The organism is Salininema proteolyticum, from assembly GCF_042685645.1.
GTDB lineage: Bacteria > Actinomycetota > Actinomycetes > Mycobacteriales > Micromonosporaceae > Salininema > Salininema proteolyticum.
This window is the reverse complement of the sequence record NZ_JBHUNX010000001.1, coordinates 3,678,832-3,794,174: the sequence shown is the minus strand read 5'-3', so window position 1 is coordinate 3,794,174 and position 115,343 is coordinate 3,678,832. Positions and strand designations below refer to the sequence as shown.

The following is a 115,343-nucleotide window of genomic DNA, read 5'->3' as shown; positions in this document are numbered from 1 at the left end:
CCGACGCCCAGTGCTGGACGTTCATCTTGAGGATGCCGTCGACGCCGATGTAGGTGCTCTGGATCGCGCTGTAGGTGTCGCCCCAGGGCGAGTTGGCGATGATGATGGCGAGGACGGCGCCGATGAGGAGCAGTAGGCCCCCTGTCGTCTCCACTCGCAGGAATCGCAGTGTCTCTTTGTGCTCTCCGCGGACGAGGCGCAGGATTCGTTTGGGCATCGGGCTCCTTTTCTCGGGCTTTCGGGGCCTTGTGAGTCCGTGACTGAGGGGTACCTCGCTGCCACTCTACCGGAGGAGGATGACGCGGGCCAAAGTATCTCTTTTCACAGTTCTTTGAAAATCCGCCGGTTGTACTCGGTAGACACCGTCCGTACGGGGAGGACACGGAGAAGCCCCCGGACGTGCCGGGGGCTTCTGCGCGCGGTTCTCTAGTCGTCGGAAGAGGACAGTCCGTCCTTGATGCGGGACATGACGCTGGAGTCCTGCAGGGTGGTCACGTCGCCGACCTCGCGGTCCTCGGCGATGTCGCGCAGCAGGCGGCGCATGATCTTGCCCGAGCGGGTCTTGGGCAGTTCGGAGACCACCATGACCTGGCGCGGCTTGGCGATCGGGCCGAGGGTGTCGGCCACGTGGGTGCGCAGCTGCTTGAGGTGCTCGGGGCTGGACTCGACGTCGCCGCGCAGGATCACGAAGGCGACGATGCCCTGGCCGGTGACGGGGTCGGAGGCGCCCACGACGGCGGCCTCGGCGACCGAATCGTGGCCGACCAGCGCCGACTCGACCTCGGTGGTCGAGATGTTGTGGCCGGAGACGAGCATGACGTCGTCGACGCGGCCCAGCAGCCACAGGTCGCCGTCCTCGTCGCGTTTGGCGCCGTCGCCGGCGAAGTACTGGTTCTCGAAGCGGGACCAGTAGGTCTCGCGGTAGCGCTCCTCGTCGCCCCAGATGCCGCGGAGCATCGAGGGCCACGGCTCGCGGATGGTGAGGAAGCCGCCTCCGCCGTCCGGGACGGACTGGGCGTCGTCGTCGACCACGTCGATCTCGATGCCGGGGAGCGGGACCTGCGCGGACCCGGGTTTGGCGGTGGTGACGCCCGGCAGCGGGGAGATCATGATCGCGCCGGTCTCGGTCTGCCACCAGGTGTCGACGATCGGGGCGGTGCCGCCGCCGATGTGCTCGCGGTACCAGATCCAGGCCTCGGGGTTGATCGGCTCGCCGACGCTGCCCAGCAGGCGCAGGCTGGAGAGGTCGTGCTGTGCGGGGATGTCGTCGCCCCACTTCATGAACATGCGGATGGCCGTCGGGGCGGTGTAGAGCAGCGACACCTTGTACTTCTCGACGATCTCCCAGAGGCGCCCCTTGTGCGGGGTGTCGGGCGTTCCCTCGTACATCACCTGGGTCGCGCCGTTGGACAGCGGGCCGTAGACGATGTAGGAGTGGCCGGTGACCCAGCCGATGTCGGCGGTGCACCAGAAGACGTCGGTCTCCGGCTTGAGGTCGAACACCGCGTGGTGGGTGTAGGAGGCCTGCGTGAGGTAGCCGCCGGAGGTGTGCAGGATGCCCTTGGGCTTGCCGGTGGTCCCGGAGGTGTAGAGGATGAACAGCGGGTGCTCGGAGTCGAAGGCGCGGGCCTCGTGCTCGTCGGAGGCGCCGGCGACCGTCTCGTGCCACCACAGGTCGCGGTCGTTCCAGGCGACCTCCTGCTCGGTGCGCTTGACGACGAGGACCTTCTCCACCGACTCGCAGCGGTCGGCCGCGGCGTCGACGGTGTCCTTCAAGCCGGAGGCCTTGCCCTTGCGGTAGCCGCCGTCGGCGGTGACGACCAGCTTGGCGCCGGCGTCGTCGATGCGGCCGGCGAGGGCGTCGACGGAGAATCCGCCGAAGACCACGGAGTGGATCGCGCCGATGCGGGCGCAGGCGAGCATGGCGACGGCGGCCTCGGGGATCATCGGCATGTAGATGACGACGCGGTCGCCGGACTCGACGCCCAGGTCGGTCAGCGTGTTGGCCGCGCGGCGCACCTCGGCCGAGAGCTCCGCGTAGGTGATCGACCGGCTGTCGCCCGGCTCGCCCTCCCAGTGGATGGCGACGCGGTCGCCCAGGCCGGCCTCGACGTGCCGGTCGAGGCAGTTGTAGGCGACGTTGAGCTCGCCGCCGACGAACCACTTGGCGAACGGGGCGTTGCTCCAGTCCAGGGCCTCGTCCCAGTCCTTGTTCCAGGACAGTCGGCGGGCCTGCGTCTCCCAGAAGGCGAGGCGGTCGGACCGCGCCGACTCATAGGCCGAGGCGTCGACGTTGGCCGCCTTGGCGAAGTCGGGGTGCGGAGGGAAGCGGCGTTCCTCATTAAGCAGGTTTGCGAGGGCTTCTTTGCCGGTCTCAGCCACCAGATACTCCTTAATGTGTCCACACGGTCACGCGTTTGTGAATCAGGTCTATGTTCTGTAACACTACAACGTGAGGTGCCGGCGGTTACATGCGCCCCCTTGCGTGACCAAGCGGTGAAATGAACTCAAACGCGCACAGCGGAGTCGTCGCCGAGCATCGTTCTGCTCGGGCGGAGAGCGGGAAGATGCCGGGAACACCGGCGTCGAGCGGCATTCCGTCATCTCCGATGCTCGCGCCTTACACTCCAAGGGCCGGATACCTTTCGAACACACCATTAATATTTCTCACAGATGTGCGGACAACAGTCGGACCGCGGCGAAGTCGCTGGGCAAACCCATTACCGGGCAACAGGTCACGGCCTCGCTATACCAAAACGAGATGTAAGGGGGGTAGTCTCGCGACCGTGGACCCACTGGCACCTCTGATGGAACTCTCCGAAGTCGCCGACGCGCTCGAGAACGCGCGGGCGACCGTCGAGCGCATGCTGTGGCACAAGAGCCTCGAAGACGACGCCGACGACATCGCCGCCGAGGTCGCCCTCGCCGACACCGCAGCGACCCTGCGGCTGGAGGGCTACGACCTCGACACCGACTCTCTCCGCGCCTGGGACGGCGAGGACGCCGTCGTGCGCGGCGCCATCAGGGTGACCGAGGCCCTGCCCGGCCTCGTGGACGTCTGGAAGTCCTCTCCCCGCTACGTACTCGCTCGGCTGCACATGTTCGCCACCAGCGACTTCGAAGTCTCCCAGGGCTCTCCGCAGCCGGGCCGGCCCGACCTGGACGCGGCCGGATCGGCGCGCATGGACGCGCTCTGCGCGCTCGTCTCCAACCCGACCAGCGACCTGCCCCCGGCGCTGCGCGCGGCCGTCATCCACGGGGAACTGCTCTCCCTGCACCCCTTCCCGCTGTCCAACGACATCGTCGCCCGCGCCGCGGCGAAGCTGACCCTGGCCGCCCAGGGCATGGACCCCCGCTTCCTCATCGCGCTCAACGCCGGGCACCTGGAGCGGGAGCCGGAGTACGTCGGCAGCGCCAAGTCCTTCAACACCGGTACGCCCGACGGCGTCCGCTCCTGGCTCAAGCACTTCGGCATGGCGCTGGAGACCGGGGCCGGGCAGACCCTGAAGATCTGCAACGAGACCGAGTAGGCCCCACGGCGGAGGCGGCCGTTTCGGCAGTGCTCCGCAGGGGCCCGCTCCGTCCCCGCCTCGTCCGCTGATGTGCTCTCGGCGCTGACGGCCTCTACACCTTGCAAGGCGCGTCGGCTGTCCGCCGAAGCGTGCCGCGCGGGAGAAGGCCCGCCCCTTGAACGGGCGGGCTCCGCCGTACTCCACTGTGGCCGCACCGATCCTCGCCGAAAAGGCCTGCCGAGGCGCTCGGCCGTCTAGAATCCCGTTATGGAGACGATCTCGGCACTCGGCCTCGGCCCCGCCACCGACGCGAGCCGCCTCGGGCAGTGGCCCCGGGGCGACGTGAATCCGCTCGTTCCGTGGGACTCGGCCCTCGAATGGGCGCACGGACTCGTGTCCGCCGGCCGGGGGACTCCGCTCGGGGCGTCCGCAGTCGCGGAATCCGCCGCGGCCCCCGTGCTGCCCGCCACGGGCGCACCGCTCCTCAGCGCCTTCGTGTTCGCCTTCGTCCTCCTGCTCACCGGCGGTTTCGCCGTTCTCGTGGCCCGGTCGCGCCGCCGTTGAGCGGTTCCCCACGCGGGGCCGGGAGGTGCGGCCTCCGCCCGTGGATCCAATGCTCAAGAGCTCCAAAAGATCAGGTCGGATGACCGGAGTCAGGGGCCGGAATGGAATCGCGATCGAAAAGGCTCATAGTAGTCGCGATTCTGAGTGTTCTGCGCTTATTTGCGCACACTTCTCCTATAAAGCAGAGACTTGCTCCACAATAAGGCCCCGGCATCTGTTTGAACGATGCGCGATTCTCCCGCTGGGAGTACCGTCGACCTACCGCGCCGGCCACCGCCGGCGGGCCGTAGCGGATTCCCCCGCCCGAGTCCGCTGCGCCTCATGCGATACCCAGCCGAACCCGCACCTGCACAAAGGAGTGACAGTGAGCGAAACCGCTACCGCAACCATCGTGACCGGGCTGAAGAATCCGCCCACCGACCATGCTGGACTCTTGGCGTGGGTGGCCGAGGTCGCCGAGCTGACCACTCCCGACCAGATCGTCTGGTGCGACGGCTCCGACGCCGAGTGGAAGCGCCTCACGAGCGAACTGGTGGCCTTCGGGACCCTGGAGCCGGTGCCCGCGAAGCCGGACTCCTTCCTGGCCCGCACCAACCCGAACGACGTCGCCCGGGTCGAGGAGCGGACCTTCATCTGCTCCACCAACCCCGAGGACGCCGGGCCCACCAACAACTGGACCTCCCCCGAGTACATGCGCGAGACCATGACCGACCTCTACCGGGGTTCGATGCGCGGGCGCACCATGTACGTCATTCCCTTCTGCATGGGCTCCCTCGAGGCGGAGAAGCCCATGTTCGGCGTCGAGATCACCGACTCGGCCTACGTCGTGATCTCCATGCACATCATGGCCCGCATGGGAACCCACGTCCTCGAAGCCATGGGCGGCGACGCCGAGTACGTCCCCGCCCTGCACTCCGTCGGCGCCCCCCTGGAGCCGGGACAGTCCGACGTCTCCTGGCCCTGCAACGACACCAAGTACATCTCCCACTTCCCGGAGACCCGCGAGATCTGGTCCTACGGCTCCGGTTACGGCGGCAACTCCCTGCTGGGCAAGAAGTGCTACGCCCTGCGCATCGGCTCCGCCATGGGCCGCGACGAGGGCTGGCTGGCCGAGCACATGCTCATCCTGCGCCTGACCAGCCCGGAGGGCAAGGTCTACCACATCACCGGCGCCTTCCCCTCGGCCTGCGGCAAGACCAACCTGGCCATGCTCGAGCCGACCATCCCCGGATGGAAGGTCGAGACCCTCGGCGACGACATCGCCTGGCTGCGCTGGGGCGAGGACGGCCGCCTGTGGGCCTCCAACCCCGAGTACGGGCTCTTCGGCGTCGCCCCCGGCACCGACTACCGGACCAACCCGAACGCCATGCGCACCATCGAGAAGGGCCACACGCTGTTCACCAACGTGGCGCTCACCGAAGAGGGCGACGTCTGGTGGGAGGGCATGGGCGAGCCCCCGGCCAACGCCACCGACTGGAAGGGCAATGAGTGGACCCCGGACTCCGAGGGCCTCTCGTCGCACCCCAACAGCCGGTTCTGCACGCCGATCAAGCAGTGCCCGATCCTGTCCGACGCCTACGAGGACCCGCGCGGCGTCCCGATCGACGCGATCCTCTTCGGCGGCCGCCGCGCCACCACGATCCCGCTGGTGACGCAGGCCCGCGACTGGACCCACGGCGTGTACATGGGCGCCACGCTCTCCTCCGAGACCACGGCCGCCGCCGTCGGCCAGGTCGGCGTCGTCCGCCGCGACCCGATGGCGATGCTGCCGTTCATCGGTTACAATGCCGGCGACTACTTCGACCACTGGATCGGCATGGGCAAGTCCGCCGACGACGAGTCCAAGCTCCCGTCGGTCTTCTACGTCAACTGGTTCCGCCGCGACGAGGACGGCGGATTCCTGTGGCCGGGATTCGGCGAGAACAGCCGCGTCCTCAAGTGGGTCGTCGAGCGCCTCGAAGGCAAGGCCGAGGCCGTCGAGACGCCCATCGGCTTCAACCCGCGCCCCGAGGACATCGACGTCGAGGGCCTCGACATGGACCCGAACGACCTCGCGGCCTCCCTGAAGGTCGACCCCGAGGAGTGGAAGGCCGAGCTCCCGCTGGTCGAGGAGTGGTTCACCAAGATCGGCAACCGCCTGCCCACCCAGCTGTGGGCCGAGCTGGACGCGCTGAAGAGCCGTCTGGGCGTGGACGAAGAGTAGAGCACGCGGAGGACGGCCGGCCTCGCCCGAGGACGGCCGCCCCTCCCGGGCCGAAGGGGCGGCCGCGGCCTTTGGAACGGCGGCCGGCCCGCGACCCCGGCGCCGGACGGTCCGACCGGCCGGCGGGGGACCACAAATGAACAGCGACGTCGGCCGAGGGGACCGCGAACCGGTTCCCCGGCCGCGGCGGAGCGCCTTCAAGGCGGGCGCGCCGCCACCAAGCCCCGACACGGGTGACCGGTCACCGTCCCTTGCCGGTCCCCGGGGCTGAAGACGCGGTGCCCGAGCGACGGCCGAGTCCGGATTCACGCACGTATGCACACGCGGCTCCCGCTCGGAGCGACCCGACCGGAGCCAGGCACCTCCCGGCACCTTCCCGCCAGGATGGCTCCACGGCCCCGCCCGGGCACCGCGTCTCTATCTCCCACCCCGGCCACTCCCAGCACCGACACGTCACCGGGCGTTCATAATCCCTGCTGTCGCCGCCGGAGAGCCCGAAACCCCGGATCGCATACAATTGATCCGTGGTGTTCTCGAATCTGCTGTACAAGATCTATGAAGGTCGGCTCAACCGCCAGCTGGACGGCCTCCCCCGCCCCCAGCACATCGGCGTCATGATCGACGGCAACCGGCGCTGGGCGCGCGAGATGGGCCTCGCCGACCCCTCCGACGGCCACCGCGCGGGCGCCAAGCACGTCAAGAACCTCCTGGCCTGGTCCGAGGAGGTCGGGATCGACCACGTCACCATCTACCTGCTCTCGACCGAGAACCTCAGCCGCCCCGAGTCCGAGGTCCAGCCGCTGCTGGACATCATCGTCCGCCTGGCCTCCGAGCTGGCCGAACCGGACCAGCCGTGGAAGCTCAAGATGGTGGGCGCGCTGGACCAGCTCGACAACCGCCACGCCAGGCAGTTGAAGAACGTCGAGGAGTCGACGGCCCACAAGTCGGGCGTCAAGGTCAACCTCGCCATCTGCTACGGAGGCAAGCAGGAGATCGCCGACGCGGTTCGCTCCTACCTCTGCGAGCAGGCCGACCGGGGCCGCGACCTGGCCGACGTCGCCTCGGACATCGACGTGGAGGCCATCGCCGACCACCTGTACACGACGGGGCAGCCGGACCCGGACCTGATCATCCGCACCTCGGGCGAACAGCGGATCTCGGGCTTCCTGCTGTGGCAGTCGGCCTACTCCGAGTTCTACTTCTGCGACACCAACTGGCCGGGATTCCGCCGCGTCGACTTCCTCCGCGCGATGCGCTCCTTCGCCACCCGCAACCGCCGCTACGGCAAGTGATCCGCGGGCCGGAGGCGAACCGCCGGGAGTCCGCTTCCTGACACGGCTCCGCCCCGGCCATCTCCTGCTCTATGCGTCCCGAACCGTCCACATATTGGGACCGGTCTTGAATCGCACAGTAAGCAATATTGAAGATGATGCATGGTTGCGCGGGCGAACCGCGCTCGCGGCCGACGCACAGGAGAGATCGCACATGAAACGAAGGACGATATTCGCGGCGGGCACGGCGGCCATCGGAGGGGCGGTCCTCGCCTCTCCGGCCGGGGCGACACAGGCCGGGTTCCGCCGACTCCGCAGCTGGGCCTCCGGCTATACGGCCGAGTTCACCGTGGTCAACGACGGGAGCTCCGCCCTGGAGTCCTGGGCCGTCGACTTCGACATGCCCACCGGCACCACGGTGAAGTCCCTGTGGAACGCCGAGATGACGGTGGACGGACGGTCCTACGCGGTGGTGAACGCCGACCACAACGGCCGCGTCGAACCCGGCCAGAGCACCACCTTCGGATTCACCGCCGAGGGCAATGGCGACCCGGTCGACTGCACCGTCAACGGATCGAGCTGCTCGGGCACGGCCGAACCGGGCGACCCGACCGACGGCTGGACGGAGACGCCGTTCACCTACTACATCCAGAAGCCCTGGGACCTCGCCGAGTCCGACCGGTACTCCCACTCCGGCGGCGTCCACACCCTGTGGGTCTACGACACCGACGAGCCCCACAAGGAGGGCAGCCCGACCGACCCCCGCACCGAGATGCGCTGGTACGAGGAGTACGACTCGGGCGAGCACATGTGGGACGGCGACATCTACATCCCGGCGGGCACCAGCGGCGCCAGCATCGTGCAGACCCTCAGGGTCGAGAGGCCCGCCAACACCCCGGCCACGGACATCATGTTCCGCGTCTACCCGGAGGACGGCGGGACGTTGCGGCGGTACAACGCGACGGGCGCGATCGTGAACACCGGCGTCTACGACCGGTGGTTCAACCTGAAGCTGGCCCACGACGCCGACTCGGGGTCGATGAAGGTCTACATAGACGGCGTCCCGACCGCCGAGTTCGAGGACAGGGGGCCGGCGACCCGGCACTTCAAGTGCGGCGTCTACCACCACGGGACGGGCCGGGCCGAGGCGCGCTTCCGCAACCTCCGGTACTGGACCAGGTAACACGGACGGCCGCGACTAGGCCAGGTTGATCCCGGCCGCCTGCATCTCCTGGAGGGCGGCGGACCGGGTCTCCTCGGCGACGGCCGCCGTGTAGTCGAGCAGCACCGTCGTCTCGAAACCGTTGCTCCGCGAGTCGAGCGCCGTGGCGCGGACGCAGTGGTCGGTGGCGAGGCCGACGATGTCGACCTCCGAGACGTCGCGCGAGGACAGCCAGTCGCTGAGGGCGGTGTCCCCGCAGGACCCCTCGAAACCGGAGTAGGCGGCCTCGTAGGCCCCCTTGTCGAAGACCGCCTCGGCGAGCGTGTCGTCGAACTCGGGGTGGAACTCCGAACCGGCGGTGCCGACGACGCAGTGCGGCGGCCACGAGTCGCGGAAGTCCGGCTCGGGGGAGAAGTGCGACCCGGGGTCGATGTGCCAGTCGCGGGTGGCGACGACACGGTCCCAGCGGTCGGGGGAGTTGCGGATCAGCTCGGTGACGGCGGACGCCACGGCCGAGCCTCCGGCGACGGCGAGGGATCCTCCCTCGCAGAAGTCGTTCTGGACGTCGACGACGATAAGTGCCCTGCTCATATTGACAGAATATCCTAGTCCGGTCAGGTGTGGGCGCACGGCGGGACGCCGATTTCCCACCCTCCCGAAACGCCGAGACGGCCCGGGGGATCCCCCCGGGCCGTCTCTCTCGATCGCTTACAGTTCCGGCATCATCGGCGTGTGGATGAGCTGCTCGCCCTCACGGCGCGTCACCCAGGTGCCGCGTCCCGGAGGCTGCGGGCTCGGGCGCAGCTTGCCGACCACGGCGCCCTCCTCCTTCTTGCCGCTCATGACGAGGACCGGGCTCTCGCCGTCCTTCATCTTGCCGAGGATCGGGTCGGACCCCGAGCGTCCCGCGCCGGCCATGCGGCGGGCGACGACGAAGTGGAATCCGATGTCCGCGCCCTGCGGAATGAAGTCCGCGAACTTGGACAGCGGGTTCGTCCGCCCCGCCCCGGTCGTCTCGAAGTCGTTGATGATGACGAACAGTTCCGGACCGGTCCACCAGGACTTGTCGCGCAGCTGCTGCGGCGTGACGTCGTCGCCGGGAAGGCGCTTCTCGATCAGCGGCGTGATGCCCTCGATGGCCTTCTTCAGCTTGTCCTGGCTCATGACGTAGTCGAGCAGGGTCGGCTTGGTGATCTGCTCGAGCATGCCGCGCCTCAGGTCGATGTTCAGGACCTTGGCCTCCTTGGGCCCGTAGTTGTCCTGAATGTACTTTCCGACCCAGCGCAGCAGGTTCGTCTTGCCGCACTCGGCGTCGCCGAAGATCATCATGTGCGGGTCCGCGCTCGGGTCCCAGTAGACCGGCTTGAGGCCGGCCTCGTTGATGCCGATCGGGATGCCGGGGCGCTTGCGGTCCACCACCTCGTACATCTCTTCCGGCGGCATACGGCGCGGCAGGAGGCGCAGCTGCGGGCACGGCTTGCCCGGCCAGGCCTGCTTGACCCGCTTGACGAGGTCGTCGATGCCGGGAGCGAGGTCGTCGGCGTCCTGGATCCCGTCGATGCGCGGGGCCGCGACCATCGAGTGGAGCTTGTTCAGCGTCAGACCGCGGCCCGGGCGGTTCTTCGGGACGTTCAGCTGCAGCTTCCTGTCGACCTCGGACTCCATGTTGTCCGAGAGCTTCAGCTCCAGCTTGGTGCCGAACATGTCGCGCATGTTCATACGGATGTCGCCCCAGCGGCTGGCCGTGACCAGCACGTGGATACCGTAGGCCAGACCCCGGTTGCCGATGGACCGGACGTCGTCGACGAACTCGTCGAAGTCGTCGCGGACGGTCAGCCAGTTGTCGATGACCAGGAAGATGTCGCCGCGCTTGTCCTCCTGGAACTTGCCCTGCTGCTTGCCGCGGCGGAACGTTCCGATGCCGTCGATCCCGGCGTTGGAGAAGTACTCCTCGCGCTCGTTGAGGATCATGCCGACCTCCTGGAAGGTACGGCGGATGCCCTCGACGTCGCGGCGCCCGAAGACGCCGGCCACGTGCGGGAGGTCCTTGACGCCCCGCAGCGTTCCACCACCGAAGTCGAGGCAGTAGAACTGCACCTCTTCGGGCGTGTGCAGGAGCGACATCGAAGTGATGAGCGTACGCAGCATCGTCGACTTGCCGGACTGCGCCCCGCCGATGATGGCGGCCGAACCGCCCGCACCGGAGAAGTCCACCGTGAACGGCACGCGCTTCTGCTCGCGGGGACGGTCCTCCTCGCCGAGGACGGCCGTCACCTTGGAGTTCAGCGGGAAGTTCGGCGCGGACAGGCCGCGCTTCGGGTCGGCCTCCAGCGGAGGCAGGAGCTCGTTGAGCGCCGGCGGCTTGTCGAACGGGGGCAGCCACACCTTGTGGGCCGGGCGGCCCTGGCCCTGCACGTGCTTGACGACCACTTCGAGCTGGGAGAGCGGCTGGCCCTCCTCGTCGAGGATCTTCTGGCCCGCGTTCGGGTCCTCCTTCTCCTCGACCTCTTCGACCTCCGGCTCCGGCGGGAGCTCGACGTGGCCGGGCAGGAACCGCTGCACCTTGTGCTTGACGGCCTCCTGGCGCTGGGCCTTGGAGGTCGTCATGGTGACCTGGCGCTTGTAGTCCCCGCCGACGTAGGCGGCGCGGAACCGCACCAGGCCCTCGGTGGCGACCTGCAGGTAGCCGTGGCCCGGAGCCTGCGGCAGCTCGTAGGCGTCCCCGGACCCGATCACCGTGCGGGACTCCGCGGCGGAGAACGTGCGCAGGGCGATGCGGTAGGACAGGAACGTGTCCAGGCCCTTCAGCTTGCCCTCTTCGAGGCGCTGCGAGGCCAGCAGCATGTGCACGCCGATCGAACGGCCGATACGGCCGATCTGGAGGAACACGTTGATGAACTCGGGCTTGGCCACGAGCATCTCGGAGAACTCGTCGGCCACGATCATGAGCGCCGGCATGGGGTCGATGTCGGCGCCGTTCCTGCGGGCCTTCTCGTACTCCCAGCGGTTGGTGAAGTTGCCCGCCGCGCGGAGGACCTCCATGCGGCGCAGCAGCTCGCCCTCGATGGCGTCGGCCATACGGTCGACCAGGCTGACCTCGTCGGCCAGGTTGGTGATGACCGCGGAGGTGTGCGGCATGACGTCCAGGGAGGCGAACGTCGCGCCGCCCTTGAAGTCGACGAGGATGAAGTTGAGCTCGTCGGAGGAGTGCGACGCCGCCAGGGCGCCGACGAAGGTGCGCAGCACCTCGGACTTACCCGAACCGGTCGCACCGATGAGCAGTCCGTGCGGGCCCATACCGTTCTGGGCCGCCTCCTTGAAGTCGATCTCGACCGGAGCGCCGTCGGCGCCCGGCCCGATCGGGATCTTCATGAACTCGGGTATGGGCTTGTCCTTCCAGTGGATCCGCGGATCCATCTCGTCCGGATCGAAGCCCATCAGGTGGACGAAGTCGGTCGGCTTGGCCAGCGGCGACTCCTCCATCTCGGCGGGGTCGACGTCTCCGCCGCCCGCGGCGACGGAACCGCCGGAGCTGGCGCGCCACTTGGACATGGTGCGCGCGATGCCCTCGGCCTCGCCGACGGAGAGCTGGTCGGGCACGCCGAGCTTGCGGGTCTTGTTGTTCTGCCTCGTGGTGACCTCCGTGTCGTACTCCACGAGCTTGAAGCGGGGGCCGGCCTTGCGCGGCAGCTCGCCGCGGAAGTTGAACAGCGTGGTGCCCGCGAGCGAGCCCGACCCGATGGCCCCGCCGAGGTCCAGGTCGCCATCGTCGACGACGAAGACGACGTGGGGCATGTCGTCGGGCGCCGAGGCCCCCGGCGACCAGCTGGGGCGCCCCTGGAGCATGTCCCTCATGGCCTTCTCGGCCTCGTCGGAGCCGTGGAACAGCAGGCGGGTCTCGCCCGCGCCGTCCTTCTCCGAGGGGTGCTGGTTGTGCGGCAGCCACTTCAGCCAGTGCCAGTCGGGCAGGCGCTCCGGCGAGGCGATCACCGCGATGGCGAGGTCGTCGGGCGAGTGCATGGTGGCGAGGTGGCACAGCTGCGCGCGGAGGTTCGCGCCGATCACGTCGCGGTTGCCCCGCATGACGTGGATGGCGGCGTGGGTGATGTTCAGGGCGCGCGGCATGTCGTGCACCGACGAGTGGGCGGCCACGAAGCGCCGCAGGGCGATCGACGACATCGGCTCTAGGTCCTCGACCGGCTTGGTCTCCGGCGGGACGATCTTCATGGACAGGCGGTGCTTGCCCACGCCGACGCGCGAGAGCCACGCGTCGTCGTCGTTGCGACGCCGCTCCCACATGCGGCGGGTGCCCACCAGCGACCAGAGCGCCTTCGGGTCCGGCATGATCCAGCGGGTCGAGCGCCACTGCTTCTCGGCGCCGTTGCGGGCACGGCGCCTCACCTGGCTGAGGTAACGCATGAAGTCGCGGCGCTCGGCGTCGAACTCCGCCTTCTTGTTGTTGCGTCCGCCGGCGATGTTGGTGATCATCATGCCCATCATCGAGACGCCCATGAGGCCGCCCGCGATCATCATGAGCTCGTTGTTCTCGCCGCCGCGCATACCGCGCCGGGACATCATGAGCATCATCGACAGACCGCCGGCGACCATGGGGATCACCATGAGGTACTGGGCGAGGTTCTTCGGTTGCGCCTCGGGCATGTCCGGGGGCGACTCGAGAATGATCTCCCCTCGGGGCATCTGCGGGCCGTACTTGCGTTTCTGGCGCCGGAATATCTTGGTCGTCACGCTTGGGTTCCTCGAAGCAGCCGGGAGTCAAGGGTCTGTAAGTGCTCTATGGCGGGGGCGCGCTCGCTTCCGGGGATCGACAGGGGCGACCTCCGGTAACGGGCCCGCATATCCAAGGATAGAGCAGGCCGTCAAGTCGCGGCACCGCCAGGCCCGGCGGGTGGCGGTCCCGTGTCGGGCCCGTCCCGGTGTCGCCGACGGCACCGCGCCGCGGCGAGGGTTCCCACGGCGGGCGTGGGGGTTGGCGCGTGTCACTCCGTACTCGGTCCCAATACGGGCTCCCCACGGCGCGCGCGTGCGGGTTCTCGCACCGGCGGGCTATCGGTATGATGTCCACTAGGATGGCCGCGGACTCCGAACTTCCCCCGACAACCCCCGGTTGCAACGGGTCCCTATCCTGGTAATGCCCCGGCGTCGTCGACACCCAATGGAGGTCAGTAACGGTGAGCAGCCAAGCGGCGACTCTCACCCGAGTCACCATCATCAGCCCGCGCAGTCGTATCGACCTGGCCCTGCCATCGGACGTGCCCATGGCCGACATGCTGCCGACTGTCCTGCAACAGGCGGGCGAGTACTACATGGACGAAGCTCTGGAGAACGGCGGCTGGATCGTCAGCCGGCTGGGCGACGAGCCGATCGACATGGGTCAGTCCTGCAGCCAGCTGTCCGTCCAGGACGGCGACATCCTCTACCTCAACCCGGCCAACTCGGCCAAGCCCGAAGTGGTCTTCGACGACGTCATCGACGCCATCGCGACCGCCACCGAGGGCCGCACCGACCGCTGGACGCACAAGGCCACGCAGCGCTTCGCGACCGCACTGGGCACCATCGCCCTGGTCACGGGTGCCGTGGCCGTGCTCCTGGCCGGTCCTCCCCACTTCCCCGGCGCGGTCACCGCGCTGGGCGCCGGCCTCGTCCTCATCGCCGTGGCCGCGATCCTGTCCCGGGCCGTCGGCGACTCGCGCGCCGCGGTGTACTTCGGCGTCACCGGCGTCGTCTACGGGGCGGTCGGCGGGCTCCTCATCCTCGCCGAGGACAGCAAGCTCACCGAGCTGGGCGAGCCGCACCTGTTCATGACCGCCAGCGCGGTCGTGCTGTACTCCTTCCTGGGGATGGTCGGCATCGGCACCATGCGCGCCGCGCCGGTGTTCGTGACCACCATCTTCTCGGCGCTGATCCTCGCGATCGGCGTGGGAGTGAAGACCCTGTTCGCCGACGGGGACGCCGGCTTGGCCGCGTCGATCTCGGCGACCATCGCGCTGACCATGCTGCCGTTCGCGCCGAAGATCGGCCTGTCGATGGCGAAGGTCCCGGTGCCGACGCTCCCGAACACGACCGAGGAGCTCAAGAGCGCCGGCGACGAGAACATCGACGGCAAGAAGATCCTCATGCTCAGCGAGCACGCCGGGAACTTCCTGTCGGCCCTGTACTCGTTCATCGCGCTGGTGGCGTTCGTCTCCGCGCTGACGCTCGCGTTCGACGGCTCGACGCCCGGACTCCTGCTGGCCGTGGTGATCTCGCTCATCGTCCTGAGCCGCGCCCGCACCGTCGACACCTACGCCGCGCGCCTGACGGTGCTCAGCGCGGGGCTCGGCGGACTCGGAGCGACCCTGGCCGCGATCTTCATCCAGGGAAACCTGGTCATCAAGCTCGTCGCCGTCCTCGGAGGACTCGTCCTGCTCACAGTCATCACCATGGGCTACGGCCTGGCGGTCGCGGGCAAGAAGCTCCCGCCGACCTACGGCCGCATGCTGGACATCGCCGAGGCCCTTCTCATCGTCTCCCTGCTGCCCCTCACCGGCTGGATGGCCGGCTGGTTCATGTGGGGCCTGGGCATCAAGGGTTAGGTGAGATTCCATGGCACAACTGCGATCCCGCCGCGAACAGGTCGAGGCGCACAAGTTCACCACGACCCGCATGAACCTCGCCCTCCTCATGGGCAACCCGGACACCCTGGAGCGGCCCATGCGCCGCATCGGGGTGTCGGTCCTCGCCTCCGTGGCGATCATGGCCGTCATCCTGGGCATCTTCGTGATCGTCGCGATGCTGGACAAGGGCCGCCAGGACCCCCAGCTCAACTCGATAATCGTGGACAAGGACTCCGGTTCGGTCTACGTGTACATGAAGCCGCCCAAGGACGTCGACGTCGGTATGGACGGCAACGGCGAGGAGGCCGAGGGCCTGCTCTTCCCCGTCCAGAACTACACCTCGGCGCTGCTGATGGTCGACGCCAAGGACGAGGGCAGCGTCCGCGTCCAGCACCTCAAGTCCTCGTCGTTCTCGCACGTGCCGCGCGGCTGGTCCGTGGGCATCGTCGGAGCGCCGAGCCAGCCGCCGACCCAGGACCAGATCCTTCAGGACGAGCCCTGGAACCTCTGCAACCTGCCGGTGCGCCCCAATAACTTCCACCCGCTGCTGCAGCTGGCGATCGGGGGGCAGGGGACGCCCGACACCATCGTGGACGACGACAACTGGCTGGTGGTCAAGAACAAGGCGGACGAGTTCTTCCTCGTCGCCGGCAGCCGTATATACAAGGTCGTCGACCCCGACGGCATCCTCCCCACCCTCGGGACCAACAAGGACGCCGCGGTGGAGGTCAAGGACCCGTGGATCGACGCGCTCTCCAAGGGCGGCGACCTGGAGGAGCCGGACTATCCCGGTTCCGGGGGCAGCGGGGTGACCGTCGGAGGCCGCGAGCTGGAGTACGGCCAGGTCGTCTCCACCGGCGACGAGCAGTACGTCCTCATCGAGGAGGGCGGGAGCCCGGCGTACGCCCCGATCAGCGAGCTGCAGCGTATGGTCTGGGCGTCGTACGACAGGCTGGGGGAGCCGCTCGCGGTGACCTCCTCGGACATCACGGTGGTCGGTGCCGAGGGAGACGTGAAGGCCGGACTGTTCCCGGAGGGCGACGGAAACGTCGCCACGGTCGACGGCGAGCAGCCGGCGGTCTGCGGCATCTACACGCCCGACGAGGAGAAGGAGGACATGGAGATCCAGGTCGGCATCTTCGACCGGGCCCCCAAGACCCTCCGCGACGCGGCCTCCCGCGTCACCCTGGCGTTCGACAACGAGCTGCCCAACGGGCAGAAGGTCCAGGTCGTCATCCCCGGCTCGAAGGGGGTGATCGCCTCCGCCGCGCAGATGCCCGGGCAGACACTGGAGACCAGCGCCTTCCTCGTCGACGAGATCGGCGTGAAGTACGGCCTGGTCGACTCCGAGTCCGAGGCCGGCAAAACGCTGCGCCGACTGGGGTACAGCACCGACATGGTCACCCCGGTGCCGGGCGTGTTCCTGACGCTGATCCGCAACGGCGCCGACCTCGACCCGGTCGAGGCGCGCAAGCAGATCAACCCGAGCCTGACGGCCGACGACTTCGACGACAGTCTCGAAGAAGAGCAGAAAGAGGCAAAGGAGAAGAACAACGACGGAGCCGGCTAGCGGCCGCGACCGTCTGAGAACGTGAAAGGGGGCCCGCCGTACGGCGGGCCCCCTTTCATCGTCCAACGGCCCTGAGCGCTCCTGTGCGCGGCCAACATCGCCGAGGTCGGGTTGGGAGTCCCAGAACGGCGTCGCGGCCGGGAGGAGCGCCTCCCGGCCGCGACTCTCAACGGTTCAGCAGGAGACCGGTTCGGTCCAGGTGCACTCGATGTCGAGTTCGTACTCCGGGGCCTCCTCGGTCGCCATGGAGCGCAGCTCCGGGGCCGAGGCCGTGTCGCCCGCCCCGATGTCGGACAGGGCGATGACGATGGCGTCCTCGATGTCCTTGGGGGCGTAGCCGAGGTAGTCGTTCAGCATGATGGAGAAGGAGATCGTGTCGCCGTTGGCGGCCGTGGTGTAGCCGGTCAGGGCGGTGGCGCCGCTCATCGTGCCGGTCTTGGCCGTGGCGTTCTCCTCGGCGCGCGTGCCGCACATGCGCCAGCGCAGGGTGCCGCCCTCCATGAGGTCGTAGTCGCAGGCGATGGGCAGAGCGAACTGCCACTGGTCGAACCACGGCTCGTCCTGGACGCCCTTGAGCAGCTTCATGAACTCGGCCGAGGGGATCAGGTCGAGCCTGGAGAGCCCGGAGCCGTCGACCTGGAGGTAGGAGTCGGTGTCGAGGCCCTGCTCCTTGAGGAAGGCGGCCACGGCGTCGGTGCCGGAGGCGAAGGTGCCCTGGCCCGAGGCGTCCTTTCCGAGGGCCTTGACCAGGTGTTCGGCGTAGCTGTTCTTGGACAGCTTGAGGAAGGTCACCAGGACGTCGCTGAGCGGGGCGGACTCGTGCGCGGCAGCCGCGGTGGCGTCGCCGGGCGTCTTCTCGTGCAGTCGCGTGTCGCCCTTCACCGTGATGCCCTCGGCTTCGAGCGCCTTGGCGAACACGTCGGCGGTGTAGGCGGTCGGGTCGTCGACCGACCGGGAGGCGGAGTAGGCGTCGCCGCCGGCCGGGATGCTGCCGGAGACGGTGATCGTGTCGGAGCCGAGCTCGCGGTTCACGCTGATCGCGGTGTCGTCGCCGGACGGGCCGGTGGTGACACCGCCCTCGATCCGCAGGGCGTCCGTGGCGGGCTTCAGAGCGACCTCGGCGGCCTCTCCCTCGGCGCCGGGCTTCACGGTGACCTGGACGGTGCCGGCGTCGTTGTTCTCGTAGGCGGCGAGGTTCAGCGCCGAGACCGGCGCTCCGTAGGAGTACTGGAGGTCGCCCCAGGCCCATTCGGCGCCCAGCTCTTCGCGGTCGAAGGCGGTGTCGTCGGCTACGAGGTCGCCGTCGACCTCGGTGACGCCTGCGGCGGCCAGGTCGGCGGCCAGGGCGCGGTAGTCGGCGGCGGTCGCCGTCGGGTCGCCTTCGCCGCGGAGGTACAGGTCGCCGTCGACGGTGCCGCCCTCGATCGCCCCGGTGTGGAGGAGGTCGGTGGTGAAGCGGTGGTCCGGGCCGAGGCGGTCCATGGCGGCGGCGGAGGTGAACAGTTTCAGGTTGGAGGCCGGCAGGAGACGGTCGCCTCCGTTGCGGTCGTAGAGGAGTTCGCCGGTGGAGAGGTTCTCGGCCATGACGGAGGTCTGGGATCCGTCGAGGCGTGGGTCGGCGAGGATCTCGTCGAGAGTGGATTGGAGGGCATTGGCGTCGGTGTCTTGAGCCGTGGCGGCCGTGACGGTTCCGAGGGCGAGGGCCCCGACCGTCCCGAGCGACAGGGCGCTGAAAAGGGACTTTTTCACCGAGTAAGCATAGGAAGTAGGTGCGACAGTGTCAACTGGCCGGTTTCGGTGCGGGGAACGAGAAAACGCCGCCCGGCGAACCGGACGGCGTTTTCATATCCGCGGAGGATAGGGGATTCGAACCCCTGAGGGCTTTAACACCCAACCCGCTTTCCAAGCGAGCGCACTAGGCCACTATGCGAATCCTCCGCGAAGAATTCTACACGACTGCCGCAGGACGACTCGGAAGGGGGGTCGGCCGTGAGCCCGGTCTCTTTGCGGGGCTTTCGCGCCGACCGGTTTCCGATGGGGACGGGGTGCGCAATTCCCGGTCGGGGCACTTGCCGCTTCCTGTCCGGCGAGGCGTCGGCTTCTCGGGGCCTCCCGATCGGGCCGAGCGGCGCGCTCCGTCCGACGGTTCAAGACGCCGGGTCGTGCGACGGCGTGCGACCCGGCAGCCGAGATCGGGTTGTTGGAAGGGCGCCGTATGCCCCCAGCCTCTCTGGCCTAGAACGCCGAATACTCCGGGGTTCCCGGACGGGCGCCGAATGCCCCTGCGGCCTGCGGGGTGTAGTGCGCCTAACAACTCGGGGCCCGTTGGCGGTTCGCCTCGTGGCTGAGGTAGGCTGTTGATGTCTCTCGCGTGGCGTTATCTTGTGAACCTCCCCAGGGCCGGAAGGCAGCAAGGATAAGCGAGCTCTGGCGGGTGCGTGAGAGACCTCGCCGCGTTAGCTCAGTCGGCAGAGCGATTCACTCGTAATGAATAGGTCGACGGTTCGATTCCGTCACGCGGCTCCATGTGAGCAGGTCAAGCCCGGGATTCTTTCAGAATCCCGGGCTTTCCTTTTTGCTCGGTGGAGATCCGTTAGAGACGGCCCACTCGGCGGGGCCCGGCCTCTCCCGTCCTCGCGGCAGTTCCATTGGGGGCGGTCTCTTTGAAGGCAGTGCCGCGAGCGCCCTTCCCCTATCCGTCCGGTCTCCGAGGTGCCCGGAATCCCGATCGGTGACGGTCGTCTCCTTGCGAAGTCGCGGCGGATCGATAGACTCAAGACTTGACACCGACAAGATAGGAGCGTCCATGACACTCGCACTCTTCTTCCTGGGCACCCTCCTGAGCCGCCTCGCGGGGCTTCTGGGCGTCGATGCGTTCGACGACTGGCGGGGCGCGCTCTCCGCCGGGCTCGCCCTCATGTTCGTCTTCGCCGCCGTCGCGCGGCTGCACCCCGGCATCCGCGCGTCGATGGCCCGCATGGTCCCTCCCGCCCTGCCTCGCCCCGAACTCCTGGTCGTGATCGCCGGGATCCTGGAGTTCGCCGGCGCCGCCGGGCTATGGATCCCCGGACTCCGCACCGCGGCGGCGGTCTGCCTCGCCCTCCTTCTCGCCGCGCTCTTCCCGGCGAACGTATACTCCGCCCGCCGGCGCTTGGAGTTCAACGGAAAGCCTGCCACACCCTTGGGGCGCCGTGCGGTGGAGCAGATCGTCTACGTGGCGGCCTGCGTCTTCGTGGCGCTTTGAGGGCGAGCGAGGACCGCCCCCGTCACCCGTCCAGGGTCCGGTAGTGGTCGATCTTGTGCGTGATGTGGGACCTCTTACCCGCCAAGTCGGCGAGGAGCCGGTCCACCGACGCCAGATGCCTTTCCAAGAGCCGCACCCGCTCCGGCCCAGTCTGGTCCCCGGCCCGCACCAGGTCGGCGAACTCCCTCATCTCGGCAACGGGCATCCCCGTGTCCCGCAGGCACTTCAACATCTCCAGCAGCCACAAGTCGTGTTCTGAGAACCGCCGCTGGCCCGTCGAAGTCCGCCCGATGCCTTGCAGCAGACCGATTTTCTCGTAGTACCGGAGCGTGTCGGCGGTGAATCCGGTGCGGTCGGCGGTCTCCCGGATGGAGAGGCCGCGCGCGGGGAGGGACGTGGTCATGGGTGCAGTCTATCGTCCGCGCCTCTCGCGGTCCGGGCTTGCGCTGGAGTGCGCTCCAACTCCTACGCTGGCCACACACCGACTGAAAGGAACCTTTCATGGACAGGATCACACTGGGGGCCAAGGGAATTTCCGCGTCCCGCCTCTGCCTCGGCGCGCTCGGCTTCGGCAGCCTCATCGACCGGGACGCCTCCTTCGCCGTCTTGGACCGCTTCGCCGAGGCCGGCGGCACCTTCCTCGACTCGTCCAACAACTACGCCTTCTGGCTGGAGGGCGCCGACGGCGGGGAGAGCGAGCGGACGGTGGGAGAGTGGATGGCCGACAGGGGAGTCCGCGACCGCATGGTGGTGGGCACCAAGGTCGGCTACCTCCCGCGCACACCCGGGGACCGCACGATCGACGACCCGGAGCCGCTCAGTGCCGAGCGGATCGCCGAATCGGTCGGGGAGAGCCTGGAGCGGCTGCGGACCGACCGCATAGACGTGCTCTGGTCCCACCGCGACGACCGTGAGACCCCGCTGGAGGAGACCGTCCGGGGCTTCGGCGCCGTCATGGCCGAGGGCCGAGTCGGCGTCGTAGGCGCCGCCAACCACGAGTCGTGGCGGGTGGAGCGCGCCCGGAGCCTGGCGGCGAACGCGGGCGTGGAGGGCTATTCCCTCCTGCAGAAGCGCTACTCGTACCTCCAGCCGAGGCCCGGAGCCGCCCTGGAGAGCGCCGCGCACCGCCACGCCTCCCCGGCCGACCTGGACTTCACGGCGCACACCGAGGGCATGGCCCTCCTCGCCTACAGCTCGCTGCTGGCCGGGGCCTACACCAGCCCGGACAAGGGGATCGAAGGAGCCTACGACCACCCGGGCACGGCGGCGCGGCTGGCCGTGCTGGACGAGGTCGCCCGGGAGGCCGACGCTACGCGCAACCAGGTCGTCCTGGCTTGGTTGCTGGGCCAGGAGGCGACGATCGTCCCCCTGGTCGGGGCGTCGTCGGTGGCGCAGCTGGACGAGACGATCGCCGCCCTCGACCTGGAGCTCACCCCGGAGCAGTTGCGGCGCATGAACGAAGCGGCGTAGGGCTCCGCCGAGGCTTTCACACCCCGGCTTCGGTCCGCCCGGGCTCCGGAGACTCCTCCGTGGGCTTCCATCCGGGCGGGCCGAAGACGTATCCGAGGCGCTCGCGCCAGGTGCCGCCGCCCTTCACGTCCCGCCCGATCGAGGCGTACTCGTGGAAGGCGACCTTGACGGGGTTGAAGGTGCGGATGTTCGTGGTCAACCCGTAGGTCGGCGTGGAGCTCTCGGGGACGAAGGAGCCGAACATCCGGTCCCAGACTATGAGGATGCCGCCGTAGTTGCAGTCGAGGTACTTCTCGTTGCTGCCGTGGTGGGAACGGTGGTGGGAGGGAGTGTTGAGGGTGAACTCCAGCGGCCGCCACAGCTTGTCGACGCGCTCGGTGTGGACGAAGAACTGGTAGATGAGGTTCAGCGACTGCTGCAGGAGGATCATCCACGGCGGGATTCCGGCCAGGGCCAGGGGGATCCAGAAGGGCATGGACGTCAGCGCCGTCCACGGCTGGCGCAGCGCGGTGGTGAAGTTGAAGTACTCGCTGGAGTGGTGGACGACGTGGCTGGCCCACAGGACGCGGACGCGGTGGTGCGTGCGGTGGTACCAGTAGTAGACGAAGTCGTCCATGAAGAACAGCAGGACCCAGGTGAGCGGGTTGGCAGGGCTGAGTTCGAAGGGGGAGAGCGAGAAGGCGGCGGCGTAGACGACCACGACGACGAACTTCCAGCCGAACATGACGACGGCGTAGCCCGCCCCCATGGTCAGCGAGGTGGTGGAGTCCTTGGCGCTGTAGCCGACCTGGTCCTCGTCGGGCTTGAACTTGAACGAGAGGGCCTCGACCAGGATGAACAGCAGGAAGAACGGGATGGCGTAGAGGGTCGCGTCGATCATGGGCACTGAGCTCCGCATCGGCATGTGCAAGTCTGGACAAACGTGGTTACCGCTCAGTATGGGCGACGCGCGGGCCGGCAGTCAATAGCGGGGCGCCGGGCCCCGTTACTACTCCGGCCGCGTCGACAATGCCGGGCCGCGGCGCCGACTGGGCGCCCGGAGAAAGAGGCCCCCTACCCGGCCGAAGACGCCCTTTCGGGCGGTTGAGGTGAAACACAGCCCCACTGCCTGCGCGCTGTCGGGGCCTCCCCGTAAAGTTGCTAGGTGGGGACCCCGACGGCCGAGAGGAGAGACACGTGGCACTGGCCCTGTACCGCAAGTACCGGCCGCAGACCTTCGCCGAGGTGGTCGGACAGGAGCATGTGACCGAGCCGCTCATGAACGCGCTCGACAACGGCCGGCTCAACCACGCCTTCCTCTTCTCCGGCCCGCGCGGCTGCGGCAAGACCTCCTCGGCCCGCATCCTCGCCCGCTCGCTCAACTGCGAGAACGGGCCGACGGCGAACCCGTGCGGCGAGTGCCGCTCCTGCCGGGCCCTCGCCACGGGCGGCCCGGGCTCGGTCGACGTCATCGAGATCGACGCGGCCAGCCACGGCGGCGTCGAGGACGCCCGCGAACTGCGCGAGAGGGCCGTCTTCGCCCCGGCCGAGTCGCGCTACAAGATCTACATCATCGACGAGGCCCACATGGTCACGGCGGCGGGCTTCAACGCCCTGCTCAAGCTCGTCGAGGAGCCGCCGGAGTACGTCGTCTTCATCTTCGCGACCACCGAGCCGGAGAAGGTCCTCCCCACCATCCGGTCGCGCACCCACCACTACCCGTTCCGCCTCATCGCGCCCCCGACGATGAAGGAGCTGTGCGAGCGCCTCTGCTCCGAAGAAGACGTGACGGTCTCCGAGGACTCCTTCCCGCTGGTCGTGCGGGCCGGCGGCGGTTCGGCGCGCGACACCCTGTCGATCCTCGACCAGCTCATCGCGGGCGCGGGGCCGGAGGGCGTCACCTACCGGCTCGCCGCCGACCTGCTGGGCGTGAGCGACGCGGCGCTCATCGACGACATGTGCGAGGCGTTCGCTGACAGCGACGGCGCGGCCGTCATGGGCGTGGTCGAGCGCGTGGTGGACGCCGGGCACGACGCCCGCCGTTACGCGCAGGACCTGTTGGAGCGCCTGAGGGACCTGATCGTCCTCACCCAGGTGCCCGACGCGGAGAAGCACGGCCTCGTCCAGGCCCCGTCCGAGCAGTTGACTCGGATGAAGTCCCAGGCGACGCGCCTGGGGATGGCGACCTTGACGCGCATGGCCGAGGTCGTGGCCGAGGGGATCGCCAAGATGCGCGGGGCCACCGCCCCGAGGCTGCTGTTGGAGATCGCCTGCGCACGTGCGGTTCTGCCCGGCAGCGAGGACACCATGGCGAGCCTGTTGCAGCGGATCGAGACGGTCGAGTCGCGCGGTCCGGCGGCGGCCTACGCGCCGTCCGCCGCTCCGGCGTCCGTTCCGGCGGCCCCGTCTTCCCAGCGCGCCCCCGCTGCCCCTTCGGCCCCGCCCGTGCCGGCGAAGCCGTCGGTCCAGCCAGCGCCCGCCGCGTCGAACGCGGCTCCGCCGGCGGCCGCTCCCACCGTTCCTTCTGCGGACCGGGCCGCTCCGGTCGCGGAGGCGCCCGCCCCGACCCCGTCCGTTCAGCCTGAGTCCGCTCCGGCCGCCCCGGAGGACCCGCCGGCCGAGAGCCCCGTCGCTCCCGAGCCCGACGATGGCTGGAACACGCCGGCGACGGCCGGTGAGCCCGCCGGGGATCCGCCTCCTCCGGCCGAGCCCGCCCCCGTCGAGGCTCCGCCCGTGGCCACCACTCCCGAGCCCAGCGCGGACGTGGCCGCCGTTCGCCGCCAGTGGGACAGGATCATGCAGGCGGTCAAGAGCCGCAAGCGCGTCACCGCCTTCCAGCTCCAGGAGGCCACGGTCGCCGACGTCGGCGGCGGAGAGCTGGTGCTGTCGTTCAACAACCCGTTCCTGGCGCAGAAGGTCAGCGAGGACCCGGCCAAGACCGTCGTCCTCGAGTCTCTCGCCCAGGTGCTGGGCGGCACGTGGAAGATCCGCTGCGAGGTCGGCGCCGCGCCGCAGGCCGCCGCTCCGCTTCCGCCGCCCGGTCCTCCGGCCGCCGTCGCCGACGCGCCGATGCCGGACGAGGCCCCGCCCGCGCCCCCGTGGGAGAGCGGCCCGGAAGCGCCGAATCCGCAGGGAGGCAATCCCACTCGAGGCTCGACACCGCCTGATAACGTGGGCGGAGCACCTAGCGGCGATGCCCCGGGGCCGATCCGGGGGGCGTCCGGCGCCGCGCCGAGCGCGAGCGAGACGCAGCGGGCCGTCAGCCTCATCACCGAGGCCTTCGACGCCCGGCCGTTGAACTTATCGACTTGAGAACCCACAGCGAGGAGACCACCCATGTTCCCAGGCGGAGGAGACCTGTCCGGACTGCTCAAGCAGGCTCAGGAGATGCAGGCCCAGTACCAGCAGGCCCAGGAGGAGCTGGCCGAGGCGGAGGTCGAGGCGAGCTCCGGCGGAGGCCTCGTCACCGCGGTCGTCTCGGGAGAGGGCGACCTCAAGAAGGTGTCGATCGACCCGAAGGCCGTCGACACCGACGACCTCGAGTCCCTGGAGGACATGGTCGTCGCGGCCGTTCAGGCCGCCTCGGCGGACGCCAAGGCCATGGCCGAGGAGAAGCTCGGCCCGGTGGGCGACGCCCTGGGCAACCTGACCGGCGGCATGGGGCTCCCGGGCATGTGACGGAGGGCTGGACCTCCCGGCGAGCCGGGGCGAACGGTCCACCGAAAGTGCAGGCGCGCAATGCCGGCCGGTTCCCCTTTCCGAGGGGACCGCTCGGCTTCGACTGGTTCGCCGCCCGCGCTCGTCCCAGTTCTTCCCCGCATGAGGGGATCGTGTCTCTCGACCCCATGGGCCGGGAGGCGCCCGACAGATCGAAAAGCACAGGAGACGGTTAGCAGTGGTTTACGACGGAGCCCTGGCCGAAGTCATCGAACAGCTGGGCGCGCTGCCCGGCATCGGGCCCAAGAGCGCCCAGCGGTTGGCCTTCCACCTGCTCGCCGCCGAGGAGGAAGAGGTGCAGGTCCTGGCCGATGCGCTGCTGCGCCTCAAACGGCAGGTCCGCTTCTGCGACCGCTGCGGCAACGTCTCCGAACAGGAGCTCTGCACGCTCTGCCAGGACCAGCGGCGCACGGAGGAGACCCTCTGCGTGGTCGAGGAGCCCAAGGACGTCATGGCGATCGAGCGGACCGGCGAGTACCGGGGCCGCTACCACGTTCTCGGCGGGGCGATCAATCCGCTCGACGGCGTCGGGCCTGACGACCTGCGCATCAAGCAGCTCATGGAGCGGCTCCAGGCGGGCGAGACGACCGAGGTCATCCTCGCGACCGACCCGAACACCGAGGGCGAGGCCACCGCGACCTATATCGCGATGCTGCTGCAGCCCTTGGGCATCACCGTCACCCGCTTGGCCAGCGGCCTGCCGGTCGGCGGAGACCTGGAGTACGCCGACGAGGTGACCCTGGGCCGGGCGTTCGCCGGACGCCGCGACATCGGCGGCTGAGCCGCACCGTCCACCACTCTTCCGCTAAGGGGGAGGCCGCCGCAGGCGGCCTCCCCCTTAGCCGTTGTGAGAAGGGAAGTTCGCGGGGCGCCCGCCCTTTCGCTGCGTTGGACGACATTCACCCACTGTGAATGAGCTCACGGCCCGCCCCGGTGTCCCGCTGATAGGATCAGCTGCGTTCAAACCCCTTGACCGTCATTGCGGCACAACACGAACTCCCATCCATCGGAGGCTGAGCCATATGGTCGTCGTCGCGACCGACCCCGCACCGGCCGGGTTCGCCCCGGAGAAGTCCCTTCACGAGGGCGGGCTCGCGTCCCAAGTCCTCCACAACAGGGAGGGACGCCGCCGTGCGGGCGCCGCATACGTCCCCATCGTCAGAGGCGCGGGTAGGCCGCGCATCGTGGCGGACGCCCGGTGACCGGGGTTCTCGCGGTCGTCCTCGCCGCGGCGCTGCAGGCGGTCGGCAACGGGCTCATGACGAACAACCTGACGGCGTCCGAGAGCTTTCTCCTCTCGCTCACCGCCTTCGGGACGCTGGCCGCGGTCTTCGGCGCGGTGCAGCGCCTCCGCAGTGGAAAGCCGGTGCTCGACGCCCGGCAGCGGCGGTCGATGCTGTGGCTCAATGTCTGCACCGCCGGCGCGTTCCTCGGGCTGTACTGGAGCTACTCGCTAATTCCGGCGCCCCTGGCCTCGTCCATCGGGATCGGCATCGCGCCTCTGGCCGTCGCCGTGGCCAACCACGTCCGCGAGGCGGAGGGGCGGCGCCTTCCCGAGTACGCGGTAGGCTTCGTGAGCGCCGGGTTCATCGTGGCCTTGGCGGTAAGGACGAGCGTCGACGGGGCGACGGAGTTCGACACCCGGTTCGCCTTCGGCATCGCCGTCGCGACCCTCGTCGGGGCGGTGTTCTCGCTGGTGCCCCTCATCTCCCACGACCTCGCCCGCTCCGGCCTCGATCCCGTCTACATCACCGCGCACCGCTTCCACCTCGCCTACCCGGCGGCGTTCGCCCTGTTGGCCTTCCAGCCCGACGCCGCGCGGACGGTCGCCGACGGCGCGCGGATCGTCCCGCTCCTGGCCACGGCGCTCGTGTGCGTGGCCCTGCCGCTGTTCCTCCTGCAGATCGGCATGCAGCGCACCCCTCCACTCGCCATGACGCTCGTGTACTCGGTCCAGCCGTCGCTCACCTACCTCGCCGCCGTCGCCGTCGGCGGGATCGAGTTCGACGAAGTGGCGTTCGCCCTGATCAACATCTCCCTGGCGACGGCAGCGCTGGGGCCGACGGTGATTCGCCGAATCCACCGCCGCGCCGCCCGGCCGCATTCTACGGAACGTGAACAGATGCACACATTAAAGAATGTAAAGTCGGCAGCGGGTCCATCACGGTTGCATAACAGGACTAGTTAAACCGCCTTAACGATCTTTAGAGTCATGAGGGACATCACAATTGTTACGAGTGACTGGTTGGTGAAAACCTCATGCGCAGAATCGCGAAGGCGACGGCCGGACTGGCCGTCGTCGCGCTCGCTGCCACGGCATGCGCGGGCGAGACTAAGAACGCCGGCGGATCCGACGGCGACCCGATCATCTTCGGCGCCGGGGGCCCGGTGAGCTCCCTGGACCCGATCTTCGCCTCGGACGGAGAGAACCTGCGCATGACGCGCCAGGTCTACGACACCCTCATCGAGCACGACGGCATGGAGATGGTGCCGGGCGTCGCCGAGTCCTGGGACCAGAGCGACGACGGCCTGGACTGGACCTTCAAGCTCCGCGAGGGCGTCAAGTTCTCCGATGGCGCGGACTTGGACGGAGAGGCTGTCTGCGCGAACTACGAGCGCTGGGCCGCCTTCACCGGCGTCTACCCCGACATGACCTACTACTGGACCAACCTGTGGGGCGCCGAGGAGGACACGAACTTCAAGGGCTGCGAGGCCGACGGCCTCGACGTGACCATCTCGATCAAGAAGTACTCCGCCAACTACCCGGGCGTCTTCTCGCTGGGCGCCTTCGCCCTCATGTCGCCCAAGGCGATCGAGCAGATCGACGACACCGAGGCCACCGACGCCAGCAAGTTGCCCGCCTACACGCAGGAAGTCGGCATCACCGCCGGCTCGGGCGCCTTCACGATCGACAGCTGGGACCACAACGCCGGCGAGGTCACCCTGAAGCGCAACGAGGACTACTGGGGCGAGCCGGCCAAGGCCGAGACGATCATCCTCAAGTCCATCGAGAACGAGCAGACCCGCCGCCAGGCCCTGATCTCCGGCGAGATCCACGGCTACGACCTCGTCAGCCCCGCCGACGCGGCGGACCTGAAGGAGAAGGGCTTCAACGTCCCCGAGCGCGACCCGTTCAACATCCTCTACCTGGGCATGTCCCAGCAGGCCAATGAGGACCTGCAGGACGTCGAGGTCCGCAAGGCCTTCGCGCAGGCGATCGACCGCCAGGCGATCGTGGACACCATCATGGCGCCCGGCGCCACCACGACCGACCAGTTCATGCCCGAGGGCGTCAACGGCTACAACCCCGACGTCCCCGCCATCGAGCACGACGTCGAGGCCGCCAAGAAGGCCATCGAGGATGCCGGCGTCGCCGGCGAGGAGTTCGAGTTCTGCTACCCGACGCAGGTCGTCCGCCCCTACATGCCCAACCCGGAGGACATCTTCGAGCGCATCAAGGCCGACCTCGAGGAGGCCGGCGTGACGATCAGCCCCAAGCCGATCGTCTGGGACGAGTTCCTCAAGGACTACCAGCAGGGCAAGTGCCAGATGTACCTGGTCGGCTGGACCGGCGACTTCAACGAGGCCTATAACTTCGTGGGAACCTGGTTCGCCTCCGAGAGCGACGAGTGGGGCTTCGACAACGCCGACATCTTCGACACCGTCAACGCGGCCGGCTCCGAGCCGGACCCGGAGAAGCGCGCCGAGCTGATGAAGGAGGCCAACGCCGAGATCATGGAGTTCATGCCGGGCGTCCCGATCTCCTCCTCGCCCCCGTCGCTGATCTTCAGCGAAGAGATCGACCCGCCGACGACCTCTCCGCTGACGCAGGAGAACTTCGCCGAGATGGGCTGGAAGTAGAGCCCGCACCGCAACCGCATAGCGTCTGACCGCCCGGGCCCCGGCCCGGGCGGCCTGCGGCGGGGGAGGGAGACCTCCTTCCCCGCCTTCCGCGACGGATGACTGGACGGACTGACAATCGTGCTGAGACACACACTGAAACGACTACTCCAGCTGATCCCGGCCCTTCTCGGGTTGACGCTGGTCCTCTTCGCCTGGTTCAAACTCCTCCCCGGCGGCCCCGAATACGCTCTCCTCCCGGAGAACGCGACCGACGAGCAGCGCGCCTCGCTGCGTGAGTCGCTGGGGCTCAACGACCCGATCTGGACCCAGTACTTCGACTTCCTCAAGGGCCTGGCGACCTTCGACTTCGGCAACTCGGTCTCCACCGGCCGCGCGGTCGGGACCGAGCTGGCCGAGAGGTTCCCCGCGACGATCGAGCTGAGCCTGTCGGCCATGCTGCTGGCCGTGATCGTCGGAATCCCGCTGGGCTACTTCGCCGCCCGCCGCCGGGGATCGATCCTCGACACCGCCGCCGTGTCGACCTCCCTGGTGGGCATCTGCATCCCCGTCTTCTTCCTGGCGGTGGTCCTGAAGGTGATCTTCTCCGAGGTGCTGGGCATCCTGCCGACCCTCGGCCGCCTCTCCAGCGCCACCGCCTACACGGAGGTGACCGGCTTCCGGGTCCTGGACGGCATACTGACGGGGGAGTTCCACGTCGCCTGGGACGCGATCGTCCACCTGATCGTCCCGGCGCTGGCCCTGGCCTCGATCCCGCTGGCGATCATCACGCGCATCACGCGGGCGAGCGTCCTGGAGGTCATGGACGAGGACTACGTCCGCACCGCCGACGCCAAGGGCCTCTCCAAGTCCACCGTTCGCGTCAGCCACGTCATGCGCAACGCGCTGCTGCCGGTCGTCACCGTCATCGGCCTGCTGTTCGGCAGCCTCTTCGCCGGCGCCGTGCTGACCGAGACGGTCTTCGAGATCAACGGCCTCGGCCGCTTCGTCTACGAGGCCACGCAGAACAAGGACTACCCGGCCCTGCTGGGCAGCATCATGCTCATCGCGTTCGTGTTCGTGGTCATCAACCTCCTCGTGGACCTCTCCTACAACCTCATCGACCCCAGATTGCGGGTGAAGTGACATGGCGACCAAGGCAGACCTCCCGCGCGGGAAGCACACGGACGACATCGGGCTCCTCAACACGAAGGACCGCATCGACGCGCTCGTCGCCAAGCACACCCGGGCACGCAGCCAGATCTCGGGCTCCCTCATCAAGCAGAGCCTGCACCGGATGCGGCGCAGCCCCATGGCGATCACCGGCGGCGTCATCGTCGTCGTGTTCGTCGTCCTCGCCCTCCTGGGGCCCATCGTGGCGCCCTACGACCCCTCCGCGCAGAACTGGGCGGACGAGGCGTTCCGCAACCAGAACATCTTCCCCGGGCCGCGCGCCGACAACTGGTTCGGCGTGGACCACCTGGGCCGCGACCAGTTCTCGCGGATGCTCCACGGAGCCAGGCAGACCCTGCTGGTCGGCATCGTCGCCGCCGCGCTGGGCTTCTGCATCGGTGCCGTCCTGGGCGGCACGGCCGCGGCCATGAAGATCCTCGGCGGACGCATGGGCGAGAGGGTCGACTCTTTCATCATGCGCTTCGTCGACATGATGCTGGCCATCCCCAGCCTCCTCCTGGCCCTGTCGATCGCGGCGCTCATGGGCGCCAGCCTCACCACGGTCATGATCGCCGTCGGCGCCGCGCAGGTGCCGATCTTCGCGCGGCTGCTGCGCGGCTCCATGCTGGCCCAGTCGGGTTCGGAGTACGTCCTCGCCGCGACGGCGGTGGGCGTCAAGAAGCCGCGCATCATCATGTCGCACGTGTTCCCCAACGCGCTCGGCCCGGTCATCGTGCAGGGCACGCTGACCCTGGCGACCGCCATCATCGAGGCCGCCGCGCTGTCCTACCTCGGCCTGGGCAACCCCGACAAGTCGCTCCCCGAATGGGGCACGATGCTCGCCGAGACGCAGGACTACCTCCTCTACGCGCCGGGCCTGGCCCTGCCGCCGGCGCTCGGCATCATCATCACCGCCCTCGGCTTCACCCTGCTGGGAGAGGCCATGCGCGAATCCCTCGACCCGAAGCTGAGGAGGCAGTCATGACACTGATGACAGTGGACGATCTACGGGTGGCATTCGGCGGCACCCAGGCGGTCGACGGCGTCTCCTTCTCCGTCGAACCGGGCCGCGTCGCGGGACTGGTGGGGGAGTCGGGCTGCGGCAAGTCCGTCACCTCGCTCGCCGTCATGGGACTGCTGCCCCGCAAGCGCGCCCGGATCAGCGGGACGGTCGAGTTCGACGGCACCGACCTGCTGCGGCTGTCGGCCAAGGAGCTGCGGCGCAAGAGGGGCAAGGAACTGGGGATGATCTTCCAGGACCCGCTCTCCAGCCTCAACCCCGTCCTGACCGTCGGCCACCAGATCACCGAGATGCTCTCGCGCCACCGCGGCATGAAGGGCAAGGAGGCCAAGAACGTCGCCGCCGACCTTCTCGACCGCGTCGGCATCCCCGAGCCTCGCCGGCGTCTGGGCGAGTACCCGCACCAGCTCTCCGGCGGTATGCGGCAGCGCGTGCTGATCGCCATGGCGGTGGCCTGCGCGCCGAAGTTCCTCATCGCCGACGAGCCGACCACGGCGCTCGACGTGACCATCCAGGCCCAGATCCTGGAGCTGCTCAGGGAGCTGGTCGACCAGGAGGGTACCGCGATGCTCATGATCACGCACGACATGGGCGTGGTGGCGGGCGTCTGCGACGACGTCAACGTGCTCTACTCGGGCCGCGTGGTGGAGAGCGCCCCCGTCCGGGAGCTGTTCGCCTCCCCGACCCATCCCTACACCAAGGGCCTGCTGGGGTCCATCCCGCGCCTGGAGTCCGACCGCGACCAGCCGCTCACTCCGGTGCGGGGTTCCATCGTGGACCTCATCTCCTGGCACGACGGCTGCGCCTTCGCTCCCCGGTGCGACTTCGCCTCGGACGGCTGCCTCCACGGCAACCTGCCGCTGAAGGCCGCCGGGGGGATGCCGCCGGAGCACCGGCACCGCTGCTGGCCCGTCGAGGAGAACCGCCCCGCCACCGACTCCGAGAAGGAGGTCACCGCATGAGCCTGCTCAACGTCTCCGACGTCAAGGTCCACTTCCCGATCCGCAAGGGGGTCCTCGTGGAGAGGACCGTCGGCCACGTCAAGGCCGTCGACGGGGTCAGCTTCTCGGTCGAACAGGGCGGGACCTTCGGCCTCGTCGGAGAGTCCGGCTGCGGGAAGACGACCCTCGGGCGGGGCATCCTGCGCCTCAACGACGTCACCGACGGCAGCGTCGAGCTCGACGGAACCGACGTCGCCACCCTCAAGGGCGAGTCGCTGCGCACCTTCCGCAAGAACATGCAGATGGTCTTCCAGGACCCGCTCGGGTCGCTCAATCCGAGGCACTCGGTCGAGATGATCCTCAACGAGCCCATGAAGGTCCACGGGATCGGCACTCCCGAGGAGCGGCGGCAGCGGGTCAAGGAGACCCTCGACGCGGTCAGCCTCCCCGAGAGCGCCCTGGACCGCTACCCGCACGAGTTCTCCGGCGGACAGCGCCAGCGCATCGGCATCGCCCGGGCCCTGGTGCTGCGGCCGAAGCTGATCATCTGCGACGAACCGGTCAGCGCCCTCGACGTCTCCATCCAGGCGCAGGTGCTCAACCTCCTCGGGGAGCTCCAGGAGGAGTTCGACCTGACCTACCTGGTGATCGCGCACGATCTGGCCGTCGTCCGCCACATCTCCGACCGCATCGGCGTGATGTACCTCGGCCGCATCGTCGAGGAGGCCGACGCCGAAGAGCTGTACGAGAATCCGCGGCACCCCTACACCAAGGCGCTCCTGAGCGCCGTCCCGGAGCCGAACCCGGACCTGGAGGCCTCGCGCGAGCGCATCCTCCTGGAGGGAGACCTGCCCTCGCCGTCCGATCCGCCCTCGGGGTGCCGGTTCCGCACCCGCTGCCCCTGGGCCGAGGAGGTCTGCGCGACCGAGGAGCCCGTCGCCCGGGAGAGCTCGGACGGGCACCGGGTCGCCTGCCACTTCGACTTCGACGGGGAGGCGAAGACCTTGGCGCCGGCCTGACCGGCGCGGGGATCACTCATGGATCGGGGGTGCGGGCCGAGCGGCCCGCACCCCCGATCGCCGTCTCGGCAGCGGAATCGGCGTCCCCGGAGGGTGCGTTCGGGCCGGTCCTGGGCCTTGGCGAGTGCGGTGCGGCCGGGAGCGGGGCGCTCCGAGGTCCTCGTCATGATCGGAGCGTGCCGCGCCCGGGGTCCTCAGGCGACTCGGGTCATCTACAAGGGAGTGACGTGAACCTTCGCGAACCACGTCCTCACGTGCGCCTCTTTGAGGTGCCCCACCCGGGCCTTTCCTCCCTCCAGGCCGCAGGAGACGTGGACGTGGAGTTCGCCGTCGACTAGTTCTCCCGTCCCGGTCAGCTCGGCGGGCTGGTCGTAGGCGTACTCGTTGCGGTCCTCGGCGCTGAGCGCCGACATGGTGATGATCGTGAAGGAGTCCACCCCGCCGATGACGCTCAGCGCGGCGCGGTCGATTCCCTTCTCCTTCAATTGCTCGGCGAGCTCGGTCAACAGCTCGGCGTCGCGAATCTCCAAGGCCAGCATGTCGTTCCTCCTGTGTCGGTCGAGTGACATGTCCGTAGATGAAAATTCTTCCGTACCGGCGGTTGTCGGACAAGGGCAAATGTCGCCGAGCCGTCAAGAGGCGCAATCGGATCGCCGGGGGTGCCGGCCGCCTTGGGGCGCTCGTCAGGTAACGGCGGCCTTCCACAGGTACTTTCTTGGCGCCCAAGGGAATCGGACTGTGGCATCATGGTGCGATGGATATCGAGAACCTTCCCTTCCGCCAGCGTGCCGCCGCCTATGTCCTCCGCCGGTCCTCCTCCGGGGGTCTTCAGGTGCTCGTGTTCGCCCACAAAGACGCCCCTGAGGCCGGAATCCAGGTGCCCGGAGGCGGAGTGGAGGCCGGCGAGACGGTCGAGGAGGCCGCCCTGCGGGAAGCCTTCGAGGAGACCGGCATAGCGGGCCTCCGGTTCGGGGGCGCCCTGGGCAACGGTCTTCAGAGGTCCGTCCAGGTGCCCGATTTCGATCGCAGCACGGCAGTCCGACAGCGCAGTGAGCCCGGGGCCAGCCATGTGCCCGAGCCTGATCGCGAAGAGAGCGGCGACGGCTTCGCACGCGGCCAGGCGGCAGTCCCGGTGCCAGGGAGCGAGCAGGTGTCCACGTACGCATGGCTCATCGCTCCGGACGGCCTGCCCGACGAGTGGTCCCACACGGTCTCGTCCGGCGCCGACGACGAGGGAATGCGCTTCCGGTGCCGCTTCGCCGACGTCAAGGAGTCGGGTCTCTCATGGGGCATGGACGCCTTCCTGCCGATGGCGGCCAGGGTAGTGGAATCGAGGATCTGAGAAGTATCGCTACCATGGGGCCATGGCGATCTTCTACCCCCGCTGGTTCCTAGTCGGTCTCCTTGTCTTTGGCGCCATCGAGGCGTACCTCTCTCTGTTCGTGGAGTCCGAACTCCCGACGTTCAGCCTGATCTTGCCCCTCTGGTTCATCCTCTGCGGAGTCTTGGGCTTCATCCGTCCCATGCTGTGGATCGACGATGATCGTTGCGTGATGTACCTAGGCCCTTTCTCCTGGACGTGGCGTCCGCCCGAAGGAGGCCGCTGGGAATTCGACGGCAGGTCTCTCTGCTCGGTGCGCACCGACGGCAGAAGGCGAACGATCTTCAGGCAATTCGGGTTCATCAGCGCCGCGAACTCCGCTCGCCTGAAAGAGAAGTATCCGAGCAGGCCTCAGGGCGAGGAGTAGTTCTCCGAAACCCCGGCACGGGCGCCTCCCCGGTGGCAGTCTGGTCGCACACGGGTGTGTTCCCGACGACTTCGGAGGAGCTCAATGTCCACGTCCCTGACTTCCACCTCGCCGCAGATGCTGCGGTGGCGGTTCTTCCTGGAGATCGCGGCCCTGGCCGGGTACTTCTTCGCCGGCTGGAACATGTGGGGCGGGGCCATGTCGCTGGTCGGGGCGATCGTCCTGCCGGCTTTCGCCGGTGTCGTGTGGTCCGCCTTCGCCGTGGCCGACGATCCGACCCGGCAGACCCGCGCGCCCTTCCCCGTGAGCGGCAGGACTCGCCTGGCCATCGAGCTGATCATCCTCGGCGGCGCCTTCTTCGCCTTCCTCAACGCCGGACTCAACTTCTTGGGGCTGCTCTACGCCATCGCCCTGGGCGCCTACTTCTACTTCGCGCGCGACCGTTTCACCTGGCTCCAGTCCGTGGACAAGAACGGGCGTCCGATCGAGGATTGACGTCCTCGCCTCCCTAAAGGGGTGCTGTTGGTAAAGGGACGAATCTCCGTCCGAAGCACGGTCCTCGGCGAGCGCGACCGGTTAATTCCCGATAGACGCTCGCCTGTTCTGTCCGTTGTCCAACAGCACCCTGAAGGGAAGGCGATTCCCGGCTTGGCTTCCAGCGTGGCTGGAGGCTCTACGGGCGGGTTACTGCTTCGACGCGCTGTGCCGGGTCTCCCCGGTCTTACCTGCGCTCCACGAGTCGTTTAGGGTCTCCGCATGCCCTGCGGCGACCAGCCTGCGCCCTTCGGCGCGAATGTTTTTCTCGGCGTTGGCGTCCCTGTCGTGTGCCGTCCCGCACCCGCACTCCCAGCGGCGTACCTTGAGCCCTTCCAGGCCACTCGGCCCGGTCAAGGCTCCGCAGTCGGAGCACAGACGGGTGGAGGGGAAGTACCTGTCCACCCGCACGAACACGCGGCCCGCCCGCCTGGCCTTGGATTCCAGACGGGTCAGGAACATCCCGAACGCCGCCTCCTGCACTGACTTTGACATGCGGGACCTCTGCAGCCCCCTGACGTTCAGGTCCTCCACATATACAGCTTGATTCTCACTGACGATGCGGTGGATCTTCTTGTCTATCCAGTCGGTACGGGAGTGTTTGATCTTCTCGTGGACCCGGGCGACCTTGAGACGCGCCTTGGCGCGGTTGTTCGATCCCTTCTGCTTGCGCGACAGAGACCGCTGCGCGCGTTTGAGTTTCCGCTCCAGTCGGGCAAAGAACGTCGGATTTTCGATCACCGCCCCGCCCCGCAGCACGGCGAACGACTTCAACCCCAGGTCGATTCCCGTGTCCTGGTCGGCCGGGAGTGGTTCGAGTAGGTCCGCGCCGTCCTCGAGGGCGACCACGAATGACGCATAGTACTTATCCGTGGTGGTCTTAATGATCGTGACCGAGCTGGGCTCCGACGGAAGGTCACGCGACCAGGCGACTGTGAGGTCCCCGATCTTGGGCAGTCGCAGCCGGCCGTTGCCCAGCACGCGGAACCGGGCGGCCTTGGTGAACCTGGTGGTCTGTGTGTTCGAACGGCGTTTGAACCGGGGCGGCCCGATACGCGGGCCGGACCGTTTCCCCTTGAGCGAGTCGAAGAAGTTCGCATACGCCCGGTCGCAGTCCCGGACCGCTTGTTGCAAGGGAACAGCTGAGACCTCGGCCAGCCATGCCCGCTCGTCGGTCTTCTTCGCCTCGGTGATGAGCGCCGTGGACAGGTCGCCGGACTTCGGGAACGGCTCCCCGGCCTGGAACGCGGCCTTGCGGGCGGCCACGCTGTCGTTGTAAACGACTCGGACGCACCCGAACACCCGCGCCAAGGCCTTGGCCTGTGGCGCGGTCGGGTAGATCCGGAATCGGTACCGCAGCAGCACACCGTGACTCTATCGCGGGGGTCTGACACGTGGCTTGCGAGATTTCGCGCGGGCCGGTTCCAGCGGCCACAGTGGTCCACCGCGCGCGGTTCTGAGCCGTTCCACCACCGCCCTAAAGGACGGCACACTACGGCTGAATCCGGTAGCGCCGTGGCGAAGAGCGAGGCCGCTCAATAGCCGTTGCAGCTATCGACTTACCCGGATCCCGGCAGGTCGCTCGAGTAACCCGTACCTTCTGGCACAACAGCGACAAGGAAACCGGCTCCGAGGCCGTCTACCTGACCACCAGTCTCACCACCGCTAAAACCGGCCCCCGTCTCTTGCTCCATCTCGCCCGCCGGCACGGGGCGATCGAGGCTCTCCACCACATCCGCGATGTCACCTTCGGGGAGGACGCCTCCTGGGACTTCCTCGTGAACTCCAGAGCGTATGCCGCTTCCGCAATGGTGATGCGACATACGCCCTCTCTCGGCACTGTTTATGGTCTCGGGCGCTGGTTAACCACAGTGGATGCCAGGAAGCTTGAGACCGGCGTCGCCGCTACTGAGCCAGATGCCGGCCTCCACGGTGATGCATTTGCCCGACATGTTGTATCCGCGAGGCGTGTACACGGGTCCCGCGTAGTACTTGTAGTTGCCGGAATCATAGTCATGGTACTTCGGGGCGCTGGTCGGGAAGATGCGCACGAACTTGCGGCCGGAGACGCCGTAGGCGTCACCAGTGGAGTTCATGACGGCGCAGTTGCGTCCGGCCGTCGAGGACCAGTAGACATCAATGGCTCCCCAGTCTTTCGTCGCCGACGGGCCGAACTCGTAGTGGCCGACGTGGGCGTAGGACGACCCGCAGGGTCCCGCAGCCGCGGCGGGTTCGGGCACGGCGACGGTAGTGGCGGCAACGGCCGCGAACGCCGCGGCTATCGTCAAGGTCGACCTCTTGAGGATTTGCTTCCAATTCGAGCGGGTCGATTCGGTATTGCGCGAATGTCTCGATCGCATCTCGGTTTCCTTTCCGGGAATCGGGGAGAGTGGCCCCGGCCCTCTTACTGTCGTTGTGCTGCAACGGATTCATTCCATTACCAGTTCACTGTGAGACTATTCGCGCGACGAGGTCAAGTCAACCCTGAATACTCGATGCGGCATTGGGCGTATCGATCGAAGGCGTTCCCGGGTGCGGAAGTGTCCATGAACCGGCCGCTCAATAGGCGTTTCGGCCATCGAATCAGAGCGACTCGGCGGTATAGGGACGCCATTCGGGGCCCGGTACAGCGGTCTGACCGCCGAGGTAGCGGCTCCGTATCATGGTCCCATGGAGATACATGTGTCCCAACGTCATCGATGGATCACCGGCGCCGTGGGCGCACTCTGCGTCCTGGTCGGCGCCTCCCTGCTCTTCATGGCTCCGCTTCTGTCGCTCGGCGTCCTCCTGATCGTCCTCGGGCTCCTCGCGGTCCTGGTCGGCGCGGTCGTCCTCCGCCTCCCCTACCTCATCGCCACCCGCGAGTCGCTCATCTTCCCCCTGAGCCCGGCCCACTACCGCGTGGCCGTACCTGAGGGCGCGGCGATCCAGGTCTCCTTCCCCCACATCTTCTTCGTCGACCGTCACGGTAGCGTCCGGCAGGTGCCGGTGAAGCTCCGCAAGTGCCTCGACGCGGGTCAGCTGGAGGCGTTCTCCGCCGCCCACCCCGCGATTCCGCAATCGCAGGCGCCCCGGCAGATCGACTACTGGAACAACTCTCCCGGGAACGCCCGACCGCGCCGCTGAGGGCGCGGCCCTCACATCGAGTAGCCGGCAAGCGCGTCGGCGCTCGCGCATTCGGCGGCGTACTCGCCGGGAGTGAGTCCTATGTGGTGTTTGAAGTCGCGGGTGAAGTGCGCCTGGTCGGACCAGCCCAGTTCCGCTGCCAGATCCGCCAGGACGGTGTCGGCCTCGTGCGCGAGGGTGTGCGCCGCGTCGTGCAGCCGGTAGCGCTGGATCATCCACTTGGGACTTACGCCGATGTACTCGCGGAAGAGACGCTGCAGGGTGCGCTCCGAGTGGTTGAACCTCCGGGCGACCTGCTCGGTCCGGCTGATCCTGCGGTCGTGGAGCATCGCGGAGACCATGGCCAGTAGGTCCGCGTAGCGTTCGTCCGGCTCAGGAGCCCGGACGGCCAGATAGCCGGTGAGGGCCGCCCCGGCCTCCTCGTCGGGGAGGCCGTCCGCGCCGAGGTCGTCGACGCCGGGGAAGACCTCGGCGGCGGGGACGGAGCGGTCGGTGAGCGTATGGGCGGGCAGCCCCGTGAAGGCGCGGAATCCGCCGGGCCGGAACTTGAGCCCGAAGAAGCGCCCGGAGCCGGACAACGGGTGGCGCGAGACGCCGGAGCCGACGCCGTGGAGCATGGCCGCCGAGCCGGCGTGGAAGGTCAGGTTGAAGCAAGGCTGGGAGACGACCTCGGTGACGTGCTCGATGCCGGGCGGCAGGTCCCAGTGCACCGCCCAGGTCCGCTCGACGAAGACTCCGAGCGGGCCGGCCACAGGGTATTGCAGCAGGGTGGACCGGCGCGCGGTCTCCTCCGGGCGGAGCACGGCCTTGCCGCTGGTCGTGGGCATGTGCGGGTAACCGTCCATGCCGCGATTCTAGGTCTCGGCGCCGACATAGCAGGGGCTCTCCGCGGCGGAGCGGGGGAGACAGAGACGGCGCCCTCTCTGCGCCGACATCGCAGGGGCACTCCCTCCGGGGCGGTCGCACCAGCGGTCGCGACCGGAGAGGGCCGTCGCCCACCGCCGATACGCCCCGACGGCCGCGCCGATTGGCGGGTTTTTTCAAGTGCCGAGGACGCCGACGGTGGGAGAGTGGAGTCATGAGCAAGGTCAATCCGATTCCCGAGGGATACCACTCCCTGACGCCGTTCGTCGTCGTGGACAACGCCGCCACCGCCATCGACTTCTACCGCGCGGTCTTCGACGCGGAGGTCCTCAGCCGCAACGACGCCGGCGACATCGTCATGCACGCCGAACTCCAGATCGGCGACTCCATCCTCCAGCTGAGCGACCCCATGCCCTCCATGGGTCTGGTCCCGCCCGACCCGGACAACGTCTCGGCAACGCTGGTCCTCTACGTGGAGGACGTCGACACCGTCGTGGGCAAGGCCGTCGAGGCGGGGGCGACGTTGCGCGAGGAGATCTCCGAGTTCGTCACCGGAGACCGCTTCGGGTCCATCGTGGACCCGTTCGGGCGGCGCTGGGCCGTCATGACCCGCGTCAAGGACGTGCCCCGCGGTGAGGCCGAGCGCCTGGTGAACGAGTGGATCGCCTCCATGGCGAAGGGCGAGGCCGACGAGACGTGACCAGGGCTCAGGGCGATTGAGCCCAGTCCTGAAATAGCGCGGGCCCCGGCCGCGCACCGCCCCGCCGGAGACCGGACCGATGGTCCGAGTCCTCGTCGGGGCCGGTGCCGTGGCCGGGGCCCTTCTCGCTCTAGTCCGCGCCTACCCCGCCTCGGTGCGGTTCACGGCGCTGGCCAGCGCGCGCAGCGTCGCCAGCGTGATGTTGGAGTGCACGCCGGCGCCCCAGACGGTCCGGTCGCCGATGGCGCACTCGACGTAGGCCGCCGACTTGGCGTCCGTGCCGGTCGACAGCGAGTGCTGCACGTACTCCTGCACCGACACCCGGACGCCGATCTCCTCCAGCGCCTTGACGAACGCCGACAGCGGGCCGTTGCCCGAGCCCACGATCTTGTGGTCCTGCCCCTCGAACGTCACCGACGCCTCCACCGTGACCTCGTCGCCCGAGGCCGAGGTGTTGCAGGATCCGACCGCCAGGCGCGGGTTCGGCTGGTACTCGGGGTGGTACTCGTGGCGGAAGATCTCGTGGATCTCCCGCGAAGAGACCTCGCGTCCGGAGTTGTCGGTGTGCTCCTGGACGGCGCGGCTGAACTCGATCTGCATGCGGCGCGGCAGGTCGAAGCCGTAGTCCTGGTGCATGATGTAGGCGACCCCGCCCTTGCCGGACTGCGAGTTCACGCGGATGACCGCCTCGTAGCTGCGCCCGATGTCCTTGGGGTCCACCGGCAGGTACGGGACCGCCCAGGTGTACTCGTCCACGGGTACGCCCGCGTCCCGCGCCTCGGCCTCCAGCGCGGCGAAGCCCTTCTTGATGGCGTCCTGGTGCGAGCCGGAGAAGGCCGTGAACACCAGGTCGCCGCCGTAGGGGTGGCGCTCGTGGACGGGCAGGCGGTTGCAGTACTCGACCGTGCGCTTGACCGAGTCGATGTCGCTGAAGTCGATCTCGGGGTCGACGCCCTGGCTGAACATGTTCATTCCCAGCGTCACCAGGCAGACGTTGCCGGTGCGCTCGCCGTTGCCGAAGAGGCAGCCCTCGACGCGGTCGGCGCCGGCCTGCAGGGCCAGCTCGGCGGCGGCGACGCCGGTGCCCCGGTCGTTGTGGGGGTGGACCGACAGGATCATCGACTCGGGGCGGGCCATGCGGCGCTTGAACCACTCGATGGAGTCGGCGTAGACGTTCGGGGTGGCCATTTCGACGGTGGCCGGCAGGTTGACGATCAGCGGCTTGTCCGGCGCGGGGTCGATGACCTCGGCGACGGCGTTGCAGACCTCCACGGCGTAGTCCAGCTCGGTGCCGGTGAATGACTCGGGGGAGTACTCGTAGCGGATGTCCGCGTCGGGGGTGACGATCAAGGCGTACTTCAGGCACAGCTCGGCGCCGTGGGTGGCGATGGCCTTGATCTCGTCGCGGGAGGCGTCGAAGACGACCTTGCGCTGCAGGGCGGAGGTCGAGTTGTAGAAGTGGACGATGGCGCGTTTGGCGCCGCGCAGGGACTCGAAGGTCCGCTCGATCAGGTGCTCGCGGCACTGGACCAGCACCTGGATGGTGACGTCGTCGGGGATCATGCCCTCGTCGACCAGGGCGCGGACGAAGTCGAAGTCGGTCTGGCTCGCGGCGGGGAAGCCCACCTCGATCTCCTTGTAGCCCATGTCGACCAGGGTGCGGAACATGGTCTTCTTGCGCTCGATGTCCATGGGGTCGATCAGGGCCTGGTTTCCGTCGCGGAGGTCGACGGCGCACCATACCGGCGCGGACTCGATGACCTTGTCCGGCCAGGTGCGGTCGGGCAGGGAGACGGCGATCTGATCGTGGAACGGGGTGTAGCGGGTGGCCTTCTGAGAGAACGGGGTCATGATGTCGATGCTCCTACGGTGAATTGCGCTTTCGTGAGGTCATCGGCGCATGGGGGAACCCGCGGCGAGGAGGCCGACTTACTGGGCCCCGCCGCGGCACGTAAGGAGCATGCCCGCGAAGTTCATGATGCTGACGATCATAACTATATCCACGCTGTGGGACAAGCCGGGGCGAGGAATGGGCGTGTTCGTCCCGGAAAGGGGGAAACGGGGCGCCGGAACGGCGCCCCGCGGAAGGCCTCTTCGGAGGTCCGGTCCGCCCCGTCGGACCGGGCTATCCCTCGGACTCGGAGGCCGCGTCGCCGGCCTCTTCGCCGTCCTCCGCCTCGCCGGACTCGTCGTCCTTCTTCTCTTCCTCGTCCTCCTCCGGCTTCTCCTTGCCGGCGGGGTCGCCGTCGACGATCTGGCCGGGGAGCTCGACGGTCTCGGGGGCCTCGGACTTCTCCCCGACGAGCGTGAGCGTGCCCGCGTCCTTCACGTCGACCGACTCGATGGCGCCCTCGCCGTCGAAGCACCAGGAGCCCTCGGGGACGGGGGTGTCCACCACGACGGTCGTCCTGTTCAGGACGAAGCAGCCGTCGTCCCAGGCGACCTGGAAGGGGGCGTGCTGGTCGGCCAGCCGGGGCAGCCACCGCACGAACGGCAGCTGCACCTTCGGGTCCAGGTCCTCCGGGATCTCGCCGGTGATCGCGGCGATCTTGACGCACTGCTCCTCAGGCTCGTCGACGCACTGGTAGAAGCCGCCGGTCGTCCAGGCGATCCACACGTCCGCCTCGCCGCCGAGGGCCCAGTCCTCGACGCCGACCATCCACGTCCCGTCCTCGGCCAGGTCGACGGTGACGTTGCCGCCGCCGGACCACTCGTACTCGGCGCTGTAGCGGGCGTCCATCGCCTCCGCCGCCGCCGAGGTCAACTCGAGTCTCGCGCTGGGCGGTCTGTCCTCTTCAGGCGTTTCGTCGTCTGTGGCCGTCGCCGTGCCGCAACCGGCCAGTATGACCGCAGCGGAGAACACAGTGGTGAAGAACACGCACTTTTTCGTATTTCGGTTCCGTTCAATGCTCAACATCCGCTCCACCCTGTGATGGCACCTCTCTGAACACTCTTCAGTCTGGCAGTACACACCTTGCCACGGCTAAGGTATATACGCTGCCGACTTGCAGCAACGACACAGCACCCGAGTCAAAAGGAATCTGAGGTGAACCCGTGGCGCTAGTCGTACAGAAATATGGTGGGTCGTCCGTAGAGAACGCCACCCGCGTAAAGCGCGTCGCCGAACGTATCGTTCAGACGCGAAAAGCCGGCAACGACGTCGTAGTGGTGGTCTCCGCGATGGGCGACACCACCGACGAACTTCTCGACCTCGCAGGCGAGGTCTCCCCCCAGCCCGATCCCCGCGAGCTCGACATGCTCGTGACGGCCGGCGAGCGGATCTCCATGTCCGTGCTCGCCATGGCCATCAACGACCTGGGTTACCAGGCCCGGTCGTTCACCGGCTCCCAGGCCGGCATGCTGACCACCGCCGCCCACGGCGACGCTCGCATCGTCGACGTCACGCCCGGGCGCGTCCAGGCCGCCCTCGACGAGGGCTACATAGTCATCGTCGCCGGATTCCAGGGCGTCAGCCCGGACACGAAGGACATCACCTCGCTCGGCCGCGGCGGCTCGGACGTCACCGCCGTCGCCATGGCCGCCGCTCTGAAAGCCGACGTCTGCGAGATCTACTCCGACGTCGACGGCGTCTACACCGCCGATCCGCGCATCGTCCCCGACGCGCAGAAGCTCGACGACATCAGCTTCGAGGAGATGCTCGAGCTGGCCGCCTCCGGCGCGAAGATCCTGTACCTGCGCAGCGTCGAATACGCCCGCCGCTACGGCATTCCGCTGCACGTCCGCTCGTCGTACTCGAACAAGCCCGGAACCATCGTCTCCGGCAATCTGGAGGACATTCCCATGGAGCAAGCACTCATCTCCGGCGTCGCCCACGACCGCTCCGAGGCCAAACTGACCGTCACCCGCGTCCCGGACCACCCGGGCGCCGCCGCGCAGATCTTCGAGATCATCGCCGAGGCGGAGATCGACATCGACATGATCGTCCAGAACGTCTCCACGGCGGGCAACGGCCACACCGACATCTCCTTCACGCTGCCGAAGACCGACGGCGACAAGGCCGTCAAGCAGCTGCGCAAGAAGCAGGAGAAGGTCGGCTTCGAGAAGGTCATCTACGACGAGAACGTCGGCAAGCTGTCCCTCGTCGGCGCCGGAATGCGCTCGCACCCGGGCGTGACGGCGACGTTCTGCCAGGCCCTGGCCGACGCGGACGTCAACATCGAGATCATCTCCACCTCGGAGATCCGCATCTCGGTCGTCTGCCGCGACTCGGACCTCAACACCGCCGTGAAGGCCGTCCACGACGCCTTCGAGCTGGGCGGAGAAGAAGAAGCCGTCGTCTACGCCGGAACCGGCCGCTAAGGAGTAGCCCATGACCAGCAAGCTCAACATCGCCATCGTCGGCGCCACCGGCGTCGTCGGCTCGATCATGCGCGAGCTCCTCGCCGCGGAGCGCGAGAAGTGGGGCGAGATCCGCCTCATCGCCTCGCCCCGCTCGGCCGGCAAGGTCCTCAACGTCGGCGACGAGGAGATCACCGTCCAGGCCATGTCGCCCGAGGTCTTCGAGGGCATCGACATCGCCCACTTCGACCTCCCCGACGAGGTCAGCGCCGAGTGGGTGCCGGTGGCCGCCGAGAAGGGCGCCATCGTCATCGACAAGAGCGCCCACTTCCGCATGGAGGACGACGTCCCGCTGGTGGCCCCCGAGGCCAACCCGGAGGACGTGCGCAACCGCCCGCGGAACATCATCGCCAACGCCAACTGCACGACGCTGACGCTCATCCCGTCGATCGCGCCGCTGCACCGCGAGTTCGGCCTCGCGTCCATGTCCGTGGCCTCCTACCAGGCCGCCTCCGGCGGCGGCAAGGCCGGCCTCGAGGCGCTCTACGAGCAGGTCAACAAGACCACCCCCGCCGACGGCCTGGGCACCAAGCCCGGCGACGTCCGCGAGGCGCTCGGCGAGGAGGCCAACGAGGCCTTCGGCGCGCCCCTCGCCTGGAACGTCGTCCCGAAGGTCGGCGGCTGGCGCGACGGCGGCTGGACCTCCGAGGAGCTCAAGGTCCGCAACGAGAGCCGCAAGATGCTCGGCCACCCGACCCTGAAGGTCGCCTCGACCTGCGTCCGCGTGCCGGTGGCCATCGGCCACGCGCAGGCCGTCCACGCCACCTTCGAGAACGACGTGACCGTCGAGCAGGCCCGCGCCGTGCTCGAGAAGGCCGAGGGCGTCACCGTGGTCGACGACCCGGGCAACAACGTCTACCCGACCTCGATCGACTCCGCCGGCATCTCCGGCACCCAGGTCGGACGCCTGCGCCAGTCGGTCGACTTCCCCAACTCCCTGGAGTTCTTCACCGTCGGCGACAACCTGATCAAGGGCGCCGCCGAGAACTCCATGCAGGTTGCCGAGCTGCTCCGCAAGGAGCTCACCGAGAGCTAGAACGCTCCGCCGACGGCCCGCAGGGGCCGAAGGCACCCGCGTGACGCAGCCGGGCGGCACTCGCCGCCCGGCTGCACGCGTCTCCGGAACCGCCCCGCTAAACTTGTTCCCGTGAGCTTGAGACTTTATGACACGGGAACCAGATCCGTCCGCGACTTCCAGCCCCGCAACGAGGGCTGTGTCGGGATCTACCTGTGCGGTCTCACCGTGCAAGGACCGCCCCACATTGGCCACCTCCGGTCCGGCGTCTCCTACGACATCCTCGTCAACTGGATGCGCCACCTCGGCTACGACGTCACGTACGTGCGAAACATCACCGACATCGACGACAAGATCCTCGTCCGCGAGTCGGAGCAGGGCCGCCACTGGTGGGCCATCGCCTACGAGAACGAGCGCGTCCTCGCCCGCGACTACACCGCCCTGGGCGTCCAGGCGCCGACGTACGAGCCCCGCGCCACCGGCCACATCACCCAGATGATCGACCTCATCCAGGAGCTCATCGACCGCGGCCACGCCTACGAGACCTGGAACGGCGACGTCTACTTCTCCGTCGCCTCCTGGCCAGAGTACGGAGCCCTCTCCCACCGCAAACCCGAGGACATGCAGTCCTCGCCCGACACCGGCGACAAGCGCGACTCGCGCGACTTCGGCCTGTGGAAGGCCCACAAGCCCGGAGAGCCCGAGGACGCCGCCTGGACCTCCCCGTGGGGCCTCGGACGCCCCGGCTGGCACATCGAGTGCTCCGCCATGGCCCGCCGCTACCTCGGCGCCGGCTTCGACATCCACGGCGGCGGCGTCGACATCATGTTCCCCCCACCACGAGAACGAGATGGCCCAGTCCCAGGCGGCCGGCCTCTCGTTCGCCGGGTTCTGGGTCCACAACGGCATGCTCAACCTCTCGGGCACCAAGATGAGCAAGTCCCTGGGCAACACCCTCTCGGTCACCGCCCTGGGGGAGAAGGGCTTCCGCCCCGTCGACATCCGCTACTACCTGGCCAGCGCCCACTACCGGAAGCCCCTGGAGTACACCGACGACAGCCTCAAAGAGGCCTCGGCCGCCTACGACCGCCTGGCCAACTTCGTGCGCCGCGCCGTCGACGCCGTCGGAGTCGCCAAGACCGAGAACGGCATGCACTGCGCGGACTTCGACGACGCGCTCAACGACGACCTCAACACCCCCGCGGCGCTCGCGGCCATCCACGACCTGGTCCGCGAGGGCAACGCCGCGCTCGACGAGGGCGATGAGACGGCCGCCGCGAACATAGCCGCCTCCGTCCGCGCCATGCTAGAGTTGCTCGGCCTCGACCCGCTCGACCCACACTGGGACGAGCCCGCCAAGGACGAGGGAAGCGGCGCCCTCGACGCCCTGGTCGCCATAGCACTCGAACAGCGCACAGCCGCGCGGGCCCGCAAGGACTTCGCCGCCGCCGACGCCATCCGCGATGAACTCGCCGCGGCCGGCGTCCAAGTCAAGGACACCCCCCAAGGACCCACCTGGACCCTGGGCTGACCGAGGCAGACCTCGAGCAATCAGGGCTTCCCGGACCGGGGAGCCCTGAATCTTTGATATAGAGAAATCAGAAGACCGACCAGAGGAGCACCACAGTGGCCAACTCGAAACCACGCCGTCCCGGCCAGTCGAAGCGCGCCAAGACCGGTTTCGGGAAGGGCACCGGCGGCCAGAAGAAGGGCCTCAACACCAGGGGCAAGACCCTGAAGGCCGAGGACCGCCCCTGGCACAAGAAGTACACCGGCGAGGACAAGCCGAAGAAGACCAAGTGGAAGCAGGAGAAGGAGCGCACCAAGGCCGCCTCCGAGGGCCGCACCACCCACATCGGCAAGTCCAGGGACCGCCGCGAACGCGACCACGACGCCCCCGAGCTGCTCCTCGGCCGCAACCCCGTCGTCGAGGCCCTCCGAGCCAAAGTGCCCGCCAAGGCGCTCTACGTCGCCTACGGCACCCACCTCGACGACCGCATCGCCGAGGCCGTCCGCATGGCCCAGAACCGCGACCTCGCCGTCCGCGAACTGGCCCGCCGCGACCTGGACCGCAAGGCCCAGAACTCCATGCACCAGGGCATCGCCCTCGAAGTCGAGCCCTACCAGTACGCCGAACTCGAGGACCTGCTCGCCGAGTCCAAGTCCGACGCCATGCCGCTGCTGGTCGCCCTCGACGGCATCACCGACCCGCGCAACCTCGGCGCCATCATCCGCTCCACCGCGGCCTTCGGCGCCGACGGGCTGATCATCCCCTCCCGCCGCGCCGCCTCCGTCACCGCCGTCGCCTGGCGCACTAGCGCCGGAGCCGCCGCTCGCGTCCCGGTCGCCAAGATCGTCAACATGACCAACACCGTCAAGGACCTCCAGAAGGAGGGCTTCATGGCCGTCGCGCTCGACGGCGAGGGCGACGACGACGTCTTCGACCTCACCGCCGCCGACCGCCCGCTCGTGCTCGTCGTCGGCGACGAGGGCAAGGGCGTCAGCCGCCTGGTGGCCCAGACCTGCGACTTCCGCGCCTCCATCCCGATCGCCTCGGCGGTGGAGTCCCTCAACGCCTCGGTGGCCGCCTCCATCGCGCTCGCCGAGATCAAGCGCCAGAGAGGACTCGGCTCACAGGGATAGTCGCGGCAGTGTAGCCCACGTGGGACGGACCGAGGGACGCTCGCGAAGGTCTGGACTCAATGTCCTAATCTGGTAGCCATGTCCTCCGGATACCTACTCAGCGTCGACCTCGGTACGTCCCATACCGTCGCCGTCATCCAATGGCCCGACGGCCGCACCCGCCCACTCCTCTTCGACGGATCGCCGATCATGCCCTCGGCCGTCTTCCTCGACCAGGCGGGCGAGATCCACACCGGCCGCGACGCCGAAACCCTCGCCGCGACCGAACCGGACCGCTACGAGCCGAACCCGAAACAGCGGATCAACGACGGCTTCATCCTCCTCGGCGACCGGGACATCTCCGTCACCCAGGCCTTCACCGCCATCCTCCGGCGGGTCGGGGCGGCGGCCCAGGAGGCCGTGGGCAGCCTGCCGGCCTCCATCCTCACCTGCCCCGCCGAATGGGGCGAACGCCGCCGTGCCGTCCTCCAGGACGCCGCCGCGGCCGCCGGCTACCCGCCGGTCAAGATCATCCCGGAACCGGTCGGAGCCGCCTACTACTACGCCTCCCGCCTCGAGAACCCCGTGCGGCCCGGACAGGCGCTCGCCGTGTTCGACTTCGGCGGCGGCACGCTGGACATCGCCGTCGTGGGCCACGACGAGGACGGTTCCTTCCGGGTCAAGGCCACCGGAGGCCTGGCCGACCTGGGTGGGCTCGACGTGGACTCGGCCCTGGTCGAGCATCTCGGCAAGACCGTCGCCGAGTCCTACCCGGAGGCCTGGGAGAAACTGCTCTCGCCGAGCACCGCGACGCAACTGCGCGACCGGCGGAAGCTGTGGAAGGACGTCCGGGAGGCCAAGGAGATGCTCTCGCGCTCCTCCGTCGCCCCCATCACGATCCCCGGCATCGACCAGGCCTTCCACCTGACGCGCAATGAACTCGACCAGATGGCGCGGCCACTGCTGGCGCGCGGGGTCGGCGAGCTGCAGCGAGTGCTGGGCAGCTCCGGCTACTCGCCGGACAAGATCGTCGGCGTCTTCCTCGTCGGCGGGTCCTCGCGGCTCCCGCTCGTGGCGCAGGTGCTCCACGAGGGGATCAACATGGCCCCCACCGTGCTCGAACAGCCCGAACTGCCGGTCTCCGAAGGCGCCATCGCGGCGGTGCTGGCCCAGGACCCGCCCACCACGCCCCAGTCGCCGCCCTCCGGCCAGTCGCCCATGACGCCTCCCGCCGCTCAGCCGGTCACGCCGCAGTCGCTGCCGCCCCAGACGCCGGGCATGGACTCGACCTATCCCATCCCGACGCAGCCCAAACCGGCGCCGAAGAAGAGCCGCAAGGCGCTCGCCGGAGCGGTGGCAGGCATACTCGTGCTGGCGCTCGTGGCCGGTCTGACCTGGTTCTTCCTCTTCCGGGAGCACTACGAGCAGCGCGACTTCAATGCTCTGGAGACGGTCGGCGACCCGCTGTTCCACGACCCTGAGACCGTCGACTGGCACGACGTGGTCGTGCGGGGCGACGTCGGCTACATCGCGCGCGTGGAGGAGGATTCCAACGCCCAGGACCAGGACCGCTTGACGCTCGTTGCCCAGGACCTGAAGACCGGCGAGGAGAAGTGGCAGAAGAACTACACCGTCACCGCCGAAGAGTGGGGCGGCCTGAGCGTCGGCGACGGACTCCTGACGATGACCCGCAAGTCGTATGTTGACAACGAATGCTGCGACGAGGAGTACACCCGTTACTTCTTCGACGTGTCCGACGGAGAGGTCCTCAAAAAGCAGCAGGTGCCCAACCTTGCCGGGCGCCGGGTGAACGACGAGTTCCTCTTCGTTTCGGTGGAGTCGTCGGCCATCGCCCTGTTCGACCGCAAGGGCGAGAAGCGGTACGACGACGACTTGGGGGAGCTCTCGGTTGAGAAGTACAACCGCTCCTTTGCTTGGGACGACTACTCCGGCCGGAACTCCGGAGATGCCACTGACGGCCGGTTCTGGTGGTTGACCGATGATGAGATGTTGCACGTCTTCAACACCGAGAACGCGAAGATGGAGACGGAGAAGAACATCGGCTCCGTCGATGACGCCTACACCGCGTTCGACGGCACGATGTTCGTCGGCACCAACACGACGGGCTACGAGGTGCGGATGTACGACATGGACGAAGGTCTCTCCAGTCTCAGCACCGCTCGCGTCAGCGACTCCGACGCGGTCCTGGAACGAATTGAAGTGTGCGGCAAGACCTTGGTCTGCTTCATGGAGAAGTCCGACGAATCAGATGACGAATTCTCCTTCCGCGTCTACGACTTCAAGGACGAGGAAGAGGTCTACAACTCCGCCGACGACGACTACACGAGGGTCACCCGCGTGGAGGCCGTCGGCGACCGGATCCTCTTCAGTTACAAGGAGGGCGACAACACGCGCTCCATCGTTCTGGACGACGAGTTCCAGCCGCTGAACCAGGGTTACGAGGGCTCGTTCAGCGCCATCGACGACGCCAGCGCACTGACCTACTCCAAGGGCAGCGACAGCGACTACCTGTCCTCCAGGACCGGCACGATCGTCGGAGTCGGGCTCCAGGACGGCGCTAGGAAGGTCATCAAGGAGAACCTCGAAGTCTTCGGAGACTGCGACGCCAACGACGTCTTCATCCTGTGCATGCTGGAGAACGGAAGTCAGGTCTACCGCTTCCGCGACGGCGATCCCGGCTGGTGACGAGTTGGCTTTCGTTGATCCGGGCGCGAGGGATTGGCCATCTGCAAAGGACGCCAATACAATCGTGAATGTGCGAGCATCTCGCTTGCCCGGATCAACGACCGATCCCCTGACCGAAGGAAGACCATGAGAACCCTTACCCTCAAGGGCCGCCTGGCCCTCGCGGCCACCACCGCCGCGGCAGCCCTGTTCGCCCTTTCTGGAACCGCCCAGGCGGCCTCCACCGAGCCCACGCCGGACCAGAAGCCGATCGTGTTCGAGTCGCCCGTCTACTCAACGGAGTCGAGTTGCATCAGGGCACAGGCCGAATACGGTTCGAGGCCGAACTACGGGATCTTCGACCACTGCCGGTTCTACCACAACCCCAACGGGTACCAGTTCCTTTACACGATCGGAGCCTACGAGTAGAGCGGAAGCTTTCTTGCTCTTGCACTCTGCTCGTGAGCAGGTCAGCGTTCGCCCGGACTTCTTTAATCCGTTGATCATCGACGGACACATCGCGCGTCAATACGCGGTCGAATTCCCCGGACTTCTCGGGTGGAGCACCTCTTGGTGCCGCAGTTACGTATTTCAGCCATTGCGCGAGGGGATCGGGGCAACGCCCTGATCCCCTCGCCTCTTCGTGAGCGCTTTCTAGCCGGTGCGGCGTTGGAGGTGGATCATGATGGCGTCGCGGATTTCGTTCTCCCAGTCGGGGAACGCGCGGGCTTGTTTGTAGAGCTCGTCGGAGTAGAGGGTGAGTTTGGCCCAGACTCCCCGGCCGCAGACGGCGATGACGGCCGGTACCCGTTGCTGGATCGGTGTGTCGTCGTCGGTGGGTTCGAGAAGGAAGACCGTGCCGGCCTCGGCATCGTAGTGGACGTCGAAGACGTGCTCGTAGTGGTGGAGCGTACCGAGGTCGGTGGTGTTAGGTGGCAAGTACAGCACGGTCACGGCCCACCCCCTGACACTGACCCTGAGGCTGCGGTCGGGGACGCGAAAGCGACGGTGACGGCGGTTGCGCCCACGCCTGCTGCGGCTGAACCTGCGGTTGCCCCCTCCAGGACTGCCGCTGCGGAAGACCTTGCAAGGATGCCTGTACATGTGGTTGCTGGTGTTGCTGTGACCGATCGACCGGTGAGACGTACGGGTCTGCGGTCCAGACTTCCTCGTGGAAACGTGGCGGTAGATCCGCTCCGAAGACGGCGCGGTCGATGACGGCGTAGACGCGTTGTTCGAGTGCGAACTTCAGGCGACTGTTGTCGGAGAACAGTGCGTGGCGTTTGGGGTCGGGTGACCAGTAGACCCGGCCGGGATAGCCCCAACCCCAGTCGGCTTCCCCGACGATGAGGCGGTTGCCGCCTGGTTCGATGGCGATGATGACGCCGGTGTAGACGTCGATCTCGCGGACCTCGAACGTCCGCGCCAGAAACGACACCGCCCCCAGAACGGCCCCGTCCGTACGGGCAGTCGGGGCTTTCGCCCGCCCCGACACACGCCCGGCAGGTCGTCTGTGGCGGTGGGTTCGTCCGTGGGCCGTGTTCGTGCTGGTAGTTCGGTCGTGTGTTTCCTGGTCGTTGTGGCCGTAGATGTTGCCGTGGTAGACGGCGAAGGCGTATAGGCCGATCGCGACGATGAAGGCGATGGCGGCGTAGACGTAATCCGAGTGCTCGGAGAACTGGGTGATGAAGGAGTTCATTAGGGGTGGACTCCCTTCGCGAAGCAGTAGGCGACGAAGTGGGAGTGGGCGCGCATGGTCTGCTCCAACAGCCAGTCGGCGACGTCGTCACGGATCGTCCAGCCGGGTTGGGGAAGGAGAAACCGGTCGTGGGTGTGGACCATGGCGGCGGTGCGTCCGTCGACGGTGATCCAGAAGATCTTGCGGGCGGCTCGGCGGACGATCTGGACCTTGCGGCCCTCGATGGTGAACGAACCGAGAGTGAGTGGCATCGAGATAGGCATGAGAAGCCTCCAAACTCCCCTGCACGTCTGTTTCAGGGCAGGGGGAACTAAGGAACTGAGTCATGGACTCCCCGCCGGGAGACATGGCAGGGAGGGGACACCGCCGCTACCCCGAACACGTGAAACTGCAGCTCCACGGACGTTCAGGACAAAACAGGACACCACTAGGGGTGTTCAGAGCGCACGGTGGCTAGACGCGATCGGCGCGATCGCGGTCAACTACGGAAAGGCGGCTGGAATCAGCCGAACAGATCAACTACGATGAGTCAGTACAACCGCTCCCTTCGGGGATCGTTGTTGGGGGCGGCCCGCCAGCGAGGTTTCGAAGCTATAAACTGGCGGGCCGCTATCGAAGAAGACTGGATGTCCACTGCGATCTTCGACAGACATCTGGTCTGCCGAACCGATACCCAGTGTCACCCAGCCCATATTGGGTAGTCAACCACGACACGCCGAGGCGCGCACCGAACGTCCAGAAGTGCCCGAACGTCTTAGGCCAAGTCATCTCTTGGGCCGATCGAATTTCCCTGCCGCGTTTGTGATTTCAATCTGTACCGGTCAGTGCGACGGTTCTCGGCAACGGATCGTCGTAACTCCACGGCAATGAGGGATTCTGAGCAGCTGAGGAAGCACTCCGAGTGAAGTTGAGGCGGGATTGGGGTTCGATGTAGAAGAAGGCTGGAAAAGTGCAGGTGATTGTGCCGGTTCTCCATGGATTCGGGGAGCTATAGAGAGTGCTGAGAGAAACCTTCAACGTTGCTTGCGATTCCCTTGACAAGTGGTGTGCCCCCGGCTTGTGGATGGCCGTCCCAATCCGTACGCAAGGAGCGACCCTCACCGCCCTAAAAAGACCACCCTGTACTCCCATGAGCATCCAGTGCCCCTTCGCTAAGCGTTCAGGCGAAGCCTGCTCGCCATGCACTGACCATATGTGCGGTCCTGCTAACCTCCTAAACGAGACAAGTCCTCGTGTTTGGAAAGGATCACCCCAATGTCACAGTTGAACGAACTCCAAGGACGAATCGCTGAAGTCAAGAACAAGTCCGACGAAGTGAAATCCCTGATCGAAGGTGCTAGGTCCGAGGCTGAGAACCTTGCCGGACAGCTAGAAGGTATCGGAGCGGCCAATGCTCAGCCGGTCCGGTCGGCTTCCGAGGTTGCTGCACAGATGCACGCCGTCATGGGACAGGTGGACACGATGGCTGATGAGGCAGACGCCCTGATTGCTTCCGCGGCCAACTGAGCCGGCCCATGTCCGAACTTGAAGGTCTAAAAGCAAGGTTCCTTGCCGTCAAAGAGAACTCCAACGAGTTGAGGGCCCTCACGGCAGCACTCCAAATGGATGCTGAGGAAGTGGCAGCAGAACTTGAGGCCATTGGTGCCAATGACGGGCAAGCGATAGAGACAGCCGCTAAGGTGCTCGAAGACGGTAGACCTACATTCGAAACGCTCGACACACATGCCGATTCAGCCGTAGAGCTGATAGACCAAGCGATGAACGAGCAGCGCGGAGCTGTGTACCGGGGCACGACAGGAGATGTGCCGTATACGGTTACGGTTCCAGACAAAAGTGACCCGGACGTCTTCACTCAGCCGGGTTCATTTGAAGCTGAGAACCAAGGTTCGGATGACGATGAGAAGAAGTCTAGGTTTAGCCGCTTTGGCCGAAAGGGCATCAAGAATACTGAGAACCTGAGTAAGTACGCCAAAGACCAAGGCTCTTCGATCCAACAGTCGAAGCAATCGTTCGACCCGTGGGGGCCGGACGCCAAGACTGAAACGCAACAGCCGCACAACCCTACGGGCCAGACGGCCGGAAACCCACAACACGCGGACCCGAACGCAGGCGATATCATCAATACGGGAATCGTGCTAAGCGCAATGGCAATCGAACTATTCTCGCGACGGAGGAAGAAGGGCGACAGATGACGGAACATAAAGAGTACTACGTCAAGACTATGAAGGCGTTCGCGCTCGACAAGCCGGAATACGCTGAACTCGTAGCGAATCAGCCAGTGGGAAGCAATTGGGGCCTGTATTCTCTCGCTACATTCTCCGTCATGCTCGACAAGGCTTTCAAGGATCAGGAAACTGTCACCCACGAATCAATTAAACAGTTTGTTGAGAAAGTCCGATACTCATACCGGAAGGCCGAAAAGCCGTTCAATGGACTGGCTCTAGAGGGCCTGATTCGGTCGCTCATGGGCGAAGATGAACTGATGGACGACATTCCTGTAGATCAGCAGCATGACGCGATCATGTTGACCATTTACTATGTGGCCCAGACAGACGAAGACGTGTACGCGCGTATTGACTCGTACCTGACTGACGCCGATGCCATGGCTGACGCCTGGACCGCCGAAGAGGCGCAATCCTAGCCAGTATTTCTTGCCCTAAACTAGCCCTCGGTCGAGTACCGGGGGCATTTCTATTTTTGACTATGCCGGACGCTGCTGGCGGTCGCATTATGGGTTTCGCCAACTTGGAGTAGGTCGGTACAGCGAAGGTCGTGCAGTGTTTCGAAGCGTTTTGACTGCTGCGGACCTCGCAAAATGCGCTCGTAAAGAGGTCGCCGCTAAGGCGCTTGAAGCATCGGAGAATCGTGCTGCTATTTGGGGAAGGGGCCAGCACTCGTGGATACTGGAACGAAGCCACTGATATCGCCTTTGAGCGTGGGGTTGTACGTAAAAGGTGTCGACGCAGCGGGGAATCACGGCTAGTCTGGAGGACTGGCCCATTTCAATCCTTCCTTCCCGATCGGACTTCCTGGAGGAGAGCCGTGTCCGAAGCAGAACTGCGCGAAGAGGTCGAATTCCACCAAAAGGTCCGCGATGCGATCGCGGGCATGAGGCAGACGACCGCCGGCATACTGGAGTCCTACGCAGACGAGTTCAACGAGGGCAAGCAGAACCGGTTCGAGGGCGACAAGGGCCCGGACAAGCACCTGGGCTACTCGATGGCCAGGCAGGGGACGGCCCGGCTCGAAGAACTGGCCGAACGGGACATCGCCTACTTCTTCGGCCGCCTCTGGTTCGACAATGGCGAGGACTACCACCTCGGCCGCCTCCACGTCCGCGACGAGGAGTCCACTCCGCTGGTCCTCGACTGGCGGGCTCCGTTGTCGGAGAAGTTCTACCGCTCCTCCGCCAATAAGCGCCTCGGCGTCGCCAAGCGCCGCCGCTACGGATTCCGTGGCTCGCTCATCACCGGCTTCGAAGACGAAGACCTGCGCCTAGGCGAAGACCTGTCCTCCGACATCCTTCGCGCCGAGATCGAGCGGCCCCGAACCGGCCCCATGCGCGACATCGTCGCCACCATCCAGCCCGAGCAGGACGAGCTGATCCGCCGCCCGGCGGACCTCAACCTCGCCATCCAGGGAGCCCCCGGGACAGGCAAGACGGCCGTCGGTCTCCACCGCGCCGCCTGGCTGCTTTACAGCTACCCCGACTTGATCAAGCAGTCGGGCATGCTCGTCATCGGCCCCAACGAGGGCTTCCTCCACTACATCTCAGCCGTCCTGCCGACCCTGGGCGAGACCTCGGTGCGCCAGATGACCGTCCAGCAGCTCATCCTCGGCCGCCACAAGATCACCGGCAAGGACGACCCGCACCAGGAAGCGCTCAAGCACGACGAGCGGATGGCCGAAGTCGCCCGCCGCGCGGTGTGGCTCCACCTGGGCACGGTCGACGACAGCGCCGTCACCGAGGACGAACCGATGTCGGTCATGGACAACGGGTGGACGTGGCGCCTTGGCTTCAACTACCTGACCAAGGCCCTGCAAACGGCGAGAGAGGCGACGACGACCTGGAACGCCGGGCGCGAGAATCTCCAGGAGGCCATGATCTTCGGCCTGCGCCGTCAGGCGGAGATCAGGGCGGGATTCTCTCCGGACGAGAAATGGGCGCGCGGGATGCGGAAGGCCGAGCCGGTCGCCGCGTTCCTCGACGCCGTGTGGCCGAAGCTGGACGCAAAAGCCGTCCTGAAGAGGCTTTACACCGATCCCGAGTTCCGCGCCGAGGCCACGGCGGGCATCCTCACTGAGAAGGAGGCCGGATACCTCGCGCTGAAGGGCAACCTCCGACTGACGGCCGCCGACGCCTTGATCCTCGACGAGATCGCAGCCTCCATCCAGCTGTCGAAGCCGTCCGACTCTTACGGCCACATCGTCATCGACGAAGCACAGGACCTCTCGCCCATGCAGTGCCGCGCCGTCGGCCGACGCTCGGGCAAGGGATCGGTCACGGTCCTCGGCGACCTCGCGCAGGGGACCACTCCCTGGGCGGCCCTGAACTGGGGGACCCAACTGACTCACATGGGCAAGGACGAGGTCACCCACACCGAACTGACCACCGGCTACCGCGTCCCCGAGGCGATCATCGCCCTGGCCAACCGCATCCTGCCTGATCTGGAAGTGGACGTAGCCCCTGCCACCTCGCTGCGGAACGACGGCGAGGTCCAGCGAATCGAGGCCGCCGACGTGGCGGAAGGGGTCTGGGAAGCGGTCACCAAAGCACTGGCTGATGAGGGGCTCGTCGGGATCATCGCCCCGGACGCGATGGTTGACGACTTGAGGTCTCAGTTGGAAGGCCGGATCGACCAGCCGGAGCGAGTTGAACTGGTGCCGGCCTCGCTGTCCAAGGGCCTCGAATACGACCACGTCGTGGCCGTCGAACCGGCTGAGATTGCCAAAGCCGAAGGCGTGGGGTTGCCGATGGAGGGCGCCGTGACGACGGTGGCCGAGACCGTCGGGCTGCGCCACCTGTACGTGGCGCTGACTCGCGCCGTCTCCCGGCTGACGGTCGTGCACAGCGGAGATCTTCCCGGGTACTTGACCTGAGCGAACTGGCCTGGGTTCAGAACGGCGAATCCGGCCGAGCCTCGCGGGGCGACGGCGCAGTGGCCGCCGACGGTGCGGAGCGTCGCCAGGGCCATCCATCGGCCGGATGGCAGTGAGGTCGGGCCGCACTGCCAGTGGAGGAAGGTCTCGACCCGGTTTCGACCGACACCTGTCGCCGAGCGTCCGCTAGGTGGGGAACTGCTGATCCGGTTGCGTTGTGGTGTATGAAGTATTAGAAGAATTTCCTGGAAAACAGGGGTATCGGTGACATCCCTGTCTTTTAATGTCCGGTAAGGCGCGGTTTCGGCGTGCCCGCGAATCAATGGATAACAGATCAATAACGGTAGGCGTACTTTTTAACTTCTTTCACATCACTAACTTGAATCACACCTGTCACATTGGCAACATTGCCTCATGGCTCTCCGTCACGGCGCCCCCGGACGCACTCGTCCGGCGGATCTGACCGGACCCAGTGCGGGCGTCTCGGCGGCCGGGCCTTTTTCACGGAGGAGATAGTTATGACTTTTAAGAAGAGAGCCTTCGGGGGAGTCGCCGTGGCGACCTCTGCCGCGCTGGTGCTCAGCGCCTGCGGCGGCGGCGAGGAAACCAGCACGGCGACGGCCAACGTCGGGTACGAGGACTGCGTCGACGACCCGGCCGGCTGCAACGCCGGAGAACGCGCCGAAGGCGGCGAGATCGAGTGGGGCGTCTCCGACGCTTGGAGCGGATGGAACGACCTTCGCGCAGACGCGAACACCGCGTACCTCAGCCAGGCGATCTGGCCGGGCCGCTACGACGTCGGCGACTTCGGCCCCGACGAGAAGTTCGTCTACAACGACGGCTGGTTCGAACAGGAGCCGGAGAAGACGAGCGACGACCCGCTGACGGTCAAGTACACCCTGAAGGAGGGCGCGGGCTGGAGCGACGGCACGCCCTTCAGCCTCGACGACGCCATCTTCTCGTGGCACCACATGTCCGGCAACGAAGACCACTGCAGCGCCGAGTGCCAGCCGGCCAGCCTCGACTGGGGCGCCCAGGTCGACGACATGAAGGAAGCCGACGACGGCAAGGCCATCGAGGTCACCTACAAGGACGGCTACCAGACCGCTGAGTGGATGTTCAAGACCCTCTTCACCTTCCCCGCCCACATCGTGGAGGACGAGGGAGGCTTCGCCGACTGGAAGGACGACCCGGAGGTCATGGGCGAGGCGTCCAAGTGGCTCAACGAGACCGCTCCGACCTGGTCCTCGGGCCCGTTCGTGCCGACTGACGCCAAGCTCGGCGAGTACATCGAGTACGAACCGAACCCGGAGTGGAAGGGCTCGGACCAGCCGACCCTGGACAAGCTGACCATCAAGGCCATGCCGGGCGGACTGTCCACCATCGCCGACGCGATGCGCAACGGTGAGATCGACGGCGCCACGCCGGCCGACTTCGACGTCGACAACGTCGAGAAGCTCCACGACGGCTCCGGCTACAACTGGGCGGTCACCGACGGCGGCGCCTGGACCCACATGGACATCAACACCCAGTCGGGGCAGCTGCAGGACATCGAGCTGCGCAAGGCGATCTTCACCGCGATCGACGTGGAGAACATCATCGACCGCACGCTGCCCGACATGGGCACCGAGCGTCGCGGCAACCACATCTTCGGCCCCAAGTCCGACAACTACAAGGACCACGCCGGAGACGCCAACCAGGGTATGGGTGACGTCGAGGGCGCCAAGAAGATCCTCGAGGACGCCGGCTACACGCTCGACGGCGACACGCTGACCGACCCGGACGGCGAGCCCGTCAAGTTCGACTTCCGCGCCGGAGCCGACAACAAGACCCGTCAACAGACGGGTGAACTCGTCCAGGCCCAGCTCCGGGAGATCGGCATCGAGGTCACCCTCGACCCGATCCCGACCGGCAAGCTCGGCGAGGTGCTCGGAAACTCCGAGTTCGACATGGTGATCTTCGGCTGGAGCGGAAACCCGGCGTTCACGCTGGCACCCGAGCAGTACTGGGGCGAGGACTCGAGCTCCAACTTCGGCCAGTTCGGTGCCGAGGGGCTGCAGGACGCGATCGACAAGGTCACGAGCACGACCGACCTCGGAGAGGCGGCGGAGTTCGCCAACGAGGCCGACAAGATCGCCACCGAGGGCGCCTACTCGCTCGCGTTGAACACCGACCCCGAGGTCGCGATGGCCAACGACGAGCTGGTGAACGTCCGGCCGAACGGCCAGAGCCAGCAGAAGTCGCTCTACAACGTCGCCCAGTGGGGACTGGCGAAGTAGCGCACGATCCGAAGTGTGACGGATGACCGGGGCGGGCCGTTCGCGGCTCGCCCTTTCGATTTCCATGGGGATTGGTACGACCATTTTACCTGGATACGTAGGGTTTTCCCTGAACCGGTCAGTAAGCTCTGCGATCGTTGCTTTTTCGAAACGTGACCCGTAACAGATGAATAACGATAGGCGATCGTTTTAACCTCTTTCACACCAGTGAACTTGAACAACATTATTCACATTGGCAACATTGCATCAAGGCTCTCGAGAGCCGTGCCCGAGGACACAGGTCCCGAAAGCTGGCGTCAACCCCGACGACAGGCTTCGACTCTCGAGTCCAACACATGGAGGAGAAGATATGACGCTCAAGAAGCGAGCGGTCGGCGGAGTCGCCATCAGCGCCTCTGCCGCACTGGTGCTCAGCGCCTGCGGCGGCGGGTCGTCCGACGAAGACGAGGGCACCGCCGGAGTCAACGTCGGCTACGAGGACTGCGTCGAGGACCCCAACGGCTGCATGGCCGGCGACCCTGCCGGCGGCGGAGAGGTCACCTGGGGAATCGACGGCGCCTGGTCCGGCTGGTTCGGACTGCGGGCTGACGCCAACGAAAGCACGTTGACCCAGTCGACCTTCCCGATGCTGCAGGGCACGGGTGTGTACAACCCGGCCGGCGAGTGGGAGTACAACGAAGGCTGGTTCGCCAAGGAACCCGAGAAGACGAGCGACGACCCGCTGACGGTTAAGTACACCCTGAAGGAGGGCGCGGGCTGGAGCGACGGCACGCCCTTCAGCCTCGACGACGCCATCTTCACCTGGCACCACCAAGCCGCCAACGAGGAATGGTGCACCGCCGAGTGCCAGCCGGCGGGCTCCGACTGGGGTCCGAACGTCGAGGACATCACGGAGGCCGACGAAGGCAAGGCCATCGAAGTCGTCTACAAGGACGGCTTCCAGCACCCTGAGTGGCTGCTGCAGCCGCTGTTCAGCGCTCCGGTTCACTGGGTCGAGGAAGAGGGCGGATTCACCGACTGGAAGACCGACCCCGAGGTCATGGGTGCCGCCTCCAAGTGGCTGAACGAGACCACCCCCGAGCTGTCCAACGGCCCGTACCAGCCGACCGACGCCAAACTCGGCGAGTACGTCATCTACGAGCCCAACCCGGAATGGAAGGGCGAGAACAAGCCCACCCTGGACAAGCTGACCCTTGAGGCCATCGAGGGCGGTATGGGACCGATCGTCGACGCCCAGCGCAACGGAGAGATCCACGGCGGCAGCATCGGCGCGTTCAACATCGACGAGGTCGCCAAGCTCGACGGTTCGACCGGAATCAACTACATGGTCGGTGGCAGCTCCAAGTGGAGCCACATCGACATGAACACCGAATCCGAGTTCCTCGCCGACGAGAAGATGCGCCAGGCGGTCTTCACCGCCATCAAGATCGACGACCTTAACTCGCGGATCTACCCGGACATGGGAGTCGAGCGCCGTGGCAGCCACATCTTCGCCGAGGACTCGGAGTACTACGAGGACTGGGGCAAGGAATTCAACCAGGGCCTCGGAGATGTTGACGCGGCCAAGAAGATCCTTGAGGACGCCGGTTACGAGCTGGATGGCGACACCCTGAAGACCCCAGAGGGCAAGGCGGTCTCCCTGACCTTCCGCGCCTCGCCGGACTCCAAGCGCCGCCAGCAGACCGCTGAGATCGTGCAGGCCCAACTCGCCAAGATCGGCATCGAGGTCAAGATCAAGGGCTTCTCCTCCAACCAGTTCTCCGACGTCCTGAGCAACGCCGAGTTCGACCTGATCGTCTTCGGCTGGTCCGGCTCCCCGGCCTTCGCCGGCGCGCCCAGCCAGTACTGGAGGTCCGACTCCGGCTCGAACTTCGGCAAGCTGGAGGTCGAGGGTCTGGACGAGGTCATCGACAACATCCTCACCACGTCCGACTCGGCCAAGGCAGCGGAGTACGCCAACGAGGCCGACAAGATGGCCACTGAGGCCGCCTACTCACTGGCGATCAACACCGACCCGAACTTGTACCTGTCGAGTGACCAGCTCGTCAACGTGCGGCCCAACCCCAAGACGCAAGAGGCTTCCCTCTACAACGTCGACGAGTGGGGCATGAAGGGTTAACGACCCATGGGAACGGAGCCTCGCCGAGGTTTCGCACCCGCTCCGGGGTCGAACGGGCGCACCAAGCCCGTTCGGCCCCCTTCCCGCGCAAGCGAGGCCACCAGACCTCTACCCGCGGGTATCCCATAGGCAGGTCACGAATGGGCCGCGAATGCGTCTCATCTGGCCTTCGATCCGATCCCCGCGGCCTCAGGCGGGACTAGCTTTGCAAGGGCCACCTCAACTCTCGCAATGGCAAAACCTATCCCCGGTCAGACCCTTACCGAGGTGGTGGGCTGGATGAAGGAGAACAATGGCAGGCAAGACCCTACTGCGCACGGTCGCGGGCTTCTCCGTGCTCGCGCTCGCGCTGTCGGGCTGCGGCACCGGAGACGGCGCCGCTGACGGTCGCGGCTTCGCCGGCTGCGACACGGACCCCTCCACTTGCAATTCCGGCGAGCGCGCCGAAGGCGGATCGGTCACCTGGGGCATCGAACCCGGATGGAACGGCTGGCACCAGCTGTCGGCCGAGTACAACTCGATCTACACCAACCACGCCATCGCCCCCATGACGCCCGTCCTCGGCGACTTCGACCCGGACGGGAACTGGCAGTTCAACAACGGCATCCTCACGGGCGAGCCGCAGCTCGTCGACGAGGATCCGATGACCGTCAGCTACCCCCTGAACCCGGACGCCACGTGGGGCGACGGCCGGGAACTCTCCCTGGAGGACGTCAAGCTCAGCTGGTACGCGCTCTCCGGCGACGAGGAGAAGTGCGACGGCTGCCGCCCCGTCTCCACTGACTGGGGATCCCAGGTCGCCAAGGTGGACCGGGACGGCGACGACATCGTCATCACCTACAAGAAGGGCTTCCACAGCGCCGAGTGGAAGTACATGGGCACGCTCTTCTCGCTGCCCTCCCACAAGGCCGCGCGCGGCTGGCAGAAGGACCCCGCGCTCCTGGCCGAGACCATCGACGACCTGGGGGCCTCCATGCCCGACTGGTCGGCCGGCCCCTACATCCCCGTGGACGGCAAGGCCGGCGAGTACGTCACCTACGAGCCCAACCCCGAGTGGGCCGGCTCGACGCAGCCCACCCTCGACGAGCTGCAGATCAAGACCTTCGATGACCTCGGCGCCATCGTCGACTCGCTGCGCAACGGCGAGATCGACGGAGCCGCGCCGTCCCAAGTGACCTCGGATGACCTCTCGGCCCTGCACGGCACCGAGGGCGTCGACTACAACGTCGCGCCCGGAGCCAGCTGGGAGCTCATCTCCTTCAACCTCGACAACCGCTTCCTCTCCGACCGGGCCCTGCGACAGGCGGTCTTCTCCGCCGTCGACACGGACCTGATCGTCGACCGCACCGCGGCCACCGTGCTGCCTGGCGCGGAAAAGAAGGGCAACCACATCTTCCGCTCCGACTCGGTCCACTACAGCGACGAGCTCGCCGGGACCGGGCAGGGAAGTGGAGACGCCGAGCGCGCCATCCAGATCCTGAAGGAAGCCGGATACTCGTGGGAGTCCGAAGGCGGAACCCTGCTGGACCCCTCCGGCGAAAAGGTGCACCTCCGGTTCAGCTTCAACAACGGAAACGAGAACCGCCGCACCATCGCCGAGGTCGTTCAGGCCCTTTTGTCCGATATAGGGATTACTGTCGAAATCGACGCCTACACCGCATCGATCGGAGAGACTCTGGTCGACGGAGACTACGACATGATCGTGCACGGTTGGTCGTCGAGCGCCACCTTCACCTCCGCGCCGGGGAACTACTGGGGCTCCGAATCGCCCCAGAACTTCGGCGGGCTGGAGTCGGATGACATCGACTCGACAGTGGGCGACCTCAAGGCCACCGGCGACCTCGAAAAGGCCGCCGACCTGGCCAACCAGGCCGTCGCCGAGGTGGTGGAGGAGGCCTACGTGCTCCCTCTGTTCGACACCCCGGCGGCGATCATGGCGAACGAGAGCCTGGTGAACGTCCGTGACAACTGGGCCTCGTTGCAGCGGCCCTTCTACAACGTGGCCGAATGGGGGATGGCCGATGAGTGAGAAATTCCCCTGAGGGGCATAAGCGGTTGGGGTGCACAAGAGAGGAATGGCAGGATGTCTTCCACACACTTGGAGAATTGTCGATGAGACGGTTCTCCGCGCCCTTTCCGGAATACCGCGCCCGACCGGGGCTTGCCGGGCGGCCGCGCTTTCTTGACCGGAATGAACTGAATTTGCAGTGATCGAGGGACTATGTTTACCTACATTGTTCGACGCGTCTTGATGATGATTCCCGTCCTCATCGGCGCGACGATGCTCGCCTTCCTCTTGGTGAAGGCCACCGGAGACCCCGTGGACAACAAGGTCATCCAGATGGAGATGGCCTCAGGGAAGCCGGTGCCGGAGTCGACGGTCGACGCCATGAAGGCCGAACTCTACACCGACCGCTCCGTACCGGAGCAGTACTGGCTGTGGTTGACCGGCATCGGCGACACCCGCGGCGACATCGGCATCCTCCAGGGCGAGTGGGGGCCCTCGGTCAAGGGTTCGGCCACCGACCTCGGGGAGGAGTTCTCTTCGCGGTTCTGGGTGACCTTCCGCCTCGTTCTGTTCGCGACCATCGCGTCGATCGGACTGGCGATCGTCACGGGTGTGGTCAGTGCGGTCCGGCAGTACCACTGGGTCGACTACCTGCTGACCTTCGTAGGCTTCATCGCGCTCGCGCTGCCCACCTTCTGGTTCGCCGAACTGGTCAAGGAGGCCGGCATCCAGATAAACAAGGAGACCGGCTCGCAGACGTTCATGACCAACGGGTCGGGGACGACCGGCTTCGACGGTGGCCCGTGGGCATCGTTCGTCGACTCGCTGCCGTACCTGATCCTGCCGACCATCGTCCTCATGCTCACCGGCTACGCCTCCATGGCCCGCTATCAGCGCGCCTCGATGTTGGAGGTCCTCAACTCCGACTACGTGCGGCTCGCGCGGGCCAAGGGCGTCCGCCACCGGACGGTCATGCGCCGCCACGCCCTGCGCACCGCTCTGATCCCCATCGCGACCTTCGCGCCGCTCGGCGTCGCGACCGCCATGGGCGGCTCCCTCGTCATGGAGAAGATCTTCGGCTGGCGCGGACTGGGCACGTTCGCCATGCAGGCCATCAACACGTACGACGCCTACGCGATCATGGGCTTCCTGCTCATCTCGGGTGTCATCACGCTGCTCGGCGTGCTCGTGTCCGACCTGCTGTACGGCGTCCTGGACCCGCGCATCCGCTACGAGTAGACCTGCTGAGGACTGAGGAAAGGCATCTAGAATGACCAACGCAACCGCACACGAGGCCGAGCAGGTCGGCGGCAGGGAACGCTCTCAGCTGTCGTTGATCGCGAGCCGGTTCTTCCGCCACAAGCTCGCCGTAGTCAGCTTGGGCGTCTTCGTCCTGATCTGCCTGTTCGCCTACGTCGGGCCGCTGCTCTGGGAGCACGGCTACAAGATCGACCTGTCGCTGGAGCCGCGCCAGCCTCCGTCGCTGGAGCACCCCTTCGGCACCGACAAGACCGGCAAGGACATGCTGGGCGCGGTCATGAAGGCCACGCAGCTGTCCCTCGGCATCGCGTTCATCTCCGCCATCGGCGCCTCGATCCTCGGCGCGGTCGTCGGAGCCACCGCCGGCTACTTCGGCGGCTGGGTCGACTCGCTGCTCATGCGGATCGTCGACGTCCTGTTCGTCATCCCGTTCCTCATCATCGTCGCCGTCGTCGCCGGCACCGTCCCGGGCGGCGCCTCCTGGTACAACATGGCCTTCATGATCGCGGCCTTCGGCTGGCTCGGCACGGCCCGCGCGGTCCGCGCCGAGGTGCTCTCCCTGCGTGAGAAGGAGTTCATCGAAGCGGCCAAGTCGCTCGGCGCCTCCGACGGGAAGATCATCTTCCGCCACCTCATCCCCAACACGATGAGTGTCATTTTGGTATCGGCTACGTTGCAAATTGCCTTCGCTATTCTCGCCGAGACCACATTGTCGTACCTTGGTCTTGGAGTACAGCCCCCCTCCACCTCGCTCGGACTGCTGATCGAGCAGGCGGGGGCCACGGCCTTCAGCGACTTGGCATACTTGTTCTACATACCGGGTGTCTTCATCATCCTCATCGCGTTGACCATCAACTTCGTCGGCGACGGACTGCGCGACGCGATGGACCCCCGGCAGACTATGGTGAGGCGATAACACAATGTCAGAGACCAGAGACAACGGGCGAAAGGGTGAGAAGGTCCTCGAAGTCAAGGACCTTCAGGTCGCCTTCCCCACAGACGAGGGCGAGGTGCAAGCGGTCCGCGGCGTGTCCTACGACCTGCACCGAGGCCAGGCCCTCGGCATCGTCGGGGAATCCGGATCCGGTAAGTCCGTCACCTCGATGGCCATCATGGGTCTTATCCCCAAAACGGCGAAGATCACCGGCTCGGCCAAACTCATGGGCCAGGAGCTGCTGGGCCTGAACGACAAGGAGATCTCCCCGATCCGGGGCAAGAAGATCTCCATGATCTTCCAGGACCCGCTCACCTCCCTCAACCCGGTCTACACCGTGGGGTTCCAGCTGGCCGAGGCGATCCTCGTCCACTACCCCGAGATCGGCAAGAAAGAGGCCCGCGAGCAGTCGATCCACCTGCTGGACGTCGTCGGGATCCCCAACCCGGCCCAGCGCGTGGACGCCTACCCGCACGAACTGTCGGGAGGTATGCGCCAGCGCGTCGTCATCGCCATCGCGATGGCCAACAAGCCCGACGTGATCATCGCCGACGAACCCACGACCGCGCTGGACGTGACCGTCCAGGCGCAGGTGATGGAGGCACTCGAGAAGGCCCGCGACGAAGTCAACGCGGCCCTCGTGCTCATCACCCACGACCTCGGCGTCATCGCCGGGCACACCGACGACGTCCTCGTGATGTACGCCGGACGCCCGGTCGAGCAGGGCACCGTAGACCAGATCTTCTACGAGCCGCGCATGCCCTACACCCTGGGCCTGATCGGCTCCATGCCCCGCATGGACGAAGAACGCGGCGCCCGCCTCACCCCCGTCCGCGGCACCCCGCCGTCGATGGTGGCGCTGCCGTCCGGCTGCCCGTTCCGTCCGCGCTGCCCCATGGCTCAGGACGAGTGCGTGAAGACCGAGCCGGCCCTCGTGTCGGTCGACGACGGCCACGTCGCCGCCTGCCACTTCTCCGGCGACCTCATCGGCAAGAAGCCCACCGACGTCTTCAAGCCGGACAAAACCGACCGGACCGAGCCGACCGTGCAGGAGACCACGGAAAAGGAGAGTGGAGCATGAGCGCCGCCGCAGAGACCGCCGTCGACGTCGTCATCGAGGGCCGACAGCTCGTCAAGCACTTCCCAGTGCGCTCCAAGGGGCTCATCCGCCGCAGGGTCGGCGACGTCCACGCCGTGTGCGGCGTCGACCTGACCCTGGAGCGTCACAAGACCCTCGCCTTGGTCGGCGAGTCCGGCTGCGGTAAGTCCACCACCGCGCGCCTGATGATGAACCTCATCGAGCCGACCTCCGGCGAGGTCGTCTACGAGGGCGACGACCTGACCAAGCTCTCCCGCCGGCAGATGCGCCCCCTGCGCCAGGACATCCAGCTGGTCTTCCAGGACCCGATGGCCTCGCTGGACCCGCGCATGACCGTCTTCGAGATCATCGCCGAGCCGCTGCGCGTCCACGGCCAGTTCAAGGGCGGCGGGCGCGACCGCGTCAACGACCTCATCGAGACCGTCGGCCTCAACCCCGAGCACCGCAACCGCTACCCGCACGAGTTCTCCGGCGGACAGCGCCAGCGCATCGGCATCGCCCGCGCCCTGGCCCTGAACCCGAAGGTCCTCATGCTGGACGAGCCGGTCTCGGCGCTCGACGTGTCGATCCAGGCCGGCGTCATCAACCTGCTGGAGGACCTGCAGGCGGAACTGGGCCTGTCGTACCTGTTCGTCTCGCACGACCTCTCGGTCGTCCGCCACATCTCCGACCGCGTCGCGGTCATGTACCTCGGCCGCATCGTGGAGGAGGGGACCACCGACGAGCTCTTCGCCGGACCTGCCCACCCCTACACGCAGGCGCTGATGTCGGCGATCCCGCTCCCGGACCCGCGCAAGGAGCGCGAGAGGGAGCGGATCCTGCTGCAGGGCGACGTGCCGAGCCCGTCGAGCCCGCCGTCGGGCTGCCGTTTCCGCACCCGCTGCCCGCTGTTCAAGACCCTGTCGGACAAGGAGCAGCAGCTGTGCGTCAACGAGGTGCCCCAGCTGCACCGTGACCACGACGGACTCACCAAGGCGGCGTGCCACTACGCCAAGAAGAAAGAACTGGTCTAGCCACGGGGCCCGCGCTTCGGCGCGGGCCTTATAACATGGCCTTCGGCGCCGACGGCCTCGCGGAACGCCCGGCGGGGAACCTTCGAGGATTCTTAGGCGCGACTGTGACGTCGCCGACGCATCATTCTGATGCGCCCTGGAGCGCGTGCGTTACCCTTGTCCTATGTCCCGACGGTCTTACGGAGGACCATATGCAGAGCAATAACAAGTCTCTCAGGACGATGCTCACTTCGTCCTACCAAGAGCAGCAGAACATGGGGGCCGCGTACGGCCCCTACAACAACCAGGTACAGGCACCGCGCGCGCAGGCCTCGATGACCTACGACGACGTCATCGCCCGCACCGGCCTTCTCGTCGGCATCACCTTCGTCGCGGCCATGATCACCTGGTTCATGGCCCGCAGCGCCATGGAGATCACCAGCACCGGCGTCACCATCACCGACCCGGGCATGATCAGCACGGTCAACGCCCTGGGCGTGGTGGGAATGCTCGTCGGCCTCGGCGTGGCGCTGTTCTCCATGTTCCGCCCGGTCATGAACCCGGCCCTGGCCATCGCCTACTCGGCCGGACAGGGTCTCCTCCTCGGTGGCGTCTCCGCCTTCTTCGAGTCCATGTTCCCCGGCATCGTCGCCAACGCCCTGATCGGCACCGTGCTGGTCTTCGGCGGCATGCTCGCGCTGTTCAAGTTCGGCGTGATCCGCAACTCCCCGATGTTCACCAAGATCGTCGTCGGCGCCGGATTCGGCATCTTCGGCCTTCTGATCGTCAATATGATCTCCGGGATGTTCGGCCTCAACCTCGGCCTCTTCGCCGCTCCCGGCCAGGACCCGTCGATGCTCCAGTGGATCATCTCCATCGGCCTCGTCATCTGGGCGGCCGTGTCGTTCGTCCTCGACTTCGACATGATCAAGCACGGCGTCGAGGGCGGCGCCCCCAAGAAGTTCGCCTGGGCCGGCGCCTTCGGCCTGACCGCCGGGCTGATCTTCCTGTACTGGAACCTGCTGCGCCTCGCCTCCTATTTCATGAGTGAATAGGGTATGAGCGAGTAGGGCGTCAGAGACGGAGAAGGGCCCCGGGGATCCGATCCCCGGGGCCCTTTCGCATGTCCGAATTGCGGTTGCCCGCCGAGCGGGGCATCATCGAGCGGTGGACGAATTCCTGACGACACTGGGCCGCACCATCGACGGTGTCTGGGCCTGGCCCGTGGGCCGGTGGGACGCCGAGGACGGCGCCAAAGCCGCGGCCATGCGGAGCTTTCTGCAGCACTTGGCGGACGCGACCGGGCGCCTGGAGGGAACCGGCTCCCACGAGGTGCCCGACATCGGATCGCAGAACCTCGGCATGCAGGCCGCCGTCCTGGCCGACGACTTCGCGCTCGTCGCGGACGGAGCGAGCGCCGAGGAGGCCGGCGAGCTGGCGGACCGGCTGGCCGACCTGCGCCGGAGCCTGTTCGGGTGACGGCTTCGGACGAGTAAGCCGCGACCGGCACTGAGTGTTCGATCGACATCTGGTCGTGCGTCGCTGAACCTCACGGGCTCAGCGACGAACGGCATTGGATTTGCTCTAGGGCTTGCCGCGTCACGACCGGTCAGTCGTCGTGGACCCATTCCTCGTTGTCCGCCATCCACTCGTCCATGGTGTCCTCCCGCAGGGCCTCCCACAGCGCCTCGGCGGAATCCAACTGGCCGTTCTCCGGATTCATCACTTCGAAGTCCTCCCCGTTGATCTCCAGCGTCTCCGCCGGGGTCCGCACTCTCAGCAGGGAGTCCGGGTCGAGGTCGCGCAGCGCCACCACGAGGTCGGTGAACTTGGCGTCGCCCAGGTCCATGACCAGGTTCGAGCCCAGTCCCTCCAGCATCTTCACGGCCTTGCCGGGGTTCTTGTGGAAGTCCTGTTCCTTGGCGGCGTTGAGCAGCCCCATGATGGCCTGCTGCTGCATCTTCTGGCGCCCGTAGTCGCCGCCGACGCCGTTGGCCCAGTCTTCCTGCTCGCCCCAGGCGTAGCGTTCGCGGACGATCGACATGACGTCCTCCTTGCCGTACATGGCGCACTCGCCCGGGTAAGTGTCCTTGGTGCCGTGCTCGACGGTGATCTCGTGCCACGGGCACAGTTCGATCTCTCCGACGAGGTCCACCAGGTCCATGAAGCCGTTGAAGTTCGCCCGCACCGCTCCGTGGAAGGAGATGCCGGTGAGGTTGTCGACGGTGGCCAGGATGTTCTGTTCGGACTCTTCCCATTCGGTGAACCTGGCCGCGGCGGAGTTGAGTTTGGAGTCGCACGGGACGCCGTTGCCGCAGTCGTCGATCTCCACGAGGAGGTCGCGGGGGAGGGACACGAGATAGGCCTGGTCGAGGTCCTTGTTTATGTGGGCGATGATCATCGTGTCGGAGCGGGTGCTGCCGTTCTGGTCCTTGTCGACTCCGAGGATCAGGAAGTTCAGGGGCCCTTCGATATTGGTGGTGTCCAGCTCGGCGCGGGCGTCGCCGAGGATGTCGTCGTCGGCGATGCTGTCGTTGACCTTGTCGATGGAGAGCTGCATCCCGACGGCGGCGGCTCCGGCGGCCACCATGGTCACGGCTCCGACCAAGATGATGGGAAGGACCCACCAGGGACGGGTGCGAGAGGCTGGCATGAGGATCACTCCTATACGTTCGCGGCCCCTCAGAATAGGCGATGTCGCAGCGGTGCAACCGATTCACCCGGACGCGGCGTCTTAGGGGTAGAGGCGGCGTCTCAGCAGGTCCGGACACAGTCCGTGGGGGAACGGAGACAAGGGCTGCGGCTTGATCCGGCGGCCAGGGGCCACTTCTCGGGAGACCGAGGCAGGAGGGGATTCGGTGTCCTATCGCGAAGCCCCGGGCCGGATCGGCCCCGTACCCGGGAAGCGGCCTACTTCCGGTCGACGACGACTCCGCCCCGGACTCGAGCGGCCTCGAATCCGGGGCGGGGTGTTCCATATGCCGCCGACGAACCTATCGGCCGGCTGCCGACCAGTCGCTCTCCACCCGGTAGCGCGTCTTCTGGACGACCGCGAGTCCGGAGGGGAGCGGTCCTCCGTTCCTCCTCACGGCGATGCGCGGTGCGAATCCCTTGTCCCGCCCCCAGTTCTCGACGTGCCGTCGCAACCGCTCCGCGAGCGCGTCCTTCTCCGGCCCGAAGGCGACCGCGCTCAATGCGGCCCCGTCGTCCAGCATTTCGGCGCCCACATAAGCGAAGGAGCTCCCCTCCCACAGCGCCGGAGCCATGAGGTGGACGGGCGGCAGCGGGAACGCCGACCTCCGGAACCGGGTGACCCGCACGGTCTCCGGCTCGTGGAATCCGATTCTGTCCCAGAGGTTCACGATGGCCGGGTCCGAACGCCCGTCTCGAACCCCGGTCGCGACGACGACCGGGTCGCGGTCCTCCATCGCGGCACGCAGTTCGTCCGCCGTGCCGGGGTGGTCGGGGTCGACCGCCACGTCGACGGGCAGGCTCTCGTCCGCGACGTCCCGCTCCTGTCCGAGCAGGCCCCGCATGCGGATGAACCCGTACTGCCGCCAGTCGGCGCAGGCGAACCCGTCGTCCGCCTTCTCGAGTGTCATGCCCCGCCACATGCCCCGCAGCGTGAGCGGGGTGACGAGGCGGCCGCCGGGCTTCAGCTGGTCCTCCCACGCGGGTGAGAGGTCCCAGGCCCCGGTGGCGACGATGACGGCGTCCACCGTACCGTCGTCGAGCAGCTGCTCCGCCCCGTCGGCCTCCACGACGGTGGCGGTGTTCGCGTAGCCGAGCGCGGAGAGGTTCCGCTGGGCCGTCCGGCAGAGGTCGCCGTCGATGTCCACGGTGATGACATGTCCGTTGGGGCCCACGAGCTCGCAGAGCAGCGCGGCCTGATAGCCCTGTCCCGCCCCGATTTCCAGGACGGTGGAACCCGGTTCGACGCCGGCGTGGGTGAGCATGTGCGCCACGAGCCAGGGCGCGGAGACGCTCGACAGCATGCGGCCGTCGTCGTCGCGTTTGGTGACGACGGCCCGCGTCCCGTCGTAGCATTCCTCCAGTGGCGCTTCGGGGGCGAACCGGTGGCGAGGCACCGCCCGCATCGCCTCGGCGACGGAGGCGTCGATGTCCGGGTTCGTGTCCAGGATCCGGTCGACCATGCCGTCGCGCAGGGCGCGGTCGGCGTCGAGGGTGTCTGTCGCGGTCATAGGGTGACCTTAGCGGGTCCGGCCGACAGTCGACACCAGGCAATACACGGTTCATACGGAAGTTTGACGAGTTATTTCGAGCACGGTCCGCGCCGCCTTCCGGCCGGACCGCGTGTCCGACGGGTCGCCCGTAGTCGGGAATACGATGCCTCCGTAGCGTAGTCAGGGGTTGACTCTGCCGGTAGGGCCCGGCAGTATGGGGATCCCCCTGAGACGGAAGGAGTCTCCCGTGCTCATCTGCTTCGACATCGACGGAACCCTCATGAGGGACACCGAGGACACCCCCGCCATCTTCACCGAGGCCCTGCGCCCCCTGCTCGGCTTCGACCCGTCAGCCGGGGACGAGGAGCACGGCGTGACCGACCTCAAGGAGATCCGCGACCTGTTCACCTGGAACGGATTGACGGAGTCCGAAGCCAACGGGCGGCTTCCGGAGGCCATAGAAGCCCTGGGAGAAACCACCGAGAGGCACGCCGCCGAGATCCGGGCGGGGAGGGTGCTGTGCCCGGGGGCCGAGGCCGCGGTCGAGAAACTGGCGGCCGAGAGCGCGGCACTGTGCCTTCTGACCGGCAACACCCGGAGGCGCGCGACCGTCAAACTGGGCGACCTGCCTCTGGCGCGATCGCTGCGGGTCGGCGGCCCCGGCGGATACGGCGAGTCCTCGGTGCACCGCGCGGACCTCGTCGCGCTCGCCTGGGAGGAGTGCGGGGCCGGGGAGGACGAGGACATGGTCCTGGTCGGAGACACCCCGGCCGACGTGGCGGCGGCGAAGCTCAACGGAGTCGGAAGCGTGGCCGTCTGCACCGGGGCCTTCGGCGAAGGGGACCTCGGCGCGGCGGACGTGGTCCTGCCGGACTTGGCCCATCCCGGGGCGGTCGAGTCGATCCTCGGCGCGGCCAGGCCCTTCCGGCTCTGAACCGGTCCTACCGGTCCCTCTCGGCGTCCGCCACCGCTGCCATGACCGCGTCCGCGACGAGCGACCCCTCGGCGATCCGGTCGCGGACGAGTTCCCCTCCCGCCGTGAAGGCCTCGGAGAGCCCGTCCGCGGAAAAGGCGGTGCTGAGCCTCGCCTCGATCCGGTCGACGTCCCCTCTCTCGTTCTCGGGCAAGGGGGCGCCCGCGTGCGTCCGCGCCGCGTCGGCGACGCCCAGCAGACGCGCCGCCGCACCGTGCGAACCGGCGAGGGACGCCGCGCCGGCCAGGCCCTCCACGGCGAGGGCCATGGCGCGCGGGTCGTCGGTCCTCCGAGCGGATTCCAGGCTCTGTCGGTGCAGTTCGGCCGCGTCTGCACCGTCGGACCGCGATTCCGCGATGAAGCCCAACTCCGCCAGGCAGAGTGCGACGCCCGGCTCGTCCTCCATCTCCCTCGACCACGCCAGGCACTCGCCGAAACGCCTCTCGGCCTCGTCGAGGTCCCCGTTCCGCCGCAGGCTCAAGGCCATTCCGTACAGCGCGAACATTTCGGCGGAGGTGTCCCCCGCCGCGGTCGCGAAGGCCCTCGCGTGCAGCTCGGCGGACCCGGCGAAGTCCCGCGAGAGCAGGGCGAGACGCCCCAGGCCGGAGAGCTGATAGGACTCCGGCACGGCCATGCCCCACTCGCGGGCCAGGGCGAGGCCCTCCTCCCGCAGGCTCTGGGCCCCGTCGAGGTCGCCCCGGGCCTCGGCGGCGGAGGCGAGCACGTCTGCGGACTGGAGCCTCCCCCAGCGGTCGTCCCGCTCGGAGAACAGGGACCGGCTCGCTGCGGCGTCCTCCTCGGCCCCGGCGAGACGGCCCTTCATGAGCCGGTGCCGGGACCTGAGCAGGAGCGCGGCGGCCGTGCCCCAGTCGGACTCGACTGCGCCGACCAGGCGCGTCAAGCGGGACTCGTCAGGGGCGGCGACGCCCCGGTAGGAGCGGACGTACTCCAGGAACCACTCCAGCTCCGCCCGGCGGGACTCCTCCACCTCGGCCACGAGCACGTCCAGGGGAGTGCCCTCGTCGCTGAGCTCCCGCTCGCCGAGCATCGCCGCGAACAGCCCGCGCCAGGCACGCGCCTCGGACCGAAGCGCCGAGCGCACGTCCTTGAACGGCGCCGACAGTGGAGCGGCGAGGGCCGGCGACTCCGACTCCAGCGCCCTCGCGAACCAGCGGTGCGCCTCCGACAGCCGACCGCGCAGGAACCAGTACCAGGCCGACTCGTTCGCCAGCGCGAACGCCGAGGACAGGTCGCCGGCCGCGATCGAGGAGTCGAAGGCCTCGCGCAGCACGTCCGACTCGGTGTCCAGAAGACCGAGCTGCCCCCGCTGCCCGGGACCGCGCAGGCGCTCGGCCGAACCCCGGCAGAGGTCGACGCCGCGATGCCGCAGCCGTCGCGCGAACTCCTCGGCCTCACCCGCCTCGGCCAACTTCTCGGATCCGTAGGCGGCGATGGACTCCAGCAGCGCGTAGCCGCGACCGCCGGGCCGGGCCACGAGGCTGCGGTCCACCAGCGAACCGAGCAGGAGAACGACGGAGTCTTCGGCGAGCCCCGCACCGCCGCAGACGGCCTCGGCCGAAGAGAGCGAGAAGACGCCGCCGAACACCGACAGGCGCCGCAAGAGGACCTTCTCGTCCTCCTCCAACAGGTTCCAGCTCCAGTCGATCGCCGCCCGCAAAGTCCGCTGCCGGTCCGGCGCGCCGCCACCTCTGCCGGTCAGAAGGGAGAAGCGGCGGTCCAACCGGGCCGCGAGCTCGGCCGTCCCGATACCCCGCAGGCGCGACGCCGCCAACTCCAGGGCGAGCGGAATCCCGTCCAGGCGGCGGCAGATCACGGCCACGGCCTCGCCGTCGTCCAGAGTGAAGCCCGGGTCCGCCGCACGGGCGCGCTCCGCAAAGAGGAGCGAGGCCGGGTTCCCCCGCAGGACGGCGATGTCGGAACTCTCGGGAGGCGCGAACGGCTCGACGGGAAGGACGCGCTCGCCGGGGAGCCGAAGAGGCTCGCGGCCGGTGGCGAGGACCTTGCATGCGGGAGCGGCGGCGAGGAGGGACTCGGTCAGGCCGGCGGCGTCGCCGACGACATGCTCGCAGTTGTCGAGGATGAGGAGAGTCGGCCGCGCGTCCAGGGCGGAGGCGATCCGGCCGGTCAGGGGACGCGGACCGCCGTCGTCGCGGACGCCCAGCGCGGCGGCGGTCACGGTGACGACGTCCGATCCGCCCCGGGCAGGCGTCAGGTCCGCCATCCAGACGTCCTCGCCCCGTTCGGCGCCGACGGCCAGGGCGAGGCGGGTCTTCCCCACACCGCCGGGGCCGACGAGAGTGGCGAGCCGCGATTCGTCCAGGGCCGCTCCGGCACGGGCGAGCTCGTCCTCGCGGCCTATGAGGCCGGTGAGCGGTTCGGGCAGATTGCCCCGGCGCCGGGGCGGGGGAGCGAGGTCGGCGTCCTGCCGGAGGATGCGGGTGTGCAAGCGCTGCAAGGCGGGACCGGGGTCGGCGCCGAGCTCATCGGCGAGGGCGGCACGCACCTGTTCGTACTGGTTCAGGGCCTCGTGCTGGTTCCCGCTGAGGTACAGCGCCTTCAGCTGGACCTCGCGCAGGCTCTCCCGGGTGGGGTGCTCCAAGGCGACCGGTGCCAGGTCGGCCACGGCCGCTTCGGCCTCCCCGAGCTCCAGACGGGACTTCGCCAGCAGTTCGACGGCCTCCAACCGCAGCTCTTCCAGACGGCGGGCGGGGGCCTGCGCGAAGTCTTCGAAGGAGAAGTCGGCGAAAGGCTCCCCGCGCCAGAGGTCCAGAGCCTCGGAAAGGAGCGCGGCGCGCTCACGGGCGTCCGGTTCACCGCGCGAACGGCTTATCGCACGCTCGAACTCGGCGGCGTCGGTGTGGGAGGCGGCGACGTCCAGGAGATAACCCGAAGCGCGGCGGGCCAACGCTTCGCCTACCCCGGCTCCCCGCAGTGCGCTCCGCAGGCGGGAGGCCAAGGCCCGCAGGGAGGAACCGGGCTTGGCCGGCGGCTCTCCCCGCCACAGGATGTCGGCCAGCCGGTCGTCCGAAACTAGGCGTCCCGGGTCGATGAGCAAGGCGGCCAGAAGCATCCGCGCCTTCCTCTCGGGAAGCGCGACGGACGCGCCGTCGGCGTCCCAGATCGCCAAGGGCCCCAAGATCCCGAATCTCACCCCGACAGTCTATCCGTCCCAAGAAGAGCGGGTGTTCCACGTGCGGCAGCCTTCCCGAACGGGGCGGGTGCGCCGTCCGCAATCACCCTCCGCCTCAAGCGGACCGAGCTCGCCGGAAACTCCGACCGGACGCGGACGCCGGCCGTCGAGGGTTCTCGGCGCGGCCGCCCGAACGTCCCCGGCTTCGGGTCAGAGCCCTTTGACCAGGGCTCCAACGCCGTCCCAACGTTCTCCCAACAATCCGGGGACAAGCTGTGGACATGACACAGACGAACCGAGAAGGAGACCAGACCATGACCACCCGCCAGACCGCCGGAAACCGCACCGCCACCGAGATCCGCCTCGCCTCCCGCCCGGTCGGGACGCCCGTCCCCGCCGACTTCGCCTTCACCGAGGTCGACCTGCCGGAACTGGCCGAAGGCCAGATCCTGGTGCGCAACACCTGGATGTCCGTCGATCCCTACCAGCGCGAGAGGATGCGCCTGGACGTGGCCTGGGCGCCGCCCTATGAGGTCGGCGAGGCAGTCGACGGCCCCGCCCTGGGTGAGGTCGTCGAGTCCCGCGCCCCCGCAATCCCGGTGGGCTCCACCGTCGTCCACTTCCTCGGCTGGCGCGATCTGGCCGTAGTCGACGCCGCCGCGGCCACGCCCGTGGACCCGGACCTCGCCTCCCCGACCGACCTCATGGGGCCGCTGGGAACGACGGGCCTCACGGCGTACATCGCGCTCACCGAGATCGCGCCGGTCAAGGAGGGCGACGTCGTCTTCATCTCCGCAGCGGCCGGAGCCGTGGGCAGCATCGCCGGCCAACTGGCCCGCCGCTTCGGCGCCTCCACGGTGATCGGCTCGGCCGGGGGACCGGCCAAGGGCGAGAAGATCGTGGAGCGCTTCGGCTACGACGCCGCCGTCGACTACAAGGCCGGGGATCTCCGGGGACAGCTCGCGGCCGCCGCGCCCGAGGGCATAGACGTGTACATCGACAACGTCGGGGGCGAGCACCTCGAAGCGGGCTTGGACGCCCTGCGCCACCGTGGCAAGGCAGCCATCGTCGGGAACGTCAGCGGCTACAACGAGACGGGGACGCCGACCGGGCCGTCGAACTACTTCGACATCGCCGCCAAGGAGTTGACGGTCCGCGGAGTGCTCGTCGGCCACCACTTCGGCGCCTGGGCCGACTACATCTCCGAGGCTTCGCAGTGGCTGGCCGAGGGGAGTCTCGCCTCCGAGGCGACCGTCGTGGACGGGCTCGAGAAGGCGCCCGACGCCTTCATCGGGATGCTCAAGGGCGAGAACGTCGGCAAGATGCTGGTCCGTCTGGGAGAGTGACCGGCCGGAGTAACCGACCGGGCCGCCCTGCGGGGCGTCGGCCGCGACGGGAGGCGAACCGCGCCTCCGGCACGCGGATCGGCGCCCCGCAGGGCCGCGCGGAAAGGGAGTCGGTCGGTTCCGGACTCCAGGCGCCGTCTGAGAGTCCGGGGCTCGGCGGTCCGAGCCGTCAGCCCCGGACCCGGGCCACCAGCTCGGCCCGGTTGTTGACGTTGAACTTCCGGTACAGCTTGGTCAGGCGGCCCTCGATGGCCTTGACCGACAGGAAGAGGTTGGCCGAGATGTCGGCGTTGGTCAGGCCCGCCGCGACCAGCTCCACGATCCGCCGGTCCGTCGCCGTCATCTGCGGAGCGGTCTCCATGGCGCCGCCCTCCTCGATGTGGCGCTTGGCGACCGCGACCCACGGACGGGCCCGCAGCTCGGCGAACCTCTCGGCGGCATGGTGGAAAGAGGCGTTCGCGGCGCTGCGCCGCCGCAGCCGGAGCGCGATGCGCGCCAAGGCCAGATGAGACCGCGCCTTCTCCAACGGCTCGGCGTCGGTGTACTCCTTGAGCGCGCGGCTCAGCCCCTTGTGCGCCGAGTCCAGCTCCCCGGCCGCCGCCTGGCACGACGCCTTCGCCCGCGCCAGCGGCAGCCGCAGGAACGGGCGGTCGTGCTCGCGAATGCGCCGTTCCAGCGCCCTGGTCTGGGCGGTGGCCTCGGACATCCGCCCCGTGGCGGCAAGGGACGCGATGTGGTCGGTGTGCCAGGGGAAGACGGCCGGCTCCGTGTGCCGGTTGAGCTTCTCCATGTGGTGCGCGCGGGTGAAGGCCTCCACGGCCTCGGCGTGGTCGCCCTTGGCCGAGTGCGACAGCCCGAGCACGGCGTAGGAGAGGTCGAGCCACTCCTGGTCGCCGGCGTCCTTGCAGGAGGCGATGGCCATGTGGGCGTTCGCTATCGCGGAGTCGAACGAACCGCCGGCCCACTCGGTCTGGGCGGCCATGGACTGGCCGACGCAGGCGAGGTCGGTGCCCTCGGTCAACTCGGCGCACTCCCGCCCCGCCGCCAGAGAACGGCCGCAGTCCCCGGTGCGGTAGTAGATGGTGGCCGAGGAGACCAGAATCTGGCGCAGCAGGGAGAGCTGGTTGGTGCGCCGGACCTCCTCCTCGAGGGCGACGATCGCCTCGCGGGCGGTGCGGCCCTCGCCGCGGAAGAGATTCGACGTGCACCACAACTGGCGGGCCTCGACGGTCCGGGGATCCAGCGGCAGGGACGAGGCGATCGCGTTCGCCCGTTCGAGATCAGCGACCTGCGCTTCGGGATCGGCGTCGTCCGCCGCGGCGGAGGAGACCGTCAGCGCCCGCAGCACGAAGTAGTCGTCCTGCTGAGCCTCGGCGCGCACCAGCGCCTCCTTGGCGTGGTGGACCGACGCCGCGAAGTCCCGGTCGTAATAGGACAGCTCGGCCAGGTGAAGGGACAGCTCGGTCTCGCGCCGGGGGTCTCCGGCGGCGTCGGGGGCCGCGTTCTGCAGGTGCCTGCGCGCCTTGCCGATGTTCTGCCCCGCCAGGTCGTAGAGCAGCAGCCCCGCCTGGAAGCGCAGGTCCGGGAAGTCGCCGTCGGCGACCTCGGCCGCCAGTTGGTGGGAACGCTCCTCATTGCCCGAGTGGAGGTGGTACTCGGCGGCCCGGAGCCGGCGCCGGTCGCGCTCGCAGGCCGACGGGGTCCGGCACGCGGCCAGCTCGACCAGCTGCGCGGCTTCTGCGGGCGCCCCCCGCGACGAAGCCTGGGCGGCGGCCCCCTCGGCGGCCGCCGCGGTCTCCTCGTCGGCGGTGGCGGCGGACAGCACGGCGTGGCGGGCCCGGGCGACGGGATCGTCCACCGCGCCGGCCAGCGCCGCGTGGGCGCGCCTCTTCTGCGACGAGGTCGCCGTGGACTGGACCAGCTCGGGCAGCAGCGGGTGCCGGAACCGGATCGCACCGTTGGCGTCGATCGTGACCGTGTCCGACAGCTCCGCCGGCTCTAGGCAGTTTTCCGGCAGCGCGTCGCATGCCTGCAGCATGTCGAGCGTGGGATGGGTGGAGAGGGAGGCCACCAGCAGGGCCCACTTGGTGTCCTCGCTGTGCGGGCTGATGCGGGCGCTGATCAGGTCGTCCAGGTGGCGGGGGAGCGGACGCCGCCCGTGCCGCGAGAGGAAGTTCGCGCACTCGATGGCGTGCAGCGGGTTTCCTCCCGCCGTCGCGAGAATGTGGTCGCGGTCGGCGGCGGAGATGTTCGCGCGCTGTCCGGAGAGGATCGCCGCGATCTCCTCGTCCCGCATCGGTTCCAGCTCGAAGTGCGAGGCCCCGGCGGGATGGACGACGGACTCGGTCCCGGCGCGCTCGGCGATCAGCAGCGAACCGCGGAAGCGGTCGGTGCGCCGGGCGACGTAGGAGAGGACCTCGGCGCTGGACTCGTCGGTCCACTGCGCGTCGTCCAGGACGATCAGGAGGGGGCGCGAAGCCGAGGCGACGGAGAGGAGCTCGACCGTCGCCAGGAACAGCGGCATCCGGTCGGGCGGCGCCGTGCCCTTCAACAGCTGCGAGATGCTCTCGGCGTGCTCGGGCTTGAGACGGTCCACCAGCGGCCGCAGCTCGGTCAGGAGGTCGATGAGGACGACGCCGGGCAGATGACGCTCGCTGCGCGTCGGGCAGGCCTGGAGGAGCCGGAACTCTCCGGCGAGCCGGTCGACGACCTCGCCGAGGAGGGTGGTCTTCCCTATGCCGGCAGGGCCGGAAACGTACATGGTCTCCAGGTTCGCGGCGCCCTTGACTATGGCCGCGGCCAGTTCTCCCCTGTCGCTCATCGCCGACTCCCGCATCGAGTTCCGATTGTTACAGGATATGCATACGAGGGCACGGTTTCATAACGGAAGGATAAGGATTCGGACAACCCGTGAAACCACGCGGGGTAGTCGCGGCATTCGTTTCGCATGGTGGAACGGCCCCAACGGAAAAGGGGCCCGGGCTCTCGCCGCGGGCCCCGGGGACGGTTCCCGGTCCGGCCGCTCGGAGGGGGCGGCCCCGGGCCTAGTTGGTTGCTTCCTGTCGGTGGTGAGCGCGGAATCGTGTCCCAGTGCGTCGGATCTGTTCTTTCGCGTGGTCGAGGCGTCCTGGCGGACGTCCGACCGCGCGAAAGGGCGGAGACGGCGTGCTGGGACACGATTCCGCCCCTTGCGTAGAACACCAGGCCGCCGACGCTCCGCGCGGCACCGACGGGAAACATTCACCTAGTTCAAAAACTCGGTGTTGGCCAAGAGGTTCGGAGACCCCTCACCGACGTCGGTGAGGGCGTCCTCGATGGCGTTGTCGAGGATCGAGTCGCGAACCTCGTCAGGGGAGGCCGAGGGGTCCTCGCCCAGGACCAGGGCGGCGACGCCGGCGACGTGCGGCGAGGCCATGGAGGTTCCGGTCAAGGCCACGACCTCGGAGTCCGAGTCGTGGCGGGCCGAGAGGATGTCGGTGCCCGGTGCGAACACGTCGACGCACTCGCCGTAGTTCGACTCCCCGCGCCCGGTGTAGCGGGCGTCCTCGTCGGTGGAGTTGCCGACGGTGATGGCGGACTCGAAGCGGGCCGGGGCGTAGCCGCAGGCGTCGTCGCCTTCGTTGCCGGCGGCGACGACCACGGTCACGCCCTCGGCGATCGCGTTGTCGATGGCGTCGGAGTAGGCCTGGTCGGTGCCGTCGGAGGGGCCGCCGAGGCTCATGTTGAGGACGGCGGGGCGCTCGCCCTCGGTGGCGACCCAGTCGACGGCGGCGACGATGTTGTCGGTCGTGCCGTAACCGCTGCAGTCGAGGACCTGGACACCGACGACGTCCGCCTCGGGGGCGACGCCGTACCGCTCGCCGGCGACGGTGCCCGCGACGTGGGTGCCGTGGCCGTGGCAGTCGGTCGAGTCCTCTTCGCCGGCGAACGAGGGGCCCATCTCGGCGCGGTCGCCGAACTCCTCGTGGTCGGGGTTGATGCCGGTGTCGAGAACGTAGGCGGTCACGCCCTCTCCCGCCGAGTCGGGGCGGGTGAAGGAGTCGTCCAGCGGCAGCTCCCGCTGGTCCAGCCGGTCGCTGCCCCAGTTCGGGGGGTTCTCCTGCGTGTCGCTGACCTTGACGCGCTGGACGGCCTCGACATAGGCGACATCGCCCTCGCGGGCGAGGTCCTCGGCCTCGTCCAGGCTGCCGGAGAACGAGAAGCCCTCGACGGCGCTGGAGTAGACCTGGTTGACGTCCACATCGGAGGTGAGGTCGTCCGCGAGCGAGGTGACCGCCGAGACGCCCTGAGCGGCGCGGTCGTCGAGCACCGCGATGTAGCGGCCCTCGACGACCGAGTCGCTCTCGGCTCCGAGGATCTCCACCGGCGACTCGGCGAAGGCGTTGGAGGCCAGCGGGACCGAGACCGCCGCGACCGCGAGCGCGGAGCCCGCGACCGCGGCGGTGCGCCACTTCTTTCTGGTGCCGTGCCCATTCTTGGCGTTGTGCATTGAGTGATTCCGTTCCTGTTGTGTGAACGGCACCTACCGGATAGTGATCAAGATATCGATCAGTAGCAGTGCCGATGGCATACGAAGTTACTGACCGTCGGGCGAATGGCGCAATGGGGGAAACCCTTGCCGCGCAGGCGAAGGGATTTCGGAGTGTTTACAGTTGGGATCCAGAGGAGAGCAGGACCGCGGCGTCCTCGAGGGCCTCGACCAGGTTCTCCACTTCCCAGCGGAGGACGTTGCGGCGGCCGGCGGTGGCCGACGGCCCCTCGGAGAGGCTCTGGTTCAGATTCGCCACGGCCCCTTCGAGGTCGTAACCGTTCGAGGGCGGGCGCTCACCGCGGGCCAGCGCCGACAGTCGCATGTAGACGCCGTCGATGGACGCGGCGAAGTCGTCGATGCCCGGGATGTCGGCCGTGTCGGTGCGCTCGGTGTCGCCGTTGATGGCGATCAGCGCCCGCGCCGCCCGGTTGAGGGCGTCCTCGACGCCGACCACGTCGGTCGACTCCAGCCGCCCGCCGACCGGTTCGGCAGCCGCCTGCTCGGTCGCCACCCTCACGTTCTGCCTGTTCTGGCGTACCGCGTCGACGAGGTCGTTCATGAGCCGCCCGTCGTAGTCGGAGGGGTGGGCCTGGCGGTCGAGCACCATGCGCGCGTAGTCGCGGTAGGAGTCGATGAGGTCGCCGAGGAGGTCGCCCAGCCGCTTCGTCTGCCAAGTGGGCGTGACCAGGTACAGCAGCAGGGCCAGTCCGGCGCCGACCAGTGTGGCGCTGACACGCTCCCAGGCGGCGGCCTCCACGTCCACGCCCGTCAAGTCGATCTGGAAGACCGTGTAGGCGCCGACGGCGGCGTTCCACAGCATCATCGACACCGGGCGGGAGAGGTAGGCGACCATGGCCCAGAACATGACCATGACGCTGACGGCCACGGTGGTGTGCGGGACGACGATCGCCAGGCCGGAGGCCACGGCGACGCCGGCGGCAGTGCCGAGCGCTCGCGAGGTGCCTCTGGTGAGGGTGCCTGCGTAGTCGGCCTGCAGGACCACCCACGCGGTCAGCGGGATCCAGTAGCCGTGCGTCCCGGGCCAGAGGAACAGGGCGATCGCCTGCGCCGAGACGACGACCAGGCCGTGGCGCAGGGCGTGGTGGAACGTCGGCGAGGAGAGGTGCATGCCCTTGCGCAGCTTGTGGAATCCCTCGCGGACCTGGTCGCGCACGTGGGCGACGGCGGCGGTGGAGACGATCTCGTCGTCGCCGGAGATGATGCGGGCGGCGTAGCCGTCGGCGTCGTGCAGGACGCGCAGGAGGCCGCCGATCTCGGGCGGGATGGTGCCCGTGGCCGTGGCGACCGGGTGCTCGCCGAGCTTGCGCAGCAGCTCGTCCCAGTTCGGGGACACCGACTTGCGCGCGGTGATGGCCGTGGCGTAGGTCCGCAGCACCTGCGCGGCCAGTTTCAGCGCGTCGCCGTACAGCTCGGCCATGTCGCTCTCGGAGGCCTTCAGCCGGCGCCGGGCCGCCGAGACCCGGTTGATGGCGCCGACGATCTCGTAGATCTGGTTGCGGGCCGCCTGGATCGACTCCGGCAGGGCGCGGCGGTGCTCCAGCTGGTCGGTCGCGGTGACGACCGCCGCCTGCGTCAGCGGCGCGTCGGGGTTGCGGGACAGCTCCTCGGCCTCGTCGGCCAGCGCCCGCCAGGCCCCGGCCAGGTGCGCCCGGTCGGTCACCCACCGCTGATAGGGCGGGAGGAAGGTCAGCAGCGCCTGGATCGCGCAGCCGGCCGCGACGGCGAGCGCCGCCGTGTAGGGGGTCGTGCCGACCGTCACCTGGTCGGCCAGGAAAAAGACCACGCCGATGGTGATGGAGGTGGCGCCGATGTTGGGCCCCAGGGTGCCGATATAGGTCATGGCGACGGCGAACACGGCCGAGGCGGCGATCAGCGTCACCGGGTCGGTGATCGCGCCGATCATGACCACCAGGGAGCCGACCGCGCCGATCAGCAGGGGCGTCGACGCCGTGGAGCGGGCCGTGGGGGTCACGAGGCCCACGCCGCCCAGCCACGCGCCGATCACCAGCGCCGTCGACCACGGTGGCGTCCCGAGGACGAGGGTGACGGCCATCGCCACCACGATCCCGGCGCCGCATTTGGCAGCGAGGAAGGGCGTGACCTCGCTGGGAGTCCACAGCTTGATGTTGTCCCAGACCTGCCGGCCCGATGTCCGAATACCCGCCTTCACCACATGAACAGTCTAGACACCCCTGTTCGAACGGGTGAGGCCCGTTAGGCCCGTCTCAGCCTTCCCGGTGGGGACGACCGCTCGGGTTACCCTTGAACAATGCAAGATCTGGTACTCGTGGTGGATTTCGGAGCACAGTACGCGCAGCTCATCGCCCGGCGCGTGCGTGAAGCCCAGGTGTATTCCGAAATCGTGCCCTCCCACACGTCCGTCTCCGACATGCTGGCGAAGAAGCCGTCCGCGATCATCCTCTCGGGAGGCCCGTCGAGCGTCTACGCCGACGGGGCCCCGCAGGTCGATCCGGCCCTGTTCGAGGCCGGCGTGCCGGTCTTCGGCATCTGCTACGGCTTCCAGGCCATGACGCAGGCCCTCGGCGGCACCGTCTCCAAGACCGGCCAGAGCGAGTACGGCGGCACCGAGCTGCGCTCCGACGCCGAGTCCTGCCTGCTCCAGGGCCTGCCCGAGAGCCAGTCGGTGTGGATGAGCCACGGCGACTCCGTCACCGGCGCGCCCGAGGGCTTCACGGTCGTCGCGCACACCGAGGCCACGCCCGTGGCCGCCTTCGAGAACCTCGACAGGCGCCTCGCCGGGGTCCAGTACCACCCCGAGGTCGCCCACACGCCGCACGGCCAGGCCGTCCTGCGCCACTTCCTCCACGAGATCGCCGGGCTCAAGCCCTCCTGGAACTTCAGCAACATCATCGACGAGCAGGTCGAGAAGATCCGCGCCCAGGTCGGCGACAAGCGCGTCCTGTGCGCCCTCTCCGGCGGAGTCGACTCCTCCGTCGCCGCCGCCCTCGTCCACAAGGCCGTCGGCGACCAGCTCACCTGCGTCTTCGTCGACCACGGCCTGCTGCGCCAGGGCGAGGCCGAACAGGTCCTCGGCGACTACGCCCAGCTCACCGGCATCGACGTCCGCGGCGTCGACGTCTCCGACCGCTTCCTCGCCGAGCTCAAGGGCGTCACCGACCCCGAGGAGAAGCGCAAGGCCATCGGGCGCGAGTTCATCCGCACCTTCGAGCAGGCCGCCCGCGACATCGCCTCCGAGGGTGAATTCGAGTACCTCGTCCAGGGGACTCTCTACCCCGACGTCGTCGAGTCCGGTGGCGGCACCGGAGCGGCCAACATCAAGAGCCACCACAATGTCGGCGGGCTCCCCGAGGACATGAAGTTCGAGCTGGTCGAGCCCCTGCGCGCCCTGTTCAAGGACGAGGTCCGCTCCATCGGCATCGAGCTGGGACTGCCCGAGGCCATGGTCTGGCGCCAGCCCTTCCCCGGGCCCGGCCTGGGAATCCGCATCGTCGGCGAGGTCACCCGCGAGCGCCTCGAGACGCTGCGCGCCGCCGACGCCATCGCCCGCGCCGAACTCCGCGCCGCCGGCCTGGACCGCTCGGTCTGGCAGTTCCCGGTCGTGCTGCTGGCCGACGTCCGCTCCGTCGGAGTCCAGGGCGACGGCCGCACCTACGGCCACCCGATCGTCCTGCGGCCGGTGAGCAGCGAGGACGCCATGACCGCCGACTGGTCGAGACTGCCCTACGAACTGCTCGCCAAGATCTCCACCCGCATCACCAACGAGGTCCCGGAGGTCAACCGGGTCACGCTCGACGTGACCTCCAAGCCCCCGGGGACCATCGAGTGGGAGTAGGGGCCCTCCGCAGGCCCTGACGCCGCCGAGCGCCCGCCGGGCGCCGGCGGCTCTCCTTATTTGAGGAAGAGTTTTATCACCGACGGCGACGTAGAGTTGATGTATGCAATTCCGGATAGCAGCGTACGGGGAGGTACGCGACGATGAGGGGCGCCTGCTTCTGACCAGGCGCCGGCACTCGAAAGGAAGTCACGGCCCCTGGCACCTGCCGGGCGGAGTCATCGACCACGGGGAGGCCCCCTCCGAGGCGGCCGACCGCCTCGTCACTTCCGAAGTCGGAATCCCCTGTGCGGTAGAGAGGCCCCTCGCCGCGGTGGCCATCGCCAAGAAGGAGACGCACACCAACGCCGTCGTCTTCGGCATGCGCGCCGGGAACGGGACGCCCGAGGGCAAAGGCCCCTTCACCGCCGAATGGGTCTCTCCCGAACGCGCCCTGGCCGAGGCCCACTCCCCGTTCGTCTCCGCCGTGCTCGGCGCCCGCGACGAGCGCCTCGCCGGCGAGATCACCAAGGACCGCAAAGAGCCGGTCCGACCCACACCGCCGTCCAAGGCCAAGAAGGGCCGGCGCCGCCGCGGACAGCGCTTCGGCGCCTACGGCGTCGTCAGCGACGCCGACGGGCGCATCCTCCTGGCCCAGATCACCGAGGGCTACCCCGGAGGCGGCACCTGGCACCTGCCCGGCGGGGGAGTGGACTTCGGAGAGGCCCCGGCCGAGGCCGTCGTCCGCGAAGTCTGGGAGGAGACCGGCCAGCGCGCCTCGGTAGACGCTCTGCTCGGCGTGACCTCCTTCCGCCACCGCCGCGCCATCGGGCCCGAGGGCGCGCCCCTCGACTGGCACGGCGTCCGTGCCATCTATGCGGCCTCCGTCGAGGACCCCTCGCAGGCCCACGTCGTGGAGACCGCCGGGGGATCCACCAGCCAGAGCCGCTGGTTCCAAGCTTCGGAACTGCGGGGACTTCCCGTCTCCGCGGCGGTCGAGGACGCCCTGGGCATCCTCGACGAGGACGGGCCGCTCAACCGGCGCCTCTTCGCCTGACGGCCCCGCAGAGCGCACCGGCCCGCCCCGCCGCGTCCGAGACTCGGCGCGGGCGCGCCGCAGGCCCCTCCGCCCGGGACTGCGGCGACCGTCTCACCGGGCGCCGCCGGTCCGCTCCGCACGGGCCCCCGGCGGCCGCCTCACCGGGCGGAACGGCCGGCCGGCCCGGCTGTGAGCGCCGACGCCCCTTCTCCTGTATGGCCGGACACGGTTACCATCGATACCCGAGCACTCCGCGAACGGCGGGCGAAGAACGCCCGAAGAACGCCCGATTCCGTTCACCGGCAACGGCAAGGACGCCGTGTCGCATGACCGGCGGTACTCCTCGCCCGGGAGTCCGGCCGATCCCGCGACGGCCATTGCTATTGTCGTGGAGTTCATTGATCATTAAGGAGGAGCCGTGCTCCCGAAGGCCCCCTGGAAGAGAAACCGTCCGGCGACCACCAGACGCAGGCCCGCCAAGCCCCGCCGCGTCCGCGCCGTCGCCCACCGCATCGCTCATCCGATGGCCGGATCCCGGGTCCCCGCCCCGCGCCCGCGACCGCCGGCCGACACGATGACGCCGCCGGAGCCGATCCCCCTGCTCCCCGGCGAGCCGACGCTCACCCGGCGCCTCTTCTTCGCCCTCGCCAACGGCTTCACCGTCACCTCCATCGCGCTCGCCCTGGCGTCGATCGTCCTCGCGACGGGCGGCAATGTCATGGGCGCGGCGATGGCGCTCGCCGGGTGCGTGATCGCCGACGGCCTCGACGGACCCGTCGCGCGCCGCTTCGGGGTCGCCAGTCCCTTCGGCGCCCAGATGGACTCCCTCGCCGACATGTGCGCCTTCGGCGTCGCCGCCCCGGTGCTCTTCCACGCCTGGATGACCGGCGTCCTGCCCGAGCCGGTGCTGCTTGCCGTCTCCGTGGCCTTCGGAGCCTGCGCGGCGATCCGCCTGGCGCGCTTCAACGTCTCCCCCAAGGACGGGCGCTACTTCTCCGGCATCCCGACCACGCTGGCCGCCGCGGTGACGACCCTGTCGGTCCTCCTGCTGGACACCCCCATCGCGGCCAGCGCGCTCATGGCGGTGACCCTGGCGGTGTTCATGGTCTCGCCGTTCCCCTACCCGAAGCTCGGGCAGATCGCCAAGCTCCCGGTGTGGCTGTGGATCATCCCGGCCGCCGGAATGTACTTCGCGCACGAGTGGACGTTCTACACGCTCGTGTGGTCCTACCTGGCCGCCGGCCCGATCCTCTGGATCGCGACGCGGCGCACCAGGGAGGACGAGGACGGAGAGCCGCTGCTCGCCTGAGCGCGGCGCTTCCCCAGCCTCCGGGCCCTTCCTTCGGGAGGGCCCTTTTCCGTCCCCGGACGACAATCAGCGACTCCGGCGGGCGCTGGCGAGCGACGCGGGCCCCGCTCAGCCGGCCACGAGCCTCTCGGCCGCCCGGCGCGCCGTCCCTATCCCCTCGGGCAGGGCGTTGAGATGTCGCATCACCAGGGCGCCCTCGTGCAGCAGGAGGAGCTCGGCCGCCTTCTCGGAGGGCTCGGGGATCCCGGCCTCCGCCAGCAGCCCCTCGAATCGCCTCAGCAGCCAGCGCTTCTGCTCCTCGGCCAGGGCCCTGCTCGGGTGGCCGTCGTCGGCCAGCTCGGCGCGGGCGTTGACCATGGCGCAGCCGCGGTCGCCCATCTCCCCGATCCACGACTGGAGGGCGTCGAACACCGCCACCACGGCCTCGCGCGGGCCCGGTGCCTCGGCGATGGCCGCGTCGACGTACTCCCGCTTCCACTTCTCGCTGCGCCGGCGCAGGTACTCGGCGATCAGCTTGTCCTTCGACCCGAACCGGTCGTAGATGGTCTTCTTCGTGACCCCCGACTCCGCCGCGATCCGGTCCACCCCGATCGAGTTGATCCCGTTGTCGTAGAACAGGACCGCGGCGGTCTCCAGGATCCTGCGCGCCGCGTAGGTCAGCTTCGGTGCCGCCGTGTCCTCCATGAACGCCTCCGATGAAAAATTAGACTGGAAGTATACAGACCGGTCTAGCTAGGGTACCTAGACCGGTCTGTATACACAAGGAGTCCCCGTGAACCGAAGCGACAAACTCTGGGCGGCGCTCTTCGTCGTCTTCTGGAGCTCAGGATTCGTCGGAGCCGAGCTGGGCACCCGGCACGCCTCCGCTCTTCAGCTGCTGACATGGCGATTCATCGTCCTGGCACTGCCCGCGGCGGCCTGGCTCTGGTGGCGGCGGCGCCGCTTCCGGGCCGGGGACGTCGCCGTCCACGCCGTCGTCGGCCTCCTCGGGCAGGTCCTGTACCTCACCGGCGTCGTGGCCGCCGCCGAACAGGGGGTCGCCGCCGGCACCAACGCCCTGATCGCGAGCCTCCAGCCGGTCGTCACCGCGATCGCCGCCTACTTCATCCTGGCCCAGCCCGTCGGAAGACTTCAGGTCCTGGGCCTGGCCGTGGGCTTCGGAGGCGTCGCCATAGTCGTCGGCGGCGACTACTCCGCCGGCGGAGCCCCGCTGTGGGCCTTCGCCCTTCCCCTGGGCGGCATGCTCAGCCTGGTGGCCGCGACGCTGCTGGAACGGCGCACCAGGCCCGCCAGCCTCTCGCCCGTGGACGCCATCGCCGTGCAGTTCACCGTCGCGGCCCTCGGGTTCACCTCTGCGGCGACCCTCCTGGGCGAGCTCGCTCCGCCGATGACGCCCGCCTTCTGGGGCTCGGTCGCCTGGGTCGTGCTGCCGGCGGCCATCGGCGGCTACGGCACCTACTGGGTCGTCGTGCACCGCAACGGACCCACCGCCGTCGGAACCCTGCTCTACCTGACGCCGCCGGTGTCGGCCCTGTGGGCGTGGGCGATGTTCGGCGAAACCGTCCCCGTGGCGACCTGGATCGGGCTGGGCGTCACCGGGATCGGCGTCGTCCTCGCGCTCCGGCACGCCCCTCCGCAGGTCCAGGCCGACCGGTCGGAGACGGTTCCGGAGCCGGAACCGGCGACCGCCGGACGCTAGGCGACCGGCCGCACCGGCCGCACCGGCCGCACCGGCCGCACCGGCCGCACCGGCCGCACCGGCCTCTCTCCGGTCACACGGAAGGGGAGGAGCGCGAAGCGCTCCTCCCCTTCCATTTCTCAGCAAGATTCCGGTCGGCCGGCGCCTCTCCGCGCCATCGGACGGGAAGTACCCGCGAGCCCTCTCGCGTCCCTGCGGATCAGATCCAGCGGGCCAGGGCCGTCTCTCCGCCCTTGACCTTGTCGCCCGGCTCGACCAGCGGCTCGACCTCGCCCTGCGGCAGGTAGACGTCCGTGCGGGAACCGAAGCGGATGAGGCCGTAGCGCTCGCCCTTGGCGACCGTCGCCCCGATCTTGGCGCGGTTGACGATGCGGCGCGCGATCATGCCCGTCCTCTGCGCCACGGCGATGCGGCCGCGGGCGGTGTCGATGACCGTGTAGCAGGCCGCGTTGTGCTCCGACTCCGGCTTCATCGCGTTCACGAACCCGCCCGACTCGGTGAAGATGTCGACGACCTCGCCGGTGGCCGGGGCGCGGTTGATGTGCACGTCCAGCACCGAGAGGAACACCGAGATCCGCAGCCATTCGCTGCCGGCGGTCCCGGTCGCGGCGCCGAAGCGCTCGTCCACGACCGGCTCGATGCCGGTCACGGCGCCGTCGGAGGCGGCCAGCAGGGTGTCCACCTCCAGGTCGCCGCCGGACATGTCGGCCGGGCGCTGCGGGTCGCGGAAGAACGCGGCGACGGGAAGCGCCAGGGCGGCCGGGGCCATCCACGCCTTCGACTGCGGGCGCAGCTTCTTCAGGCCCCACGCTGCTCCCGCGAACAGGCCGGCGGCGATGACGCCGTTGGAGTCGATGTGCATGCCGGGGGTCAGCGGCACCGACGAGGCGCGCCAGGCGGGGAGGATCTCGGCGGCGTCCTCTTTGTCCTCGGTGGGGACCTCCGAGCCGAAGGCCTGCCGCACGCCCGTCGACGTGAAGCGCAGCTTGTGGATCCGAAGCGGCGGCATCGAGCGCAGGATCAGGTCCGAACCGATGCCATAGTCCGCCACCAGCTCGGCGATCTCCTCGCGCGCCGGGGCGGTCAGCGTGGCGGCGAACGTCAGGGTGCCGCCCGCGTTCACCTTCTCCTTCAGCGACTCCACGTCGTCGACGAAGGCCTCCGCGTCCACCGTCACCGGCTCGGCCAGCATGACGTGGTCGACCTGGCCCGCGTCGGCGAGCTTGTGGTGGACGTCGACGTTGCCGGCCGCCCAGGAGCCCTCCTTGTCCAGCCCGATCCGCACGTCGTCGACGCTCGGCGTGACGACGGTGAGCCTGTCGTCCGGCATGAGGCTTTCCAAGGCCGACTCGAGTACCGAGTCGCCCCATTTGGCGCCGACGACCAAGCCCGTCTTGGGACCGCGGCGGCGGTTGAACTCGTCTGTGATTCCGCGTGCGGCGGCTGTGGAGATTGGCATGGTTCCGACTATAGATGCCGTCCTCCCGCCCGTGTCGGCCGATCGATGGCGAGTGGCCGAGGTCGGCCTCGGCCCCCACCAGTCCGTCCACAGGATCCGCTCCACCTGTGGACATCGGAGACCAAGGGGCCCTTAGGGTTAGCGCGCACCGATCCGAAATATCAGAATAAGATTCATAAAGTGCCTGCTGAGGCCCCATTTCACCCGATGGTCCGATCGTACTTTCGGACAGTCCGTCAAATCATAAGTATGAGAGGCCGTCTCACCCCGTCTCCGCCTCTCGTTGAGCACAGTGCGGGGGACGGAACGGCAATCGCCGGAAGTCCGCCCGCACGCCGCGGCACACGCGGTGTCAGCCTCCGGAGACCTCGGCGCCGGCCGGTCGGAGAAGGAGGAAGCGGCAGGAAACCGCGAGGGAGTACTGCGTTCCGGTCCCGCCAGGGGGCCGGATGGCAAGACCCGGGCCGCGGCCCGGGAGGAGAGTCACGGAGGCACCACATGAGAAAGACCAGGATCAAAGGGATCCGCTGGGCGAGCGCCGCGACGGCCCTCGCGATCTCCGCCGGTCTGGGAGCAGCCGCCCAGGCCCAAGAGGAAGAGCCGGAGACCTCCAACGTCGAGACCGAGGACGGCCTCGTCCTCCAAGGCACCGCCCCCACCGGCGAGGACAACGCCATGGAGGACTGGAAGGCCGCTGCCGACCTCATCTACCTCTACCCCGACGGGCCCGACGGCGAGGCCCTGACCGCCTACTGCATCGACCTTCCGACGTCCCTGTCGACCGACCGGCCCTACGTGGAGGGCGACTGGGAGGAGTCGAACGTCCCCAACCTCGAGTCGGTCCGCTGGGTCCTGCTCAACGCCTACCCCAACGCCGGAGCCGAGGAGACGCTCAACGCGGCGGGCTTCGAGGGGTCCTTCTCCGACGAGGAGGCCGTCATGGCCGCCTTCGCCGGAGTGCAGGCCGCCGTATGGCACTTCACCGACGGCTTCGAGCTGGCGGCGCTGGACGACGAGCCCGTCCTGGACGGCAGCGATGCCGAGAACGAGGCCGTCCGCGCGGTGTACGACCACCTCTTGGAGAACGCCGGATCCGTGCCGGACCCCGACACCTTCACCATCAACCTGGAGAACGTCGAAGAGGCCTCCTATGAGGACGGTCGCTTCGGCCCCTACGTCATGCGCAGTAACGTCGGAGACGTCGAGCTGAGCGCCGAGGGCGGAAACCTGGTCGACGCCGAGGGCGAGGCCGTCGAGAGCCTCTCCGACGGCGGCGAGTTCTACATCGAGCTGGACGCCGCCTCGGAGTCCATCGTCATCGAGGGCCTGGCCTCCTACGACATCCCCGTCGGGCGGGTCTTCCTGGCCAGCTCCGAGGAGGCCGTCCGCTCCGACCGCTCGAACCACTCCCGGGCCGCCGACATGGAGACGTCGCAGAAGCTGATCCTCGCCGAGCCCCGTCCCGCGGAGGTCCCCGCCAGGTGGGCCTTCGAGCTCGAGCTGCCCGAGGGTGCCCAGGTCCCCGAGACCGAGCGCCTTCCGGTGACCGGCACGTCCATGGGCTTCACCATCGGCGCGGCCGCCCTCCTGCTCACCGCCGGCGTCGTGGCCATGGTCCTCATGCGCCGCAGGAACTCCGGGAGCGGGGACACCGTCTGGGAGTAGCCCCGAGGCTCCGCGTGAGCGGGCCTGAGCGGCACCGTGCCGCATGATTCACCGAAAACCCGGTCCGCGGCGTTGCCCTGCCTTCTCGGTAGGGGCAATGCCGCGGACTTTTGTCCCTACTCGGCATGTCACCGACCGGCCATGGGCGTCGAATCTCCGATGAATCCACGGTCGTACGGGTATCGATTTGTTAGAATGCTTGGGGCCCAATCACATTGCCACGGGATCCCCCGATGGTATTTCGAGATTCGTTCGCCTCCTGTCTTCCCTTTGCGGCGCAACGCTGATAGTCTCAGGACTTCCAGTTTCCTTCGTGTATTGGTACTGGCTGTTGGGGTCGCGCGGGGTAGCGGCCCCAACTCTGCGCGGTCGCGGGGACACGCAAGAGCCCCACCGGAAAGCACCCCCGTGCGATTCGTTCGTCCGCGTACTTCAGAATATTCATAGGAGTTCCGCAACCGGAACGCGCTCCCTGACGTGTCTTCGGATGTAGGAACCTCTCATAACCCTCCCGTATCACTCTTAATAAGGGGCATCACCGGATGTTCAAACGTTCATTGAAAGTAGGTGCCGCTGCCGCAGGCCTCGCCCTGGCCTTCGGAGCTGCCGGCACCGCCCAAGCACAAGACGACGACCAGCCCGCCCGCGGCCCGGTCTTCACTGACAACGAGAACGCTCTGACCCTCAACTCCGCCGGGGGCGGGTCTCAGATCGCCAGCGTGATCTCCATTGAGCTGGAAGGCCAGAGCCTCCTCTCGTACTGCATTCAGATCGAGAACGCGCTGCAGACCGACAAGATCCACGAGGAGTCCGACTGGGACGAGCTCGGCCAGGACGTCGAGAACCTCGACCAGGTCCTCGCCGTCCTCTACTCCGGCTTCGGCCCCAATGACGCCGACACCGTGTTCGCGGACGCCGGCGTCGAGGCCGCCGACGAGTGGAGCGACGACGTCAAGGCGAAGATCGCCTACGCCGGAACCCAGGGCGCGATCTGGAGCCTGACCGATGGATTCGAGCTGGACGCCGACTCGACCACCAGCTCCGACGAGCAGGTCGACGCGGCCGTCACCGCCGTCCACGACTACCTGGGCGGCGTCGACGAGACCGTTCCGGAGCCGGTCACCGACCCGCAGTTCGACATCGACGAGTCCGCGGCCGAGTACGCCGACGGACAGGCCGGCCCCTACACGGTCGGCACCAACATCGGACCGCTCGGCTTCGAGGCGCCCGAGAACGTCGAGATCGTCGACGGGGACGGCAACGAGGTCACCGAGCTGACCGACGGCCTCACCTTCTACGCCAAGACCGACGTCGACGAGAACAGCGAGTTCGCGCTCGACATCACGGACTTCGTCAAGCAGTTCCCCGTCGGCCGCACCTTCGAGGCCACCGACGAGCAGTCGGGCGACGTCTCCACCTCCAAGGCGGCCTCCGTCGAGGGCCAGCGCATCATCCTGGCCGAGACCCTCGAGCAGACCGTCGAGGTCGAGCTCTCCTTCGGCGTCGAGATCCCCGAGGACACCACTCCGAAGCTGCCCGTCACCGGCACCTCCTACGCCGCCATCGGCGGCATCGGCGCGGTCCTCCTGGCCGCCGGTGTGGTGACCCTGGTGCTCATGCGCCGCAAGAACAACACGGCCGGCGACTGGGGAGCCAGCGCTTAAGCGCCCTTCCCCGACCGATACGGTCGTCAGAGGCCCGGGAGTGCTCCCGGGCCTCTTTGCGTGCCGGGGGTCGGAGCCGATCCGGGCTGTCATGGACTGTGGCGCCGGACCGAGCGGTGCCACGGAGTCCCGCATCCCGTCCTTCCGTTCCTTCGTGACCGGGCGGCGCCTGCCCGACCGACCGTCCCCGCACCGTGTGAGGCAACGCACGCGGCCGACGGTGACGCGGTGTGGCGCACGCCCTGGTCTTCCGCCGATCCTTGTGGCATACTTTCACTCATGCACAGCAACGCGCGATTTTACTTTTACTATGGCCGGGCCGTCCCGAGCTGTAGGTAGTCGCGCTTGCCGAAAAACCTCAGCCCCGGGCGGATCGCCCGGGGCTTTTTCTGTCCCTGGGACCCGACCGGAGCCGGACGAAGACGCACAAATCGACACTGAAGACCAATGATCGACACCACGTCGGCTCAAGGAAGGACAACCCTCATGGCCACTGACGCCACCGCCGAATCGACCGAGACCCAGACCGACGCCCAGGCCGAGCTGGAAGAGCTCCGGGGGCAGATCGACCGCATGGACTCCGAGCTCATCCGCCTGTGGAAGGAGCGCGCCGCCGTCTCCCAGCGCATCGGCCAGATCCGCATGGCCAACGGCGGGACCCGCCTCGTGTTGAACCGCGAGCGCGCCATCCTCGACAAGTACGGCACCGCCCTCGGCGCCGACGGCACCAACATCGCCATGCTGATCCTCCGCGCCGGCCGCGGCCCGCTCTAAGGCCGACGGTGCCCGAACCAGCCGCGTAGGACACTGGGGTCGCCCGTATTGCCGGACGGCGCCCACCTTTCCCGGCGGCACCCGTCCTCTGAATGCGGGACGCGGGGGCTTCTCCGCGGTCGGCCCACCGCCGACTCGAGTCCGTCCTCGACGGGGCCCGGAGCCGAACGGGTCCTCTCCAGGCGGCCCTCGATCGGCCGCGGTCCAACCGCACACACCTGACAACACCGCACGCACCTGAGACCGAGGGGGCGTCACCGGTACGGTGACGCCCCCTCGGTGCGTTCCCACCAGGCGATCCAGCCTGTCAGAAATTTCTTACACCAAAATGTTGACAGCGCTTCTTTCCATGTGTCAAGATTTTCTTACATGAGTTAGGAACGAGTTTTATGGAGATGAAAGATCTGACGGGAAACGACCTCCTGGCCATCTGCTCGGCGCTGGGGAATCCGCACCGGCTGCGCATCATGGCGGCCCTGTCCGCCGGCCGCCAGTACGTGAGCCTCCTGGCGAGGGAGCTGGGCATCAGTCGCCCGCTCCTGCACATGCACCTCCAGAAGCTGGAGGTGGCGGGACTGGTCAAGGGGGAACTGGAGCTGTCGGAGGAGGGCAAGGCCGTCAAGTACTTCGAACCGACGGACTTCAGCCTGCTGGTGACGCCGCAGAGCATCGCCGGCGCCTCGCAGACGCTCGACCTGGAGACCAAGTAAGGAAACCCGAGAACCGGAACGGGACGCCGACGACACCCGAAACACCCAGGCGCTCCCGGATCAGCCCTAAGGAAGGTAGACAATGTCCATCGAAAACGCCGGAATGCTCTTCGTCTTCGGCATCATGTTCCTGGTGGCGGTGCTCATCGCCGTCTCCATCATCTGGGGGACCAAGGTCGCCCGCGCGAAGACGATCGCCTACGAGCAGGCCAACTACAAGGAACTGGCGCAGAAGATGTCCGACGACACGGCGGAGGTGAAGGCCTCCCTCATCGAGATGAAGGCCCGCGTCGCCGCCATCGAGAAGATGCTCAAAGAGGTCCAGTAACGGGCTCGGACCTGTGCGGAAGCCGTGCCCGACGGCTCAGGGGCACCACGAACGCGGCGCTGGGGAGGGAGCAACCCCGGCGCCGTTTCCATGCCCGCCCCGCGACTGCCGTTCGCGACGGACGCCACACTAGGGCGCGCCCGGGGAGGTGTCGGGCGGCGCGGCATAATGGGAGTCCTATGGTTAACGCGCTTCTCGATGGACTCAACGAACCCCAGGCCGAGGCGGTCGTGCACTCCGGCGGCCCGCTGCTCATCGTCGCGGGGGCCGGCTCCGGCAAGACCCGCGTCCTCACGCACCGCATCGCGCACCTCATCGGGGATCGCGGCGCGCACCCGGGCGAGATCCTCGCCATCACCTTCACGAACAAGGCCGCCGGCGAGCTCCGCGAGAGGCTGGACGAGCTGATCGGCGGCCGGGCCCGCGGCATCTGGGCGCTCACGTTCCACTCCGCCTGCCTGCGCATCCTGCGCCGCGAGGCCTCGCGCGTCGGGCTGAAGTCCAGCTTCAGCGTCTACGACGCCGACGACGCCCGCCGCCTGCTGGGCCACATCGTCAAGGACCTCCACCTCGACTCGAAGAAGACCACCCCGCGCTGGCTGGCCTCGGAGATCTCGCGCCTGAAGAACGAGCTCATCAGCGTCGAAGAGGCCGCCGAGGCGGCGAACGACGCGAAGGCGACGCTGGTGGCCGACATCTACCGCGAGTACGACCACCGCCTGCGCCTGGCCGACGCCGTCGACTTCGACGACATCATCGGCCTCACCGTCGGCCTGCTGCGCGACTTCCCGGCCGTGGCCGAGTCGTGGCGCCGCCGCTTCCGCCACGTGCTGGTCGACGAGTACCAGGACACCAACCACGCCCAGTACGTCTTCCTGCGCGAACTGGTCGGCACGGGGGAGGACGCCTCCGAGCTGTCGGTGGTCGGCGACGCCGACCAGTCCATCTACGCCTTCCGCGGGGCGACGATCCGCAACATCCTGGAGTTCGAGAAGGACTACCCGAACGCCAAGACGGTGCTCCTGGAGCAGAACTACCGCTCCACCCAGACGATCCTCGACGCGGCCAACGCCGTCATCAAGCTCAACAGCCAGCGCGGCCCGGAGAAGCGACTGTGGTCGGCGCAGGGCCAGGGGCCGACGATCCAGGGCTTCAACGCCGAGTCGGACGGCGGGGAGGCGACCTGGGTCGCCAACCGCATCGACGACCTGGTCGACGACGGGGAGACGACCTTCTCCGAAGTGGCGGTCTTCTACCGCACCAACGCCCAGTCGCGCGCGTTCGAAGAGGTCTTCATCCGACGGGGCATCCCCTACAAGGTCGTCGGCGGGGTGCGGTTCTACGAGCGCAAGGAGATCCGCGACCTGCTGGCCTACCTGAAGCTCACGGTCAACCCGGACGACACGGTCTCGGCCCAGCGCGTGATCAACGTGCCCAAGCGCGGCCTCGGCGACAAGGCCGTCGGAGCCGTGGCGCAGTACGCCGCCGCGAACGACGTCTCCTTCGCCGCGGCGGCGCGCGCGGTGGACGACATCGCCATGACCCCGCGCGCCCGCAACGGGGTCAAGAAGTTCACCGACATCCTCGACAAGGCCGCGAAGCTCGCCGAGACCGCCGGTCCCGACGAGGTCCTCGAACAGGTCCTCGCCGACACCGGCTACCTGGAGGAGCTCTCGGCCTCGAAGGACCCCCGCGACGAGTCCCGCGTGGACAACATCCAGGAGCTCATCTCGGTGGCGCACGAGTTCTCCACGAAGGCCGACGAGGACGCGGAGAACGACACCGCCACGTTCCTGGAGCAGATCGCGCTGGTGGCCGACTCGGACCAGATCCCGGAGGAGCAGGGCCAGGTGACCCTGATGACGCTCCACACGGCCAAGGGGCTCGAGTACGACACGGTGTTCCTGACCGGCATGGACGACGGCATGTTCCCGCACGAGCGTTCGATGGGGAAGTCCGAGGACCTGGAGGAGGAGCGCCGGCTGGCCTATGTCGGCCTGACCCGCGCGCGCCAGCGCCTCTTCCTCACGCGGGCTTCGACCAGGAGCGTCTTCGGGACGCCGCAGTTCTTCGCGGCCAGCCGCTTCCTCGGCGAGATCCCCGGGGGGCTGGTGGAGTGGAGCGACTCCACGCCGCCGTCGAAGCCGGTGAAGTTCGGGCGCACCCCGAGCTTCGGGCAGCCCATCGCGATGAAGGACCCGGGCGACGTGCCCGTGGTGACGGCGGGGGACAAGGTCGAGCACGCCAAGTGGGGCGAGGGCAAGGTCGTTGAGACGAAGGGCTCCGGGCCGAGGGCCCAGGCGCGCATCGACTTCGGCGTCGGCGACCCGAAGTGGGTCATCCTGCGTCTCGCACCGTTGACGAAGGTCGACTCCTGAGAGGGAACATCCGGGGTGCGGGCGGACCCGCGCCCCGCCGCGCCTTAACGCAGGAACAGGCCCCTCTCCTGCAGGAAGCTCAGCGGTTCGACCGGGCTGCCGTTCTGGTGCACCTCCAGGTGCACGTGGCTGCCCAGGGAGAAGCCCGTGTTGCCGGCCTTGGCGATCTGCTGTCCGGCGTCGACCCACTGCCCGGGGCTGACGATCAGCTCCGAGTTGTGGGCGTAGTAGGTCTGCAGCCCGTCGCCGTGGTCGACGACCACGAGGTTGCCGAAACCGCCCTCCCAGCCGGAGGTCACGATCCGGCCCGGATAGATCGCGTAGACAGGGTCGCCGGTCTGCGCGTCGAAGTCGACGCCGTTGTGCGCCGTCCCCCAGCGGGGCCCGAACTGCGAGGTGATCATGATCCTGTCGAGCGGCGGGACCCAGTGGACTTCGGGCGCCTGCACCTGCATCGGCGACCGCGGGACCGCGGAGGTGTCGTAGTCGACGGCGGTCGCGGCGGGCTCCGGTTCCCGTTCCGCCTCCTCTTTCTCCGCTTCGCTCTCGCCCTCTCGGGACGAACGGTCCTCGCTCTCGGCCGCTTGGGCGGCGACCTCCGCCACGGCCTCGCCGGCCGCGGACTCGGGGGCGCTGTCGGGAAGCGCGGCCGCGGAGGAGAACGCGACCGTGGAAGCGCCCACGACGGCCGCGCCGAGCACGGCGGCGTACCTCTTGTGGGTGCCCTCGAGGAAAGGGGCGAACTCCGCCGTCCACCGCGCACGGTGCTGCCCGCGGAGGCGGTGGGGCGTGGCGGCGTGGCGCCGGATGGGCGCGGCGTCCGTGTACCGGGTCGCGGGGCGGGCCGCCGGACTTCCAGAACCGCTGCTGGACAAGATACCTCCCAGGTCGACGGGACGCCTCGCGGGCGGGCTGGGGAGGTCCGCTCGCGCCGCCGGAGCCGGGGGAACCGGCCGGGCCGACGGTGCCGAGAATTCTCGGCCAGGCAACCACTTGATGCTACGGCGCCCTGGGGCGGCGGCGAGGTATTTGAGTCCGTCAGGCGTGTCGGCCAGGGTGAAGGCCGGTGAACTGGGAAAATGAAACACTCGGGGGTGGTGTGGCGCGGTCGCGGCCCCGGCGGCCTTCGCCGTGCGGGACCGTCCGCGGACTCCCGGTGCGCCCGGGCTCAGCCGAGCTTCGCGAGGGACGCCCGGTACGTCCGGGCTCAGCCGAGCTTCGCCAGGGACTCCCGGTAGATGCGCACGACCTCGGGGCGGACCTCGGCCCGCTCGGTCAGCGGCCGCTCCCAGGGAATGCGAACGGGCACTTCGGAACCGCCGACCTCGGCGAGGTAGTCGCCCCCGTCGCCGTCGAATCCGGTCATGCGGGCCGCCGTGGCCTCGGGCCGGCCGCCGAGGCCGCGCACCATCACGAGCGTGTCCTCGGGGTGGTCGGCGTTCATATGGCGGCAGACGGCCGCTATGACGTCGTCGGTGAAGGGCTGTGCCATGGTCTCTCTCCTCGTCTCGTCGGGGAACGCCGCCGTGTCGGCGTCGGCGGGTCCGGTCACCGGCCGCCGTTTTCGCCGCGGGCGCCGTGGATGGCGTCGGCCAGCTCGTCGAGCATGGCCCCGTTGAGGTCGTAGGCGTGGAGGACCTCGTCGATGATGCGGTCGCCCTCAACGATGTCGAATCCGGCGCCGTCGAGCAGGGACCGGAAGTTGTCCTTGAACTCCTTGGGCGTGCCGATGCCGTCGAACCTGTAGAAGTCCATGCCGGGGCCCTCGAAGCGGTACTGCTCCGCGACGGCCTTGGCGAAGACGAGCCCGCCGGAGAGGTCGGCCAGGTAGCGCGTGTAGGCGTGGGCGACGAAGCCGCCTCCCCACTGCGCGGCGACGTTTCCGATCCGGTCGGCGTAGGCCCGCACCGAGTCGATCGGCCGCAGGCTCTCCTCCCAGCCGGCGCCGAGCAGGTGGGCGGCGTCGCGCTCCAGGGCGGCGGTGCGCTCCACCTCGGGGAAGACGAATCGGCCGTACAGCTCGTGGTCCTCCCAGCCCCGGGCGGCCTCCTCGAGGGAGCGGTAGACGAACAACTGCTGGGTGTGCCAGAGGGCGTACTCCTCGCGGGAGAGCCCTCCGTCGAAGAGGAGGTCGAAGACGCCGGGGCGGGCGGGCTTCCCGGACTCGCCGCTGGTGGGGTCCAGACCCTGGTGCTTGGCCCAGGTGGCCTCGCGCAGGCGGCGGGAGAAGGCCGGAGTCTCGGTCGTGGTCGCCATGTCGTTCCTTCGCTGATCGGACGGCGCCGCGGGGGTTCACCGGTTTCCCGGCCCGGCGCCAAAACACTTAGGCAAGCCTATCCTATGTTATCCCTTATTGTCCGTACAAGGTCGGTAACCTCATCGCCCCACAGGTCAGGACCCGAATCCCCGGGTCGCGCCCCTCATCGCGGCGTATGCCACACTGCGAAGACGGGCGCCCGTCCGGAGGACGGAGCAGCGCCACGCGGTCCCCCTCCGAAAAGATGCGTATTCTTATTCTGGACGGGTTCCACCGCTCCCGACAAGACCTATACACCGGGGGACTGAGATCCTGACATGACTTCGACCGCGACAGCGTCCGACCGCAAGCCCGACCTGGGACCCGGCAGCACACGCATGGTCCAGGCCTGGCTGCTCATCCTGCTCTACTACGCTCTCGCGGCCGCGGCCCTCGCCTACTTCGCCCCCTCCGGAGAGGTCGACTCCTACCTTCCGCCGGTCTTCCTCGCGCTCTTCCTCACCACCCAGACCATCGTCGTCCGGCTCCAACTGCGCCACCAGAGCCTCTCCTTCACCTTCTCCGACATCGCCCTGGTCCTGGCCCTCTTCTACCTGCCGCCGTTCTGGGTGCTGGCCGTCAAGCTCATCGCCGTCGTCCTCTGGCAGAGCTACCGGTACATGCGCCACGAGGTGCCGCTGTTCAAACCCGCCGCGAACCTGGCCGCCGCCTGCACCGGCGTCACCACCGCCACCGTCCTCGCCCAAGTGCTGGGGCTCGGACCGGCCAGCGACCCCCGGACCTGGCTGGTGCTCATGATCGCCGTCCTCGGCGGCACCCTGGCCACCTGGGTCCCCTTCGTCACCCTCGTCCCCGTCGCCCAGGGCTGGGCGATGGCCCGGCCCGTCATCAACCGCCTGCCCGTCGGCCTGGTCGTCAGCCTCCTGGGCGGATCGGGCGGCATCATCGCACTGGGACTGCTCGACATCTCCGCCTGGGCCGCACTCCCCATCGCGGTCGTCGGCGTCATCTTCGGCTACCTCTCCCGCCACTACGCGCGCATCCGCAAGGCCCGCGCCGTCCTCGACGACCTCAACTCGTTCACCCGCATCGCCTCGGGCGCGGTGCGCTCGCAGCGCCTGCTCGACGCGGTGCTAGTGCAGCTGCGCGAGATCATGCAGACGGAGTACGCCGTGCTGTGGATCCCGCAGGAGGGCCGCTACCCCGAGGTGCGGCTGGTGGCCACCGCCGACGGCAAGGGCCTCTCCGACACCGACCCGATCGACCGCGCCATCGAACGGGCCGTCATCGACCAGGACCGGGCCATCGAGATCGGGCCCTACGCCGGCGGTTCCGAGGAGCGCGCCAACCTCAAGTCGGGCGGGGTGGACGGCGTCATCGCCGTGCCGCTGCGCTCGGGCCCGCAGACCTACGGGATCCTCGCCGTGGCCAACAAGATCGGCGGGGACCTCTCGCGCTTCAACGACGACGACGTCCGGCTCATGGAGACCATCGCCGCGCACGTCTCGGTCGCGGTGGACAACTCGCGGCTGATCGACCAACTCTCCTACGACGCCTACCACGATCCGCTCACCGGCCTGCCCAACCGGCGCCGCGTCACCGACGCCATCGCCGAGTCCATCTCGGTCAACGTCTCCGACGAGGTCGTGGCCGTCATGCTCTTCGACGTCGACAACATGCACGAGGTCAACGACGCGCTGGGCCACGACGCCGGCGACAAGCTCCTCAAGGAGTTCGCCGGACGGCTCGAGAAGGCCGCCCCCGACAGCGCCTTCATCGGGCGCGTCGACTCCGACGAGTTCATCGTCCAGCTCCGCGTCTCCTCGACCCGCCAGGCCGGCGAGGTGGCCCAGGAGCTGCACGACGCCATAGCCGCCGTGCCGTTCAACCACCACGGCGTCCTGATCGACATCTCCGCGGCCGTCGGCGTGGTCACGCACCCCGACTTCGCCTCCACCGCCGAGGAGATGCTTCAGCGCGCCAACACCGCCGTCCGCCAGGCCAAGGAGAGCGGCAACCACGTCACCGTCTACCACACCGGCCTGGAGTCGCAGTCCCTGCGGAGGGTCGGCCTGGCCGCCGACCTGCGCCGCGCCATAGACGCCGAGGCCCTGGAGGTCTACTATCAGCCCAAGATCGACCTCTCCACCGGCGGGGTCATGGGCGCCGAGGCGCTCGTGCGCTGGTCGCACTCCACGTACGGCTTCGTCAGCCCCGAGGAGTTCGTCGCCATCGCCGCCCAGACCGGGCAGCTGGGGCGGCTCACCGAGTGGGTGCTGCGCGAGGCCATGAAGAAGGCCGCCGAGTGGGGCGACGAGACCGGCCCGCTGTCCATGGCCGTCAACCTCTCCCCGCGCACGCTCGCCGACCTCAACTTCCCCGACCGGGTCGGGCACATCCTCAACGACAACGGGATCCCCACCGACCGCCTCATCTTCGAGATCACCGAGGACGACATGGTCGCGGACGGGCCCCGGCTCACCCCCGTCCTGCAGCGCCTGCACGAGGCGGGCGTCCAGCTGGCCGTCGACGACTTCGGGACCGGCTACTCTTCCCTGTCCTACCTCCGCCGGCTGCCGGTCAACGAGGTCAAGATCGACCTGCGCTTCGTCCAGGGCATGAACACCGACCCCGACGACAGGGCCATCGTCAAGGCCATCATCGACCTGGCCACCCATTTCGGGATGCGAGTGGTGGCCGAGGGGGTCGAGACCGCCGAGGTCATGGAGGAGCTCAAGGAGCTCGAGTGTGACTACGGCCAAGGCTATTACTTCTCCCGACCCCTCCCGGCCGACCGCTTCGCCCGCTGGCTCGACCTACACCGCCACAGCGGATCCTCCTGAGCTGGGCGAACATTCGCCGGAAGGCGGCGAATGCGTCCTGGGTCATATGCGGGACCCCGGCTTTCGGCCCGGTGCGGGATCGTGTAATCTTAATGAGGTCGCGGGGCAACGCCCCGGAGACAGGGCCTCTAAGAGGACCTGCCCCAATAGCTCAGTCGGCAGAGCGTCTCCATGGTAAGGAGAAGGTCAACGGTTCGATTCCGTTTTGGGGCTCGAGAACGCCGCTTAAACCGCCAGACGGTGGAACGGGCGGCGTATAACACTGCCTTGAGGCAGCGATATGGACTGCTCAGCAGTGCGGCGGTGTAGCTCAGTGGTAGAGCAAACGACTCATAATCGTTGTGTCGGCGGTTCGATCCCGCCCATCGCTACCAGTTCGCGAAGGCCGTTCGGTCCCGAGATCCCCGTTAGATAGCGTGACCTCGGCCATCGTGGATGTTCGCGTTCAAACCGCGGTGGTAAATTCGTATGGTCGCTCTCCTTGAGCGAGCATCAGGTGTTGTAACACCGCTTTTGTTCTGTCCGACAGACTGCTCCGCAGTCACCGAACGAGGAAGGCACCCATCGTGGCTAAGGCTACCGACGTCCGTCCTAAAATCACCATGGCCTGCGTGGAGTGCAAGGACCGCAACTACGTGACCAAGAAGAACCGCCGGAACACGCCGGACCGCCTGGAGCTGAAGAAGTTCTGCCCCAAGTGCCGGACGCACCGCGCTCACCGCGAGACCCGCTAGACGCGTTCTTCCACCTCACATGTTGAATACTGACTTTGCGGGGCGATCCCTGCCGGCGACGGATCCGGTGGAGATCGCCCCTGAAGCCGTTTCGGCCTTCACCCGCTCCCTCGGCCTGGCCGACACCTCCTCCGTGCCGCCGACCTTCCTGGTGTCGCTGACGCTGCCGGACTTCGGCCGGTTCGTGCGCGACCCGGAGCTCGGCCTGGACTTCGCGAAGGTCCTCCACCGCGAGCAGACGTTCCGATTCCACCGGCAGCCCCGCGTCGGCGACGTCGTGACCTGCACGCCCCGGATCGAGTCGATCAAGACCGTCGCCGGGAACGACCTCCTCACGGCCGTGACCCGCGTCGCGACCTCCGAGGGGGAGCCGATCGCGGACGTCACCATGGTGCTCTTCGTGGGAGGGGACGAGTCATGACCGATCCGTTCGACGGGTTCGAGGCCGGTCAGACCGTGCTGACCCGCGAGTTCTCCGTCACCCGAGAGGATCTGCGCGCCTACGCGGACGCCTCGGGGGACCACAACCCGATCCACCTCGACGAGGAGGCCGCCCGCGCCGCGGGACTGCCCACCGTCATCGCCCACGGCATGTTCACCATGGGCCTGGCCGCCCGCGCGGTCACCGAGTGGAGGGACGAGGCCGGCCTCGAGGCGGACGTCTCCGCCCTGACGGCCCGCTTCGCCAAGCCGGTCCTCGTCGACGCCGAGAAGGGCGGCGAGGTCACCGTCGAGGCGAAGGTCCGCAAGGTCTCGCCCGAGAGCCTGGAACTGGCGGTCACCGCCACCAGCCAGGGCGCCCGAGTGCTCGCGCCCGCGCGGGTCACCTGCGTTCCCAGGGGCTGACGGGCTTCACGAGTTTCGAAGGGGGGCGGCGGATTTCGATCCGCCGCCCCCCTTTCTGCGAGCCTTCGGCACGTGAGGATCCGCACGCTCCGCTCCAGCCGCGCCCGGATCGGGCCTGACTTCCGCCGGCCTTACTCGCCGGTGAGACCGTCGACCGACTCCCGGATGAGGTCGGCGTGGCCGGCATGGCGCGCGTACTCCTCGATCATGTGGGTGAGGATCCATCGCAGGCTCACCCGCTTGCCGTCGGACCAGGCGCGGTCGGCGAGCCGGTCGAGCCCGCCGTCGGACATCGCCCGGTCGGTGAGGCGGCGGGACTGGTCGACCTTGGCGTTCCAGAGGGCCAGGAGCTCCTCGGGGTCCTCGGACGCCGCGGAGGTCCACTCCCAGTCGGGATCGGCGTTCCAGTCGGCGCCGGCCCATTCGGGGGCCGGGTCTTGACCGTGGAGGAACTGGCCGAACCAGTTGTCCTCCACCCAGGCGAGGTGTTTGAGGATCCCGCCGAGGGTCATGTCGGAGGCCGCCGCCGTGGTGTTCGCCTGTTCGGCGGTGAGCCCGGAGCACTTCCAGGCGATCGTGGCGCGCAGGAACTCGAGGAAACCCTGGAGGGTCTCGTACTCGGGCGCCTGGATCGGAGGTTCGGGACGCTGGGGTTCGTTTTCTGAGGTCATACCGGGGATACTACCGGTACGCGCGGCATGAAGGCGCGTTGATTTTCGTGAGGCCAAGGGGCGGAAGGGCTTTCACCTCCCCGCCCCCAAGCCGGTCCTCCCCGCCTCGGCGGGGGCGGGACTCACTCGTAGTCGTAGAACCCGTGCTTGGTCTTGCGGCCGTAGTCTCCCGACGCCTGGAGGCGGCGCATGAGCGACGGCGGGTAGAACTGCGCCTCGGGCGTGTCCTCGTAGATGTTCTCGGTGGCGTGAACGAGCACGTCGATGCCGGTCAGGTCGGCCGTCGCGAGCGGACCCATGGCGTGGCCGAAGCCCAGCTTGCAGGCGGTGTCGACGTCCTCGGCGGAGATGACCCCGGCCTCGACGAGGCGGGCGGCCTCGTTGACGAGGGCGCAGATGAGGCGGGTGGTGGCGAAGCCGGCGATGTCGCGGTTGACGACCACGCAGGTCTTGCCGATCCGCTCGACGTAGTCCTTGGCCTTGGCGAGGACCTCGTCGCTGGTCTTGTGCCCGCGGACGAGCTCGCAGAGCTTCATCATGGGGACGGGGGAGAAGAAGTGGGTGCCGACTACGCGCTCGGGGTGGGTCGCGGCGGCGGCGATCTCCGTGATCGGGATGGCCGAGGTGTTGGTCGCGAGGATGGTATCGGGGGAGACGATCTCGGAGAGCTTCCGGAAGACCTCCTGCTTGACGTCGAGGCGCTCGAAGACGGCCTCCACGACTATGTCGGAGCCGGCGGCGGCGTCCATGCTCTCGCTCGTGGAGATGCGCGACCGGGCCGCGGCGGCGTCCTCGGCGCTGATCTTCTCCTTGGCGGTGAACCTCTCCAGGGAGGACGCGATCGCGTCCTCGGCGCGCGCGAGGGCGGCCGGGTCGGTGTCCACCAGCGTCACCTCGTCACCGGCGACGGCGGTGACCTGCGCGATGCCCGAGCCCATGAGGCCGGAGCCGATGATTGTCACTTTACCCATTACTATGATGTCCTTCCAGGTCAGGGCTTGGCCTTGGCGGGGGGTTGGTCCCGATGCGGCCGTGGACGCCAGAAGCCCCGTGGCGGTGACCACGGGGAGGAGTCACGACATGAGACTAACCGAGTTCCCGAATGCGGGGGCAACTGGTCCCCGTATTGACTCTAGACTGTGGGCATGTCCGTTCATCTCACGAAGATCTACACCAAGACCGGCGACCGGGGCCAGACCGCCCTGGGCGACTTCAGCCGGGTTCCCAAGACCTCGCCGCGCATCACCGCCTACGCGGACGTGGACGAGACCAACGCCGCGATCGGCGTCGCGATCGCCCTGGCGGACGAGCTCGTCGAGCCCTACCGCGAGCTGCTCCTCCAGGTCCAGAACGACCTCTTCGACGTGGGCGCCGACCTGTCCACTCCCATAGCGGAGAACCCGAAGCACCCGCCGCTGCGGGTCCAGGAGTCCTACATCCGCCGCCTCGAGGCGGCCATCGACGAGTGGAACGCCGACCTGCAGCCGCTCAAGTCGTTCATCCTGCGCGGCGGCAACCCGCTCGCCGCGCTCCTGCACCAGGCCTGCACGGTCTGCCGCCGCGCCGAGCGTTCCATCTGGGGACAGCTGGAGGCGGAGCCGGAGACGACGAGCGACTTGACGGCGCAGTACATGAACCGGCTCTCGGACCTCCTGTTCGTCCTGGCCCGCTCCGCCAACGGCGGCAACGACGTCCTGTGGAAGCCCGGCGAGAACCAGTCCTGATCGACAGGTGGACGCGTCGCGGCCCGCGAACGGGCGGGGACCGTGATTCCGCTCCCGGTCGACCGACCGTCGCGCACGCGAAAGGGCCCCGGCGAAGCCGGGGCCCTTTTTCAAAGCCTCGTGGGAATCAGAAGGCTCTGCGCGCTCAGGAGTCCTGGCGCAGTGCGCGGTTGAAGAAGAACAGCGCCATGCCGCCGACGAGTGCGGCGCCGATGCCGCCCGCGATCCAGACCGGCATGCTCGCGCCGGTCTTGGGAAGGCGCTCCTGGGCCTCCTCGCTCAGCTGGATGTGGCCCTGTTCGGCCAGTGCGGTGTTCTCGGCGGGGATCATCCCGCAGCCGGGCAGCTCGCCCTCGAACGGGTAGGCATGGAACTGGGCGTCCTCGCCCTTGTGGACCAGGTTTCCGGCGGTGTAGAAGCGCCCGGACAGGCCCGGGACCGACACGGTAGAGGTACTCGCGGCGTTGCCCACCAGGACGGTGCCGAAGAACTCCCCGTCGCCGCGGAACGCGACCTCGGTGGCCATCGGGATGTTCCACATCAGCCGCTCGCGCAGGCCCTCCCAGCTCTCGTCTCCGCCGGCCACGTTGAAGGAGGCGCTGTCGCCGAGGTGGTTGACGACCACCGTCGCGTCGGCGGGTATCCGCTCGAAGGACAGGCTCGCGGCCTCCTTCTGGGACAGTTCGGCGTCGACGGTGAAGTACTGAACGCGGGAGTAGCCGTTGCCGGTGAAGACGACCCGTCCGTCCTCGTCGCGCTCGACGGTGCCGGTGGCGGCGTCGGTGGCGCACTTGGCGATGCTGGCCAGGTCCACGTTGAACTCGCCGGCGGCGTCCGGGGCGTGGACGAACTCGGCCGAGTCCTTCTCGGCCTCTTCGGCCTCCAGCTCGCCGCCGTAGCTGACGGAGCCCGCGGCCTCGCCTTCGCCGGCCGACAGGCGCTTCTTCTCGGCCACGGTCAGGTCGCCGCCGACGACCAGGTAGTCGGATCCGGGAGCCGGGCCGACGTGGGATCCGTTCTCGGCGGTGCCGACGGAGTAGACGCCGTCGCCCTCCACGGTGAAGTCACCGTCGACGACCACGCGGCCCTCTGCCGCGGCCGCCCCGTCGGCGGTGAAGTCACCCCCGGCGTAGACGTTGACCGAGTCGTCGGCCCACGCCTCCTCGCCGTCCGTCTCGTCCTCAGAGCCGGCGTCGTCCTCGCCCTTCTTCTCGTCCCCGTCGTGGAGCGCGGGGTAGGCGTCGGGGCACCGGTCGCCGGTGCAGACGCCGAACCCTTCGGGAAAGAGGGTGTCGGCGGCCGCCGGGGAGGGGGCGAGCAGGAGTCCGGCGGATACCGCCGCGGTGCCGGAGAGCAGTCGGAGAACTGACTTGGGCATGAACACTTCCTCTGGCGAAGTTGCACTTCGGAATGGCGTGGATCTAGGACAGGAGTTCTATTTCCTTGTGTCCCAGGCGGAGGACGGGGATCCTCGGCCTCAATTGTGTCCCGCGCGAGGCTCTTGCCCAAACGTGCGACGCAATCGAGGACGAAATTTTATGCACTTGTTACCGTGGTCCGGTATTTTGAGGGGCTGACGTGGCGCGCCGTCTTGAAGGCGTTGCTGAACGCGAACGAGTTGGCGTAGCCCACCTCGCGGGCTATGGCGCCGACGCTCAGATCGGTCCCCCTCAACAGGTCTTCGGCGCGCGTCATGCGGATCTGCGTGACGTAGCGCAGCGGCGTCTGGTCCATGACGGTGCGGAAACGGTCGGCGAACAGCGCCCGAGAGACCTTGGCGCGTTCCGCGAGGCCGGTGACGGTCCACGGATGCGCCACGTCCGAGTGTACCGCTTCCAGTGCGGGGGCGATGACCTCGTCCCGCATGCCGCGGAACCAGCCGGGCGCACGGTCGCCCCGGCTCTCGAACCACTGGCGGAGGTTGCACACCAGTCCCCAGTCCAGGAAGCGGTCGGCGACGGCCTGGGCCCCGGCCCCTCCGGCGATCGTCTGGTCGAGAATGGAGTTCAGGACGGGCAGCGCGCCCTCCTGCTCCTTCTGGGCGATCAGCGGGGGCAGGGCCTTCAAGAGGGTCTCGTGGCCCCGCCCGGAGGCCTGGTAGTGGCCGGCCACGACCACGGCCGTGTCCGGGCAGCACTCGGCCATCGACTCGAGGTCCTCCCTGGGGCGGTTCCAGGTCTCGCACTCGGGGTCGTAGTCGGGCCCGTCCAGGGACTCGAGGCTGTCCACAATGCGCACCGGCTTTCCGGTGGCGACGATAGCGCTGCACCCCGCCTCCATGGGGGCGGTGGTGCCGTCGTGCAGGACGAGTACGGCCTCGCCCCGCAGGACGGTGACCAGCCGCAGCGGCGCGGGGGTCGTCAGCTCGATCGACCACGGCGGCGGCAGCGCGGCCCGGCAGAGGGTCGCTCCGTCGGAGCGGATGCCGCGCAGGAAGTCGCTCAAGGGATCCATGGGCTCATCCTAGACGATCTCGTATGTTCTTGCGAGTCTCAAGCATTCACAGTCCAAGCGAATAGTAGTTCAATGAGTGGTGGCAAGAGAATGATCGAAAGGAAAAGCCATGTCGCGCAACGCAATGGTCGTACACCCCCACCACCGTGACAACTCCCTCACGGCCTACCTGGCCCGCGTCGCCGAGAAGCGGCTGCTGTCCGAGGGCTACGAAGTCGACTTCCTCGACCTCGCCGCCGAGGGCTTCGACCCGGCCATGACCGAGGCCGACCAGCCCGACTGGGGCAACAGGGACAAGCGCTACTCGGACACCGTCATGGCCCACCAGGAGCGCCTCCTGGCCGTCGACAAGGTGGTCGTGGTCTTCCCCGTGTACTGGTTCTCCATGCCGGCCCTGCTCAAGGGGTGGATCGACCGGGTCTGGAACTACGGGTTCTCCTACGGGCGCAGCGTGCCGCGGCTGGGGAACCTGAGCGTCCTGTTCGTCGCGCTGGCCGGAGCGCAGGAGGACGTCGGCACCGACGTCGACTTCATACGATCCTCCCTCGACCTCGGCGTGCGCCGGGGTATAGGCGAGTTCAACGGCCTGAAGGAGACGGTGCTGCACCTCGTCGCCAACTCCGAGGGAGCGGACGTGGAGGACCGCGAAGGCCACTACGCGCGGATCGAGGAGGGTGTGACGGAGGCCGTCGCGGACTTCGCCCGCTGACCGCTGTCCGGGGCCGCTGACCGGAGGGGGCCGCGCCGACCGAACGGATGCCCGGGAACGGCCGCCGAGGAATCTCCCGAGTCCCGCCCGCGAAAGGCGCCGACCGCCGCCGTCAGGGCGCCACCCGGGCATGCGAAGGGCCGCCGAGCGCACGCTCGGCGGCCCTTCGGTGCTCTGTCAGCCGACGAACCCGGGAGGCGCGGCCTCCGACCAGGAAGAGAATCCCGTCAGGGCCGACTGCGACATGGCCAGCTCCACGGACTTGTCCGAGGTCTTGCAGACCAGGAGCCGCACCCCGTCGGGGAACATGAGCTCCTCGCCGGCCTCGGGCTCGCGGCGTTCGATGATCATGAGGTCTCCCTGGCGCAGGACGAACCGTGGCCGGGGCGACAGGGAGAACATGCGGTACCAGCGGACCTCCGGGCCCGCGTAGACGGCGTAGCCGGGAGCCCAGCCCCTGCCGGGGGCTCGGGCGTGGATCCGGGCCGCCATGGCGACCGAGGCCGCGTCCCGCGTGAGGATTCGGCGGCGCGAATAGGTCGCCGCCAGGCACACTGCCGCCAGGAGGACGAGCCCCGCGATGATCAGCAGTGCGACCCACATGCTAGGCCGCCGTCTCGACCTGTTTCGCCGTCTCGGCGAGGATGGTGATTCCGTCGCTGGTGACGGAGAGGAATCCGCCCTCGACGTCGAAGTCGAGGCGTTCGTCTTCGCTCGTGAACAGGTGCACGTGGCTGTCGACGGCGATCTCGCCGAGCATCGGGATGTGTCCGGGCAGGACGCCCAGCTCACCCTCGGTGGTGCGGGCGTAGACGGACTTGGCCTCGCCTTCCCAGACCGGGGATTCGACGGCCACCAGCTTGACGTTCAGGGGAGATTGAGTAGCCACGGCTCTCCTTCGTAGTTCGGAACGAGTCAAAGAAAAGTCTAGCTCAATTGTCAGAGTTAGCTGCGACACGCCACTCGGACGCGGGAACGCCGGCGGCGCCGCCACGAGGGCGGATAAAGCCGAGGCCGCCGTGCCGGTGAGACCCGGCGCGGCGGCCACTCGAACATTTGATCGGACCAGGTCCGCTAGACGCGGGCGCGGCGCGCCAGTCGCTCGGGGTCCATGATGATCACGCTCTTGCCGTCCAGGCGCAGCCAGCCGCGTCCGGCGAAGTCGGCCAGGGCCTTGTTCACCGTCTCACGGGAGGCGCCGACCAGCTGGGCGAGCTCCTCCTGCGTGAGGTCGTGGGTGACGCGCAGGACGCCGCCGTCGCGGGTGCCGAAGCGGCTGGCCATGTGCAGCAGCGCCTTGGCCACGCGGCCGGGGACGTCGGTGAAGATCAGGTCGGCCATCGAGTCGTTGGTCCGGCGCAGACGGCGGGCGATCACGCGGAGCAGCTGCTCGGCGATCTCGGGCCGGTTGGTCAGCCACGGACGCAGGGCGGTCTTCGAAAGGCGGGCCAGGCGCGTGTCGGTCAGCGCGGTGGCGGTCGCCGTGCGCGGGCCCGGGTCGAACAGGGCCAGCTCACCGACCATGTCGCTCGGTCCCATGACGGCGATCAGGTTCTGCCGCCCGTCGGCGGAGCGGCGGCCGAGCTTCACCTTGCCGGACATGACGATGTAAAGGCTGTCCCCGGGCTCGTTTTCGGTGAAGACGGTCTGGCCCTTGTTGACGTCGATGTACTCCATCTCTTTGATGAGGGACTCGACTGCTTCGGGGTCCACGCCCTTGAAGAGGGCGGCCCTGGCCAATACATCTTCCATGTCCTTCTCGCACCTTTCTCGTGAGCACTTATCATGCTTGTGTCATAGAGTCTATGTCCGCGATCACTCCGGGAAGACGGAAATGTTCCTTTTGCGACCGCACCCCGCAATTGACATTCCGTCTCTCGTGTCCAGTCGAGGGATTCTCACCCCCTCGGGCGTGCGGCGGGCACTTGACGCGGCATCCCCTGAGGCACCGAAACCTCACAAAAGGAGGACCCGTCACTGCGGTGGCGGGGAGGCTGTCAATGTCAATTCAGTGTGACGTCCTATAGCGTACTTCTTAATGTGACCGCTGCCCACACATGTGAGGACTAACTCAGTCGCGGGTTACATGTTCTGGTAGAAGACACGTTACCCGAGTCACGGAGGGGCGGGCGCGGCGGCTCGCGGCCGACGGAGGGGCTCACGCGGTGCACGGACCGGTCTCGACCGGGGATTTCGAGCTGCGGCCCTCCTCCATGATCCCCTGCGACTCAGCGAGAGTCAAGGCGTAGCCAGTCTCGGGATCGTCCAGCGCGGCCGCGAAGACCACTCCCACGACCGACCCGTCCGTCCCCAGGAGAGGGCCGCCGGAGTTGCCGCTGATGACCTGCGCGCGAAGCTGGTAGACCTCCCTCGTGGTGGACCCCGAGTCGTAGATGTCCGGACCGGTCACCACTCTGGAATCACGCACGCGTGCCGCCGTCGACGTGTAGCCGCCCCCGCCGGGATAGCCCACCACGATGGTGTCGTCCCCGTCCTGCGCTGGGGCGTCGGCCAGCGGAAGCGTCGGGGCGCCCAGCCCGGGCACGTAGAGGACGGCCAGATCCGTCCGCGCGTCGAACTCCGTCACGACCGCGTCGAGCAACCGCCCGCCGGACTCCACCTGAACGTGGTCCGTGCCGGCCACCACGTGCGCGTTCGTGACGACCCTCTCAGGGGCGTACACGAAGGACGAGCCCTCGATCTGGCGCGAGCACGACGGGGCCGACCCGTGGACCTTCAGCACACTCGCGTGCGCCTCCTGCACCACCGGGGACGCCTGCAGCTCCGGGTCGGGAGGCGGCACGTCCGGAGCGTCGGTCGGGCGGAGGCCGCCGAAGACGTCGGGGATCTGCGAGGTGTTCAGCTCGTCCCGCATCGCCTGGTATACGCCCCGCACCGGCGGGGGCATGTTCTCGTCGATGACGCGCACCAGGTGCGAGTGGCGCACCGACGAGGCGACCTGCGGGATCGCCGACATCGCCAGGGGAGCGGCGATGAGCCAGGTGGCGAGCACGACGGCCAGGAGCGAGACTATGGGCCCGCCGATCTTGTCCAAACGGACCGAACCGGAATTCTTCAAACGTTTGCGCAGCTTATAGCCCAGCCACGTGAGCAGCGCCTGACCGGCCAGCGCGAGGGCGAAGATGACGAGGAGAGCGGAGACCAGCTTGGCCGTCGGCTCCTGGTAGAACTGCGCCACGAACGGGACCAGGAGGACCCCGGCGATCGCTCCGCCGAGGAATCCCACGAACGTGGCGCCGGAGATGATGAAGCCCTGCCGGTAGCCGTGGATCGCGAACAGGAGCGCCAGCACCACGATGAGGACGTCGATGACGAGTCCCCCGGTCTCTCCTGGCATGGCGGCCCTTCCCTCTCCGGCCTCGCTGCGGCCTAAGCGTCGAGTCCGGCTATTCTGCCAGATTTCCCTCTCCCGGTCGAGCGAGAAGCGGCGATCGGGGTCCCAGGCGCGTTCCAGCCCCGCGGTGTTCACCAGCCAGGAGAGCACTCCGCCGGTGAAACCCCAGATCAGCGGGACGCCGGGCACTTCGAAGCCCGGCCCGGTCCTGCCGTTGGGATAGGCCACAGTGCCGCGGTTCCCCGGGTCGGCCAGGTCCTCCAGCGAGACCGAGTGCGCCGCC

At 68.1% G+C, this 115,343-nt stretch carries 92 protein-coding genes, 4 tRNA genes, 1 other RNA gene and 2 pseudogenes (2 of these 99 only partly in view); 63 read left to right on the top strand and 36 right to left on the bottom strand.

Features of this window, described 5'->3' with window-relative positions; all coding sequences use genetic code 11:
- Both nhaA and acs read right to left on the bottom strand, forming a co-directional pair.
- Positions 1-217, bottom strand: partial view of a Na+/H+ antiporter NhaA gene (gene nhaA / locus ACFTE1_RS17550; protein ID WP_380624049.1) — the beginning only. Its footprint begins 1,010 nt before the window's first position; only the first 217 of its 1,227 coding nucleotides appear in the window; it begins with the start codon at positions 215-217; the stop codon falls past the left edge of the window.
- Between the two features lie 209 nt (positions 218-426).
- Positions 427-2,382, bottom strand: a complete 1,956-nt coding sequence (acs, locus tag ACFTE1_RS17545; RefSeq protein WP_380624052.1) for an acetate--CoA ligase — start codon at positions 2,380-2,382, stop codon at positions 427-429.
- A gap of 404 nt (positions 2,383-2,786) precedes the next feature.
- On the opposite strand from acs, the gene ACFTE1_RS17540 reads away from it, so the two are divergent.
- The 5 genes from ACFTE1_RS17540 to ACFTE1_RS17520 all read left to right on the top strand — a co-directional run bounded on the left by ACFTE1_RS17540 (position 2,787) and on the right by ACFTE1_RS17520 (position 8,733).
- Positions 2,787-3,530 carry an oxidoreductase gene (locus tag ACFTE1_RS17540; protein ID WP_380624054.1) on the top strand — a complete coding sequence of 248 codons (744 nt, stop codon included), beginning with the start codon at positions 2,787-2,789 and terminating at the stop codon, positions 3,528-3,530.
- A gap of 249 nt (positions 3,531-3,779) precedes the next feature.
- Positions 3,780-4,076 (top strand): hypothetical protein, encoded by a 297-nt coding sequence (locus ACFTE1_RS17535; RefSeq protein ID WP_380624056.1) that lies wholly within the window; start codon positions 3,780-3,782, stop codon positions 4,074-4,076.
- 388 nt (positions 4,077-4,464) lie between these two features.
- On the top strand, positions 4,465-6,279 hold the full coding sequence (locus ACFTE1_RS17530) for a phosphoenolpyruvate carboxykinase (GTP) (protein ID WP_380624306.1): 1,815 nt from the start codon (positions 4,465-4,467) through the stop codon (positions 6,277-6,279).
- A 524-nt stretch (positions 6,280-6,803) separates the two neighbouring features.
- Positions 6,804-7,571 carry an isoprenyl transferase gene (locus ACFTE1_RS17525; RefSeq protein ID WP_380624059.1) on the top strand — a complete coding sequence of 256 codons (768 nt, stop codon included), beginning with the start codon at positions 6,804-6,806 and terminating at the stop codon, positions 7,569-7,571.
- Between the two features lie 193 nt (positions 7,572-7,764).
- Positions 7,765-8,733 carry a cellulose binding domain-containing protein gene (locus tag ACFTE1_RS17520; protein WP_380624061.1) on the top strand — a complete coding sequence of 323 codons (969 nt, stop codon included), beginning with the start codon at positions 7,765-7,767 and terminating at the stop codon, positions 8,731-8,733.
- A 15-nt stretch (positions 8,734-8,748) separates the two neighbouring features.
- On the opposite strand, the gene ACFTE1_RS17515 is transcribed toward ACFTE1_RS17520, so the two are convergent.
- Positions 8,749-9,303 carry a nicotinamidase gene (locus ACFTE1_RS17515; RefSeq protein WP_380624063.1) on the bottom strand — a complete coding sequence of 185 codons (555 nt, stop codon included), beginning with the start codon at positions 9,301-9,303 and terminating at the stop codon, positions 8,749-8,751.
- Positions 9,304-9,420: 117 nt separating this feature from the next.
- Complete coding sequence (gene eccCa, locus ACFTE1_RS17510; RefSeq protein ID WP_380624065.1) at positions 9,421-13,458, bottom strand: type VII secretion protein EccCa; 4,038 nt, start codon at positions 13,456-13,458, stop codon at positions 9,421-9,423.
- Between the two features lie 443 nt (positions 13,459-13,901).
- Between eccCa and eccD the strand changes: the two genes are divergently transcribed.
- Both eccD and eccB read left to right on the top strand, forming a co-directional pair.
- A complete protein-coding gene (gene eccD, locus ACFTE1_RS17505; RefSeq protein WP_380624068.1) occupies positions 13,902-15,305 on the top strand; it encodes a type VII secretion integral membrane protein EccD in 1,404 nt (467 codons plus the stop codon).
- A 10-nt stretch (positions 15,306-15,315) separates the two neighbouring features.
- Positions 15,316-16,896 carry a type VII secretion protein EccB gene (gene eccB, locus ACFTE1_RS17500; RefSeq protein ID WP_380624070.1) on the top strand — a complete coding sequence of 527 codons (1,581 nt, stop codon included), beginning with the start codon at positions 15,316-15,318 and terminating at the stop codon, positions 16,894-16,896.
- Between the two features lie 174 nt (positions 16,897-17,070).
- On the opposite strand, the gene dacB is transcribed toward eccB, so the two are convergent.
- A complete protein-coding gene (gene dacB / locus ACFTE1_RS17495; protein ID WP_380624072.1) occupies positions 17,071-18,645 on the bottom strand; it encodes a D-alanyl-D-alanine carboxypeptidase/D-alanyl-D-alanine endopeptidase in 1,575 nt (524 codons plus the stop codon).
- 102 nt (positions 18,646-18,747) lie between these two features.
- Positions 18,748-18,834: transfer RNA gene (locus ACFTE1_RS17490), tRNA-Ser, on the bottom strand.
- A 421-nt stretch (positions 18,835-19,255) separates the two neighbouring features.
- Between ACFTE1_RS17490 and ffs the strand changes: the two genes are divergently transcribed.
- The 3 genes from ffs (at position 19,256) to ACFTE1_RS17475 (ending at position 20,140) form a co-directional block, all read left to right on the top strand.
- Positions 19,256-19,349: signal recognition particle sRNA small type (gene ffs, locus ACFTE1_RS17485), an RNA gene on the top strand.
- Positions 19,347-19,422, top strand: a tRNA-Thr gene (locus ACFTE1_RS17480). The genes ffs and ACFTE1_RS17480 overlap by 3 nt, the downstream gene beginning before the upstream one ends.
- Positions 19,423-19,702: 280 nt before the next feature.
- Complete coding sequence (locus ACFTE1_RS17475; protein WP_380624074.1) at positions 19,703-20,140, top strand: DoxX family protein; 438 nt, start codon at positions 19,703-19,705, stop codon at positions 20,138-20,140.
- 22 nt (positions 20,141-20,162) lie between these two features.
- On the opposite strand, the gene ACFTE1_RS17470 is transcribed toward ACFTE1_RS17475, so the two are convergent.
- Positions 20,163-20,543, bottom strand: coding sequence for a MerR family transcriptional regulator (locus ACFTE1_RS17470; protein ID WP_380624077.1), 381 nt, complete (start codon positions 20,541-20,543; stop codon positions 20,163-20,165).
- Positions 20,544-20,641: 98 nt separating this feature from the next.
- On the opposite strand from ACFTE1_RS17470, the gene ACFTE1_RS17465 reads away from it, so the two are divergent.
- The gene (locus ACFTE1_RS17465) at positions 20,642-21,610 is read left to right on the top strand and encodes an aldo/keto reductase (RefSeq protein WP_380624079.1); all 969 of its coding nucleotides are present in this window, start codon (positions 20,642-20,644) and stop codon (positions 21,608-21,610) included.
- Positions 21,611-21,626: 16 nt separating this feature from the next.
- Here ACFTE1_RS17465 and ACFTE1_RS17460 read toward each other — a convergent pair whose 3' ends face one another.
- A complete protein-coding gene (locus ACFTE1_RS17460) occupies positions 21,627-22,490 on the bottom strand; it encodes a sterol desaturase family protein (RefSeq protein WP_380624081.1) in 864 nt (287 codons plus the stop codon).
- Between the two features lie 296 nt (positions 22,491-22,786).
- Between ACFTE1_RS17460 and ACFTE1_RS17455 the strand changes: the two genes are divergently transcribed.
- From ACFTE1_RS17455 to ACFTE1_RS17415, 9 genes are all read left to right on the top strand, one after another.
- Positions 22,787-24,901, top strand: a complete 2,115-nt coding sequence (locus tag ACFTE1_RS17455; protein WP_380624083.1) for a DNA polymerase III subunit gamma and tau — start codon at positions 22,787-22,789, stop codon at positions 24,899-24,901.
- 24 nt (positions 24,902-24,925) lie between these two features.
- Positions 24,926-25,267, top strand: coding sequence for a YbaB/EbfC family nucleoid-associated protein (locus ACFTE1_RS17450; protein WP_380624085.1), 342 nt, complete (start codon positions 24,926-24,928; stop codon positions 25,265-25,267).
- A 217-nt stretch (positions 25,268-25,484) separates the two neighbouring features.
- Positions 25,485-26,087: a recombination mediator RecR gene (recR, locus tag ACFTE1_RS17445; protein WP_380624087.1), complete on the top strand. Its 603-nt coding sequence runs from the start codon at positions 25,485-25,487 to the stop codon at positions 26,085-26,087.
- Positions 26,088-26,504: 417 nt separating this feature from the next.
- A complete protein-coding gene (locus tag ACFTE1_RS17440; protein WP_380624089.1) occupies positions 26,505-27,494 on the top strand; it encodes an EamA family transporter in 990 nt (329 codons plus the stop codon).
- A gap of 71 nt (positions 27,495-27,565) precedes the next feature.
- The gene (locus tag ACFTE1_RS17435) at positions 27,566-29,167 is read left to right on the top strand and encodes an ABC transporter substrate-binding protein (protein ID WP_380624091.1); all 1,602 of its coding nucleotides are present in this window, start codon (positions 27,566-27,568) and stop codon (positions 29,165-29,167) included.
- 120 nt (positions 29,168-29,287) lie between these two features.
- On the top strand, positions 29,288-30,292 hold the full coding sequence (locus ACFTE1_RS17430; protein WP_380624094.1) for an ABC transporter permease: 1,005 nt from the start codon (positions 29,288-29,290) through the stop codon (positions 30,290-30,292).
- A 1-nt stretch (position 30,293) separates the two neighbouring features.
- On the top strand, positions 30,294-31,304 hold the full coding sequence (locus ACFTE1_RS17425) for an ABC transporter permease (protein ID WP_380624096.1): 1,011 nt from the start codon (positions 30,294-30,296) through the stop codon (positions 31,302-31,304).
- Positions 31,301-32,302 (top strand): ABC transporter ATP-binding protein, encoded by a 1,002-nt coding sequence (locus tag ACFTE1_RS17420; RefSeq protein ID WP_380624098.1) that lies wholly within the window; start codon positions 31,301-31,303, stop codon positions 32,300-32,302. Before ACFTE1_RS17425 ends, ACFTE1_RS17420 begins: the two co-directional genes overlap by 4 nt.
- Entirely contained in the window at positions 32,299-33,300 is a 1,002-nt protein-coding gene (locus ACFTE1_RS17415; protein WP_380624100.1) for an ABC transporter ATP-binding protein, read from the top strand. The genes ACFTE1_RS17420 and ACFTE1_RS17415 overlap by 4 nt, the downstream gene beginning before the upstream one ends.
- A 212-nt stretch (positions 33,301-33,512) precedes the next feature.
- Here ACFTE1_RS17415 and ACFTE1_RS17410 read toward each other — a convergent pair whose 3' ends face one another.
- Positions 33,513-33,869, bottom strand: a complete 357-nt coding sequence (locus ACFTE1_RS17410) for a PCC domain-containing protein (protein WP_380624103.1) — start codon at positions 33,867-33,869, stop codon at positions 33,513-33,515.
- Positions 33,870-34,054: 185 nt separating this feature from the next.
- Between ACFTE1_RS17410 and ACFTE1_RS17405 the strand changes: the two genes are divergently transcribed.
- The 3 genes from ACFTE1_RS17405 to ACFTE1_RS17395 all read left to right on the top strand — a co-directional run bounded on the left by ACFTE1_RS17405 (position 34,055) and on the right by ACFTE1_RS17395 (position 35,543).
- Positions 34,055-34,642, top strand: coding sequence for an NUDIX domain-containing protein (locus tag ACFTE1_RS17405; RefSeq protein ID WP_380624105.1), 588 nt, complete (start codon positions 34,055-34,057; stop codon positions 34,640-34,642).
- Positions 34,643-34,664: 22 nt separating this feature from the next.
- Positions 34,665-35,048: a hypothetical protein gene (locus ACFTE1_RS17400; RefSeq protein ID WP_380624107.1), complete on the top strand. Its 384-nt coding sequence runs from the start codon at positions 34,665-34,667 to the stop codon at positions 35,046-35,048.
- Between the two features lie 84 nt (positions 35,049-35,132).
- Positions 35,133-35,543 carry a YrdB family protein gene (locus ACFTE1_RS17395; RefSeq protein WP_380624109.1) on the top strand — a complete coding sequence of 137 codons (411 nt, stop codon included), beginning with the start codon at positions 35,133-35,135 and terminating at the stop codon, positions 35,541-35,543.
- A 189-nt stretch (positions 35,544-35,732) separates the two neighbouring features.
- On the opposite strand, the gene ACFTE1_RS17390 is transcribed toward ACFTE1_RS17395, so the two are convergent.
- Entirely contained in the window at positions 35,733-36,947 is a 1,215-nt protein-coding gene (locus ACFTE1_RS17390) for an RNA-guided endonuclease InsQ/TnpB family protein (protein ID WP_380624111.1), read from the bottom strand.
- 497 nt (positions 36,948-37,444) lie between these two features.
- A complete protein-coding gene (locus ACFTE1_RS17385; protein WP_380624113.1) occupies positions 37,445-37,942 on the bottom strand; it encodes a hypothetical protein in 498 nt (165 codons plus the stop codon).
- A 310-nt stretch (positions 37,943-38,252) separates the two neighbouring features.
- Here ACFTE1_RS17385 and ACFTE1_RS17380 point away from each other — a divergent pair, with 310 nt between their 5' ends.
- Complete coding sequence (locus tag ACFTE1_RS17380) at positions 38,253-38,708, top strand: hypothetical protein (RefSeq protein ID WP_380624115.1); 456 nt, start codon at positions 38,253-38,255, stop codon at positions 38,706-38,708.
- 11 nt (positions 38,709-38,719) lie between these two features.
- Here ACFTE1_RS17380 and ACFTE1_RS17375 read toward each other — a convergent pair whose 3' ends face one another.
- The gene (locus ACFTE1_RS17375) at positions 38,720-39,553 is read right to left on the bottom strand and encodes an AraC family transcriptional regulator (RefSeq protein ID WP_380624117.1); all 834 of its coding nucleotides are present in this window, start codon (positions 39,551-39,553) and stop codon (positions 38,720-38,722) included.
- Positions 39,554-39,786: 233 nt separating this feature from the next.
- Here ACFTE1_RS17375 and ACFTE1_RS17370 point away from each other — a divergent pair, with 233 nt between their 5' ends.
- Positions 39,787-40,272 carry a VOC family protein gene (locus tag ACFTE1_RS17370; RefSeq protein WP_380624119.1) on the top strand — a complete coding sequence of 162 codons (486 nt, stop codon included), beginning with the start codon at positions 39,787-39,789 and terminating at the stop codon, positions 40,270-40,272.
- 141 nt (positions 40,273-40,413) lie between these two features.
- On the opposite strand, the gene leuA is transcribed toward ACFTE1_RS17370, so the two are convergent.
- Positions 40,414-42,123: a 2-isopropylmalate synthase gene (leuA, locus tag ACFTE1_RS17365; RefSeq protein ID WP_380624121.1), complete on the bottom strand. Its 1,710-nt coding sequence runs from the start codon at positions 42,121-42,123 to the stop codon at positions 40,414-40,416.
- Between the two features lie 274 nt (positions 42,124-42,397).
- Positions 42,398-43,150 (bottom strand): hypothetical protein, encoded by a 753-nt coding sequence (locus ACFTE1_RS17360; RefSeq protein ID WP_380624123.1) that lies wholly within the window; start codon positions 43,148-43,150, stop codon positions 42,398-42,400.
- A gap of 176 nt (positions 43,151-43,326) precedes the next feature.
- On the opposite strand from ACFTE1_RS17360, the gene ACFTE1_RS17355 reads away from it, so the two are divergent.
- The 6 genes and pseudogenes from ACFTE1_RS17355 to ACFTE1_RS17330 all read left to right on the top strand — a co-directional run bounded on the left by ACFTE1_RS17355 (position 43,327) and on the right by ACFTE1_RS17330 (position 51,382).
- Positions 43,327-44,592 carry an aspartate kinase gene (locus ACFTE1_RS17355; RefSeq protein ID WP_380624125.1) on the top strand — a complete coding sequence of 422 codons (1,266 nt, stop codon included), beginning with the start codon at positions 43,327-43,329 and terminating at the stop codon, positions 44,590-44,592.
- 10 nt (positions 44,593-44,602) lie between these two features.
- Positions 44,603-45,667 carry an aspartate-semialdehyde dehydrogenase gene (locus ACFTE1_RS17350; RefSeq protein ID WP_380624127.1) on the top strand — a complete coding sequence of 355 codons (1,065 nt, stop codon included), beginning with the start codon at positions 44,603-44,605 and terminating at the stop codon, positions 45,665-45,667.
- Between the two features lie 111 nt (positions 45,668-45,778).
- A pseudogene (gene cysS / locus ACFTE1_RS17345) lies at positions 45,779-47,177 on the top strand (cysteine--tRNA ligase).
- 95 nt (positions 47,178-47,272) lie between these two features.
- The gene (gene rlmB, locus ACFTE1_RS17340) at positions 47,273-48,289 is read left to right on the top strand and encodes a 23S rRNA (guanosine(2251)-2'-O)-methyltransferase RlmB (protein WP_380624132.1); all 1,017 of its coding nucleotides are present in this window, start codon (positions 47,273-47,275) and stop codon (positions 48,287-48,289) included.
- Between the two features lie 78 nt (positions 48,290-48,367).
- Positions 48,368-50,974 (top strand): Hsp70 family protein, encoded by a 2,607-nt coding sequence (locus tag ACFTE1_RS17335; protein ID WP_380624134.1) that lies wholly within the window; start codon positions 48,368-48,370, stop codon positions 50,972-50,974.
- A gap of 126 nt (positions 50,975-51,100) precedes the next feature.
- Positions 51,101-51,382 carry a hypothetical protein gene (locus ACFTE1_RS17330; RefSeq protein WP_380624136.1) on the top strand — a complete coding sequence of 94 codons (282 nt, stop codon included), beginning with the start codon at positions 51,101-51,103 and terminating at the stop codon, positions 51,380-51,382.
- Positions 51,383-51,607: 225 nt separating this feature from the next.
- Here the strand turns inward: ACFTE1_RS17330 and ACFTE1_RS17325 are convergent, their stop codons facing one another.
- From ACFTE1_RS17325 to ACFTE1_RS17315, 3 genes are read right to left on the bottom strand one after another with little or no spacing between them, the layout of a single operon-like run.
- Positions 51,608-51,907 carry a hypothetical protein gene (locus tag ACFTE1_RS17325; RefSeq protein WP_380624138.1) on the bottom strand — a complete coding sequence of 100 codons (300 nt, stop codon included), beginning with the start codon at positions 51,905-51,907 and terminating at the stop codon, positions 51,608-51,610.
- The gene (locus tag ACFTE1_RS17320; RefSeq protein ID WP_380624140.1) at positions 51,882-52,652 is read right to left on the bottom strand and encodes a hypothetical protein; all 771 of its coding nucleotides are present in this window, start codon (positions 52,650-52,652) and stop codon (positions 51,882-51,884) included. The genes ACFTE1_RS17325 and ACFTE1_RS17320 overlap by 26 nt, the downstream gene beginning before the upstream one ends.
- Positions 52,652-52,915, bottom strand: a complete 264-nt coding sequence (locus tag ACFTE1_RS17315) for a hypothetical protein (protein WP_380621288.1) — start codon at positions 52,913-52,915, stop codon at positions 52,652-52,654. Before ACFTE1_RS17315 ends, ACFTE1_RS17320 begins: the two co-directional genes overlap by 1 nt.
- A gap of 991 nt (positions 52,916-53,906) precedes the next feature.
- Here ACFTE1_RS17315 and ACFTE1_RS17310 point away from each other — a divergent pair.
- The 12 genes and pseudogenes from ACFTE1_RS17310 (at position 53,907) to ACFTE1_RS17250 (ending at position 69,922) form a co-directional block, all read left to right on the top strand.
- Entirely contained in the window at positions 53,907-54,158 is a 252-nt protein-coding gene (locus ACFTE1_RS17310) for a hypothetical protein (protein WP_380624142.1), read from the top strand.
- An 8-nt stretch (positions 54,159-54,166) separates the two neighbouring features.
- On the top strand, positions 54,167-54,844 hold the full coding sequence (locus ACFTE1_RS17305; protein WP_380624144.1) for a hypothetical protein: 678 nt from the start codon (positions 54,167-54,169) through the stop codon (positions 54,842-54,844).
- The gene (locus ACFTE1_RS17300) at positions 54,841-55,293 is read left to right on the top strand and encodes a hypothetical protein (RefSeq protein WP_380624146.1); all 453 of its coding nucleotides are present in this window, start codon (positions 54,841-54,843) and stop codon (positions 55,291-55,293) included. Before ACFTE1_RS17305 ends, ACFTE1_RS17300 begins: the two co-directional genes overlap by 4 nt.
- Before the next feature lie 401 nt (positions 55,294-55,694).
- Positions 55,695-57,752 carry a HelD family protein gene (locus tag ACFTE1_RS17295; RefSeq protein ID WP_380624148.1) on the top strand — a complete coding sequence of 686 codons (2,058 nt, stop codon included), beginning with the start codon at positions 55,695-55,697 and terminating at the stop codon, positions 57,750-57,752.
- A gap of 518 nt (positions 57,753-58,270) precedes the next feature.
- Complete coding sequence (locus ACFTE1_RS17290; RefSeq protein ID WP_380624150.1) at positions 58,271-60,031, top strand: ABC transporter family substrate-binding protein; 1,761 nt, start codon at positions 58,271-58,273, stop codon at positions 60,029-60,031.
- Positions 60,032-60,380: 349 nt separating this feature from the next.
- Positions 60,381-62,150 (top strand): ABC transporter family substrate-binding protein, encoded by a 1,770-nt coding sequence (locus ACFTE1_RS17285; RefSeq protein ID WP_380624152.1) that lies wholly within the window; start codon positions 60,381-60,383, stop codon positions 62,148-62,150.
- Between the two features lie 292 nt (positions 62,151-62,442).
- Entirely contained in the window at positions 62,443-64,179 is a 1,737-nt protein-coding gene (locus tag ACFTE1_RS17280; RefSeq protein ID WP_380624154.1) for an ABC transporter family substrate-binding protein, read from the top strand.
- A gap of 192 nt (positions 64,180-64,371) precedes the next feature.
- The gene (locus ACFTE1_RS17275; protein WP_380624156.1) at positions 64,372-65,397 is read left to right on the top strand and encodes an ABC transporter permease; all 1,026 of its coding nucleotides are present in this window, start codon (positions 64,372-64,374) and stop codon (positions 65,395-65,397) included.
- 31 nt (positions 65,398-65,428) lie between these two features.
- Entirely contained in the window at positions 65,429-66,334 is a 906-nt protein-coding gene (locus ACFTE1_RS17270; protein WP_380624158.1) for an ABC transporter permease, read from the top strand.
- A gap of 4 nt (positions 66,335-66,338) precedes the next feature.
- Positions 66,339-68,464, top strand: a pseudogene (locus ACFTE1_RS23685) (ABC transporter ATP-binding protein).
- 191 nt (positions 68,465-68,655) lie between these two features.
- Positions 68,656-69,498 (top strand): Bax inhibitor-1/YccA family protein, encoded by an 843-nt coding sequence (locus ACFTE1_RS17255; protein WP_380624160.1) that lies wholly within the window; start codon positions 68,656-68,658, stop codon positions 69,496-69,498.
- A 112-nt stretch (positions 69,499-69,610) separates the two neighbouring features.
- Complete coding sequence (locus ACFTE1_RS17250; RefSeq protein WP_380624162.1) at positions 69,611-69,922, top strand: hypothetical protein; 312 nt, start codon at positions 69,611-69,613, stop codon at positions 69,920-69,922.
- A 130-nt stretch (positions 69,923-70,052) separates the two neighbouring features.
- Here ACFTE1_RS17250 and ACFTE1_RS17245 read toward each other — a convergent pair whose 3' ends face one another.
- Both ACFTE1_RS17245 and ACFTE1_RS17240 read right to left on the bottom strand, forming a co-directional pair.
- Entirely contained in the window at positions 70,053-71,096 is a 1,044-nt protein-coding gene (locus ACFTE1_RS17245) for an LCP family protein (RefSeq protein WP_380624164.1), read from the bottom strand.
- Positions 71,097-71,436: 340 nt separating this feature from the next.
- Entirely contained in the window at positions 71,437-72,645 is a 1,209-nt protein-coding gene (locus ACFTE1_RS17240) for a methyltransferase domain-containing protein (protein WP_380624166.1), read from the bottom strand.
- A 229-nt stretch (positions 72,646-72,874) separates the two neighbouring features.
- Here ACFTE1_RS17240 and ACFTE1_RS17235 point away from each other — a divergent pair, with 229 nt between their 5' ends.
- Entirely contained in the window at positions 72,875-73,561 is a 687-nt protein-coding gene (locus ACFTE1_RS17235) for an HAD family hydrolase (RefSeq protein WP_380624168.1), read from the top strand.
- Positions 73,562-73,568: 7 nt separating this feature from the next.
- On the opposite strand, the gene ACFTE1_RS17230 is transcribed toward ACFTE1_RS17235, so the two are convergent.
- Positions 73,569-76,772, bottom strand: a complete 3,204-nt coding sequence (locus tag ACFTE1_RS17230; RefSeq protein WP_380624170.1) for a BTAD domain-containing putative transcriptional regulator — start codon at positions 76,770-76,772, stop codon at positions 73,569-73,571.
- Between the two features lie 293 nt (positions 76,773-77,065).
- Between ACFTE1_RS17230 and ACFTE1_RS17225 the strand changes: the two genes are divergently transcribed.
- Positions 77,066-78,097, top strand: a complete 1,032-nt coding sequence (locus tag ACFTE1_RS17225; RefSeq protein WP_380624172.1) for an NADP-dependent oxidoreductase — start codon at positions 77,066-77,068, stop codon at positions 78,095-78,097.
- Positions 78,098-78,266: 169 nt separating this feature from the next.
- Here the strand turns inward: ACFTE1_RS17225 and ACFTE1_RS17220 are convergent, their stop codons facing one another.
- The 3 genes from ACFTE1_RS17220 to ACFTE1_RS17210 form a co-directional block, all read right to left on the bottom strand.
- Positions 78,267-80,918, bottom strand: a complete 2,652-nt coding sequence (locus ACFTE1_RS17220; protein WP_380624174.1) for a helix-turn-helix transcriptional regulator — start codon at positions 80,916-80,918, stop codon at positions 78,267-78,269.
- A gap of 423 nt (positions 80,919-81,341) precedes the next feature.
- Positions 81,342-82,586: a S8 family peptidase gene (locus ACFTE1_RS17215; protein WP_380624176.1), complete on the bottom strand. Its 1,245-nt coding sequence runs from the start codon at positions 82,584-82,586 to the stop codon at positions 81,342-81,344.
- 157 nt (positions 82,587-82,743) lie between these two features.
- Positions 82,744-84,822 carry an FUSC family protein gene (locus ACFTE1_RS17210; RefSeq protein WP_380624178.1) on the bottom strand — a complete coding sequence of 693 codons (2,079 nt, stop codon included), beginning with the start codon at positions 84,820-84,822 and terminating at the stop codon, positions 82,744-82,746.
- Positions 84,823-84,918: 96 nt separating this feature from the next.
- Here ACFTE1_RS17210 and guaA point away from each other — a divergent pair, with 96 nt between their 5' ends.
- The 3 genes from guaA (at position 84,919) to ACFTE1_RS17195 (ending at position 88,790) form a co-directional block, all read left to right on the top strand.
- A complete protein-coding gene (gene guaA, locus ACFTE1_RS17205) occupies positions 84,919-86,463 on the top strand; it encodes a glutamine-hydrolyzing GMP synthase (RefSeq protein WP_380624180.1) in 1,545 nt (514 codons plus the stop codon).
- Between the two features lie 103 nt (positions 86,464-86,566).
- The gene (locus ACFTE1_RS17200) at positions 86,567-87,499 is read left to right on the top strand and encodes an NUDIX hydrolase (protein ID WP_380624182.1); all 933 of its coding nucleotides are present in this window, start codon (positions 86,567-86,569) and stop codon (positions 87,497-87,499) included.
- A gap of 400 nt (positions 87,500-87,899) precedes the next feature.
- Entirely contained in the window at positions 87,900-88,790 is an 891-nt protein-coding gene (locus ACFTE1_RS17195; protein WP_380624184.1) for a CDP-alcohol phosphatidyltransferase family protein, read from the top strand.
- A gap of 108 nt (positions 88,791-88,898) precedes the next feature.
- Here the strand turns inward: ACFTE1_RS17195 and ACFTE1_RS17190 are convergent, their stop codons facing one another.
- On the bottom strand, positions 88,899-89,474 hold the full coding sequence (locus ACFTE1_RS17190; protein WP_380624186.1) for a TetR/AcrR family transcriptional regulator: 576 nt from the start codon (positions 89,472-89,474) through the stop codon (positions 88,899-88,901).
- 88 nt (positions 89,475-89,562) lie between these two features.
- Here ACFTE1_RS17190 and ACFTE1_RS17185 point away from each other — a divergent pair, with 88 nt between their 5' ends.
- Complete coding sequence (locus ACFTE1_RS17185; protein ID WP_380624188.1) at positions 89,563-90,489, top strand: DMT family transporter; 927 nt, start codon at positions 89,563-89,565, stop codon at positions 90,487-90,489.
- Between the two features lie 199 nt (positions 90,490-90,688).
- Here ACFTE1_RS17185 and ACFTE1_RS17180 read toward each other — a convergent pair whose 3' ends face one another.
- On the bottom strand, positions 90,689-91,948 hold the full coding sequence (locus tag ACFTE1_RS17180) for a phosphatidylserine decarboxylase (protein ID WP_380624190.1): 1,260 nt from the start codon (positions 91,946-91,948) through the stop codon (positions 90,689-90,691).
- A 498-nt stretch (positions 91,949-92,446) separates the two neighbouring features.
- Here ACFTE1_RS17180 and ACFTE1_RS17175 point away from each other — a divergent pair, with 498 nt between their 5' ends.
- From ACFTE1_RS17175 to pcrA, 6 genes are all read left to right on the top strand, one after another.
- The gene (locus tag ACFTE1_RS17175) at positions 92,447-93,613 is read left to right on the top strand and encodes a thioester domain-containing protein (RefSeq protein ID WP_380624192.1); all 1,167 of its coding nucleotides are present in this window, start codon (positions 92,447-92,449) and stop codon (positions 93,611-93,613) included.
- Positions 93,614-94,155: 542 nt separating this feature from the next.
- On the top strand, positions 94,156-95,277 hold the full coding sequence (locus tag ACFTE1_RS17170) for a thioester domain-containing protein (RefSeq protein ID WP_380624194.1): 1,122 nt from the start codon (positions 94,156-94,158) through the stop codon (positions 95,275-95,277).
- Between the two features lie 486 nt (positions 95,278-95,763).
- On the top strand, positions 95,764-96,051 hold the full coding sequence (locus ACFTE1_RS17165) for a chorismate mutase (RefSeq protein ID WP_380624196.1): 288 nt from the start codon (positions 95,764-95,766) through the stop codon (positions 96,049-96,051).
- 395 nt (positions 96,052-96,446) lie between these two features.
- Positions 96,447-96,761 carry an ArsR/SmtB family transcription factor gene (locus tag ACFTE1_RS17160; protein WP_380624308.1) on the top strand — a complete coding sequence of 105 codons (315 nt, stop codon included), beginning with the start codon at positions 96,447-96,449 and terminating at the stop codon, positions 96,759-96,761.
- Positions 96,762-96,843: 82 nt separating this feature from the next.
- The gene (locus ACFTE1_RS17155; RefSeq protein ID WP_380624198.1) at positions 96,844-97,089 is read left to right on the top strand and encodes a hypothetical protein; all 246 of its coding nucleotides are present in this window, start codon (positions 96,844-96,846) and stop codon (positions 97,087-97,089) included.
- Positions 97,090-97,268: 179 nt separating this feature from the next.
- Complete coding sequence (pcrA, locus tag ACFTE1_RS17150) at positions 97,269-99,467, top strand: DNA helicase PcrA (protein ID WP_380624200.1); 2,199 nt, start codon at positions 97,269-97,271, stop codon at positions 99,465-99,467.
- A gap of 44 nt (positions 99,468-99,511) precedes the next feature.
- Here the strand turns inward: pcrA and ACFTE1_RS17145 are convergent, their stop codons facing one another.
- From ACFTE1_RS17145 to ACFTE1_RS17135, 3 genes are all read right to left on the bottom strand, one after another.
- Entirely contained in the window at positions 99,512-100,342 is an 831-nt protein-coding gene (locus ACFTE1_RS17145; protein WP_380624202.1) for a M23 family metallopeptidase, read from the bottom strand.
- A 332-nt stretch (positions 100,343-100,674) separates the two neighbouring features.
- Positions 100,675-100,959 (bottom strand): DUF2470 domain-containing protein, encoded by a 285-nt coding sequence (locus tag ACFTE1_RS17140; protein WP_380624310.1) that lies wholly within the window; start codon positions 100,957-100,959, stop codon positions 100,675-100,677.
- Between the two features lie 56 nt (positions 100,960-101,015).
- The gene (locus ACFTE1_RS17135; RefSeq protein WP_380624204.1) at positions 101,016-101,723 is read right to left on the bottom strand and encodes a biliverdin-producing heme oxygenase; all 708 of its coding nucleotides are present in this window, start codon (positions 101,721-101,723) and stop codon (positions 101,016-101,018) included.
- A gap of 318 nt (positions 101,724-102,041) precedes the next feature.
- Between ACFTE1_RS17135 and ACFTE1_RS17130 the strand changes: the two genes are divergently transcribed.
- From ACFTE1_RS17130 to ACFTE1_RS17105, 6 genes are all read left to right on the top strand, one after another.
- On the top strand, positions 102,042-104,567 hold the full coding sequence (locus ACFTE1_RS17130) for a putative bifunctional diguanylate cyclase/phosphodiesterase (protein ID WP_380624206.1): 2,526 nt from the start codon (positions 102,042-102,044) through the stop codon (positions 104,565-104,567).
- A gap of 140 nt (positions 104,568-104,707) precedes the next feature.
- A tRNA-Thr gene (locus ACFTE1_RS17125) sits at positions 104,708-104,780 on the top strand.
- A gap of 86 nt (positions 104,781-104,866) precedes the next feature.
- Positions 104,867-104,941 (top strand) — tRNA-Met (locus ACFTE1_RS17120).
- A gap of 189 nt (positions 104,942-105,130) precedes the next feature.
- The gene (gene rpmG / locus ACFTE1_RS17115; protein ID WP_380624312.1) at positions 105,131-105,301 is read left to right on the top strand and encodes a 50S ribosomal protein L33; all 171 of its coding nucleotides are present in this window, start codon (positions 105,131-105,133) and stop codon (positions 105,299-105,301) included.
- A 67-nt stretch (positions 105,302-105,368) separates the two neighbouring features.
- Complete coding sequence (locus ACFTE1_RS17110) at positions 105,369-105,722, top strand: FAS1-like dehydratase domain-containing protein (protein WP_380762801.1); 354 nt, start codon at positions 105,369-105,371, stop codon at positions 105,720-105,722.
- On the top strand, positions 105,719-106,147 hold the full coding sequence (locus tag ACFTE1_RS17105; protein ID WP_380624210.1) for a MaoC/PaaZ C-terminal domain-containing protein: 429 nt from the start codon (positions 105,719-105,721) through the stop codon (positions 106,145-106,147). The genes ACFTE1_RS17110 and ACFTE1_RS17105 overlap by 4 nt, the downstream gene beginning before the upstream one ends.
- Positions 106,148-106,278: 131 nt before the next feature.
- On the opposite strand, the gene ACFTE1_RS17100 is transcribed toward ACFTE1_RS17105, so the two are convergent.
- Together ACFTE1_RS17100 and ACFTE1_RS17095 are read right to left on the bottom strand one after the other, a co-directional pair.
- Positions 106,279-106,818 carry a DinB family protein gene (locus ACFTE1_RS17100; protein WP_380624211.1) on the bottom strand — a complete coding sequence of 180 codons (540 nt, stop codon included), beginning with the start codon at positions 106,816-106,818 and terminating at the stop codon, positions 106,279-106,281.
- A 122-nt stretch (positions 106,819-106,940) separates the two neighbouring features.
- On the bottom strand, positions 106,941-107,789 hold the full coding sequence (locus ACFTE1_RS17095) for a 3-hydroxyacyl-CoA dehydrogenase family protein (RefSeq protein WP_380624213.1): 849 nt from the start codon (positions 107,787-107,789) through the stop codon (positions 106,941-106,943).
- A 174-nt stretch (positions 107,790-107,963) separates the two neighbouring features.
- Between ACFTE1_RS17095 and ACFTE1_RS17090 the strand changes: the two genes are divergently transcribed.
- Positions 107,964-108,542 (top strand): cob(I)yrinic acid a,c-diamide adenosyltransferase, encoded by a 579-nt coding sequence (locus tag ACFTE1_RS17090; protein WP_380624215.1) that lies wholly within the window; start codon positions 107,964-107,966, stop codon positions 108,540-108,542.
- 145 nt (positions 108,543-108,687) lie between these two features.
- Here ACFTE1_RS17090 and ACFTE1_RS17085 read toward each other — a convergent pair whose 3' ends face one another.
- Positions 108,688-109,920, bottom strand: coding sequence for a choice-of-anchor A family protein (locus ACFTE1_RS17085; RefSeq protein ID WP_380624217.1), 1,233 nt, complete (start codon positions 109,918-109,920; stop codon positions 108,688-108,690).
- A gap of 158 nt (positions 109,921-110,078) precedes the next feature.
- On the bottom strand, positions 110,079-110,996 hold the full coding sequence (locus ACFTE1_RS17080) for an AraC family transcriptional regulator (protein ID WP_380624219.1): 918 nt from the start codon (positions 110,994-110,996) through the stop codon (positions 110,079-110,081).
- Between the two features lie 109 nt (positions 110,997-111,105).
- Here ACFTE1_RS17080 and ACFTE1_RS17075 point away from each other — a divergent pair, with 109 nt between their 5' ends.
- On the top strand, positions 111,106-111,705 hold the full coding sequence (locus ACFTE1_RS17075; RefSeq protein WP_380624221.1) for an NAD(P)H-dependent oxidoreductase: 600 nt from the start codon (positions 111,106-111,108) through the stop codon (positions 111,703-111,705).
- Between the two features lie 177 nt (positions 111,706-111,882).
- Here ACFTE1_RS17075 and ACFTE1_RS17070 read toward each other — a convergent pair whose 3' ends face one another.
- From ACFTE1_RS17070 to ACFTE1_RS17055, 4 genes are all read right to left on the bottom strand, one after another.
- Entirely contained in the window at positions 111,883-112,308 is a 426-nt protein-coding gene (locus tag ACFTE1_RS17070) for a DUF2550 domain-containing protein (RefSeq protein WP_380624223.1), read from the bottom strand.
- Position 112,309: 1 nt separating this feature from the next.
- Positions 112,310-112,594 carry a F0F1 ATP synthase subunit epsilon gene (locus tag ACFTE1_RS17065; RefSeq protein ID WP_380624225.1) on the bottom strand — a complete coding sequence of 95 codons (285 nt, stop codon included), beginning with the start codon at positions 112,592-112,594 and terminating at the stop codon, positions 112,310-112,312.
- Between the two features lie 185 nt (positions 112,595-112,779).
- Positions 112,780-113,457, bottom strand: a complete 678-nt coding sequence (locus ACFTE1_RS17060) for a Crp/Fnr family transcriptional regulator (protein WP_380624227.1) — start codon at positions 113,455-113,457, stop codon at positions 112,780-112,782.
- Between the two features lie 406 nt (positions 113,458-113,863).
- Positions 113,864-115,343, bottom strand: partial view of a MarP family serine protease gene (locus ACFTE1_RS17055; protein ID WP_380624229.1) — the 3' portion only. It continues 437 nt past the right edge of the window; 1,480 of the gene's 1,917 nt are visible here — the last part of the coding sequence; its start codon lies off the right edge, out of view — the gene reads right to left on this strand; its stop codon occupies positions 113,864-113,866.

Excerpts from the sequence above, each read along its gene's own strand:
- ACFTE1_RS17535 (WP_380624056.1), top strand. The coding sequence starts at position 3,780 with ATGGAGACGATCTCGGCACTCGGCCTCGGCCCCGCCACCGACGCGAGC.
- ACFTE1_RS17520 (WP_380624061.1), top strand. The coding sequence starts at position 7,765 with ATGAAACGAAGGACGATATTCGCGGCGGGCACGGCGGCCATCGGAGGG.
- ACFTE1_RS17515 (WP_380624063.1), bottom strand. The coding sequence starts at position 9,303 with ATGAGCAGGGCACTTATCGTCGTCGACGTCCAGAACGACTTCTGCGAG.
- eccB (WP_380624070.1), top strand. The coding sequence starts at position 15,316 with ATGGCACAACTGCGATCCCGCCGCGAACAGGTCGAGGCGCACAAGTTC.
- ACFTE1_RS17475 (WP_380624074.1), top strand. The coding sequence starts at position 19,703 with ATGACACTCGCACTCTTCTTCCTGGGCACCCTCCTGAGCCGCCTCGCG.
- ACFTE1_RS17470 (WP_380624077.1), bottom strand. The coding sequence starts at position 20,543 with ATGACCACGTCCCTCCCCGCGCGCGGCCTCTCCATCCGGGAGACCGCC.
- ACFTE1_RS17465 (WP_380624079.1), top strand. The coding sequence starts at position 20,642 with ATGGACAGGATCACACTGGGGGCCAAGGGAATTTCCGCGTCCCGCCTC.
- ACFTE1_RS17460 (WP_380624081.1), bottom strand. The coding sequence starts at position 22,490 with ATGATCGACGCGACCCTCTACGCCATCCCGTTCTTCCTGCTGTTCATC.
- ACFTE1_RS17450 (WP_380624085.1), top strand. The coding sequence starts at position 24,926 with ATGTTCCCAGGCGGAGGAGACCTGTCCGGACTGCTCAAGCAGGCTCAG.
- ACFTE1_RS17435 (WP_380624091.1), top strand. The coding sequence starts at position 27,566 with ATGCGCAGAATCGCGAAGGCGACGGCCGGACTGGCCGTCGTCGCGCTC.
- ACFTE1_RS17425 (WP_380624096.1), top strand. The coding sequence starts at position 30,294 with ATGGCGACCAAGGCAGACCTCCCGCGCGGGAAGCACACGGACGACATC.
- ACFTE1_RS17420 (WP_380624098.1), top strand. The coding sequence starts at position 31,301 with ATGACACTGATGACAGTGGACGATCTACGGGTGGCATTCGGCGGCACC.
- ACFTE1_RS17415 (WP_380624100.1), top strand. The coding sequence starts at position 32,299 with ATGAGCCTGCTCAACGTCTCCGACGTCAAGGTCCACTTCCCGATCCGC.
- ACFTE1_RS17410 (WP_380624103.1), bottom strand. The coding sequence starts at position 33,869 with ATGTCACTCGACCGACACAGGAGGAACGACATGCTGGCCTTGGAGATT.
- ACFTE1_RS17405 (WP_380624105.1), top strand. The coding sequence starts at position 34,055 with ATGGATATCGAGAACCTTCCCTTCCGCCAGCGTGCCGCCGCCTATGTC.
- ACFTE1_RS17400 (WP_380624107.1), top strand. The coding sequence starts at position 34,665 with ATGGCGATCTTCTACCCCCGCTGGTTCCTAGTCGGTCTCCTTGTCTTT.
- ACFTE1_RS17395 (WP_380624109.1), top strand. The coding sequence starts at position 35,133 with ATGTCCACGTCCCTGACTTCCACCTCGCCGCAGATGCTGCGGTGGCGG.
- ACFTE1_RS17385 (WP_380624113.1), bottom strand. The coding sequence starts at position 37,942 with ATGCGATCGAGACATTCGCGCAATACCGAATCGACCCGCTCGAATTGG.
- ACFTE1_RS17380 (WP_380624115.1), top strand. The coding sequence starts at position 38,253 with ATGGAGATACATGTGTCCCAACGTCATCGATGGATCACCGGCGCCGTG.
- ACFTE1_RS17375 (WP_380624117.1), bottom strand. The coding sequence starts at position 39,553 with ATGGACGGTTACCCGCACATGCCCACGACCAGCGGCAAGGCCGTGCTC.
- ACFTE1_RS17370 (WP_380624119.1), top strand. The coding sequence starts at position 39,787 with ATGAGCAAGGTCAATCCGATTCCCGAGGGATACCACTCCCTGACGCCG.
- leuA (WP_380624121.1), bottom strand. The coding sequence starts at position 42,123 with ATGACCCCGTTCTCTCAGAAGGCCACCCGCTACACCCCGTTCCACGAT.
- ACFTE1_RS17350 (WP_380624127.1), top strand. The coding sequence starts at position 44,603 with ATGACCAGCAAGCTCAACATCGCCATCGTCGGCGCCACCGGCGTCGTC.
- ACFTE1_RS17335 (WP_380624134.1), top strand. The coding sequence starts at position 48,368 with ATGTCCTCCGGATACCTACTCAGCGTCGACCTCGGTACGTCCCATACC.
- ACFTE1_RS17330 (WP_380624136.1), top strand. The coding sequence starts at position 51,101 with ATGAGAACCCTTACCCTCAAGGGCCGCCTGGCCCTCGCGGCCACCACC.
- ACFTE1_RS17320 (WP_380624140.1), bottom strand. The coding sequence starts at position 52,652 with ATGAACTCCTTCATCACCCAGTTCTCCGAGCACTCGGATTACGTCTAC.
- ACFTE1_RS17315 (WP_380621288.1), bottom strand. The coding sequence starts at position 52,915 with ATGCCTATCTCGATGCCACTCACTCTCGGTTCGTTCACCATCGAGGGC.
- ACFTE1_RS17310 (WP_380624142.1), top strand. The coding sequence starts at position 53,907 with ATGTCACAGTTGAACGAACTCCAAGGACGAATCGCTGAAGTCAAGAAC.
- ACFTE1_RS17305 (WP_380624144.1), top strand. The coding sequence starts at position 54,167 with ATGTCCGAACTTGAAGGTCTAAAAGCAAGGTTCCTTGCCGTCAAAGAG.
- ACFTE1_RS17300 (WP_380624146.1), top strand. The coding sequence starts at position 54,841 with ATGACGGAACATAAAGAGTACTACGTCAAGACTATGAAGGCGTTCGCG.
- ACFTE1_RS17290 (WP_380624150.1), top strand. The coding sequence starts at position 58,271 with ATGACTTTTAAGAAGAGAGCCTTCGGGGGAGTCGCCGTGGCGACCTCT.
- ACFTE1_RS17285 (WP_380624152.1), top strand. The coding sequence starts at position 60,381 with ATGACGCTCAAGAAGCGAGCGGTCGGCGGAGTCGCCATCAGCGCCTCT.
- ACFTE1_RS17280 (WP_380624154.1), top strand. The coding sequence starts at position 62,443 with ATGGCAGGCAAGACCCTACTGCGCACGGTCGCGGGCTTCTCCGTGCTC.
- ACFTE1_RS17275 (WP_380624156.1), top strand. The coding sequence starts at position 64,372 with ATGTTTACCTACATTGTTCGACGCGTCTTGATGATGATTCCCGTCCTC.
- ACFTE1_RS17270 (WP_380624158.1), top strand. The coding sequence starts at position 65,429 with ATGACCAACGCAACCGCACACGAGGCCGAGCAGGTCGGCGGCAGGGAA.
- ACFTE1_RS17255 (WP_380624160.1), top strand. The coding sequence starts at position 68,656 with ATGCAGAGCAATAACAAGTCTCTCAGGACGATGCTCACTTCGTCCTAC.
- ACFTE1_RS17245 (WP_380624164.1), bottom strand. The coding sequence starts at position 71,096 with ATGCCAGCCTCTCGCACCCGTCCCTGGTGGGTCCTTCCCATCATCTTG.
- ACFTE1_RS17240 (WP_380624166.1), bottom strand. The coding sequence starts at position 72,645 with ATGACCGCGACAGACACCCTCGACGCCGACCGCGCCCTGCGCGACGGC.
- ACFTE1_RS17225 (WP_380624172.1), top strand. The coding sequence starts at position 77,066 with ATGACCACCCGCCAGACCGCCGGAAACCGCACCGCCACCGAGATCCGC.
- ACFTE1_RS17220 (WP_380624174.1), bottom strand. The coding sequence starts at position 80,918 with ATGAGCGACAGGGGAGAACTGGCCGCGGCCATAGTCAAGGGCGCCGCG.
- ACFTE1_RS17215 (WP_380624176.1), bottom strand. The coding sequence starts at position 82,586 with ATGCACAACGCCAAGAATGGGCACGGCACCAGAAAGAAGTGGCGCACC.
- guaA (WP_380624180.1), top strand. The coding sequence starts at position 84,919 with ATGCAAGATCTGGTACTCGTGGTGGATTTCGGAGCACAGTACGCGCAG.
- ACFTE1_RS17200 (WP_380624182.1), top strand. The coding sequence starts at position 86,567 with ATGCAATTCCGGATAGCAGCGTACGGGGAGGTACGCGACGATGAGGGG.
- ACFTE1_RS17190 (WP_380624186.1), bottom strand. The coding sequence starts at position 89,474 with ATGGAGGACACGGCGGCACCGAAGCTGACCTACGCGGCGCGCAGGATC.
- ACFTE1_RS17180 (WP_380624190.1), bottom strand. The coding sequence starts at position 91,948 with ATGCCAATCTCCACAGCCGCCGCACGCGGAATCACAGACGAGTTCAAC.
- ACFTE1_RS17175 (WP_380624192.1), top strand. The coding sequence starts at position 92,447 with ATGAGAAAGACCAGGATCAAAGGGATCCGCTGGGCGAGCGCCGCGACG.
- ACFTE1_RS17170 (WP_380624194.1), top strand. The coding sequence starts at position 94,156 with ATGTTCAAACGTTCATTGAAAGTAGGTGCCGCTGCCGCAGGCCTCGCC.
- ACFTE1_RS17165 (WP_380624196.1), top strand. The coding sequence starts at position 95,764 with ATGGCCACTGACGCCACCGCCGAATCGACCGAGACCCAGACCGACGCC.
- ACFTE1_RS17160 (WP_380624308.1), top strand. The coding sequence starts at position 96,447 with ATGAAAGATCTGACGGGAAACGACCTCCTGGCCATCTGCTCGGCGCTG.
- ACFTE1_RS17155 (WP_380624198.1), top strand. The coding sequence starts at position 96,844 with ATGTCCATCGAAAACGCCGGAATGCTCTTCGTCTTCGGCATCATGTTC.
- pcrA (WP_380624200.1), top strand. The coding sequence starts at position 97,269 with ATGGTTAACGCGCTTCTCGATGGACTCAACGAACCCCAGGCCGAGGCG.
- ACFTE1_RS17140 (WP_380624310.1), bottom strand. The coding sequence starts at position 100,959 with ATGGCACAGCCCTTCACCGACGACGTCATAGCGGCCGTCTGCCGCCAT.
- ACFTE1_RS17135 (WP_380624204.1), bottom strand. The coding sequence starts at position 101,723 with ATGGCGACCACGACCGAGACTCCGGCCTTCTCCCGCCGCCTGCGCGAG.
- ACFTE1_RS17130 (WP_380624206.1), top strand. The coding sequence starts at position 102,042 with ATGACTTCGACCGCGACAGCGTCCGACCGCAAGCCCGACCTGGGACCC.
- ACFTE1_RS17105 (WP_380624210.1), top strand. The coding sequence starts at position 105,719 with ATGACCGATCCGTTCGACGGGTTCGAGGCCGGTCAGACCGTGCTGACC.
- ACFTE1_RS17100 (WP_380624211.1), bottom strand. The coding sequence starts at position 106,818 with ATGACCTCAGAAAACGAACCCCAGCGTCCCGAACCTCCGATCCAGGCG.
- ACFTE1_RS17095 (WP_380624213.1), bottom strand. The coding sequence starts at position 107,789 with ATGGGTAAAGTGACAATCATCGGCTCCGGCCTCATGGGCTCGGGCATC.
- ACFTE1_RS17090 (WP_380624215.1), top strand. The coding sequence starts at position 107,964 with ATGTCCGTTCATCTCACGAAGATCTACACCAAGACCGGCGACCGGGGC.
- ACFTE1_RS17085 (WP_380624217.1), bottom strand. The coding sequence starts at position 109,920 with ATGCCCAAGTCAGTTCTCCGACTGCTCTCCGGCACCGCGGCGGTATCC.
- ACFTE1_RS17080 (WP_380624219.1), bottom strand. The coding sequence starts at position 110,996 with ATGGATCCCTTGAGCGACTTCCTGCGCGGCATCCGCTCCGACGGAGCG.
- ACFTE1_RS17075 (WP_380624221.1), top strand. The coding sequence starts at position 111,106 with ATGTCGCGCAACGCAATGGTCGTACACCCCCACCACCGTGACAACTCC.
- ACFTE1_RS17070 (WP_380624223.1), bottom strand. The coding sequence starts at position 112,308 with ATGTGGGTCGCACTGCTGATCATCGCGGGGCTCGTCCTCCTGGCGGCA.
- ACFTE1_RS17060 (WP_380624227.1), bottom strand. The coding sequence starts at position 113,457 with ATGGAAGATGTATTGGCCAGGGCCGCCCTCTTCAAGGGCGTGGACCCC.